The organism is Flavobacterium ginsenosidimutans (assembly GCF_037478105.1).
GTDB lineage: Bacteria > Bacteroidota > Bacteroidia > Flavobacteriales > Flavobacteriaceae > Flavobacterium > Flavobacterium ginsenosidimutans.
Genome location: NZ_CP147988.1, coordinates 346029 through 461371, shown reverse-complemented (window position 1 = coordinate 461371; position 115343 = coordinate 346029). Strand labels below are relative to the sequence as shown.

At 32.6% G+C, this 115343-nt stretch carries 111 protein-coding genes (1 of these 111 only partly in view); 82 read left to right on the top strand and 29 right to left on the bottom strand.

The genetic code is table 11. The annotated features are described in order from the left end of the window. Together V6624_RS02215 and gcvP are read right to left on the bottom strand one after the other, a co-directional pair. Positions 1-469 carry the start of a 3-oxoacyl-ACP synthase III family protein gene (locus V6624_RS02215; RefSeq protein ID WP_111285005.1) on the bottom strand. The gene continues 590 nt to the left of window position 1, outside the view, so the window shows 469 of its 1059 coding nt (coding positions 1-469); it begins with the start codon at positions 467-469; its stop codon lies beyond the left edge, outside the window. A 412-nt stretch (positions 470-881) separates the two neighbouring features. Then, complete coding sequence (gcvP, locus tag V6624_RS02210) at positions 882-3731, bottom strand: aminomethyl-transferring glycine dehydrogenase (protein WP_111285006.1); 2850 nt, start codon at positions 3729-3731, stop codon at positions 882-884. A gap of 193 nt (positions 3732-3924) precedes the next feature. Here gcvP and V6624_RS02205 point away from each other — a divergent pair, with 193 nt between their 5' ends. After that, a complete protein-coding gene (locus V6624_RS02205) occupies positions 3925-4737 on the top strand; it encodes a hypothetical protein (protein ID WP_338840715.1) in 813 nt (270 codons plus the stop codon). Here V6624_RS02205 and V6624_RS02200 read toward each other — a convergent pair. From V6624_RS02200 to V6624_RS02175, 6 genes are all read right to left on the bottom strand, one after another. Beyond that, on the bottom strand, positions 4732-4992 hold the full coding sequence (locus V6624_RS02200) for a DUF3781 domain-containing protein (RefSeq protein ID WP_338840714.1): 261 nt from the start codon (positions 4990-4992) through the stop codon (positions 4732-4734). The genes V6624_RS02205 and V6624_RS02200 overlap by 6 nt on opposite strands. Before the next feature lie 530 nt (positions 4993-5522). Beyond that, positions 5523-5978, bottom strand: a complete 456-nt coding sequence (locus tag V6624_RS02195; RefSeq protein WP_338840713.1) for an SRPBCC family protein — start codon at positions 5976-5978, stop codon at positions 5523-5525. 134 nt (positions 5979-6112) lie between these two features. Further along, positions 6113-7018, bottom strand: a complete 906-nt coding sequence (locus tag V6624_RS02190) for a TIGR01777 family oxidoreductase (protein ID WP_338840712.1) — start codon at positions 7016-7018, stop codon at positions 6113-6115. Between the two features lie 59 nt (positions 7019-7077). Next, complete coding sequence (locus V6624_RS02185; protein WP_338840711.1) at positions 7078-7896, bottom strand: hypothetical protein; 819 nt, start codon at positions 7894-7896, stop codon at positions 7078-7080. A gap of 27 nt (positions 7897-7923) precedes the next feature. Further along, positions 7924-8664 (bottom strand): DUF2071 domain-containing protein, encoded by a 741-nt coding sequence (locus V6624_RS02180; protein ID WP_338840709.1) that lies wholly within the window; start codon positions 8662-8664, stop codon positions 7924-7926. 61 nt (positions 8665-8725) lie between these two features. Beyond that, positions 8726-9229: a GbsR/MarR family transcriptional regulator gene (locus V6624_RS02175; protein WP_338840708.1), complete on the bottom strand. Its 504-nt coding sequence runs from the start codon at positions 9227-9229 to the stop codon at positions 8726-8728. Between the two features lie 511 nt (positions 9230-9740). Here V6624_RS02175 and V6624_RS02170 point away from each other — a divergent pair. The 4 genes from V6624_RS02170 to V6624_RS02155 all read left to right on the top strand — a co-directional run bounded on the left by V6624_RS02170 (position 9741) and on the right by V6624_RS02155 (position 13011). Beyond that, complete coding sequence (locus tag V6624_RS02170; protein WP_111285013.1) at positions 9741-9962, top strand: hypothetical protein; 222 nt, start codon at positions 9741-9743, stop codon at positions 9960-9962. 110 nt (positions 9963-10072) lie between these two features. Then, positions 10073-10786 (top strand): hypothetical protein, encoded by a 714-nt coding sequence (locus tag V6624_RS02165; RefSeq protein WP_111285014.1) that lies wholly within the window; start codon positions 10073-10075, stop codon positions 10784-10786. An 89-nt stretch (positions 10787-10875) separates the two neighbouring features. Further along, positions 10876-11613, top strand: coding sequence for a hypothetical protein (locus V6624_RS02160; protein WP_111285015.1), 738 nt, complete (start codon positions 10876-10878; stop codon positions 11611-11613). A gap of 135 nt (positions 11614-11748) precedes the next feature. Further along, a complete protein-coding gene (locus V6624_RS02155; protein ID WP_111285016.1) occupies positions 11749-13011 on the top strand; it encodes a cation:proton antiporter in 1263 nt (420 codons plus the stop codon). Between the two features lie 180 nt (positions 13012-13191). Here V6624_RS02155 and V6624_RS02150 read toward each other — a convergent pair whose 3' ends face one another. The 7 genes from V6624_RS02150 to V6624_RS02120 form a co-directional block, all read right to left on the bottom strand. Further along, positions 13192-13851 (bottom strand): SanA/YdcF family protein, encoded by a 660-nt coding sequence (locus V6624_RS02150; RefSeq protein ID WP_111285017.1) that lies wholly within the window; start codon positions 13849-13851, stop codon positions 13192-13194. A 144-nt stretch (positions 13852-13995) separates the two neighbouring features. Beyond that, the gene (locus V6624_RS02145; RefSeq protein WP_111285018.1) at positions 13996-16023 is read right to left on the bottom strand and encodes a M3 family metallopeptidase; all 2028 of its coding nucleotides are present in this window, start codon (positions 16021-16023) and stop codon (positions 13996-13998) included. Between the two features lie 137 nt (positions 16024-16160). Beyond that, positions 16161-16643, bottom strand: coding sequence for a 5-(carboxyamino)imidazole ribonucleotide mutase (gene purE / locus V6624_RS02140; RefSeq protein ID WP_111285019.1), 483 nt, complete (start codon positions 16641-16643; stop codon positions 16161-16163). Between the two features lie 117 nt (positions 16644-16760). Next, on the bottom strand, positions 16761-17912 hold the full coding sequence (locus V6624_RS02135; RefSeq protein WP_111285020.1) for a 5-(carboxyamino)imidazole ribonucleotide synthase: 1152 nt from the start codon (positions 17910-17912) through the stop codon (positions 16761-16763). A gap of 214 nt (positions 17913-18126) precedes the next feature. Then, positions 18127-18678, bottom strand: coding sequence for a hypothetical protein (locus tag V6624_RS02130; protein ID WP_111285021.1), 552 nt, complete (start codon positions 18676-18678; stop codon positions 18127-18129). Positions 18679-18701: 23 nt separating this feature from the next. After that, positions 18702-20804 (bottom strand): TonB-dependent receptor, encoded by a 2103-nt coding sequence (locus V6624_RS02125; RefSeq protein WP_111285022.1) that lies wholly within the window; start codon positions 20802-20804, stop codon positions 18702-18704. A 208-nt stretch (positions 20805-21012) separates the two neighbouring features. Further along, the gene (locus V6624_RS02120; protein WP_111285023.1) at positions 21013-22296 is read right to left on the bottom strand and encodes a PQQ-dependent sugar dehydrogenase; all 1284 of its coding nucleotides are present in this window, start codon (positions 22294-22296) and stop codon (positions 21013-21015) included. A 185-nt stretch (positions 22297-22481) separates the two neighbouring features. Between V6624_RS02120 and hpt the strand changes: the two genes are divergently transcribed. The 4 genes from hpt (at position 22482) to obgE (ending at position 26269) form a co-directional block, all read left to right on the top strand. Continuing rightward, entirely contained in the window at positions 22482-23012 is a 531-nt protein-coding gene (gene hpt, locus V6624_RS02115) for a hypoxanthine phosphoribosyltransferase (protein ID WP_111285024.1), read from the top strand. 66 nt (positions 23013-23078) lie between these two features. Then, positions 23079-23651: an adenylate kinase gene (locus V6624_RS02110; protein ID WP_111285025.1), complete on the top strand. Its 573-nt coding sequence runs from the start codon at positions 23079-23081 to the stop codon at positions 23649-23651. A gap of 200 nt (positions 23652-23851) precedes the next feature. Beyond that, positions 23852-25126: a hemolysin family protein gene (locus V6624_RS02105; RefSeq protein ID WP_111285026.1), complete on the top strand. Its 1275-nt coding sequence runs from the start codon at positions 23852-23854 to the stop codon at positions 25124-25126. A gap of 141 nt (positions 25127-25267) precedes the next feature. Further along, positions 25268-26269, top strand: coding sequence for a GTPase ObgE (gene obgE, locus V6624_RS02100; RefSeq protein WP_111285027.1), 1002 nt, complete (start codon positions 25268-25270; stop codon positions 26267-26269). A 92-nt stretch (positions 26270-26361) separates the two neighbouring features. Here obgE and V6624_RS02095 read toward each other — a convergent pair whose 3' ends face one another. Beyond that, positions 26362-27426 (bottom strand): hypothetical protein, encoded by a 1065-nt coding sequence (locus tag V6624_RS02095; RefSeq protein WP_111285028.1) that lies wholly within the window; start codon positions 27424-27426, stop codon positions 26362-26364. Continuing rightward, the gene (locus tag V6624_RS02090) at positions 27419-28453 is read right to left on the bottom strand and encodes a hypothetical protein (protein ID WP_338840707.1); all 1035 of its coding nucleotides are present in this window, start codon (positions 28451-28453) and stop codon (positions 27419-27421) included. The genes V6624_RS02095 and V6624_RS02090 overlap by 8 nt, the downstream gene beginning before the upstream one ends. A gap of 223 nt (positions 28454-28676) precedes the next feature. Here V6624_RS02090 and V6624_RS02085 point away from each other — a divergent pair, with 223 nt between their 5' ends. After that, complete coding sequence (locus V6624_RS02085; protein WP_338840706.1) at positions 28677-30821, top strand: S46 family peptidase; 2145 nt, start codon at positions 28677-28679, stop codon at positions 30819-30821. A 74-nt stretch (positions 30822-30895) separates the two neighbouring features. Here the strand turns inward: V6624_RS02085 and V6624_RS02080 are convergent, their stop codons facing one another. Then, a complete protein-coding gene (locus V6624_RS02080; protein ID WP_338840705.1) occupies positions 30896-37174 on the bottom strand; it encodes an alpha-2-macroglobulin family protein in 6279 nt (2092 codons plus the stop codon). 214 nt (positions 37175-37388) lie between these two features. On the opposite strand from V6624_RS02080, the gene V6624_RS02075 reads away from it, so the two are divergent. The 4 genes from V6624_RS02075 to V6624_RS02060 all read left to right on the top strand — a co-directional run bounded on the left by V6624_RS02075 (position 37389) and on the right by V6624_RS02060 (position 41035). Continuing rightward, positions 37389-38744: a UDP-N-acetylmuramate--L-alanine ligase gene (locus V6624_RS02075; RefSeq protein WP_111285032.1), complete on the top strand. Its 1356-nt coding sequence runs from the start codon at positions 37389-37391 to the stop codon at positions 38742-38744. 144 nt (positions 38745-38888) lie between these two features. Next, complete coding sequence (radC, locus tag V6624_RS02070) at positions 38889-39578, top strand: RadC family protein (protein ID WP_338840704.1); 690 nt, start codon at positions 38889-38891, stop codon at positions 39576-39578. Between the two features lie 3 nt (positions 39579-39581). Continuing rightward, the gene (locus V6624_RS02065; protein ID WP_111285034.1) at positions 39582-40268 is read left to right on the top strand and encodes a YjjG family noncanonical pyrimidine nucleotidase; all 687 of its coding nucleotides are present in this window, start codon (positions 39582-39584) and stop codon (positions 40266-40268) included. A gap of 2 nt (positions 40269-40270) precedes the next feature. Beyond that, positions 40271-41035, top strand: a complete 765-nt coding sequence (locus tag V6624_RS02060; RefSeq protein WP_422389343.1) for a hypothetical protein — start codon at positions 40271-40273, stop codon at positions 41033-41035. Positions 41036-41051: 16 nt separating this feature from the next. Here the strand turns inward: V6624_RS02060 and V6624_RS02055 are convergent, their stop codons facing one another. Further along, complete coding sequence (locus V6624_RS02055; protein WP_111285036.1) at positions 41052-42329, bottom strand: replication-associated recombination protein A; 1278 nt, start codon at positions 42327-42329, stop codon at positions 41052-41054. 174 nt (positions 42330-42503) lie between these two features. On the opposite strand from V6624_RS02055, the gene V6624_RS02050 reads away from it, so the two are divergent. Further along, entirely contained in the window at positions 42504-43271 is a 768-nt protein-coding gene (locus V6624_RS02050; RefSeq protein WP_111285037.1) for a rhomboid family intramembrane serine protease, read from the top strand. Between the two features lie 58 nt (positions 43272-43329). Beyond that, the gene (locus V6624_RS02045; RefSeq protein ID WP_239455604.1) at positions 43330-43836 is read left to right on the top strand and encodes a hypothetical protein; all 507 of its coding nucleotides are present in this window, start codon (positions 43330-43332) and stop codon (positions 43834-43836) included. A 1-nt stretch (position 43837) separates the two neighbouring features. Here the strand turns inward: V6624_RS02045 and V6624_RS02040 are convergent, their stop codons facing one another. The 9 genes from V6624_RS02040 to V6624_RS02000 all read right to left on the bottom strand — a co-directional run bounded on the left by V6624_RS02040 (position 43838) and on the right by V6624_RS02000 (position 58050). Beyond that, on the bottom strand, positions 43838-44641 hold the full coding sequence (locus V6624_RS02040; RefSeq protein ID WP_111285038.1) for a DUF2490 domain-containing protein: 804 nt from the start codon (positions 44639-44641) through the stop codon (positions 43838-43840). Between the two features lie 49 nt (positions 44642-44690). Then, positions 44691-45425: a 23S rRNA (guanosine(2251)-2'-O)-methyltransferase RlmB gene (gene rlmB, locus V6624_RS02035; protein WP_111285039.1), complete on the bottom strand. Its 735-nt coding sequence runs from the start codon at positions 45423-45425 to the stop codon at positions 44691-44693. An 84-nt stretch (positions 45426-45509) separates the two neighbouring features. Next, complete coding sequence (locus V6624_RS02030) at positions 45510-46016, bottom strand: lipid-binding protein (protein WP_111285040.1); 507 nt, start codon at positions 46014-46016, stop codon at positions 45510-45512. Positions 46017-46031: 15 nt separating this feature from the next. Continuing rightward, positions 46032-46667 (bottom strand): DUF5011 domain-containing protein, encoded by a 636-nt coding sequence (locus V6624_RS02025; RefSeq protein ID WP_162614930.1) that lies wholly within the window; start codon positions 46665-46667, stop codon positions 46032-46034. Between the two features lie 13 nt (positions 46668-46680). After that, positions 46681-48126, bottom strand: a complete 1446-nt coding sequence (locus V6624_RS02020; RefSeq protein ID WP_111285042.1) for a SusD/RagB family nutrient-binding outer membrane lipoprotein — start codon at positions 48124-48126, stop codon at positions 46681-46683. 16 nt (positions 48127-48142) lie between these two features. Then, positions 48143-51325 (bottom strand): SusC/RagA family TonB-linked outer membrane protein, encoded by a 3183-nt coding sequence (locus tag V6624_RS02015; RefSeq protein WP_338840702.1) that lies wholly within the window; start codon positions 51323-51325, stop codon positions 48143-48145. 565 nt (positions 51326-51890) lie between these two features. After that, positions 51891-53351, bottom strand: coding sequence for a SusD/RagB family nutrient-binding outer membrane lipoprotein (locus tag V6624_RS02010; protein WP_338840701.1), 1461 nt, complete (start codon positions 53349-53351; stop codon positions 51891-51893). A 12-nt stretch (positions 53352-53363) separates the two neighbouring features. After that, positions 53364-56642, bottom strand: coding sequence for a SusC/RagA family TonB-linked outer membrane protein (locus V6624_RS02005; protein WP_338840700.1), 3279 nt, complete (start codon positions 56640-56642; stop codon positions 53364-53366). 88 nt (positions 56643-56730) lie between these two features. Further along, a complete protein-coding gene (locus V6624_RS02000; RefSeq protein ID WP_239455605.1) occupies positions 56731-58050 on the bottom strand; it encodes a hypothetical protein in 1320 nt (439 codons plus the stop codon). Positions 58051-58613: 563 nt separating this feature from the next. Between V6624_RS02000 and rpsL the strand changes: the two genes are divergently transcribed. The 37 genes from rpsL (at position 58614) to ctlX (ending at position 82252) form a co-directional block, all read left to right on the top strand. Continuing rightward, positions 58614-58997, top strand: coding sequence for a 30S ribosomal protein S12 (rpsL, locus tag V6624_RS01995; RefSeq protein ID WP_007136570.1), 384 nt, complete (start codon positions 58614-58616; stop codon positions 58995-58997). A gap of 24 nt (positions 58998-59021) precedes the next feature. Further along, a complete protein-coding gene (gene rpsG / locus V6624_RS01990) occupies positions 59022-59498 on the top strand; it encodes a 30S ribosomal protein S7 (RefSeq protein ID WP_026727879.1) in 477 nt (158 codons plus the stop codon). An 11-nt stretch (positions 59499-59509) separates the two neighbouring features. After that, a complete protein-coding gene (gene fusA, locus V6624_RS01985) occupies positions 59510-61666 on the top strand; it encodes an elongation factor G (protein ID WP_111285046.1) in 2157 nt (718 codons plus the stop codon). Positions 61667-61676: 10 nt separating this feature from the next. Then, complete coding sequence (gene rpsJ / locus V6624_RS01980; RefSeq protein WP_007803605.1) at positions 61677-61982, top strand: 30S ribosomal protein S10; 306 nt, start codon at positions 61677-61679, stop codon at positions 61980-61982. Between the two features lie 405 nt (positions 61983-62387). After that, entirely contained in the window at positions 62388-63005 is a 618-nt protein-coding gene (gene rplC, locus V6624_RS01975) for a 50S ribosomal protein L3 (protein WP_111285047.1), read from the top strand. Beyond that, complete coding sequence (rplD, locus tag V6624_RS01970) at positions 63005-63634, top strand: 50S ribosomal protein L4 (protein ID WP_111285048.1); 630 nt, start codon at positions 63005-63007, stop codon at positions 63632-63634. The genes rplC and rplD overlap by 1 nt, the downstream gene beginning before the upstream one ends. Positions 63635-63641: 7 nt before the next feature. Next, positions 63642-63932: a 50S ribosomal protein L23 gene (gene rplW / locus V6624_RS01965; protein ID WP_008464286.1), complete on the top strand. Its 291-nt coding sequence runs from the start codon at positions 63642-63644 to the stop codon at positions 63930-63932. A gap of 9 nt (positions 63933-63941) precedes the next feature. Further along, positions 63942-64766, top strand: coding sequence for a 50S ribosomal protein L2 (rplB, locus tag V6624_RS01960; RefSeq protein WP_110347732.1), 825 nt, complete (start codon positions 63942-63944; stop codon positions 64764-64766). Between the two features lie 6 nt (positions 64767-64772). Next, positions 64773-65051: a 30S ribosomal protein S19 gene (gene rpsS / locus V6624_RS01955; RefSeq protein WP_008464288.1), complete on the top strand. Its 279-nt coding sequence runs from the start codon at positions 64773-64775 to the stop codon at positions 65049-65051. 6 nt (positions 65052-65057) lie between these two features. After that, positions 65058-65471 (top strand): 50S ribosomal protein L22, encoded by a 414-nt coding sequence (gene rplV / locus V6624_RS01950; protein ID WP_007803631.1) that lies wholly within the window; start codon positions 65058-65060, stop codon positions 65469-65471. A gap of 5 nt (positions 65472-65476) precedes the next feature. Then, positions 65477-66235 (top strand): 30S ribosomal protein S3, encoded by a 759-nt coding sequence (gene rpsC / locus V6624_RS01945; protein ID WP_008464292.1) that lies wholly within the window; start codon positions 65477-65479, stop codon positions 66233-66235. A 19-nt stretch (positions 66236-66254) separates the two neighbouring features. After that, entirely contained in the window at positions 66255-66680 is a 426-nt protein-coding gene (gene rplP / locus V6624_RS01940) for a 50S ribosomal protein L16 (RefSeq protein ID WP_008464295.1), read from the top strand. 13 nt (positions 66681-66693) lie between these two features. After that, entirely contained in the window at positions 66694-66885 is a 192-nt protein-coding gene (rpmC, locus tag V6624_RS01935; RefSeq protein WP_008464297.1) for a 50S ribosomal protein L29, read from the top strand. Positions 66886-66902: 17 nt separating this feature from the next. After that, entirely contained in the window at positions 66903-67163 is a 261-nt protein-coding gene (gene rpsQ, locus V6624_RS01930) for a 30S ribosomal protein S17 (RefSeq protein ID WP_007803646.1), read from the top strand. 2 nt (positions 67164-67165) lie between these two features. Next, positions 67166-67534, top strand: a complete 369-nt coding sequence (gene rplN, locus V6624_RS01925) for a 50S ribosomal protein L14 (protein ID WP_007803649.1) — start codon at positions 67166-67168, stop codon at positions 67532-67534. An 11-nt stretch (positions 67535-67545) separates the two neighbouring features. Continuing rightward, a complete protein-coding gene (gene rplX, locus V6624_RS01920; protein ID WP_007803650.1) occupies positions 67546-67860 on the top strand; it encodes a 50S ribosomal protein L24 in 315 nt (104 codons plus the stop codon). 2 nt (positions 67861-67862) lie between these two features. Next, positions 67863-68414 (top strand): 50S ribosomal protein L5, encoded by a 552-nt coding sequence (rplE, locus tag V6624_RS01915; RefSeq protein ID WP_111285049.1) that lies wholly within the window; start codon positions 67863-67865, stop codon positions 68412-68414. A 3-nt stretch (positions 68415-68417) separates the two neighbouring features. Continuing rightward, positions 68418-68687 carry a 30S ribosomal protein S14 gene (gene rpsN / locus V6624_RS01910; protein ID WP_031456037.1) on the top strand — a complete coding sequence of 90 codons (270 nt, stop codon included), beginning with the start codon at positions 68418-68420 and terminating at the stop codon, positions 68685-68687. Between the two features lie 104 nt (positions 68688-68791). Beyond that, positions 68792-69190 carry a 30S ribosomal protein S8 gene (gene rpsH, locus V6624_RS01905; protein ID WP_008464306.1) on the top strand — a complete coding sequence of 133 codons (399 nt, stop codon included), beginning with the start codon at positions 68792-68794 and terminating at the stop codon, positions 69188-69190. 18 nt (positions 69191-69208) lie between these two features. Next, positions 69209-69751, top strand: coding sequence for a 50S ribosomal protein L6 (gene rplF, locus V6624_RS01900; RefSeq protein WP_111285050.1), 543 nt, complete (start codon positions 69209-69211; stop codon positions 69749-69751). 11 nt (positions 69752-69762) lie between these two features. Continuing rightward, positions 69763-70113, top strand: coding sequence for a 50S ribosomal protein L18 (gene rplR, locus V6624_RS01895; RefSeq protein WP_111285051.1), 351 nt, complete (start codon positions 69763-69765; stop codon positions 70111-70113). Positions 70114-70116: 3 nt separating this feature from the next. Next, entirely contained in the window at positions 70117-70641 is a 525-nt protein-coding gene (rpsE, locus tag V6624_RS01890; RefSeq protein ID WP_085949269.1) for a 30S ribosomal protein S5, read from the top strand. Positions 70642-70651: 10 nt separating this feature from the next. Beyond that, a complete protein-coding gene (rpmD, locus tag V6624_RS01885) occupies positions 70652-70834 on the top strand; it encodes a 50S ribosomal protein L30 (RefSeq protein ID WP_008464315.1) in 183 nt (60 codons plus the stop codon). 11 nt (positions 70835-70845) lie between these two features. Beyond that, on the top strand, positions 70846-71298 hold the full coding sequence (gene rplO, locus V6624_RS01880; RefSeq protein ID WP_095931496.1) for a 50S ribosomal protein L15: 453 nt from the start codon (positions 70846-70848) through the stop codon (positions 71296-71298). Positions 71299-71311: 13 nt separating this feature from the next. Beyond that, positions 71312-72658, top strand: coding sequence for a preprotein translocase subunit SecY (gene secY, locus V6624_RS01875; protein ID WP_007803669.1), 1347 nt, complete (start codon positions 71312-71314; stop codon positions 72656-72658). A 7-nt stretch (positions 72659-72665) separates the two neighbouring features. Then, positions 72666-72881: a translation initiation factor IF-1 gene (gene infA / locus V6624_RS01870; protein ID WP_007136545.1), complete on the top strand. Its 216-nt coding sequence runs from the start codon at positions 72666-72668 to the stop codon at positions 72879-72881. 12 nt (positions 72882-72893) lie between these two features. Further along, complete coding sequence (gene ykgO / locus V6624_RS01865; protein ID WP_002987490.1) at positions 72894-73010, top strand: type B 50S ribosomal protein L36; 117 nt, start codon at positions 72894-72896, stop codon at positions 73008-73010. A 2-nt stretch (positions 73011-73012) separates the two neighbouring features. Beyond that, complete coding sequence (gene rpsM, locus V6624_RS01860; RefSeq protein WP_008464322.1) at positions 73013-73387, top strand: 30S ribosomal protein S13; 375 nt, start codon at positions 73013-73015, stop codon at positions 73385-73387. An 8-nt stretch (positions 73388-73395) separates the two neighbouring features. Further along, on the top strand, positions 73396-73779 hold the full coding sequence (rpsK, locus tag V6624_RS01855) for a 30S ribosomal protein S11 (RefSeq protein ID WP_026727866.1): 384 nt from the start codon (positions 73396-73398) through the stop codon (positions 73777-73779). 92 nt (positions 73780-73871) lie between these two features. Next, positions 73872-74477: a 30S ribosomal protein S4 gene (gene rpsD, locus V6624_RS01850; RefSeq protein WP_008464326.1), complete on the top strand. Its 606-nt coding sequence runs from the start codon at positions 73872-73874 to the stop codon at positions 74475-74477. Between the two features lie 21 nt (positions 74478-74498). After that, complete coding sequence (locus tag V6624_RS01845; protein WP_008464329.1) at positions 74499-75491, top strand: DNA-directed RNA polymerase subunit alpha; 993 nt, start codon at positions 74499-74501, stop codon at positions 75489-75491. 62 nt (positions 75492-75553) lie between these two features. After that, positions 75554-76045, top strand: coding sequence for a 50S ribosomal protein L17 (rplQ, locus tag V6624_RS01840; protein ID WP_095931493.1), 492 nt, complete (start codon positions 75554-75556; stop codon positions 76043-76045). Positions 76046-76288: 243 nt separating this feature from the next. Further along, positions 76289-77398: a glutamine-hydrolyzing carbamoyl-phosphate synthase small subunit gene (carA, locus tag V6624_RS01835; protein WP_111285052.1), complete on the top strand. Its 1110-nt coding sequence runs from the start codon at positions 76289-76291 to the stop codon at positions 77396-77398. A gap of 111 nt (positions 77399-77509) precedes the next feature. Next, positions 77510-78802 (top strand): phosphopyruvate hydratase, encoded by a 1293-nt coding sequence (gene eno / locus V6624_RS01830; protein WP_111285053.1) that lies wholly within the window; start codon positions 77510-77512, stop codon positions 78800-78802. 153 nt (positions 78803-78955) lie between these two features. After that, positions 78956-80233 carry a citrate synthase gene (locus V6624_RS01825; protein WP_111285054.1) on the top strand — a complete coding sequence of 426 codons (1278 nt, stop codon included), beginning with the start codon at positions 78956-78958 and terminating at the stop codon, positions 80231-80233. Positions 80234-80296: 63 nt separating this feature from the next. Then, entirely contained in the window at positions 80297-81211 is a 915-nt protein-coding gene (locus V6624_RS01820) for a dimethylarginine dimethylaminohydrolase family protein (RefSeq protein ID WP_111285055.1), read from the top strand. A gap of 105 nt (positions 81212-81316) precedes the next feature. Then, a complete protein-coding gene (gene ctlX, locus V6624_RS01815) occupies positions 81317-82252 on the top strand; it encodes a citrulline utilization hydrolase CtlX (RefSeq protein ID WP_111285056.1) in 936 nt (311 codons plus the stop codon). A 77-nt stretch (positions 82253-82329) separates the two neighbouring features. On the opposite strand, the gene V6624_RS01810 is transcribed toward ctlX, so the two are convergent. Continuing rightward, a complete protein-coding gene (locus tag V6624_RS01810; RefSeq protein WP_111285057.1) occupies positions 82330-82956 on the bottom strand; it encodes a MarC family NAAT transporter in 627 nt (208 codons plus the stop codon). 152 nt (positions 82957-83108) lie between these two features. On the opposite strand from V6624_RS01810, the gene V6624_RS01805 reads away from it, so the two are divergent. The 29 genes from V6624_RS01805 (at position 83109) to rfbD (ending at position 115329) form a co-directional block, all read left to right on the top strand. Beyond that, a complete protein-coding gene (locus V6624_RS01805; protein ID WP_111285058.1) occupies positions 83109-83474 on the top strand; it encodes a CoA-binding protein in 366 nt (121 codons plus the stop codon). Between the two features lie 140 nt (positions 83475-83614). Beyond that, on the top strand, positions 83615-84235 hold the full coding sequence (recR, locus tag V6624_RS01800; protein ID WP_111285059.1) for a recombination mediator RecR: 621 nt from the start codon (positions 83615-83617) through the stop codon (positions 84233-84235). Between the two features lie 73 nt (positions 84236-84308). Then, entirely contained in the window at positions 84309-85100 is a 792-nt protein-coding gene (locus V6624_RS01795) for a polysaccharide biosynthesis/export family protein (RefSeq protein ID WP_111285060.1), read from the top strand. Between the two features lie 14 nt (positions 85101-85114). Next, positions 85115-87562 carry a polysaccharide biosynthesis tyrosine autokinase gene (locus V6624_RS01790; RefSeq protein ID WP_338840693.1) on the top strand — a complete coding sequence of 816 codons (2448 nt, stop codon included), beginning with the start codon at positions 85115-85117 and terminating at the stop codon, positions 87560-87562. 10 nt (positions 87563-87572) lie between these two features. Continuing rightward, positions 87573-88556 carry an SDR family oxidoreductase gene (locus tag V6624_RS01785; RefSeq protein WP_111285062.1) on the top strand — a complete coding sequence of 328 codons (984 nt, stop codon included), beginning with the start codon at positions 87573-87575 and terminating at the stop codon, positions 88554-88556. A gap of 24 nt (positions 88557-88580) precedes the next feature. Next, entirely contained in the window at positions 88581-89972 is a 1392-nt protein-coding gene (locus tag V6624_RS01780; protein ID WP_111285063.1) for a UDP-glucose 6-dehydrogenase, read from the top strand. Between the two features lie 67 nt (positions 89973-90039). Continuing rightward, entirely contained in the window at positions 90040-90504 is a 465-nt protein-coding gene (locus V6624_RS01775; protein ID WP_111285064.1) for a UpxY family transcription antiterminator, read from the top strand. Between the two features lie 280 nt (positions 90505-90784). Further along, positions 90785-92074, top strand: coding sequence for a nucleotide sugar dehydrogenase (locus V6624_RS01770; RefSeq protein WP_111285065.1), 1290 nt, complete (start codon positions 90785-90787; stop codon positions 92072-92074). Positions 92075-92106: 32 nt separating this feature from the next. Next, positions 92107-93114: a mannose-1-phosphate guanylyltransferase gene (locus V6624_RS01765; RefSeq protein ID WP_111285066.1), complete on the top strand. Its 1008-nt coding sequence runs from the start codon at positions 92107-92109 to the stop codon at positions 93112-93114. Positions 93115-93127: 13 nt separating this feature from the next. Then, the gene (gene rfbB, locus V6624_RS01760; RefSeq protein ID WP_111285067.1) at positions 93128-94174 is read left to right on the top strand and encodes a dTDP-glucose 4,6-dehydratase; all 1047 of its coding nucleotides are present in this window, start codon (positions 93128-93130) and stop codon (positions 94172-94174) included. A gap of 50 nt (positions 94175-94224) precedes the next feature. After that, positions 94225-96645 (top strand): SLBB domain-containing protein, encoded by a 2421-nt coding sequence (locus V6624_RS01755; protein ID WP_111285068.1) that lies wholly within the window; start codon positions 94225-94227, stop codon positions 96643-96645. 7 nt (positions 96646-96652) lie between these two features. Next, complete coding sequence (locus V6624_RS01750; protein WP_111285069.1) at positions 96653-97711, top strand: Wzz/FepE/Etk N-terminal domain-containing protein; 1059 nt, start codon at positions 96653-96655, stop codon at positions 97709-97711. A 3-nt stretch (positions 97712-97714) separates the two neighbouring features. Further along, positions 97715-98683, top strand: coding sequence for an SDR family oxidoreductase (locus V6624_RS01745; RefSeq protein ID WP_111285070.1), 969 nt, complete (start codon positions 97715-97717; stop codon positions 98681-98683). 44 nt (positions 98684-98727) lie between these two features. Then, on the top strand, positions 98728-100005 hold the full coding sequence (locus V6624_RS01740) for a nucleotide sugar dehydrogenase (RefSeq protein WP_111285071.1): 1278 nt from the start codon (positions 98728-98730) through the stop codon (positions 100003-100005). A gap of 67 nt (positions 100006-100072) precedes the next feature. Next, positions 100073-100639, top strand: coding sequence for an acyltransferase (locus tag V6624_RS01735; protein ID WP_239455607.1), 567 nt, complete (start codon positions 100073-100075; stop codon positions 100637-100639). A 131-nt stretch (positions 100640-100770) separates the two neighbouring features. Then, a complete protein-coding gene (locus tag V6624_RS01730; RefSeq protein WP_111285072.1) occupies positions 100771-102288 on the top strand; it encodes an MATE family efflux transporter in 1518 nt (505 codons plus the stop codon). 50 nt (positions 102289-102338) lie between these two features. Beyond that, positions 102339-103460: a non-hydrolyzing UDP-N-acetylglucosamine 2-epimerase gene (gene wecB / locus V6624_RS01725; protein WP_111285073.1), complete on the top strand. Its 1122-nt coding sequence runs from the start codon at positions 102339-102341 to the stop codon at positions 103458-103460. A gap of 10 nt (positions 103461-103470) precedes the next feature. Then, entirely contained in the window at positions 103471-104559 is a 1089-nt protein-coding gene (locus tag V6624_RS01720) for a polysaccharide pyruvyl transferase family protein (RefSeq protein WP_111285074.1), read from the top strand. After that, positions 104552-105637 (top strand): glycosyltransferase family 4 protein, encoded by a 1086-nt coding sequence (locus V6624_RS01715; RefSeq protein WP_162614931.1) that lies wholly within the window; start codon positions 104552-104554, stop codon positions 105635-105637. The genes V6624_RS01720 and V6624_RS01715 overlap by 8 nt, the downstream gene beginning before the upstream one ends. An 8-nt stretch (positions 105638-105645) precedes the next feature. Further along, the gene (locus tag V6624_RS01710; RefSeq protein ID WP_338840691.1) at positions 105646-106746 is read left to right on the top strand and encodes a glycosyltransferase family 4 protein; all 1101 of its coding nucleotides are present in this window, start codon (positions 105646-105648) and stop codon (positions 106744-106746) included. Positions 106747-106749: 3 nt separating this feature from the next. Continuing rightward, the gene (locus V6624_RS01705) at positions 106750-107871 is read left to right on the top strand and encodes a right-handed parallel beta-helix repeat-containing protein (protein ID WP_111285077.1); all 1122 of its coding nucleotides are present in this window, start codon (positions 106750-106752) and stop codon (positions 107869-107871) included. A gap of 9 nt (positions 107872-107880) precedes the next feature. Further along, complete coding sequence (locus tag V6624_RS01700; protein ID WP_111285078.1) at positions 107881-108903, top strand: EpsG family protein; 1023 nt, start codon at positions 107881-107883, stop codon at positions 108901-108903. 26 nt (positions 108904-108929) lie between these two features. After that, entirely contained in the window at positions 108930-110048 is a 1119-nt protein-coding gene (locus tag V6624_RS01695; RefSeq protein ID WP_111285079.1) for a glycosyltransferase family 4 protein, read from the top strand. A 375-nt stretch (positions 110049-110423) separates the two neighbouring features. After that, positions 110424-111572: a glycosyltransferase family 4 protein gene (locus tag V6624_RS01690; RefSeq protein ID WP_204251667.1), complete on the top strand. Its 1149-nt coding sequence runs from the start codon at positions 110424-110426 to the stop codon at positions 111570-111572. Next, the gene (locus V6624_RS01685; protein WP_111285080.1) at positions 111565-112170 is read left to right on the top strand and encodes a sugar transferase; all 606 of its coding nucleotides are present in this window, start codon (positions 111565-111567) and stop codon (positions 112168-112170) included. Before V6624_RS01690 ends, V6624_RS01685 begins: the two co-directional genes overlap by 8 nt. Beyond that, positions 112157-112774: an acetyltransferase gene (locus tag V6624_RS01680; RefSeq protein WP_111285081.1), complete on the top strand. Its 618-nt coding sequence runs from the start codon at positions 112157-112159 to the stop codon at positions 112772-112774. The genes V6624_RS01685 and V6624_RS01680 overlap by 14 nt, the downstream gene beginning before the upstream one ends. Beyond that, positions 112771-113910: a DegT/DnrJ/EryC1/StrS family aminotransferase gene (locus V6624_RS01675; protein WP_111285082.1), complete on the top strand. Its 1140-nt coding sequence runs from the start codon at positions 112771-112773 to the stop codon at positions 113908-113910. The genes V6624_RS01680 and V6624_RS01675 overlap by 4 nt, the downstream gene beginning before the upstream one ends. A gap of 19 nt (positions 113911-113929) precedes the next feature. Beyond that, positions 113930-114478: a dTDP-4-dehydrorhamnose 3,5-epimerase gene (gene rfbC / locus V6624_RS01670; protein ID WP_111285083.1), complete on the top strand. Its 549-nt coding sequence runs from the start codon at positions 113930-113932 to the stop codon at positions 114476-114478. Next, a complete protein-coding gene (rfbD, locus tag V6624_RS01665; protein WP_111285084.1) occupies positions 114478-115329 on the top strand; it encodes a dTDP-4-dehydrorhamnose reductase in 852 nt (283 codons plus the stop codon). The genes rfbC and rfbD overlap by 1 nt, the downstream gene beginning before the upstream one ends. Positions 115330-115343: the final 14 nt, after the last annotated feature.

Sequence of the window (115343 nt, the reverse complement as noted above, 5' to 3'; positions counted from 1 at the left end):
CTCTTTTTGCCATTCCAGATTTAATGAAAGCATTTGCTTGTAAAACACCTTCGATCCATCCTGGACATCCAAAAAGAATATCATAAGCTACACATTTTGGATTTCTGATTCCTAATTTGTTTTTAACACGAGTTGCCAAACTTGGTAAAATATCCGTTTGGTGTGTTCCTGTTTTTACATCGCCAAAGTTGTGAGCGAAAATAATATAGTCTAAAGTTTCTGCATCGATTCCTGCATTTGCAATTGCTTTTTGAGCTGCAAAAAAAGCTAGATCAGATGCTGTGTATTGTGGTTCGGCATAACGGCGATTTTCAATTCCAGTGATACCTTTAAATTTTTTAATTACGACTTCGTTCGGATAACCAAAAGGAGTTCCATCCTCATTTAAAAAAACATGTTTGTCAAAATCTGTATTTTTTACTTCTAAATTAGGAATATAGCTCCCAATACCAATAATTTTTATTTTCATTTTTCCCTTAATTATCCGATAAATTTAGCGCTAATGTATAAATAATATTATGATAACTATCATAAAAAATAGTATGCATGCATATAATTATGAAATAGCTATTTTTCGGTTGATATATTGTTTTTTTTCTAATGATTTTTTAATATTTACTAGATTTCAAACGATTGAAGGCGATTTCGAGAGTAAAGTTTTTTTGCTTTCATTTTAATTTCATGATGATAATTTCACAAAAGATTATAAGAAAGTTATGTTTCTTTAAATCAGATTTCTTCTTTGTTGTTTGGTTTAAAAAAGTTTCAGATTTCAGGTTTCAAGTTATGCTAGAACCTGAAACCTGAAACTTGAAACAAAAAATAAACCCGACAAGTTTCAAAAACCTGTCGGGTTTGGATATTTATTAGGAGGCTAATTTTTAGCTTTCCATATAAGCTTCGATAGGAGCACAGCTGCAAACTAAGTTTCTGTCACCGTAAGCGTCATCTACACGACGAACTGATGGCCAGAATTTATTGTCAGCGATGTAATCCAATGGATAAGCTGCTTTTTCTCTAGTATAAGGGAAATCCCAAGAATCTGTAGTTAACATTGCCAATGTGTGAGGTGCATTTTTCAATACATTGTTTTTGTCATCAGCAGTTGCAGCTTCGATCTCTTTTCTGATTGAGATAAGAGCATCACAGAAACGATCTAATTCTGCTAAATCTTCAGATTCAGTTGGCTCGATCATTAAAGTTCCAGCAACTGGGAAAGAAACCGTAGGAGCGTGGAAACCATAATCCATTAAACGTTTAGCGATATCACCAACTTCGATTCCGTTTTCTTTGAATGCACGGCAATCTAAAATCATTTCGTGAGCTGCTCTTCCGCATTCTCCAGTATAAAGAATTGGGTAGTGTCCTTCGAAACGAGATTTCATATAGTTAGCATTCAAGATAGCGTGTTCTGTAGCGCTTTTTAATCCTTCAGCTCCCATCATTGTGATGTAACCGTAAGAGATTAAACATACTAAAGCAGATCCGTAAGGTGCAGATGAAATTGCTGTAATAGCTTGTTCTCCGCCTACTTTTAAGATTGGGTTTGTTGGCAAGAACGGAACTAATTTTTCGTTCACACAGATTGGTCCAACTCCAGGTCCACCGCCACCGTGAGGAATAGCGAATGTTTTGTGTAAGTTTAAGTGACAAACGTCAGCACCAATTGTAGCAGGATTTGTTAATCCAACTTGCGCGTTCATGTTTGCACCGTCCATATATACTAATCCGCCATTATCGTGGATTAATTTTGTGATTTCAATAATTGAAGATTCAAAAACTCCATGAGTAGAAGGATATGTTACCATTAAACAAGACAAATCATCTTTGTGCTCAATCGCTTTTTCTCTTAAATCTTCTACGTCAATATTTCCTTCTGGAGTCGTTTTAGTAACAATGATTTTCATTCCGGCCATCGCTGCAGAAGCAGGATTTGTTCCGTGAGCCGATGAAGGAATCAAACATACATTACGGTGACCTTCGTTTCTTGATAAATGGTAAGCACGAATTGCCATTAAACCAGCATATTCTCCTTGCGCTCCAGAGTTTGGCTGTAATGTTGTTCCAGCAAAACCGGTAATTACATTTAATTGTTGCTCTAATTTTTTAAGCATTGTGATGTAACCTTCAGCTTGTTCAACTGGCGCAAAAGGGTGAATGCTGTTCCAGTTTGGCATTGATAAAGGCAACATTTCTGAAGCCGCGTTTAATTTCATTGTACAAGAACCTAATGAAATCATCGAATGATTCAATGATAAATCTTTACGCTCTAATTTTTTGATGTAACGCATTAACTGACTTTCTGAATGATGATTGTTGAAAACATCATGCGTTAAGAAAGCAGAAGTTCTTTCTAATGAAGTAGGCAATTGACTTGCAGAAGTTAATTCAGAAACTGTGAAAGTTTCTTTTCCTAAAGCCTCAGCAAAAATCGCAACGATTTGGTTGATGTCAGCAACTGAAGTTGTTTCGTTTAATGAAATGGAAACAGAGTCAGCATCAGGATAGAAGAAGTTTACTTTGTTTTTCTCAGCAACTGCTTTTACTTTTTGAGCATCAGCTTTTACTAAAATCGTGTCAAAGTAAGCCGTGTTAGTTTGGAAAACGCCTAATTTATTCAAAGCTTCAGCAGTAGTAACTGCCGATGCGTGAACTTTGTTTGCAATGTATTTTAAACCTTCTGGTCCGTGGTAAACTGCATACATTCCAGCCATAACTGCTAATAAAACTTGAGCAGTACAGATGTTTGAAGTTGCTTTTTCACGTTTAATGTGTTGTTCGCGAGTTCCTAACGCCATACGTAAAGCACGGTTTCCGTTTACATCAATCGAAACTCCGATGATACGACCTGGCATAGATCGTTTGTATTCGTCTTTAGTTGCAAAAAATGCAGCATGAGGACCACCATAACCCATTGGTACACCAAAACGTTGCGAAGTTCCAACCACTACTGCAGCTCCCATTTCTCCCGGAGAAGTTAAAGCAGCAAGTGATAAAATATCAGCAGCGAAGGCAACTTTGATTTCATTTTCTTTTGCTTTAGCAACAAAAGCGCTGTAATCGTTTACCTGACCGTATTTTCCTGGGTATTGTAAAATAGCTCCAAAAAACTCATTTGAAAAATCAAAAGTTTCGTGGTTTCCAACCACTAATTCAATTCCAATTGGAGTCGAACGCGTTTGAAGTACAGATAAAGTTTGAGGTAAAATTTCTTCAGAAACGAAGAATTTATGTGTATTGTTTTTCTTTTGATCTCTTGTACGAACGTCAAATAATAACGCCATAGCTTCAGCAGCTGCAGTACCTTCATCTAATAAAGATGCATTGGCAATTTCCATTCCAGTTAATTCAATAACCATAGTCTGGAAATTTAAAATCGCTTCTAAACGACCTTGCGCAATTTCTGCTTGGTAAGGCGTGTAAGCTGTATACCATCCTGGGTTTTCAAAAATATTTCTCTGAATTGGAGCCGGAACGATAGTTGGGTGATAACCCAAACCAATGTATGATTTAAATGTTTTGTTTTTCTTCCCTAATTCGCGAATGTGATTTGCAAATTCGTACTCTGTCATTGCAGGATCTAAATTCAAAGGCGCTTTTAAACGAATATCGTCCGGAAGGGTTTCATAAACAAGTTGTTCAATCGAATCAACTCCAATAGTTTTCAGCATGTGCTGAAGATCAGTTTCTCTTGGACCAATGTGTCTTAAAGCAAAAGCATCTGTTTTCATGTAGCTATCTAATGTTTTAAATAATGTGATTCTGCACGATTATAGGGCGCGAATAACATTTAAAAGTAAATGTGTTGTTTTTTGTGGCGCAAAATTAAGTATTATTAATAATTTAATAGGTATTTTTAACTTCAATTTTTATCAAATTTATAACTAAAGAGTTGATTTGTTACTAATTGATTAGATTTGAGCTATGAAACTTCTAAAACAAATTTTCGATTTTTATTTAAATAGCAGTATTCACGTGGCTTTATCGTGTTATGCTTTGGTCCGAATTACTTTTCATGTATTTCATATTCAGTATGATGATCCGATGGCACTTTTTGTTTTTTTCGGAACAATTGTAGGATATAATTTCGTAAAATATGATGCGCTTGTTCGCGTAAAGAAAAATCCGATTGGAACTCAACTAAAAATTATTGCTGTTTTGAGTTTTATTTCGGTGATTTTAGTTGGTTATTATTTTTTTCATTTAAAAAGAATAACACAAATAGTCTCCGTTGGAATTTTTGCCATAACGGCACTTTATACCTTACCTTTTTTTCCAAATAGAAGAAATGCCAGAAACTGGGCGGGAGTAAAAATCTATATTGTCGCTCTTTGTTGGGTTGGAGCAACTTTAGTTCTGCCTTTAATAAATGCCGAAATTCCGTTTACTATAGATTTCTTTATTAAATGCATTCAAAGATTTGTATTGGTTTTTGTCTTGATTTTGGTTTTCGAAATTTTAGATTTAGCCAATGACGATCCGCATTTGCAAACTGTTCCGCAGACAATCGGAGTAAAGAAAACCAAACTTTTAGGATTTTTATTATTGATTCCGTTTTGGTTTCTGGAGGTTTTTATTTCGACATTCAACATTCATGACGCGATTATAAATTTGATAATGGTAGTGATGTTAATGCTGTTTATTTTTTTCGCCAATCCCAATCGTTCTAAATATTACACTTCTTTTTGGGTCGAAAGTGTTCCAATTTTTTGGTGGCTGATGATTGTTTTTTTATGATTTGTTTTTAATTCTGTCTGCAGTAATAACTCTGTAAGTATTTGAATTTACAGTAATTTTAATATTGTTCTCACTGTTTGAAACATAGAAGTTTTTTCCAATTTTCTGATAATATTTTTCTTCAGTATCATTCAAAATTTTCAAAATCATCTTTTCAATTTCAGATTTTGTAAAGTTTGTTTTCAGTTTTTTATTTATTCTGCCGTAAACAAGTTCAGTGTAGCAAATGTTCTCGATAATTTGAATTTTGTGCAATATCATTTATTTGATGTATTTTCTTATTTAAATTGCAAATATAATTTAAATAAGATATTCTCAAATAAAAATGAATTTCAATAATTTGGGCGTGTCCCTCCGGGCCGGGCTATCCGCTAAAAGTCCTCGCACTTCCTTTGTCAGGCTGTGGGCTATCCGCTTCTATCCCTCACGCAAAACGTAAAACGAGAAAACTCATTTTTATAATATATTTAGAACATTGTATATGGTTTTGACTATTAAGACGGTTTCTTACGCAAAGTTTCCCGCGGTTGAAACCGCGGGCTATGTTTAAAATCAGAATTTGAAAAAAATTAATTGAATTTGTTTTTGAATTGCCTCCCGCTTTAGCTGGAGGTTAAAAAAAGTCTCCAATTAGGGCTTTAGCCAAACTTTGTCTTTTGGCTTAAGCCAGCAAAATTCTATTCCATTTCTCCTCCAGCTAAAGCGGGAAGCAATTAAATTGAAACTATTTTTTTGAAATCTGCTCAAATCTGCGGAATCTGCGCGAAATAAATTCAAAAGAACTATCAATTATTGTTTTCCGAAACCTTTTTCAAAACTTTATTTCTTTCCAAAAGGAAATTAGTAAGATGCTTTTCTAAAAATAAAATATCGAAAAGTTCTCCGAAAATCCCGTACGGAGTTTCATATTGCAATTTGTCTTTCATGATTGTAAAGCCATTTTCTTCTTCAAAAAAATGTTCATGTTTGAAAAATTTGAATTTGCCTGCTTCCATTTCATCCACAAAATAATCATGCAGTTTCATTGCAGTAATTCGGCTTTTGTGAGTCAGATAAAATCCAAAATGTTTGCCGCGCCAAGTTACCGTTTCGTTTAAATTAATTAAACCAGATGTTACACCAGCAATCGCTTTTTCTTTTGAAGGACTTGCCGATTGTTGATGAATATCGATGTTTCTTGAAGCATCAAAAACGATTTGTTTTGGAGCTTTTATTTTTGTTGTGAGATTTATTGTTGTCATGATTTTGGCTCAGTTTTTCACAATCTTGTCATTTCGACGAAGGAGAAATCACACGCGGAATTCGGCAAAGATTGGCGATTTTGATTGTGGAGTTTCTTGTGTGATTTCTCCTTCGTCGAAATGACAAATAATGGTTAAATTAAATCTTTAAAAGCATAATCAATATCCCCAAACTTAAACTCAAACCCATTTTCTAAAAGTCGTTTTGGAACTACGTTTCTGCTTTTCAAAACCAATTCGGTTTCTGTGCGAATGAAAAAAGAACCAATTTCCAAAAAGAATTTATTCATTGGAATTCGGAAGGGAAAACCAACTGCTTTTCTAAGTTTTTGCATGAATAATTCATTTCGAATTGGTTCGGGTGAAACGACATTAATAACGCCTGTCATTTCTTTCTTAATAATAAAATCAACTGCATTTGCGAAATCTTCTTCATGAATCCAACTTACAAACTGATTGCCGCTTCCTTGTTTTCCTCCAAAACCAATTTTTGCTAAAGTTTTTAACGGAATTAATGCACCACCATTTTTTCCTAAAACGATCGAAGTTCGAAGAGCAGTTTTTAAAGTTCTTGGCGTTTCAGTTTTAAAAAAAGCTTTTTCCCAAGACAAAGCGACATTTATTGAAAAGTCATTTCCAATTTCGCCATCAACTTCATCCATTTGTTTATCTAAAGAAAAACGATAAATAGTTGCCGTAGATGAATTCAGCCAATGTTTTGGTGGATTTTGGCAATTTAAAATCGCTTTATTTAGAATTTTAGTGCTTTCAATTCTAGACCAAAGAATTTCTTTTTTGTTTTCTTTGGTATAACGGCAATCAACAGATTTTCCTGCGAGATTAATTAAAACCGTGGCATTTTCCAATTCCTTTTCCCATCCAGAAAAAGTTTTAGCATTCCAGTTTATATATTTAATTCCGTCTACGGTTTGAGATTTTCCGCGTGTTAGAATAACAATTTCATCAAATTTATTTTTGAAATGATTTACTAAAACTTGTCCTAGAAAACCTGTTCCTGCTGCTATAATAAGTTTAGCCATGTTTATGTTTTTTGCGTTAAACCTGACGGGTTTTTAAAGTCTGTGAGATTTCCGAAAGATTAATTAAGAATAAAAAATAAGGCAACAATTCTGTAAAGAATCCAAGTGAAAGATAGATAAAATGGAAGTTTTAGAATTTTAATTCTTCTAAAATGTTCCAAAAACATAATCAAAACCGTTACTCCAAACCAGCCTAAAATTATCATCTGCGGAAGCTGAAAAATCTGACTCAAAATTAAAATCGGCATTAAAATTAAACTTCCCATCAAAGAAACCGTCATTAAATTTCCAGCATAATTGAGTATGGTTTGTTTATCAAATTTGAAAAGAAATAAACTCTGAAAAACAATTTGTCCAAAAGCTAAAATAAGCTCTCTTGCAATTGTGCTTTTCGGAAAATTCAAGATCAAATTTGAATATCCAAATAAAACAAAAGTTGTTATAGTCAAAGCAAATCCGATGAATAAAAAACGGTATTTATAATTGAAATCGGGAATGCATTGCAATTTGTTTTCCTCTTTTACATTTCCTGGAATAATTACTTTTCGATTGTAAGAAATAAAAGAATACAGCTTTTTTAAAATGTAATGAATCGGTTTTATGGTTGCAACTTTTTCAATTAAGGGGAAAGAAAAACCAATAACTTTTATTAAACTATCGATTCCGTAAGTTACCGTTTTGTTTTTATTATCTACTAAAGCAATTTCGTTTGGAGCACGTTTTAGATCCACAAAATTCTGCTCTTCTTCAGATAACTGACAATAAGATTTTCTTCCGTTTTGGTCCAACATACCACTTTTTACAAATCCAGTAGTATATAAATTGCAAAGCGGGCAATCTTCATCATAAAGCAAAGTTTGATTTTCGAGCGTTTTCATGATTTTTGGTTTTAAAGATGAATAGTTTTATGCGTATAATGTTTCTTCGACGGGAATCAACTCCATTTTTCTTTTGTTTTTAACTGTAATGTTTGAGCCTTTTGCCAGGAAAACTGAAGTTGGTTTTTTAGTTTGAAGGAATCGAAAATCGCTTCCATAATTTTTTTCGAAATCAATATCAATTCGGTGATTTAAAACTTCAAATTGTTCCCATCTTGGATGTGTAACTTCATATTCAAAAGTGGTTTCTTTGTCAATTTTAGTATATCCAAAATAATGTTCAGTAATGAATTCAGCTTCAGAATCAATCTCGATTTTGCTTAAATCTTTTTCAGTTTCAATTTCAATTGTGTTCCATTCTTTGCCATTCTTCCATTGATAAATAAAAGTATAGGTGCTTTCGTTTTCAATTATTTCATGTTTCATTTTCTGAGTTTCATAATGTTCCTGATACAAAGTATTCGCAATAAAAGTGATGGCTTTTTTAGGAACAATTTCTTTAATGAAAACTACACCGCGTTTCCATTCGCCATTTTCAAAACGCTTCACATAAAATCGCAGATTGACTTCTTCAAAATTGATATGAAATGGAACTTTCAATCCTAAAACTTTGGTTTTTTTAAACATAAATCCAACCAAGCTTACATAACATTTGTTGTTCCAAATATCAATCTCAGTTCCTGCGGGAAGGTATTTTTCTAAAATTTCAGCATCAATTTCATAATTGAAAAGTGCTAAGTTTTTCCATTCTGCTTTTAAGAAGTTCATGACAATTGTTTTTTAAAGTTTTAAACTTTCAGAAAAAAATGAAAGTTTAGATTAAATTTTTTTACTTCATCATTTTTATAACCAATTTCCCTAACCAGTTTTCATTGAATTCAGTCATTTTATCTAACATATTATCGGCTTTTAAAACGAAATCGTATAATTTGGAAGTCTGATCAACAAAGTGTTTTTCTTCTGGAGATTCATTGGCTTCAATTGTCGAAACTTCTTTTAAGATTTTAAGAGCTGGTTTGATTTCTCTTTTACTTCTTTCTCTGGAAATTTTTACAGCCAATTCGTCTAAATCTCTTTCTGCCGTAAAGAATTCTTTTCTTTCTCCGGCTTTAAATTCTTTATAAACAATTCCCCAATCCATTAAAGCTCTTAGGTTCATGCTTGCGTTTCCGCGGGAAATTTGTAATTCTTCCATAATGTCTTCCATAGAAACAGGCTCGTTCGAAATCATTAATAAAGCATGGATTTGCGCCATAGTTTTATTAATGCCCCATTGTGAACCTAATGCTCCCCAAGTTTGAACGAATTTATTTTTTGCTTCTTTGAATTCCATGAAACAAATGTATGTAAAAGTTTTTAAACTTTCAAAAATAATTGAAAGTTTGTTTTGGAATTGTTGTTTCTGTTACTAAAAAATATCTTGTAACATGGTTTATCTATTTCATAACCAAATATTTCCGTTTCATGACATATTATAAAAAATAGCTTTAAACAAGATATAATTTTGAAATGAAAATAGTTCGCAAAACTATTCTTCATAACATTAAAAAAACTCAAATGGTAAAATCATACAAATCATTGACTTGTTAATTGAACGATTTGAATTTGAAAACTCGAAAACTGATACTGCAGATCAGGAAATGAGAAAAGCATTAACACTGAAAATATAATCTGATTCAAGAATGTAAATGAGATTTTTATCTCAGTAATCAAAAAAAGTACAGTTGCTCGACACAGATTATCTGCTCGATTGTTAATTCTTAGAAAACTAAACCGCAATTTGAGGTTTTATAGTAGAAATAAGATAGCCTCACAATTATTGTCTAACGTAAAAATCTAAAGTTATGAGTGATTTATTAATTAAAAATGAAGCAGGCACAAGACCAGTAGCAACTGCAAATAGCAATGATCCTATTGGAGCTCAAAATTTGAGAGTAACCAATCTTGATCCAGCAAATTTAATTGTTGTTGGTAACGATTATCAAGTAGGGTTTGATGATGGTACAAACATGAGAGGTCGTACTTGTACTGCAAAAGCAGGAAACACTGCAACATTTGTATTGTAATTAATAGTGGAGTACCACTTAAAAAACGAATTGTCTGTATTCAGAAAATAATACAGAGCGAAAACCGAAAAGCTTACGAGTAGGAACAAACAAATCAAAAAATATATATTATGGCAACTTTTAAAACCACAATCAACATTAGTCCAGAAGATGTAAAAATTTTAAAATCTCAAGGATATTCTTTATACGGATTTAAATCTGTAGCTGCTTCAGGAGATGGATCTCCTACAGTTTGGTTCAATCTTCCAGCTGAAAAATTACTAGGAAAAACAGTAATTACTTGGGAAGAAGAATTTCAAGCATACAATTCGACTACTACAATTCTTCCAAAAACAGTTATCGAAGCAAGTAATACTATCGATACAGACTTAGGACAGCGCGTAACTATTGAACTAGGATCTGGCAATTTAGAGTCTAGTTCAGATGGTATTGACGGTGCAGTAAGTTTTCTTAATAACGATACGCAACAGTTTACAGTGGGAATCAATCAGTTGGTAAATGGGCAATCTAACATTTTATGTGCATTTCCTATTTTAGGAGCTGGCTCTGCTAGAGTAATCACTCCAATAACAAAAATTGCATTGATTTTTTCTACAGAACAAGTAATAACAGCAACTGTAATTACTAAAGCAATGTCTGCTGGTGCATTTATTAATCTAACAGGTGTTACTTCTAGAGAAACTTCTTATTCTGTAAACGCAGGATGGAGCGCTGGAGGAGGAACGTGGTTGAAAAACTTTGATGCATTTACTGACTTGAAAAAGTTATTGATTGAGAATACTAATAAGTTGGAAAAATCAATCAGCGAAAAATTTGCTGTATAATTTGAGGGAATTTGAATTACTCTTCATCAATTTTTGGTGAGGAGTAATTCTTTTAATATTTAAAAACGATATTAACTTAAATAAAGGAAATGAAAAGTTCATTAACTATAAATTTGTCACAAGAAACTGTTGAGAAATTAAATCAAGGAAATTTTACTTTATGCTGTTTTCTTGCTTCTAAATCTGATAATGCTTTGTCATGTTTTCCTTTATGTTGGAATACCTTTACTAAGAATTTTTTAAAATCGATACTGATTGAATGGGAATTTGATCTTTCGGCTTATTTGTCAACCAGTCCCATTTCAGATAATGCTGTGATCTACATTCCACAGCCACAAAAGTCAATACCTAAACAATCTGCTAGATTTACGGTTAAAAAAAGCGTATCAGGTTCTAATGACAAAATAGAATTAAATCAACGAATGCTTATCGAAGATTATGGCAAAATCACAATTGATACAAATAATACTTCTCCAAATGTGTTAATTCAAAACAATTCTACTGATTCTTATTCTACAGGTATCTGTGTTTACAGCAGTGATGATGATCAATATTACGGCACTTGTGCTTTTACTTTATATGGTGGAAACACGATTTCTGTCGCTCCTGTGAATAAGATGTTTGTAATGTTTAGCAACAAAAATATTCAAAATAACACCGTAATTTCTTTATCAGAAAATCAAGGACTTTTAATTGATTTTAGCGGAAGCAATGATAATTTAAGAACAGTATCTTATGATATTAATTTAGGATGGAGTTCTAATAATCAACCTTGGGGAACTAAAATTCCAGCCAGAACATTCCTTAGCACTATTTTAGTGAGTTGAGGTATAATTTCGAGATTAAAAAATATATCCAGAATAAATTTTTAGGGATTTTAAGAATTATAAAGTTATGTTAATTCAACCCTTGAAATTTTCGATTAAATAAGGAGAAAGATATTTTTGTAAAAATCACTTTTTATGGAATTATACTACACTTTTTCAGTACTTATCGTGCTGGCTTCTTTCTTCGCCTATTTGAATTTAAGATTTTTAAAACTTCCAGGAACGATCGGAATCATGATTATTGCGATGCTAGTTTCGGTTGGAATTCGTCTTTTGGGAGATTCTTATTTTCCTGCAACTACCAAACATTTTTTTGATTTAATAAAAGAATTTGATTTCAATGAAATCCTAATGGGAGCAATGTTGAACTTTCTTTTATTCGCAGGTGCGTTACACGTAAATATGGCCGATTTGAAAGAACAAAAAGTGCCAATTATGATTTATTCTACGGTAAGCGTTGTATTATCTGCTTTAATTATTTCGATGCTGTTATATTATATCGCACCGCTTTTAGGAATCCATATTCCGTATATATTTTGTTTAGTTTTCGGAACCTTGATTTCTCCAACAGATCCAATTGTGGTTTTGGGAGTTTTAAAAGAAGCTAAAGTCCCAAAAAGAATAGAAACCAAAATTGTTGGTGAATCGCTATTTAATGATGGAGTAGCCGTAGTAATGTTTGCTGTTGTTTTGAAAATGGCAACCGATCCAACTTTTGATGTAAGTTTTAGTTCGATCGCGTGGCTTTTTGCAAAAGAAGGAATCGGCGGACTTTTATTAGGAGCTGTTTTTGGATTTACAGCATCAAAAGTCATGAAGAAAATCGACGATTATAAAGTTTCTGTTTTAATAACGCTTTCGATTGTAACAGGAGGATTTTTAGTGGCTCAAAGTTTACACGTTTCTAGTCCGCTTGCAATGGTTGTTGCTGGATTGATTATTGGGAATTATGGCAAAAAAGTCGCGATGAGCGAAGTGACAAAAGATTATTTAGGTAAATTCTGGGAACTCATCGATGAAATCTTAAATGCAGTTTTATTCCTTTTTATTGGTTTCGAATTGTTGTTATTGCCAGATTTAAACAAACAATTACTTACTGGTTTTGTAGCTATTTTTATCGTTCTTTTTTCAAGACTTACCTCTATAGTTTTGCCGTGGAAATTCTTTGACATCTTTAAGTTCTTCGGAATAAAATCGGCTTACAATAAAGGATCTTTGATGGTTTTAGTTTGGGGAGGAATTCGTGGTGGAGTTTCAATCGCACTTGTACTTTCTATGCCCGAAGGAGAATATAAAAACTTGCTGCTTGAAGTTACTTATATTGTTGTGCTGTTTTCAATTGTAGTGCAAGGATTGACTGTTGGGAAATTAGCTAAGAGAGTTTTGGAGAAAGAATAAATAAAATAGAATAAAGAGAAAAGAAAGAAGATTTCTAACTTTAAATTGTTTATTAAAAAAAATGGGCTGTTTCAGAAATGATTCAGCCCATTTTTTTAATTGCTCCAGCGGAGCATAATATTTATAGAAAATAAGGTTTCAAATATCAAAAGCTCTAGCGGAGCGACACAATATTTTTATTTATCGTTTATCTTCTTTCGAATAATTCGATTCTCCATTAATATTAATTTCTCCACCTAAAAAACGAGGTTCACGATTTCGTAAAACATCAAAAAATGATTTACATCTTGAAAGACATTCTCTAAAACGAACATAATTGTAACCTAAATATTCCCCTTGATTAGCAGAATAACCAGCTGATTTTATTCCCAATTTATTTCCGATGTAAATCGCACGATTTAAATGATATTCTTGAGAAATTAAAGTCGCTCTCTTTATTTTGAAAATATGCTTCGCGCGATACATTGTCGAATACGTATCGAAACCTGCATAATCAATAAAAATCTTTGTAGTATCAACGCCATGATTGAAACAATAATTTTTCATTACCGTTAATTCATCATATTCTTCACGGCCATTATCACCAGAAAGCAAAATTTTATTGATTCGTTTTGCTTTCCAAAGCATAATTCCTGCATCAAGTCGGTCCTTTAAATATTTGCTTGGCTGATTACCGTTAATTCCCGCACCAAAAATAATTCCGACATCATTCTTAGGGAATTTTTTAGCCGAATAATAAATTTTGGTTTTAGTCGAAGATGTTACATAATAATTTATAGAAACAATTGCGAGTAGTCCAATAATTATTAGGTAAACAAAGATTTTAAAATATTTTTTCACGGCTTGTATTTGTAAGATTAAGATTTAAAAGGCGAAGATAGTTAAAGTAAAACCAAATAAAAAACCGAAGCAGAAATGCTTCGGTTTAATCTAAAATTATAGCAATTAGAATTTAATCTAAAATCTAAAATCAGAAATCTAAAATTAAAGAAGTCCCGCTCTTTTCAACAAAGCCTCAGGTTTTGGTTCTTGTCCTCTGAAACGTTTATACAAAGTCATAGGATGTTCAGTTCCTCCTTTTGAAAGAACATTATCTTTGAATTTTTTTGCAATTTCTTCATTGAAAATTCCGTTTTCGTGGAAATATTCAAAAGCATCAGCATCTAGAACTTCAGCCCATTTGTAGCTGTAATATCCAGAAGAATATCCGCCTTGGAAAATATGTGAAAATGCCGTACTCATCGCATTTTCTTTTACATCGGGATATAATTGTGTATTAGCAAATTGTTCCGTTTCGAAAGCTTTTAAATCGGTAATAGAAGTTGGATCTTGTCCGTGCCAAGCCATATCTAATAATCCAAAACTTAACTGACGCAATGTTGCCAAACCTTCTTGGAAACTTGCACTTTCTTTAATTTTCTGAACATACTCAATCGGAATAATTTCTCCCGTTTCATAATGATTCGCAAACAAAGCCAAAGCTTCAGGTTCGTAACACCAGTTTTCCATAATCTGACTTGGTAATTCTACAAAATCCCAATAAACAGAAGTTCCTGATAAACTTGGGTAAACTGTATCAGCCAACATTCCGTGTAATCCGTGTCCGAATTCGTGGAATAAAGTCGTTACTTCATTAAAAGTCAATAATGAAGGTTTTGTTTCTGTTGGTTTTGTAAAATTGCAAACGTTCGAAATGTGCGGTCTTTCGTTTACGCCGTCTTTTACATATTGTGATTTAAATGAAGTCATCCAAGCACCGTTTCTTTTTCCTTTTCTTGGGAAGAAATCAGCGTAGAAAATCGAAACTAAATTTCCGTCAGCGTCTTTTACTTCGTAAGTTGTAACTTCTTCGTGGTATTTATCGATATCAAAAACTTCCGTAAAAGTTAAACCGTATAATTTTTTGGCAACTGTGAAAGCGCCATCCAATACTTTTTCTAACTGAAAATAAGGTTTCAGCTTTTCATCATCTAAGTTAAAAAGCTGTTGTTTTAATTTTTCAGAATAATAAGCACCGTCCCATTTCTCAAGTTGTTCGATTCCGTCTAATTCTTTTGCGAAAGCAGTTAATTCAGCAAATTCTTTTTGAGCCGCTGGTTTCGCTTTTGCTAATAAACCATTCAAGAAAGAAAAAACTTTCTCTGGACTTTCGGCCATTCTTTCCTCCAAAACAAAATGAGCATGCGTTTTATAGCCTAATAAATTGGCTCTTTCATGGCGAAGTTTAGCAATTTTCAGAACGTTTTCTTCATTGTTGAATTCGTTATTTTGAAATGCTTTTGCTCCAAAAGCAATTGCCATTTTTTTACGTAGTTCGCGATTATCTGCATAAGTCAAAAACGGAACGTAACTTGGATGATCTAAAGTAAAAATCCAACCTTCTTTTTCTTGATTTTTGGCTAATAATCTTGCCGCTTCAATCGTGCCTTCTGGTAAACCAGACAAATCTTTTTCATCAGTTAAATGCAATTCGAAGTTGTTAGTTTCTGCCAAAACATTTTCACCAAACTGTAAACTCAATTTCGATAATTCTTTGTCGATTTCTCTTAATTGATTTTTTTTGTCTTCTGGTAAATTGGCTCCGTTTCTTGAAAAGCTTTTGTATTTTTTATCTAATAAAGTCGTTTGCTCTGGGTTGAGGTTCAAACTTTCTTTTTGATCGTAAACGGCTTTTACTTTTGCAAATAAATCAGCGTTTAAACGAATGTCATTTCCAAATTCTGAAAGCAAAGGTGAAACTTCCTGAGCAATTTTCTGCATTTCGTCATTCGTTTCTGCCGAATTCAAATTGAAGAAAATACTCGAAAGACGATCTAAAATATCACCAGAATAATCCATTGCCACAATCGTATTTTCAAAAGTAGGTGCATCTGAATTATTTACAATTGCATCAATTTCGGCTTTAGCCAAAGCAATTCCTTCGTTGAAAGCAGGAACATAATCTTCGATTTTAATTTGCGAAAAAGGCGCGGTGTTATGTTTGGTATTGAAATATTGTGTTAATACGCTCATTTTTTTAGTTTTCAGTCTCAGTCTCAGTTTTCAGTATGAAATGAGACTAAAGAGTTGTTTTTTTAGTTTTCAGTCGCAGTCGCAGTCTCAGTTTCAGTTTTCAGTTTTTGACTGAGACTGAAAACTGAGACTGAATACTATTTTAAGCTTTCAGCCGCTTTATTAACCGCAGCTTTCAATTCTTCTTTATAAGAAATAATAGTATCTAAAACTTTTTTGTCGTGGCTTCCGATGATTTGTGCTGCTAAGATCCCAGCATTTTTTGCTCCGTTTAAGGCGACAGTAGCAACAGGAACGCCGCCTGGCATTTGCAAAATTGATAAAACAGAATCCCAGCCATCAATAGAATTACTAGATTTTACAGGAACTCCAATTACTGGAAGTGGAGACATAGAAGCTACCATTCCAGGTAAATGTGCTGCACCGCCTGCACCAGCAATAATTACTGAAATTCCGCGAGTATGTGCATTTTTACTGAAATCGAATAATTTCTCTGGCGTTCTGTGTGCCGAAACGATATCTACTTCAACTTCTACATTAAATTGTTTTAATATGTCGATTGCATCCTGCATAACTGGCATGTCTGAGATGCTTCCCATTATAATAGCTACTTTGCTCATGAGTGTTTTTGTTTGTTTTGTTTCAGGTTTCAGGTTTCAAGTTTGTTGAGACTGAAAGCTGTTTATTTTGTTTTAAGTTGTGAACTGTTAGTGCAAACTGCGACTGAATACTAAAAATTACTGACCACTGATCACTTTAATAGTTTCCTTAACTTCCTGTGCAATTCTTCTGGCTTCGGACATGTTCTCGTTTACGATGGTTACGTGCCCCATCTTTCTGAACGGGCGTGTTTGTTTTTTACCGTAAATATGTGGCGTAACACCGTCCCATCCTAAAATGGTTTCGATGTTTTCATACACTACATTTCCAGAATGACCTTCAGCACCAACTAAATTTACCATAATTCCGGCAACTTTGCTGTCTGTGTTTCCTAACGGAAGATCTAAAATAGCGCGTAAATGATTTTCGAATTGTGATGTATAACTTGCTTCGATTGAATAATGACCAGAATTGTGTGGGCGAGGAGCAACTTCGTTTACCAAAATTTCATCGTCTTGAGTTTGGAACATTTCAACTGCTAAAAGTCCAACATGATTAAAATTCTCTGAAACTTGTAAAGCAACAGCTCTTGCTTTTTCAGCTACTTTATCATCGATTCTTGCTGGACAGATTACATATTCAACTTGATTCGCTTCTGGGTGAAATTCCATTTCTACAACCGGATAGGTTTTCATTTCGCCCGATGGATTTCTGACCACAATTACCGCCAATTCATTTTTGAACGGAACCATAGTTTCTGCAATACATTCTACATTTGGCAACGTATCTAAATCTGAAATTTGGCGAACTATTTTTACACCATTTCCATCATAACCAAATTCAGTGCATTTCCATACAAACGGTAATTGTAAATCGCTGATTTTAGATTTTAGTTGATCTAAATTTTCAAATCTTTGAAATGGTGCAGTTGGGATATTATTTTTGGCGTAAAAATCTTTTTGAGTTCCTTTATTCTGAATTCCTTTTAAGGTTTTTGGAGATGGATATACTTTTAGGCCTTCGTTTTCTAATTGCGTTAAAGCTTCAAGGTTTACCAATTCGATTTCGAAAGTCAAAACATCGACTTGTTTCCCGAAGTTGTAGACCGTTTCATAATCCATTAAATCACCTTGAAAGAATTTATTGCAGGCAATTTTACTTGGCGCTTCGTCGCTTGGATCCAGAACGTAAGTTTGTATATCAAATTTTCTGGTGTCGAACAAAAGCATTTTACCTAATTGTCCGCCACCTAATATTCCTAATTTAAAATCAGAAGAAAAATAATTCATTTTGTGTTGTGTTTTTGCAAAGATACTTTTTAATCTTTTTTTAGCCAAAATTTAGTTTTTTTCGCCACGAATTCACGAATTATATTTTTTTAATTTTTGCCACAGATTAAAAGGATTAAAATGATTTTCTACTTTTTGTTAGCCACGAATTCACGAATTTTTATAAAATCTATGCGAAAAAATAATTCGTGAATTCGTGGCTATAAACAAAAAGTTATTTTATTTTCTTCAAAACTTCTTTAGCAACGGCTTTGTAGGCTGCCGAATGGTTTCCGAAATCTTTATCAATTATCACTTTTAGTTCGGGATGAATCCAGTCGTAATAATTTCCTAGAATATATAAAGTTCTGATCGAATAAGCTTTTGTAGCGACTTTGGTGTCATTGATTAGCCAATCAAAAGAAGCTTCGATGCAATCTTGAAGATTTTTTTCAGAAAGCTGAATTCCGTTTTCATTTTTCTTATAATGCGATTTTACCAAAAGCTGTGTCACTTTTGCAATGGGACGCATGGAACTTTCATCTTTTAAAATTTTAAGATTCAAACAGAAAAAATCAAGATGAGGCTGAAGCCAAAGCAATTCTTCGTACGAAACAAATTCTAAAATCCAGCAGGCTTTATGATTATTTTTGTCTTCGGGCGAAAAGCAAATCGAAACCAATTCACTAAAAAGCGAGGGGTTTTCTAGAACATCTTGCGCAGCTTTTAGACGGTTTTCTCTATATGCATTTACGTAATCCAATTTTTTTTGCAATTCAGACGGCATCGTTTTTGGTATTTAATACAATGCTAAAATAAGTAATTTAATGAGATAATTCCGTAATAATTTATCGGTAAGCCTGGATAATAAAATCTTGGTTGCGCATTTCCAACTCCTGTTGCATTGGTTAAAATCATTGAAGCATATTTTTCATTTGTCACATTATTTATTCCTGCGTCTAAATGAGTCGTTAGACCTGATAAAATCTCAAATTGATAACCTGTTTTTAAATTTAATAAAGAATAAGAATCTGAAAAATCTGCATTTGAATCGTTCATTGGAATTTTATCTGTGAACTGAAAATCGGCTGAAAAATAAAATCCTGAATTTGTGTTTAAAATAAAACCTGCGCTTGCTGTATTGGCGGGAACTCCAGTTAATTTGTTTCCAGAATAATCATTTCCATTATCGACAAATTCTTTGAATTCATAATTCCCGACTGAGGTTCCGATATAGGAGTTTAAATTGAAAATCTTATTTATTGGCCAATTATGATTTAATGAAACTTCAATTCCTTCATGAAAAGTTTTTCCAGCATTTACACCTTCGTATTGATCTTCGCCGATTCTTTTTGCCACCAATAAATCTTTAATTTCCATTCGATAAATGGCAATTTGTGTGTAAAGTTTTTTATTGAAGAAATGAAATTTTCCGCCCAATTCAAAATTATAACCGGTTTCAGGTTTTATGTCTTGATTGATATTTCCTGATGAGGTTAAAGTTTCTTCAGTTGCAGGAAGAGAAAATCCACGGCTTACAGAAAAGTAAAAAGTCTGAATTTCATTCGGTTTAAATAGAAAAGAGAGCTGTGGCGAAAAAATGCCGTCATAACTATATTTTTCCTTCGGATTATTCGCGGAAGTGGGAAAATCATTTTGCAGTTCAAATTTGGTTTTGTTGTAATTTAATCCTGCCTGAATTTCAAATTGATCAGAAAGTAAAGTTCTGATTTGCGAAAAAATATTATAAAAATGCCTTTTCTGATTGGTTGCTGAAAGTTGATCGCCTTGTAAACTTCCGTTTCCGTTATTTTGCTGATAAAGATTTTGAAAAGTATTTCCGCTGTAATTGTCTCTGAAATATTCTATTCCACCAATAAACTGATTTTTGATTTTTCCAATTTTAAAATCTCCCGAAAACTGTGTTCGTACGCCCGAAGCAAAAGTATATTGACGTAAAATATCAAAAGGTCGCGGTTCGTTGCTGTCTTTATAATTGATGAAAACTGAAGTCGAATTGTTGAGGTGATCATTTATTTTGAAATCGTAAGCCAATCCGCCTAAAGTCGATTTGTATTCTTTGAATCCTTTTGAAGAAACCCAAGTTGGCGCGCCTGCTTGCGGATTATTTTCGAAAGTGGTTTTGTTTATTGAACTCGGAATATAAGCTTTTAAATAAGTATAATTGGAAAAGTAAGTCAGCTTGCTGGTTTTCTTTCGTAATAATTCTCCCGAAAGCGTAATTCCTTCGCGATTGTAAGTGCTGTTTTCGCGCCATCCGTCTGTCTTTAAATTATGATAACTTAGATTTAGAGAAGAACTTTTTTCATTTAAATCAAAACTTATTCTATTTTTTAATAATCCAAAAGAACCAAAAACGGAACTTATTTCAGTTTGATAATTGCCTTTTTTTAAAGTTTGAGGCGAAATTAAAATTGCTCCGCCCAAACCTGCACCGTAAATACTCGAAAGCGGTCCTTTTATAATTTCAATTTGATTGATATTTTGAAGGTCGATATCGTCAATTACGGTTTCGCTATTTCCAGAAGTTAGCGGAATGCTTCCATAAAAAGCTCTTATTTTATTGGTTCCGTATGGCGTTCTCGCTCCAATTCCGCGAATCGAAATTCGGGTTGTCGTAATATTTGACGACTGCATAAAAACGCCAGGAATCGTATTAATGACATTGCTAATATCTGTGGTATTATTTCGAAGTAATTCTTTTTCCGCTAAAATTCCAATAGAAGCGGGACTATTCTGTAAATCTCTATTAATATGAAGCGGACTAATTAAAACTTCATTTAGTTTTTGAGTTTTAGTAGAATCAATATTTTGGACTTCTTTTTCCTGTGCCAAACTATTTCTAGAAATAAAAAGAACAGAAAGAAGAAGAAAATATTTTTTAGAAATCATACAGATGAAATTATGACGTAAATAATTTTAACACATAGAAACATAGTATTGATTGAGGCAAAAAAGGCGTTTCACTTATTTAAATTCACATAGCGAACTATGCGAAAAAACGAGATTTCTTTAATAACATCTTTTAAACAAAAATCTATGTCTCTATGTGTTTAAAATCTTTTTGTAGATTGGAATTTGTTAGTTAAAAATTGGAATTTTATTTATTTGCTGTCACTTTCCAAATTGTATTTCCGCTATCATCATTTACCAAAAGCGATCCGTCATTCATAACCGTTACAGCAACTGGACGTCCGTAAACTTCTGCTTTTTCATTGTCAGAAATAAAGCCAGTTAAAAAATCTTCTGGTTTTCCTGAAGGTTTTCCATCTTTAAAAGGAACAAACAACACTTTATAACCTGAAATTTTAGAACGGTTCCAAGAACCATGTTGTCCAACAAATGCTCCGTTTTTATATTTCGCAGGAAAAGCATCTTTAGTATAAAAAGCCAATCCTAAAGAAGCGGTGTGAGCACCAACTGGAACATCGGGAACAATTGCTTTTTTTATCAAATCTTTTCGTTCACCTTTCTCTTTCCATCTTGGATCAGGAATACTTCCAAAATACGAATAAGGCCATCCGTAAAAACCGCCTCTTTTTACACTCGTAATATAATCTGGGACCAAATCATCACCAAGTTCATCTCTTTCATTTACCGCAGTCCAAAGTTCTTTTTTATTGGCAGGATTCCAATCCATTCCCATTGGATTTCTAAGTCCCTCAGCATAGATTTTTTCGCCAGTTCCATCAGGGTTGATTTCTAAAATTGCAGCTCGACGAATTTCTTTATCCATTCCGTTTTCTCCAACATTACTTCCTGAACCAACACCAATATAAATTTTTGTTCCTTCAGGATTGGCAAGCAAACTTCTTGTCCAGTGATTGTTGTATCCGCCAGCTGGCAGTTCAACAATTTTAGTTCCTTGAGTTTCTAATTTTAATGGTGCGTTTTTATAAGGATAACGGTAAAGTCCGTCAGTATTTGCAATGTAAAAAAAGTCTTTTAAAATTAACATTCCTAAAGGTCTGTTTAAACCAGAAATAAAAACTTCACGAGTTTCATATTTTCCGTCTTTATCATTGTCACGCAAAACTATAATTTGGTTTTTGCTTGTTCTGGTTCCGCTTTCAACAACAAAAATATCATTGTTTGGACCTATATAACTCCAACGCGGATTCTCAAATCCGTCTGCAAATTTAGTTACAGTAAAACCTTCCGGTGCTTTTGGAGTTTTGCCAGCTGGCCAGCCAATCACTTTACTATTATTGGTTTTAGATTCTGTGGCATAGGGCGGAGGAAGAGTAATGTCTCCGATAGCCGTTTTTACAACATTTCCAGGCTGTTTCGCCAAAGCTTCTTTTTCTTCTTTTTTTACTTGCCCATTGCAGGCAGTCATTAAGGCTAATAACGGAATTGAAAATAAGGTTAAGGATTTTTTCATTGGTTTTTGGAGTTAAATAATTATAGTACAACAATTTACTTAAAATTCAGATAGTCTCAAAAAATAATTTGTAAACATTAACTGATATTTAACATTCAGAAAAAATATCGAGATACAGTCCATTTTGATAGAAGCAGTTAAGTTCTAATTCTTTATCTTTGTCCATTATTTTAAAAAGAAAAATAATGATACAACTTCACGATAAACAATTTGTTCCGTTTATTTCGGCTAAAGAAATTGATTTTGCTTTAACTAAAATAGTGGCTCAGGTAGAGGATGATTTTGGAGATGATACGCCAATTTTTATTGGAGTTTTGAATGGCGCTTTTATGGTAGTGTCAGATTTTTTGAAAAAATATAAAAAACCGTGCGAGGTTTCATTTATCAAAATGGCATCGTATGAAGGGACTGAAAGTACAAATTCGGTTAAAGAATTGATCGGAATTAATCAGGATCTTTCGGGAAGAACGGTAATTATTATTGAAGATATTATCGATACTGGAAACACAATTGAAGAATTAAAGCATTTGTTTAAAGCGCAAAATGTAAAGCATTTTAAGATTGCAACATTGTTCTTTAAGCCAGAAGCGTATAAAAAAGACATTAAAATAGATTATGTTGGAATCAGAATTCCGAATAAATTTATTGTAGGTTATGGTTTGGATTATGATGGTTTAGGCCGAAATCTGAATGAAGTTTACAAATTAGCAGAATAACAAAACACAACTAAATATTCATTTAAAGACTTCTGAAAGACAGGAGTAACAACACTCATTTCAATTATGATTAACATCGTTTTATTTGGAAAGCCTGGTGCAGGAAAAGGAACTCAGGCAGAATTTTTAAAAGAGAAATACAATTTAACGCACCTTTCAACTGGAGATATTTTTCGTTTCAATTTAAAAAATGATACTGAACTAGGAAAAAAAGCAAGAGTTTTTATGGACAATGGAGAACTAGTTCCTTGCGAAGTAACAACTGCAATGTTAATTGATGAGGTGAAAAAACATCCAGATACAGCAGGATTTTTGTTCGACGGTTATCCAAGAACAATTAATCAAGCTGAGGCTTTAGATAAATTTTTACCAACTATTGGATCAAGCGTTACAGCAACAATTGCTTTAGAAGCTGACGATGAGATTTTGGTAGCACGTTTATTAGAAAGAGGAAAAACAAGTGGAAGAGCTGATGATCAAGACGAAGAAAAAATTCGTGTAAGATATCAAGAATACAATGAGAAAACAGCTCCACTTATTGGATATTACAAAGAACAAAATAAGTTTTATGCCGTAGACGGTATAGGAACTATTGAACAAATTACAGAGCGATTAACGTCAGTTATAGATAATTTGTAGAAGCTTATTCCAGCTGTACGTTACATCCCGATAGTTATCGGGGCGCAAAGAACTATTTTTCTAACCATAAAACTAGCTTCTTAAGATATTTTAAGAATCACTGTTTTAGGGTTAGAAAAATTAGTTTTTTAAGTAACGTCTAAAAATCAAGATTGCAAATTATATTTAACAAGACTATTTTATAACGAATCCACTATCAATTGGAAATACTAATTATATTTTTTCTAATTCTATTAAACGGAGTTTTCTCCATGTCTGAAATCGCCTTGATTTCTGCCCGTAAAAACAGGCTCGAAACAGCTGCGAAAAAAGGCAATAAAAGTGCAAAAACTGCACTTGATTTAGCCAATTCCCCAAATAAGTTTTTATCTACAGTACAAATTGGAATTACCTTAATCGGAATTTTGACGGGTATTTATTCTGGTGACAAAATCACTGCCGATGTAGAACTTTTTGTCGCAGGTTTTGCAGTTCTAAAACCTTATGCACATTCAGTTGCAGTTGGAATTGTGGTTGTAGTTTTAACTTTTTTCTCATTGGTTTTAGGAGAATTGCTTCCAAAACGAATCGGATTAAATTATCCAGAGGCAATTGCTAAAATGGTTGCAATGCCAATGAAAGTGATTTCGATTATTACGGCGCCATTCATTTGGTTATTGACTTCTTCAACAGATTTTTTATTGAATGTTCTTCAAATAAAACCAACTGCTGATGGAAAAGTTACCGAAGAAGAAATTAAAGCCATCATTAAAGAAGGAACAGAAGTAGGAGAAGTTCAAGAAATTGAACAAGATATTGTGGAACGTGTTTTCCATATTGGAGACAGAAAAGTAAATTCTTTAATGACACACCGCAAGTCGGTTGATATGTTGCCATTAAAAGAAGATAAAGAAAAAATCAAAGAATTAGTAGTTCAGGATCTTCATGCAGTTTATCCTGTTTACAATGATAATTACGATGATATTGTTGGAGTCGTAACGCTGAAAAATATTTTTGCTAACATCGAAAGCGATAATTTTGATTTGGCTGCAATTATGTCTGATGCACCTTATTTGATGGAACAAACTACGGCTTATAAAGCATTAGAGAATTTCAAAAAAACAGGTGTTCATTATGCTTTAGTTTCAGATGAATATGGTGTTTTTCAAGGTATGATTACATTGAATGACATTTTAGAAGCTTTAGTTGGTGATGCATCAGAATTTTATAAAGACGAATTCCAATTAATTGAAAGAGAAGATGGCTCTTGGCTAGTTGACGGACATTATTCGCTACACGACTTCTTGACTTATTTCGAATTGGATGAGTTAACAAACGATTACGAAGTAAACACCGTAAGCGGAATGATCATGACTGAGCTTTCGCATATTCCAAAAGAAGGAGAAAAATTAGTTTGGCAGAAATTCGTTCTTGAAGTTATAGACATGGACGGTGTAAAGATTGATAAAGTGCTTGTCAAAGCATTGAAAGAATAAAAAAATAGTTTTCAGTCGCAGTTTTCAGTCGCAGTTTGTGCTGAAAATCTAGACTGGCACTGAAAAATAAATAAAATAGAATTTAGAAATAGAAGCTAGAGAAATCTAAAATCTGAAATCTAAAATCTGAAATTCAGAAAAATGACAGAAGGAAATTTTGTAGATTACGTTAAGATATATGTTTCTTCCGGAAAAGGAGGAAAAGGATCTACGCATTTACATAGAGAGAAATTTATTGAAAAAGGTGGTCCAGACGGAGGAGATGGAGGTCGCGGAGGACATGTATATTTAGTTGGGAATAAAGGACTTTGGACATTATTTCATTTAAAGTTTGCACGTCACATTAAAGCGGGTCACGGTGGAGATGGTGGTTCTGACAGAAGTACGGGGGCAGATGGAGAAGATAAAGTAATTGAAGTGCCACTAGGAACTGTTGTAAAAGACAAAGAAACTGGTGAAACACTTTTTGAAATTACAGAACACGGAGAAAAACAAATTCTGGCAAAAGGAGGAAAGGGAGGTTTAGGAAACTGGCATTTTAGAAGTTCTACAAACCAAACGCCTCGTTATGCACAGCCAGGTTTGCTTGGAATAGAAATGGATGTTATTCTAGAACTTAAAGTTTTGGCAGATGTTGGTTTAGTTGGTTTTCCTAATGCAGGAAAGTCTACTTTATTGTCTGTATTGACTTCTGCAAAACCAAAAATTGCTGATTATCCGTTTACGACTTTAAAACCAAATTTAGGAATCGTAGCTTACAGAGATTTTCAGTCTTTTGTAATTGCCGATATTCCTGGAATTATTGAAGGTGCTGCTGAAGGAAAAGGTCTTGGTCATTATTTCTTGCGTCATATTGAACGTAACTCAACGTTATTGTTTTTAGTTCCCGTTGATACTCCAGACATCAAAGCAGAATATGATATTTTGGTTAACGAATTAACGAAATACAATCCTGAAATGTTAGATAAAGAACGTCTTGTTGTTATTTCAAAATGCGATATGTTGGATGATGAACTAAAAGCAGAATTGAAAGCAGAGTTAGATGTTTCTTTCAAAGGAATCCCTTATATGTTTATCTCTTCTGTTGCACAACAGGGTTTAACAGATTTAAAAGATAAACTTTGGAAAATGCTTAACGAATAAAAAGATATTTTTTTAAATATAAAAAACCACTAACAATTCATCGTTAGTGGTTTTTGTTTTTAAATTGGAATGTTTTTGTATTCAAAAGCATACTAATTTTTGTAATATTCTATTTTCCTTTCTGCTACAGCATCTGGAATCGCATTTTTTTGATTGACATACATTTTACAAAGCGTCCAGTTATTTTTACTGTCAAAAGTGTAATCAAAAAGTATTGAAATAAGGATTTCTTCTCCCACCTCATTGTCATAAGACGTCATGGAACTTACATTACCAAAGCCATCGTATTTATAAACGACCTTATCACTATCAAATTCGTTGTGGGTATGTTCACTGTCGACGTGTTTTTCCATTTCGATTACTTTATTGTTCTCGATTTTGTAAATTTCTTCATATAAGAATTCTTTTCTTTTATAAACCGTCATTTTTGTGATTTGGCCTTGATCATTATAAGTGTAATTGACATTTAATGTATTGTCGTTAAAAATCTCTCGATCGTAGAATGTTTCTGTGCTGTGACTACTATATTGGTCAAGCGGAATAATAATCTGCTTTTTAACAACCTGTCCTTTAGGATTGTAGAAAAACAAAGTCCTACGGTCGAATTTTAAAGTATCCTCCTTTGGAAATTCATCGCTAGAATAATCATTAAAGTAGAGTTCTTCAGTGATCTTTTGATTTTCTGTTTTGTACTCATATTTCATCTCTTCTTTTGAATCGTCATATGTGTGTGTTCTGTTTGGATTCATTCCGAACAAAAAGTTGCATTGCGAAGCGATTTTTTGTTTGTTAAAAAAATCAACTGAATCAATTTGAAATTTAAAAACCTGACCTTTTTCAAATTCTTCATTTAAATTGGAAATTCTTTTATCAGAACGTTCAATAATCATTCCGTAGGTATTGAATTTTTTGTAATACAATTCACGATCATATTCGTCAGTAGCATAGTAATTATGCAGAACTGGATTGTATTTATAAAACAAATTCGAATTCCAGCGCTCGTCATTACTAACTTTCATAGCCGTTTTTACTGTTTTTACATTTCCTTTCAGACCAAATTTTTCCCAGTCATTCTTAAAAATATATTCAGAACCAACTTGTGAGAAACCGTAATTTATAAATAATAAAACTACGATTAGAGTTTTTATTTTATTCATAGTAAGTGATTTCTTTGGTTACTAAAGTCTCTTTTTTAATTGTTTTTTTTCCATTTTCAGAAATAGTTGTTGAAATGTTTAATTTGATCCAGTTTCCGGTTGCATCAAATTCGTATTTATAAACTCTGCTTTCTATATAATTATTTTTATTAGTAACGGTTCGCTGACTTATTAAGCCATTTTTAAGTAGAGCTGTATCCGTTTTGCCTTTTTCTGTATAAATTTGTTTTATTAAAATATTATTACTGTCGTAATTATACGTCGCTTTATATACTGGGTCTTTATAAAAGCAACTCTCTTCAATGAGATTGTCTTTTAGGTCGTATTTATAACTAAATGTAAGAGGTGTTTCTTTTGGTTCGATCAAAAAACTCAGCAACTCTCCGTATCTGCTTTCTTCTATAAGTCTGTTTTTAGCATCGTACTTGTAATAAGATCGCACCTTTGCTTTTTTCGGATCCTTTTTATTGTCATCTGATGAATATTCTATGGCCTCTATTTTATAGCCTGCTGTATTATATTTGTAAGAATAATAGTTGTTGGCCCCAAAATAAGTATCCTCATCTTTTTTGATTTCTTCCTGAGAGATTTTATCTTCTTTATCATTAAATTTTTTGATAAAATCCACTCCGATTGCACTTGTATAAAAAGATTTTTCAAGTTTTCCTTTGTTGTTATAAACCAGACTGTCTCCACCAATAGTGTCTATTGGGAAATAAACAGGAGGATGTAAGTTTATTTTTTTTGTCAATCTTCCCGATGCATTAAAAGTTTCGTACAAACCATAAATATTTGGATTAAGTAGTTTTTTAATGTTTTGCTGTTTTGGGGTGTTTTCGATTGTAAAGAAACAGGTTTTAATTGTTCTTACTTTTCCGTTTAAATTTCTTTCTTTTAATTGAGTTTTGGATTCAGGCTTCTCGATCAAAAATTCCTGAATTACTTGAGCATTCATATGAGCGCTTACAAGAAAAATGACAAATAAAATCAGTTTTTGAAAAGAACTGTGCTGTGGTTTTTTTATCATAGAATAAATATGATTTTTGGGTTGCGAGACTTTTTTGTTTTTTGGAAAGATAGAAAATTTCTTTTTTGTAATACAGATTTGAAACTCAATATTATTTTTTGATTATAGAATATTAAATTCGTAATAAAGAGTTAAAAAATCATTCTCATATTTAATTTTAGAATCGTTTAAGATGAAATAATTATCAAAATGGCTTATATTCGCATCACTTAAACAAAATAACATGAAAAAAGTAATTTTATTCTTGACCATGTCCCTTATGGCTTTCCCAATGAGAGCGGATGAAGGAATGTGGTTTTTGATGTTTATCGAAAGATTGAACCATAGAGATATGGAAAAAATGGGCTTGCAATTGACGGCTCAAGAAATTTACAGCATTAACAATCATAGTTTGAAAGATGCAATCGTCCAGTTTAATGGAGGTTGTACTGCTGAGATAGTTTCTAACAGCGGTTTGGTTCTTACTAATCACCACTGTGGTTATAGTGCGATTGCAGAACTTTCAACTGCAGAACAAAATCATTTGAAAGATGGTTTTTGGGCAAAAAGTCGTTCAGAAGAACTAAAGCCTAAATCTTTATATGTTCGTTTCTTCGTTCGTATGGACGATGTTTCGAAAAGAATTTTGTCAAAAGTAAATGATACAATGACAGAAACTGAAAGAAACAAAGTTATTCAACAAGAGATCGCTTTGATTGAAAAAGAAAATAGCGAAAATGGAAAATACACTGTTTCTGTTCGTCCTTTTTTTCAAGGAAATGAATATTACTATTTTGTTTACCAAGATTACACAGACGTTCGTTTAGTAGGAACTCCGCCTGAAAGCGTAGGTAAATTTGGTGGAGATACAGACAACTGGGAGTGGCCTCGTCAAACAGGAGATTTCTCTATGTTTAGAGTTTATGCAGATAAAGACGGAAATCCAGCAGCATATTCTAAAGACAATGTGCCGTTACAGCCAAAACACTATTTGCCAGTTAGTTTAAAAGGAGTAAAAGAAAATGATTTTGCAATGATCTTAGGTTATCCAGGAAGAACAAACCGTTGGATGCCTGCTGGAGGAATTGAGCAAAACATTAAATATGCTTATCCTGCTTGGGTTGAAGGTGCAAAAACCGGAATGGATGTTATGAAAAAGTATATGGATAAAGATGCAACTGTTCGTTTAGACTATGCTTCTAAATATGCTTCTACAGCAAACTACTGGAAAAACCGTCAAGGTATGATTGATGCTTTAACAAAAGCTGGGACTGTTGATACAAAAGCAGAACAAGAAGATAAATTCTACGAGTGGGCAAGTAAACCTGCAAACAAAGAAAAATACGAGAATGTAATTCCGACTATCAACGATTATTACAGAGAAACAAACTTAAAAGCGCGTCACGATAATTATTTGACACAACTTTTACGTACTTCTGCTTATGCAACTGCTCCAGCTAATTTAGGAAATGCATTAATTGCTTATTACAAAGAAAATGATGCAAAGAAAGCTGAAATGCTTCCTAAGATCAATGCGATGATTGAAAACATTTATGGTGAATTTTACGCGCCATTAGAAAAAGATGTTTTAACAGCACAATTGAATTTATATGCTGAAAAAGCTGCTGAGTACGGACTTGCCCCTGAAATCGCAAAAATGAAAACGGCTAACAATGGTGACTTTACTGCAGATGTAGCGAAAGCAACTGAAATTAGTTATTTTACAACTAAAGAAAAAGTATTGGCATTTTTAGCTGATCCAAAGCCATTGGCAATTGTACACGATCCGTTGTATATTATTTCTAATGATTTATTGACAAAATACCGTTCTAAAACAGATGATCAGGCAAAAGCTGATGATGGATTTGCAACTGCTTACCGTAAATTGGTTGAAGGTTTAAGAGAGTCTAAATTGAACGCAATTAAATATCCAGATGCAAACTCTACTTTGAGATTGACTTACGGAAAAGTTCGTGCTTTACCTGCAGATCCTCGCAACGATGCTAAAATCAATAACTATACTACAATGGAAAGTATGGTTAAAAAATACAAAGCAGGAGATCAAGAATTTGACTTGCCAGCTCGTTTATTAGAATTAAACAAGAAAAAAGATTACGGACAATATGCTGATAAAGCAGGATATATGCCAGTAAACTTCTTAACTGATAACGATATTACAGGAGGAAACTCTGGTTCGCCAGTTCTTAACGGAAAAGGAGAATTAATCGGAATTGCTTTTGATGGAAACATCGAAGCTATGGCTGGAGACGTTATTTTTGATCCTAAATTACAAAGAACTATCAACGTTGATATTCGTTATGTGCTTTGGATTATCGACAAATACGCTGGAGCTAAAAACATTATCGACGAATTGACGATTACTAAATAATCTTCATTTCAGATTTAAATATCAAACCTAACAGGTTTTTAAAGCCTGTTAGGTTTTTTTATGCCTAAATTTTATTAATTCACTTTTACTCGAATTCCTTTTGTATGACTTGCAAATTCTGGTGCATACATACTTTGTATTGTCGTAATTCCGTTTGAGAATTCTCCGCTGTTATTTACTCGAATATCATATTCTAAAACATAAGTTCCTTTATTGATTTTGTCAAAGAAGAAATGAGTGGCTGCATCTTTTGTACTCATATAATATCCCAATCTATCAGAATATTGATATTGTGAAAATACATTTACAGGCTCAAAACAAGAAGCGCGCATATCTTTTAAATGAATGTATTCCAAATCTTCTTTCGAAGTGATAATTAAACGGACTGTAACTAAATCTCCAATTTTTAAAGAATTTTCAGTTGTTATCTTTTGTAATTCGTCACCTTTTAGCGTGTTTTTCTTTAGATACAATTCTTTCGAAACAGATAAAACAGCTCCAGTGTTATTTTTAATTTTATCTAAATCTTCAAAATACTGCCAATAAACACCACCAAAACCTGGGATTCTAGATTTGTTTTGAACGCTGATCGAAGCCATTTCTTTTTTTACTTCTTCAGCTTTCCAGTTTAGTTTGATATAACCCGTTTCGGCTTCTTTTTCATTTTCGGATAATTTTTTGGTCATGATTTTTTCATCTCCCAATTTTATAACTGTATTGTCTTTTACAGAAAGCCAATCGCTGCCTTGAAGTAATAATGCATAAATTGCTTCACTAGTTGATCTTGTTGTTGGCCAGTTTTTAGCTTGTTTGTTTTTTAGTAGCCAGACTTTCATTGCATCAACAGATTTGGTGTCTTGAGTAACTTCGGCGAAAGCCTCAATTAAAAGAGCTTGAGTTTCTATAGGCGCTTGATACCAGTACCAACCTGGTTTATTGGCAATCCAATACATTCCCCAATCTTCATTGTTAGATGAATTTTCTTTTAAACTTTCAATGATTTTTTTAGCGCTTTCCTTTTCTCCAAAACGATTTAAGACTAAAGCAGTCAATCCTTTTTCATAAATAGAATAATCTAGCCAATCTTTTTTTGCTGTTTCGAGATATAATTTGGTTACTTTTTTTAAAGTGTCCGAAAGCGGATATTGTTCTAAATAAAAACTTCTGCTATATAAATAATGCAAATTAGAATATGGCCATCTCCAAATTAAACTGTTCGTCTCCTTATTGAATTTTGCCCTTTTTTGATGTTCTTGTAAAAATTTGCCATCTATAAAAGGAATTGCAGTTTTAGTAATTTCATCAATTTTAAGATTTTGATTTCTAACCAATTTTGACAAATGGCCTAATCCGGCTAAAATATGTCTAGTAATGTAATCGTCTCCCGTACCGCCTTCAAACCATGAAAAACTACCATAAGAATTTTGTTTCTTTTTTAATTTCTCGAAAGTGGTTTCTTGCGAAGTTTTCATTTTTTCTAAATCAAATAAAACGGCAAAACTTTTCCTCTTTTCCTCTTCATTTTGATTATCATTTAACCACGGCGTTTCTGCCAGAACAATTGATTTTAGTTCTTCATTTTCTTCTAATTTTGGATTGATTTTCCCTTTTTTTCTCCATTCATCAAAAATGGCAGCAATTTTCGGATTGCTTGAAATTACTTCTGTAGCAAGCGCATTCGAATAATATCTGGCAAAAGTTTGTTCTGCACATTCGTGTTCATATTCCATTAAATAAGGCAAAGATTGAATTGCGATCCATGCAGGATTGGAAGTGTACTCAAATGTAAATTGATGATTTTTTAATGTTGTCGAATTATTGTTTTTTAAGTTTTCAAAAGTGTATTCTTTGGTCGAGTTTTCACGAACCCAAATCGGAATACTTTCTGTAACGAGCATATTGTTAGTTAAAACAGGGATAATATTTTCTTCTCCATCTGAGAAATCACCTGATTTTGCCACGATTTTATATTGAACGCCTTGTAAACCTTCAGGAATTGTAACGGTCCAACTTGCTGTAGTATTTCCATAAGCTAGAATGGTGAAATTTTTAATGTTATCTGCATTTAGCATTTTAGCATCAATTGGTTCCATTGTTACTGCATCGAAAAGCTGTAAAGCAGCAATTCCAGTTTTCGCTTCGGCGGTAACATTTGAAATTTTCGTCGTGATAACAATCGTATCTTTTTCCCTAAAGAAACGCGGGAAATTTGGCAAAAGCATTAATTCCTTTTGAGTCACAACGTTTTTCTGCAAATAACCAGAAACTGCTTCTTTGTTGTGTGCAAATAAGCGAAGTTTCCAAGCCGTTAAAGCTTCTGGCGATGTAAAAGAGAAACTCACTTTTCCTTGCGAATCTGTTTTTAAATTTGGCAAAAAGAAAGCAGTTTCAGATAAATTTTTTCTTGCTTTCACTTGATTTAATTCTTCTAATGCCTTTTTGTTTACAGAATTTATATCATAAACAGTATTGTCTTCTTCATAAATAACATTTGAGCTAACCGTAGTAATGGCGGCAGATAAGCTTGCTTTTTTCTGAATGCCATATGCAGTATTTACCACAACCTCTGATAAAGTACTTGAATCATTAGTTAAAACAATATCAATGAATTTTCTGTTTCCTACTAATACAGATTGGGTTTTACTGCCAATATAACTAAACTCAAGTTCTTCGTTTTCTTTGGCGTCTATTTCATAATAACCATCAAAATCGCTTTGAGTGCCACGTCTTGTACCTTTTACGACAATAGAAGCTCCTGGCAAGGCAAGTCCAGAATTATCAGTTACAATTCCCGAAATCAATTTTGCATTGAAAGGTTTTTTAGCCTTTTTAGCAATCTGCATTTGATACAGTCTCTTTTGATAAATATTATTTTTGCTGTTAAAATCGAATCCAAACGACATTAATTTAGTGTCTTCACTAAATAGTTCAAGTCGGTTTAGAGGCAGATTTAAATACATAATAGAGGCAGAAACCTGATCAAAACCAAATGACGATTTCTTATAGCTTCCGTTATAATTATAGTCGTTTATGGCTAATATATTCCAATCATTTTTTGTAAACTGATCTAATGAACTGTCATACATTGATGCTAAAACTTCAGCTTCGTTTTTGGTGTCTTTTGATTTTAATTTGAATGACCAGTTTTCTGGACTTCCAGGCTGTATTTTACTCCTAAATGTTTCTACATTGAATTCTAATTTAGGAGTAATAGATTTTAATTCAACTGCTACATCACTAGAAAAAACTTCGTTTTCAAATATGCTTTGAAACCCGATTCTTAATATGTTGTAAAACTCCTTCTTTAGTGGAATTTTTATTGTCGTTTCGTGGTTTTCTAAATGAATAATTTTTTCAAAAAAGACTTTACTATCATAATTTCCAATTGTTGAAATATAAAGTTCCGGAACTACAGAGGTTAATTTTAATAATACAAAACCATCTTTTTTCGCATCTTCATTTATCTGCACAGCCGAAAATAATACGCTTGGATTGAATTTATCTTTGCTTTGTTTAATCTGGAATTTAGTTGTGTTTTCTATTAAATTATCAAAACTATCTTTTGCTGAAAAGACAATTTTGTAGTTTCCAGATTTGTAATTTGAAATAAAATCTAATGCGATTTTTTTATCTTTTTCGGTATCTACTTTTTTTGAATAAACTAAGATTTCATCTTCTTTGCTATATTCCTGACTGTTTTGTTCGTACGGAAATAGTTTTTCAAAATCTTCATCAGATAGTATTTTAATTTCTGGCGTAGGCCATACTCGTTTTTTGAATTTGCTTGGCAACGGACGTACGAAATATATTTTAATTTCACCTTTCACAGCTAAAAATTCACCATTTAAATTGGTGCTTTTTAGAATAATTTCATTTTTATCTTTTGTATTAATTTGAGGATTAATTACAGTTTCAAGAACCAAATCATGATATCCCACTTTTACATTTGTTTGTGCATCGTGAGTTTCTCCATTTATATCAGTTACTTGTGCTTCTATAAGATAATTGAAAACTGGAAGATCTTTTTTTGAACTTTCCTCAGAAGGAACAGCGATAAAATCAATCGCAAAATTCCCCGATGCATCTGTTTTGGTTTCGCCTGTTACTAAAACTTCATTTGAACTTGACGAATAGTAGTCTCTCGCGTAATAGCCTGCATATCGTGTAACTTTATAAGTAACTTTTGCATCAGAAATCGAACTTCCAGCAAAAGCTTTGGCGTTTCCTTTTACCTTTATGGATTGGTTTACTTTAAAAGTTTCTTTTTTAGGTTCAAAAGTGACTTCAAATTTTGGACGTTTATATTCTTCAACTCTAAAGTAGGTTTGAGAATTTTCTAAGTCAACATGATCCCAAAACGGATGATCGTTTTCTTTTTTATTATAAATAATATCATTTTTCGAATTATCAGATTCTTCAGCAGAAATTCCAAAAGAACCTGTCAAACCTGATTTTGGTAAAATAAATTCGCCAGAAAAAGAACCAAATTCATTGGTCGTTACATCAAATTTCTTGATTTCATTATAAGATGCGTCTCTAAAAATAATTTTAAAAGAAGTTTGCGGAACAACGCTGGTTTTGTTTTTCTTCTTTTTAATAGCAATTCCTTTAAAATAAAGAGTTTGCCCCGGACGATAAATGGCTCGGTCTAAATAAAATTCGACTTTTCCTTTATAATCGTCATCTTCATCTTCATTTTCACTTTTATCGTAATCTACGCTGTAATTGATGTAATCTTTGTGAATCAGAATACTATCATTTGAAGTAAACAATTCAAGTGTATCACCTCTGAATTTTACATTTTTAGTATTGTAAACTGCGATTCCATTTTTTCCTGTTTTAAAGGTGGCGCTATAAGTTTTTATGGTAACATTTTCTATAGGTTTTCCCGTTTTTCGATCTAAAACCTGATATTTTTCGATTTCATTTTCTTGAGAGGCAAGAACACTAATGTTTGATGAAGTTATAGTTTCATACGTATAAGCTTTTGTATTTTTAATGTCAGAATTGCTTTCAAAATAAACTAAATAAGATCCAGTTTTTATATTTGGCAAAAGTATTTCGGTGGTATATTTAAAATAGTCTTTTTTGTTTACAAGCGAATATTCTTTTGTGTAAGAAGGAGCATTTTTTAAAACAATGCTATTCACCAAACTATCTTTGTTTAGATTTCTTGTTTTAAAATCAAGAAGCAGTTTATGGGTTATTTTATAAAATGAAACTTTTAAAGTATCTACATTTTTGTAATGAATAAACGCCCTTGCATTTTGTTCATTGTAAATGTATTTCTCCAGCTGGACATATAAAGATTTGGAAAGAATGTTTGCTTTTCTCTGTATCGCAAGTTTATAAGCATTTGATCGATTATTTATTTTTATTATACTGTCAAGAATTGCTATGGCGTCGATATTATTATTTGGCTTCAATTCTCTTGATGCTTCTCGATCAAGAATTGAGGCTTTCTCCAATTGAATTTTCTGAATAAGCGAATTGTCTTTTACCGTTTTTTGAAAGCGAATTATGACATCAAGATATTCTTCATTGGAGAGATTTAATTTATTTTTTAAAAACTGAATGCGTTCCCATTGATTTTCTTGCTTTGGATCTATGGTTTCTTGTTTTTGGTATAATGATAATGCTAAACGTAAATCGTCATAAGTTACAAAATCTAAATTCAGTTTTTTGAAATTGGCAGAGCTTCCTAATAAGTCATTTTTGTATTTAATTATATCTTCTTGAGCAAAGCTAGCGGAATAAACTTTTGAACTATAAATGTCGATATTTTCTTTGATGATATAATCAAATAAATTTTCGTTTTTAAATTCTTCTAAAGTCGAATAGTCAAAAATCTGATCGTATTTTGAAAGTGGAGTATTTTTTAAAACAAGTTCATTTTCTAAACTCTTTTTTAAAATTAAATTGATTTGAGACGTAAAATTGACTGCTGTCCAAGTTAAAAAGTCATCATTTAGAGTTTTGATATTTGTTCTATTTCGGATGGAATAATTATTTTGAATAAAATAATCATTAAGGCATTTTGCATAAATGAGATTCAAAATTGCTTTTGAAGGTATAGAAACTCGATTTATATCGGTTTTCAAATTATTTAAAATTTTAGTCTGTGCATTTTCGTCAATAAGAAGCAGGTATTTTGAATGATAGAAAAAACATTTTATCATTTCGGCTTCATCTTTATCTGAAACGGCATCTTTATAGATTTTTTCAACTAATTCATTAGCTGATTTGGTTTTTCCTTCATTTTCAAAATCAATTACTTTTTCCCATTTCTTTTCATTTTGTTGTGCAAATACTGAGGTAGAGATAAATAATAAAACAAATAATATATTTTTCATAAGAGAGTTTTAATCTATAGATGATTAAATTTTAAAAAAGGTTGGGAAGACAGAATTACTTTTAAAAATAATTTTCGTACAAATTAATAATTTATTTCCAAAACCAAATAGAGCATTCTATATTTCATTATTTTTGAAGAATAATTACAGCGTTTTATTAGTTATTTGCTATTTCGATTAACCGATGAAACAGTTTAACGATTAAACATTTTAAATGAAAACACATTTCATCGCCATTGGCGGAAGCGCAATGCACAATCTGGCATTAGCATTACATAATAAAGGATACCAAGTTACAGGAAGTGACGATGCTATTTTTGAACCTTCAAAATCAAGATTAGAGAAAAAAGGAATTCTTCCTGCAGAATTGGGCTGGTTTCCAGAAAAAATCACTTCAGATATCGATGCAATTATTTTAGGAATGCACGCAAAAGCGGATAATCCTGAATTATTAAAAGCGCAGGAATTAGGTTTAAAGATTTATTCATATCCTGAATTTTTATACGAGCAATCTAAAAATAAAACGCGTGTTGTAATTGGTGGTTCTCATGGTAAAACAACGATTACGTCAATGATTCTTCATGTAATGCATTATCATAATATTGCAGTTGATTATATGGTTGGTGCGCAGTTGGAAGGGTTTGACACAATGGTACATTTGACTGAAGAAAATGATTTTGTTGTTTTGGAAGGGGATGAGTATTTATCTTCACCAATTGACAGACGTCCGAAATTTCATTTATATCAGCCAAACATTGCTTTGATTTCTGGAATTGCTTGGGATCATATTAATGTTTTTCCAACTTATGAAAACTATGTGGAGCAGTTTGAGATTTTCATCGAAAAAATTACAAATGGCGGAATTTTAGTTTATAACGAAAATGATCCTGAAGTAAAACGTGTTTCTGAGGCAGCGACAAATCCAATTAGAAAAATTGCTTATTCAACTCCAGAATATTCTGTAAACGATGGTGTGACTTTATTAAAAACTCCAGAAGGCGATATGCCAATTGAAGTTTTCGGAGCGCACAATTTAAACAATCTTGCCGGAGCAAAATGGATTTGCCAAAATATGGGAGTTGATGAAGCAGATTTTTACGAAGCAATTGCAAGTTTTAAAGGTGCTTCTAAGCGTTTAGAAAAAATTGCCGAAGGAAAAGGGAAAGTTGCTTATAAAGATTTTGCGCATTCGCCAAGTAAAGTTGCTGCAACGACAAAAGCGGTAAAAGAACAATATCCAAATAGAACTTTAGTAGCTTGTTTAGAATTGCATACTTATAGCAGTTTAAATGCTGAATTCTTGAAAGAATATGAAGGCGCTCTAGAATATGCAGATGTTGCGGTTGTTTTTTATTCGCCAGATGCGGTAAAAATTAAACAACTGGAAGAAGTAACTTATGAGCAAATTGCTACTGCATTCAATAGAAAAGATTTAATTATTTATACGAATCCAGCTGAGTTTAAAGAATACTTATTCAACTTAAATTTAGATAATTCTGCACTTTTATTAATGAGTTCAGGAAATTATGGAGGCTTAAATTTTGATGATGTTAAAGGTTTGATTGCCTAAATTCGTCAATTAGAAAATTAGATAATGTGCCAATTGTTTTTCAGTTGGCACATTTTTTTTGTAATTATCTAATCAGAAAACATAATAATTATTTGAAAGACTTTTCTTATTTTTAATATCTTCGTTCTATAAAATTTAAATAGTATGGAACAATCTCATTTCGCTATAAAAAACTGGTCAGATGATGACAAGCCGCGCGAAAAATTAATGCTCAAAGGAAAAGAGGCTTTGAGTGATGCTGAATTATTAGCAATTTTAATTGGTTCAGGAAGTCGTAATGAATCTGCGGTTGCATTAAGTCAGCGTATTTTAGCTAGTGTTGGCGGATTAAATTCATTAGCAAAATTATCTATTGCTCAATTAATGAAATTTAAAGGAATAGGAGAGGCAAAGGCTGTTACAATTGTCGCTTCTTTAGAGTTATGCGCGCGTCGGAGATCAGAAAAAGCAGTTGAAATGACTAGAATAACTTCGAGTAAAAAGGTTTTCGATTTAATGCAGCCCGTAATTGGAGATTTATCTCACGAAGAATTTTGGGTGCTTTTTCTTAATAATTCCAATAATGTGATTTCAAAGGCTCAATTGAGCAAAGGAGGTATTGGCGGTACAACTGTCGATGTCAGATTGATTTTTAAATTGGCGTTTGAGAAATATGCTACAGCCTTGATTTTGTGCCACAATCATCCTTCTGGAAGTTTGATTCCTAGTGATGCCGATAAACAAATTACTAGAAAAATTCGCGAAGCAGGAAGCAAGTTAGATGTTAAAGTTTTAGACCATATTATTATAACTGAATCAAAATATTATAGTTTTGTAGATGAAGGAATTTTTTAATAGATGAATACCAAGATTACAGACATTTTTTTTGACTTAGACCACACACTTTGGGATTTTGATAAAAATTCGGAAATGGCTTTTGATCGTATTTTTAAAAGTAAATATCAAGAGATTATTACTGAAGATTTTATCAAGGAATATATTCCAATTAATCAAGAATGTTGGAGATTATATCAGAATGATAAAATTACGCATCAAGAATTGCGTTATAATCGTTTGAAGTTTTCTTTTGATGCATTGAATTATGCTATTTCAGAAGAAAATATTTTGGAAATTGCTAATGATTATATTGAATTTCTTACTGATAATAATTACCTTTTTGATGGCGCAATTGAAGTTTTGGAATATTTAAAACCTAAATACAAACTTCATATTATTACAAATGGATTTGCTCAGGTGCAGGAAAAGAAAATTAATAATGCTTCACTTGGAGGTTATTTTAGTACCATTACAAATTCTGAGTTAGCAGGCGTTAAAAAACCAAATAGTATTATATTTGATTATGCATTGAATCTGGCAAACACTTCAAAAGAGAACAGCATTATGATTGGCGATGATTTTGAAGCTGATGTGAATGGCGCATTGAATGCAGGTTTAGATGCCATTTTTTTTAATGAAAAAAAGCTGGATATTTCCGGAAATTATAAACAGATTAACCATTTACTAGAACTAAAAAAATATTTATAATGATGAAGATTAAAATTTTACTTACTGCACTTTTATGCTCATTTATTGGATTTGCACAATCTGTTAATGATTACAAAGCTGTAATTGTACCTTTAAGATATGATTTTACAAAAACAGATAATCAATATCGTATGGCTACATTAAGCAAATCAAATTTATTAAAAGCTGGTTTTGAAGCTTTTTATACAAATGAGCAGCTTCCTGAAGGATACACAGATCGTTGCCAGGTTTTGTATATTGATGTAATTAAAGATAGTGCATTTTTGACAACTAAGCTTAGTGTGCAGTTCAAAGACTGTTTTGGACAAGTTGTTTATACATCTGAAGTTGGAAAAAGTAAAGAGAAAGATTATGAATTAGCTTACAGAGAAGCACTAGATAATGCTTTTAAGTCAATTTATGCTTTGCATTATAAATATAGTGGCAAAGAAGTAGCAACTTCAAGAACGCCAGTTGCTACAAAAGCGGCTGTTGCAACAAGTGCTGTAACTACTGTAGCTGCAACTCAAGTTGTTTCAGTTACGCCTTCTCCAGATTTAAAAGATCCAAACTTGTTATATGCTCAGCCAACAGAATCTGGATATCAGTTAATCGATAAAACACCAAAAGTAGTTATGAAACTTTTCAAAACTTCTCAAAATAATGTTTTCATCGCTTCAAAAGATAATGTTCAAGGTTCTTTAATCTTAAAAGAAGATGGCCAATGGTATTTTGAATCTTATCAGAATGATAAATTAGTTTCAGAAAAAATTGTAGTTAAATTCTAAAAAAATAAAATACGGTTTAATAACCGTATTTATCCTTCCAACGGTTCTTTAAAAATTCGCGGTTGCTATTCTCTCGAGAATTGCTTCCCGGATTATAAAGAACCGTTTCTTTTATAGCGTCTGGTAAGAATTCTTGTTCGGCAAAATTATTAGCATAATCATGCGAATATTTATATTCATCGCCATATCCTAATTCTTTCATTAATTTAGTTGGAGCATTTCGCAAATGAAGTGGTACAGGTAAGTCGCCAGTTTGTTTTACCAATTGCTGCGCATTACCAATTGCCATATAAGAAGCATTGCTTTTTGGCGATGTAGCCAAGTAAATAGCGCATTGACTTAAAATGATACGGCTTTCTGGATATCCGATCGTAGTAACAGCTTGAAAGGTATTATTTGCCATTATAAAAGCTGTCGGATTGGCATTCCCAATATCTTCACTAGACAAAATAAGCATTCTTCTGGCAATAAATTTTACATCTTCTCCTCCTTCAATCATTCTTGCCAGCCAATAAACCGCACCGTTAGGATCGCTACCACGAATAGATTTTATAAATGCAGAAATAATATCATAATGCTGCTCGCCGGTTTTATCATACAAAACCGTATTTTGCTGTACCAGTTCTAAAACACGGTCGTTAGTTATAGTGATTTCGTCACCTTGGGAAGCATTAATTACAAGTTCGAAAACATTAAGCAGTTTTCTACCATCACCGCCCGAAATACGCAATAAAGCTTCAGTTTCTTTAAGGTTTATCTTTTTTGTTAATAAATAGGCATCCGTTTTCATTGCGCGTTCTAAAAGAGCCTCTAAATCGGCTTTTGTAAAAGCATTTAAGATATAAACTTGACAACGTGACAATAATGCAGGAATAACTTCAAAACTAGGGTTTTCTGTTGTTGCTCCAACTAAAGTTATCCAGCCTTTTTCTACAGCAGCTAAAAGTGAATCCTGCTGTGATTTACTAAATCTGTGGATCTCGTCAATAAATAGGATAGGATTTTTAGCTGTAAAAAGTCCGCCGCTTTGTTTTGCTTTATCAATAACATCGCGAATATCTTTGACCCCAGAATTGATGGCGCTTAATATATAAAAAGGCCTTTTTGATTCTTGAGCAATGATTTGTGCCAATGTTGTTTTTCCGGTGCCAGGAGGCCCCCAAAAAATCAACGAAGGAATTATTCCTTTTGATATTTGCTGTGTTAACGAACCGTTTGGTCCAACCAAATGCTGCTGGCTGATATAATCTTCTAATTTCTGCGGACGAATGCGCTCTGCTAATGGTGCTTCCATTTTACAAAATTACTATTTTAAGATTTAAATTTAATTCATTGAAAGTTAAAACAGCTTGCAGAGTGAAGGATTGTTCTGATTTGAGACAATTTAATGCTCTCTGGTATGACAAATTATCAGTAAAATATTTTTGGATAGTTTTTTGAGTTCTCCTAAATGTTATTTTGTAAAAATATGGGCGATAGTAATTTTAAGTTTTCAAATTCGGTTATAGGACTTCCATTGTTTTTTGTCCTTTTTTTATGGATTGTATACTGGCTACAAATCCGCTTTGATTTTGATTTTTACCGATACGGAATTTACCCAAGAGACCTTCTAGGTTTACAAGGCGTTTTATTCAGTCCGTTCATTCATGAAAACTTAGATCATTTATACAATAATAGTATTCCATTAATAATTCTATTGGCGGCAATGCAATATTTTTATCCAAAACAAACATTTGGCGTTATTGCATACGGAATAATATTTTCGGGATTAATTACTTGGATAGTTGGAAGAGAGAATTTTCATATCGGCGCTAGTGGGTTAATTTATGTTTTGGTAAGTTTCATTTTCTTTAAAGGAATTCAAACTAAATATTACAGATTGGTGGCTTTATCTTTGACTGTAATTTTGCTTTATGGCGGAATGATATGGTATGTTTTTCCAGATGTTGATCAATCTATTTCTTGGGAAGGGCATTTAGCGGGTCTTATTACGGGCTTTGTTTTGACATTGTTTTATAAAGCACCCGAATATGCAAAACCAATTGTTTACGATTGGCAGCGTCCAGATTTTGATCCAAGCAATGATCCTTTTATGAAACATTTTGATGAAGATGGAAATTTTATTGTTTTTTACAATGAAGACGAAGAAAACGAAATGGAATATTTTTCGTCTAGTCATTCGGTAAATTATATTGTGACCAAAAAGGAAGCACCAGAAGAAGATACTGCTCCGTGATTTTCTTTAAGATAAAAAGATTAAATTTGTTAGATAACAATTTAATTTTTCGGGCATTATGAAGAAAATGAAGGTTTTAGTTTTGTTCTTGTGTTTTGTTTTTAATGCAAAAGGTATTGCTCAATGTGAAATCAAAAATAGGATGCTGGCAGATGGCAGCATGATATATTACTTTGAGCCGGCTGTATTTTATACAACAAAATCAAAATCGCTTAAAATTAATATTGTTACAGACAAAGAGAATTATTTTGTTGCATTACAGCCAACGCCATTTCCTGAAAAGAAAATCGGAAAAAAGATTAAAGATGATCTTCTAATTCATCTTGCAGATAATAAAACATATAAGTTAGTGCATTATGATACACAATATCGACGTAACGATTCTATCATGCAGGTTCTTTATTTGATAGATAATAAAGATCTTGATGCGTTTTCTAATTACGAAGCGGTGATCGCAGAAATTAATATGCAGGGGACAGAATTTATGAGAAGCTATAATTTTAAGCTTCATAAAAATGCTATAATCGAGCAGCTTAAATGCTTTTTGAAGAAAGAAGAAGACTAAACTATTCTTCGTCTTTTGCTTCAGGATGTTTTTTGGCTTCAATTTTCTTTTGAAGGTTTCGAATAAGGTTACTGAAAGTTACGGTAAGCGAGGCCGCATTGGTTGTTTGATTTCCATTGTTACGTGGAAGATATTCATTGCAATAGGTTAGTTCAACCTGAATGTCATCTGAAAATAAATAACCAGCTCCAATATTTAAACGATTCCGATCAAAGAAACTTTCACCCGTGACTTTTGTTCCAGATTTGAAATAAAGCTCATCTGAAGCAATTGCGTATACAACGCCACTTCTTAATATTTTACTATTGATAGGTTGTATATATTTAATTTGCTGGCGATATCGAAAAACGTTTTCATAATCATCATCTTCATTCCTCATATGACGGAATTCAGTACGCATTCTTGTGCTTAAAGTGTATCCTGTTTTATGAAAATAGTAAATGCCTTGAAGAGCAAAACGTGTTTCGGGAGATTCGAACTGACCTATTTCGGGTACATCTCTATTATTAAAATAGGCAATAAAAGCGGAGAATTTCCATCTTGGAGAAAAGTAGTAATGTCCCCATCCTCTTATAGATCTTTGTATAGTATTTTCGAATAAGTTTGGTGAAGATTCGGTACTGCTGTAAGCTGAGGCAAAATCTATTTCAGTAGCCCATTTTTTACTCAAGGTCTGGTTAAACTGAATTTCATTCCAGAACTGATTATATGTAGTATTTTGTCCGTAGCTGTTTGTAATTAATAAAACTACAAACAGACATCGGAAAATTATGATTTTTGATTTTGAATTAGATTTTGAAAGCATTAATTAAAGGTATTTAATTATTCATTCGCATCTTAAATCTCAATGTGTTTTAGCTTCTTTGTCGAACGGCTTCGTATAGAAAAGCACCGCATGCAACCGAAACATTCAAGGATCCAATTGTGCCAAACATTGGTAACTTAGCTTTTTCATCTACTATTTTTAAAACAGAAGGATTAATTCCTCGATCTTCAGAACCCATAATAATAGCGACTGGTTCTGTTAGTGAAATATCATATATGTTTTGATCTGTTTTCTCAGTTGCAGCTACTGTTTTAATCCCAGAGCCTTGTAAATAGAAAATAGCATCTTTGATGTGTTCAACTTTAGAGATCGGGACATTAAAAACAGCTCCAGCCGAAGTTTTAACTGTATCTCCATTTACAGGCGCCGAACCTGCTTTTTGTATGATGATTCCATTTACACCTGTACATTCTGCTGTTCTAATAATAGCCCCAAAATTTCTTGCGTCAGAGATTTGATCTAATATTAAGAAAAGAGGTTTTTTGCCAGACTCAATTGTTGATTCAACAAGATGTTCTAAATCAATGAAGCCAATAGGGGAGATAGTTGCTACAGCTCCTTGGTGATTATTTGGAGTAAGACGATTTAGTTTTTCAACAGGAACATAAGAGAAGTTAATGTTTGCACGTTTCATTACCTTCATTAAGTCTTTCATAAGTTCACCAGAAATATCTTTCTGGATAAATACTTTATCTACTTCTTTTCCTGCCTGAATTGCTTCTATGATGGCTCTAATGCCAAATATTTGATGTTCTTTTTCCATTGGGCAAATATAGGTAATATGTTTATATAAAAAAACCACCCCAAATGAATGGGGTGGTTTAAATAATAATTCTTTATGGGAATATTAGTGTTCGTCTTCAAAGAAACCAGTTCTTTTATAACCTTTTATTTCATAGACAGTTCCTGCATCTGGGTCATCTGAGAATGTAGCTTTAAAAGAGATAGCATCAACAGTATGTCCTCCAGTAGATGTAGTACCATTTTTAGTGATTTTACCTTCTGTTATATTCACATTGATATCGTATCCATCAACGCTACTTGCTAAATTGCTTCCTGCAAATGACAATGCGCTAAGAGTTACAGGTGACTTTACTTTAAAATCCCAGATGTGGCCTTTATCATCAATCCACATCTCTTTTCCATCATTTGCTGATGTATTGTAAGTAGAAATAAGTGCATAGTCTGCTACTACTGTTCCATTAACTAATGTTTGAACGTACCAGTCTCCAGACATATCCTTTGTAGATGTTCCTCCTGGATTAGTATCGCCAACTTCATCACAAGCTGCAAACGACGTAAGCACAAGTACAGCTGCTAGAATACGTGTTATATTTTGTTTTAATTTTTTCATTTTAATATTTTTAGATTAACGTTTGAATATTCTATCAGCAGTACCGAAGAATGCAGTAGCAGTAATTGACCATTTCCAGTTGTTCTGGTCTGTAATTGTCCCAATGTTACTTTCTGCATCGATACCTGTCGAAGAAGCATCTTCTTTGAAAGGTGCATAAACTTGTTTGTCATCTATATTATAGAATTCCATCTGTAATACGTTTGGATCACCTACAAGATACCCAGTAGCGTTGTCTGTAAAATAGTGTCTGTCTCCTGTTCCTACTCTAGTTACATTATTTGCATTACCACTTCTAAAAAAAGTACCTGTCAAATCAATTGTACTTGGTTTGTTACTCAATACAACTACAGTACGTGTAAGTGAAGCAGGAAAACCATCACTATTTACTGCAGAGTATCTAAGTTTGTAAACTGTAGGTTTACTAGTATCAACTGTACCTGTAATTGTTACTGGAAGAGCTTTACCGTCAGCTTCCGCTTCTACACCAGCTTCTGTATATGTATCTCCTTGTGTAAGAACAACTAATGCATCACCATTCATGGTCAAGTTTGCATATGCAGTTACTTTTGAAACTCCATCGGTAGATTCTTCACATGAAGTTAATAATAGTCCTGAAACTACCATTAAAGCTATAAATATTTTTTTCATTGTTTTAATTTTTTTAGTTAACATCCCACCACACTGGAGCAGTTATTTTTGCTAGAGCAGGTGCGTTTGGATTTCTTGTTTTTACAGTATTTGGTAAAACAATTCTTCTAGGGAATAATCCACCTGTTACATTTTCAACAGATACTCTAAATTGTCCAGGGATGTAGTCTTCGTCGTCTTGAGGAACAGAAGATTCTTTAGGGAAACCAGTTCTGTTTTGCTCTAAGAAAGATTCGTAACCATTTCCAGGGAAACTAGCAATCCATTTTTGAGTGATAATTGCCTCGATTTGAGCAGCTGTTCCTGTTGCAGGAAAAGCATATTTACCACCTGCGGCAACAAAAGCATCTGCACTCAAAGTGTATTTTTTAAAATTCGCAGCAACACCTAAATCATATTTTTCTTTAGCTCCAGCTCCAGCGTAGTATCGTGTAAGCGCTTCAGCTTGTAAGAAATAGCTTTCTTCTGCACTTAAGAAATATACAGCAGTTGTTGGGTGTAAAGTTACTAATGAAAGCCCTGTTGCAGCATTTTCAAAATCACCTTGATTGTTAGGGTTTCCTGCTCCATAATATTTATCCAAACGAGGATCTAAATTTGACTGTAAGTAAGTGTATAAAGTTTTACTAGCTCTAAGGTTTAGAGTTGTGTTCAACTGTCTTCTGTCAGTTTCATACAATGGGTTACTTCTGTCTGCTGCATCTTCAAATTGATTATAAGGAGCTCTAGTATTCATTCCGGCATCAACATCCAAGAATTGAGCACCAGAATTAATTAAGGTAGTAATTCCTGATTGAGCCAAAGTAGGATCAACTTGTGTTAATCTCAAGTGTAATTTTAGCAATAAAGTATTACCAAATTTTGTCCAGTTATCCATTTGTCCTCCGAAAATGAAATCATCATTTGCTGGTGCTGAGCCTACTGAGCTGCTTAAGTCTTTTGATAAAGCTAGTTTTAAGTCCGCAATCATCAAATTATAAACTTCTTTTTGAGTATTGAATTTAGGTTGCAAAATGTTTGGGTTATTTGCTTCAGCATAAGGAATAGCATCGTATAAATCAGTCATTACTTGTGAAGCTTCTACTTCAAGAACAGTTGCAATTAAGTAATAATTCCAATTTCCTTCTTTTTCAGCTTGTGCTTTTACAACTCTAATGTCATTTAAAGCATCGAACATTGCTGTATAACCCAATTGATAATCATTAGTTCCAATACTATATTGATCAATATCTTTGTATTGATTTGAAGTAGTATTTTGTGTCCAGAATTGAGACCAGAATCCACCAATTAGGGCGTAATATGATCCTTGTGCACCTACAAGACCTGCAATACCTGCAGGTAAGATAGTGCTATTAGCTTGTCCAGGAGGTAAAGAATCTGGATCTCTATTAATGTCAAATGTTTCATCACATGACACCAATAAGAAAAGTGCTGCTATTAATGTTGTTATTTTTTTCATTTTTCTATATATTATTTTAGAATGATAATTTTAAAACTCCACCCACTGATCTTTGTGATGGGTTAGATGCAAATTCTCCAAAATCAGAGATTACGCCTGTACCGTAAGTTCCAGTTTCAGGATCTGTATATGGGTTTGCTCCTGGAGTCCACATGAAAAGGTTTCTTGCGTAAATTCCAAGTGAAATTTTGTTTAATCCCATATTTTTAGTAACTGAAGAAGGGAAGTCATAATTAAAATTAATCTCTCTTAATCTAACGAAAGTTTTGTCAATTACGTGAGTTCTTTCAATACCAGGATTGTTTGTAGTATTGTAGAAATTAGTAACAGTTTCGAATGTAAGCGGAGTTGTGTTTTCAGTATAAGTAACATTTCCTGACGCATCTACATGTTCATTAACTGAGTTAGGAACGATAAATGGGTTTCTATCATTATAAGTAGTTTCGATGCCATTTCCTACGAAATGAGAAAGTCTTTTAGTGTAAGAATAGAATTCTCCGCCTTGTTTCCAGTCTAATGAGAACGCTAAGTTAAAGTTTTTGTACTTGAAAGTGTTTTGTAATCCCATTACGAAATCACGTTGTGAATTTCCAATTTTTTCAATATCGTCACTTACTTCGTACATACCAGTTGATGCATTTACAATATATTGTCCAGCTGCATTTGTTTTTGGAACTTGAGAATAGAAAGTACCGATTGGCTCTCCTTTAGTTGCTCTAAAAGTTACACCATAAGCACTTGTTAAATCAACATAAGAATTTCCTCCAGTTAATTCAGTAACCTCATTAAGGTTTTTAGTGAATGTATAAGTTAGGTTCCAAGAGAAATCCTTGTTTTTAATTGGGCTACCAGTTACAGAAAGCTCAATACCTTTGTTCACTACGTCTCCAGCGTTAATAGCTTTAATTGTGTAACCTGTAGAAGGATCTAAAGGTAAGTTTACAATTACATCAGAAGTTGTTTTGTGGTATAATGCGATATCATAACTAATTCTGTTTTTGAAGAAAGATCCCTCAGCTCCAATTTCATACTCTACAGTACTTTCTGGTTTTAAATCAGGATTTCCAAGTCTTCCAGAAGCTTCAAAGAAACTTACTCCTCCAAGTGGAGATGCTAGTATACCAAAGTTTGCAGCTGCAGAACCTGAAATATAAGAATCTTCAGTTACATATGGTGAAGTATCATTTGCAATTTTAGATGCAGCACCTCTTAATTTTAAGAAAGTACTTCCGTTGTCAATTACAATTGCACCAAGTGATAAAGATGGGTAGAAATATGCGTTATTACTAGTTGGTAAAGTAGAAGTTTTATCTTCTCTTCCTGTAATAGTAGCAAAATATCTGTTCTTGAAAGCAAATTCAGCAGAAGCATAAACTGCACCAGTTCTTCTTAATGTGTTTGTTTGTGTAATTACTGGTCTAAGAGCTGAGTTTGAAAGCTCGTAGTATCCTGGAATTCCTAAATTAGTAACAGTATTGAATAATTGGTCAGATTCTCTTTTGTTGTAGTTGAAACCTCCTAAAAGATTCAATGTCCAATCTTCGCTTAAGTTTGTGTTGTAGTTAAGGTTAAAGAATGTATCGAATTCGCTGAATTCTGATCTTCCTTCTGTAACTCCACCAACTACTGGGTTTGCACCAGCTACATCTTGAGGAGTACCTGGAAGGTAATCTACAATTGCTCCATGACTTTTAAGTCTTTCTGTTCTATAGTTACCACCAATTTGCCATGTAGCTGTAAGCTTATCAGTTAATTTATAACTTAAGTTAATGTTACCAAAAAGGTTGTTTCCAAATATTTTTGTGCTGTTCTCGTTGATTGAGAAATATGGATTGGAAGCATAAGGAGTGAAATAATAGTCTGGAGTATTAAAAGGATTATTTTTGTAATCTTTTAAATCTACAATACTTATGTCACGTGGGATTTGTAATAAATCTTGCTGTAAAGTTGAACCTTGACCAGCATCATCACCTTGTCCTGTATTAACAGCACTCTGGTTTTTGTATACGTAATTAAAAGAAGTTCTTAAAGTGAATTTTTTACCTTTTAATCCTCCATTAAATCCTAATGATTGTTTTTGGTATAAGTCAGCATCAGTTGGAACAACTCCATCACTGTTTACATTAGAGAATACTAAAGAGAAATCTGAAGTATCACCACCTCCGCTAAGAGTTGCAGATTGTGTAGACATTACACCAGTGTTGTAAAAGTCTCTTACGTTGTCATTTAAGCTAACATAAGGTTTAAGCTGTTGAGTATTGTTGTATACAGTTCCCCATGGTCTAACTTCTCCATTGAATGCAGGTCCCCAAGAACCATTTTCATTACTGTAAGTGTTAGCTCCTGAATAACCTTGTCCACTCCATCCTTGTCCAAATTGGTTTTGTAAGTGAGGAACTCTCGCTACTTCACTAAATTCTGTTGAAGCTAATAAGTCAACTTTAATTCCAGAGTTTGCTTTCCCTTTTTTAGTTGTAATAATAATTACACCACCCCCAGCTCTTGAACCGTATAATGCAGATGCTGCAGCACCTTTAAGAACAGTCATACTCTCGATGTTATTCGGGTCAATGTCACTGATACCATTTCCAGCATCATATGATCTTGTAGTGGTAGTAGTTCCTGTAGCACTGTTGTTGATTGGTGTTCCATCAACTACGTAAAGAGGTCCATTGTTTCCTGTAATAGTATTCAAACCACGGATAACTACTTTAGTAGAAGCTCCTGGTTGAGATGGAGCAGTAATATCAACTCCGGCAATTTTACCAGAAAGAGTTTCAAATGGGTTAGTGTTAACTACTTGTGTAAGAGCATCTGCTTTTAAAGTTGTTGTCGCATATCCAAGAGATTTTTTCTCTCTTTTAATACCGAAAGCAGTTACAACTACGCCTTCAAGTTCTTGTGCTCCTGCATCTGCTAATTTTACATTTACAGTAGAAGAACTTGCTGCTACTTCTTGAGTTTTCATCCCAATGTAGCTAAATACCAAAATTTGGCTTGGTGACACTTTGATCGAGAATTTACCATCAAAGTCAGTTTGTGTTCCTGTTTTAGTTCCTTTAACTAATACACTAACACCCGGTAAAGGCATTCCTGCATTATCAGAAACTGTACCAGAAACAGCTCTTTCTTGCGCAAAAGAAAGTTGCGCGACTAGTACTAATAACAGTACTAAGAATCCATTGAACTTTAGTTTCATTTTTAAATATTTTGAATTAGTCCGACAAAAATCTTAATAATTTGTTAATCTACCTAATATAAAAAGCTTTTTTTTTAGTTAAATAATGATTTTGAGGTGGTATTTTGCTGTTTTATCGATTAAAACAGGCTTAAAATTACAAAAGCGTAATTTTTAGTGTTAAATTTGATAATAATTAAAAATTTTGTCAACCGCTTAAATGTTAAATTTATAGACGAAGGGTATTTAAATGTTTTTTTTATAACTTTTATCTTAAAAAAACGTCTGGATTAACTGCAGAAATTTGTTAAAAAATCGTGAACCTTTAATATTCAGTGTTAATAGATATGTGAAAATTTTATGTTTTGATGATTCTTCAAAAATAGAGACAAAGACTTTAGTCTATTAAATAGATTAAAAATAATGTTTTCTTTTTGATGGTTTTAATGGTTACAGTTTTGCGATTTTCTTATGTTTTTTAATGAAATTAAGCTTAATGTAAAATTATAGTTAATAGTTTTTTTTAAATAAAAAAGCGGTTGCATGATGTTTTGCAACCGCTTTTTATTTATTGTAATATTATAAGTTAGAATTTATCCCAAAACAATTTAGTTTCTGCAGCGTCGCCACCAATTGCGGCACTTGCTTCTGTATAACTTGCTTTGTTTAATGACTGCTCAATAATTGGGTAAGTATAGCGCATTGGAAAACCGGATACAGCATCTGGCGGTGCAACTAAAACAGGAAAGTCTAATCTTCTGTAGAATGACCAGCCTTCAAATGAATTATTGTAAAAAGCGATCCAGCTTTGAGTTCCTATTTTTTGTTTCCATGTCCCTTCAGCAGTTGTGTAAGCAACATCAGGATTTGCTAAGTAAGTTGTAGCATCAGCTTCTGTTCCTCCCCAATCTAAAATGGAAGCAGTTATTGCGGCATTATAATGTGCTTCTGCATCTGAAGGAGTTCCGTATAAAGATCTTTCAGCGGCTTCTGCCAATAGAAATTCAGCTTCTGCATAGTCTAAGATTGTTCCTGGAAAGTCTGGAGCCTGAATTGTTGGTGTGATATGTGTTTTTTGTGCAAATGAATTACTTGCACCATTTTCCCCTCCAATATATTCGATTTCTGGCGTCAATGGGTCATCCATATTGTCATCAAAGTATTTTGGACGTCTCGGGTCACTCAAATTGTTCATCATATCAATTATAGTACTAGTTGGAACAAAATCAGAACGACCGCTCGCAACAAGATCTACATATAAAGGATTGGTGTTTGGTGTAGCAGTAAGATACTTTAAATCTGCATTGTCAAGATTTGATGTGAACACAAACGGAGCCGCACTTGACACGGTTGCTTGTGCCAATGCGCTTTCGGTAGGGATATCAGAAATGGTTATACCCATTCTTAATTTTAGAGTGTTTGCAAACTTAATCCATTTTGGTATATCTCCTCCATAGATCCTGTCATTGTCTCCAAAGCTTTTACCACCAGTATCTAATTTGGCTATTGCGTTGTTTAATCGGGTGATTAAATCTTTGTAAATTGTTAAGCCATCGTCGTACTTTGGTGTTTTGTAGTTAAGGTTTATAGCTTGAGAATATGGGACATTTCCGAATGTCTCAACTAATATGGCATAGGTGTAAACGTTTAAAACTTCTATGATAGCAAGTTTGTTTTGTTTGTCTAAAGGGTTTTCTGTTAGGCCAAGCGGTGTATTGGTAATGTTTTTGGCGCTTTGGTCTAAATCCTTTAGCACGTCTTTATATAAGAATTGCCAGTGTTGTTCTGGGATTGTTCTTGTAACTAAGTCGTAATTACTTTCGTCTGTGTAAACCGTCTCTGTAAAATACTGATTAATTAATCTAATAATGTTATTGTTGACATTTGTGTTTGTCATTTGATCTACCAAACTTTTTTGGGCACTTGTAAACAAAGCTTCTCCCGGTACATTTGATGGATCTTTTACGTTAACATTTAAATTTTCTATATCATCAGAGCAGGACGAAAAGGTTACTGCGGTTAGTATGATTATAAATATCTTTTTCATGATTTCTTGATTTTAAAATTGGATTTTAATGTTGAAGCTGATGTCTCTTGTAGATGGTAAAGATCCTGTTGAGTAGCCTTGTAAGTTACCAGCTCCTAATCCTGATTCTGGATCTGCATCTGGTAAGTTTTTGTGTATAATCCAAAGATTTGTTCCAACAACGCTAAAAGTCATTCCATTCATGAATGTGTTTTTTAATACTTTTTCTGGTAAAGAATATGTAATTGCTGTTTGTCTTAGTTTGATATAGCTCGCATCATACACAAATGCTTCATCTGGCAAACCTCTTCTGTAACCTTGAGCTCCAAATCGGCTTGCTTCAATTCTGGTGGTATTTACTGAGCCATCAGGATTTACTCCAGGATTTATAAATCCTCCACTATCAGATCCAGAAGTCAATGGATTTCTGATAGGGTTTCCTAATTCATTTAAATATGCTGTGTCGTCTGGTAGACCTGTTGCTAAACCATAATAACGGTCTAGTGAGAAGATCTGCCCGCCTTTTTGCATATCTATTAAGAATTCAAAAGAGAAGTTTTTGTAAGTGAATTTGTTGTTTAAACCTCCTGTGTAATCTGGATTTGCATTTCCAATTGCATTGTCTGATGTTGAAGTTTTTATATATTGACCATTAGTAGGGTCAACAACTCGCTGTCCGTTTAAGTATGTGTATTTTGTGCCATATATTACACCGTATGGTTGTCCGATAGCAGCGTTTATTGTTACACCTCCTTGAAAAGATCCTAATTGTAGATTATCGATACCATCTAAAAGGTCTAATACTTTGTTGCGATTTCTGGCAAAGTTTAAATTTACTTCCCATGAAAAACTATCTTTTTTTACCGGAGTACCATTTAAACTTATTTCAATCCCTTTGTTTTCAATTTCTCCTGCATTAATTAATTCATAAAGATATCCTGTAGAAGCAGTAAGTCTTAATGGGATTATTTGGTCAATTGAATTAGATTTATAGTAAGAGAAATCAAATCCTAATCTCTTCTTGAAGAAAGAAAGTTCTAAACCTGCTTCGTAGCTTTTTGTACGTTCTGGTTTTAAGTTTGGATTGTTCTTAGTGTCTTTTACTGATGCTGATGCGGCTCCGAATGCTGTGTTAACTGCATAGGTGTCTAAGACTCTGTCGAAACCAGGGCTGTTTCCAACTTCAGCATAGTTAAGTCTTACTTTTCCAAAGGATAGCCAATCTGCTTTTACGAATTTAGAAAATACAAAACTGGTAGAAACGGAAGGGTAGTAGTAAGAACTATTTGCTTCTGGAAGAGTTGAAGAGTGGTCTCTTCTGATTGTTCCCTCAAGGAATAAATAATCTTCATATCCAAAAGAAGCGCTTCCGTAAAGACCGTCTACACCAATAGCTTCGTCTCTTTCAACAGGTGCTAATAGTGGACTTACAGTATTTTGTAGGGAGTATAATTTTGGGATAGCAAGTCCGCCGTTTGTTGCAGCGAATATTGAATTGTAATAACTTCTTCTAATGTTAACTCCGACAACACCTTTTAAATTTAGTTTTTCTGTGATGTCTGTGTTGTAGTTTAACATGAAGTCATAATTGTATTCGCTGAAACCTATGTTTTTTCGTGAGTAACCTGATGATGCTGGGTTTCTGTTAAGAGAACCATCTCCACCTCCAGTTCCAATTCCAAAATCAACTGGCACACTTCCGATGGCTCTTCGTTCTTCTTGAAGTTCATCATAGGTGTCTACTGACATTCTTCCGAAAGCATCTAGCCAACTTGCGATTTTATAGTTTAAAGAAACATTTCCAATGAATCTGCTTCTGCTGTCTGATTCGTAATTTTCATAACGTTGAAAATAAGGGTTGTCCCAAAATATAGGAGTTGGATTAGTGTACGAGTTAGGATTCCATGTTACATTTCGTCCAGTAAGTTGATAAGCTTGTTTTAGACCTTGTATGTCAACGTTAGTTTGCCACCATTGTCTAAAATTTCCAGCGATGTTGTCATTGTATCCTGTACTGTTTCTACCAATTGTACTTGTTTTTGTGAAATTTCCATATCCAGCTACAGTTAATCTGTCGTTGATCAGGGTAGACGCATTCAATGTGAAAGTGTTTCTCTTTAAACTACTGTTTGGCATTAAACCTGTTTGATCAAGATTGTTAGCTCCTAATCTTAAATAACCATTTTCTAAGCCTTTATCTATTGAGATAGAGTTGGTAAGTGCTACTGGTTTTTCAAAAAAAGTAATTGGACCATTTTTTGCGGCTACCCAAGGTGTAGCTTTCATGTAATTTGGAGATTCAGGGTAAAATGCATCCCATTGATAAACCATTAAATTTGGATCAAAAGCTTGTCCATACGAAGCATCTTCAGTTAATGGAGTTACATTGTCTAAAATTCCGTCTCCGTTTATATCAATATGATCTAAATACGAATCTTCATCGGGGCCATAATAAGGTCCATATCCACCACCATACTGTTTTTGATATTTTATGAAAGTGCTTTTGTCGATAGAACCAATTGTTACACCTGAATTAACAGTAACAGAGAAACCTTTTGCTTTTTTGTTTCCTTTTTTTGTTGTTATAACAACAACTCCATTAGCAGCTCTTGATCCATAAAGTGCACTTGCCGCAGAACCTTTAAGGACGTTGATGGATTCGATGTCTTCAGGGTTAATGTCTGATGCGGCGCTTCCGTAGTCATAACCTGCTCCAGATTGTTCCTGATCTCTTGTGTTTGAATTGTTGTTGCTTACTGGAACTCCATCAATAACAAATAAAGCTTGGTTGTTTCCTGTTAGAGAAGAATTTCCTCTAATTACGATATTGGTGGAACCTCCAAAGTTTGTTGTTCTTTTTACTTGTACTCCAGAAACTTTTCCTGATATCGCATTTACAAAGTTGTCGCTTTTAACTGCGGCAAGGTTTTCTCCTTTAACTTCTTGAGTTGCATAACCAAGAGATTTTTTCTCTCTGGATAATCCTAAAGCTGTAACTACAACTCCCTCTAGTTGTTGTGCGTCGCTTGATAGTTTAGCATTAATTTTTGTTGAGCTAGCTGGGAATTCTTGAGATTTCATTCCAATGTAGCTAAAAACTAAAACTTGACTTGGTGTTGCTTTGATAGAATATTTTCCATCAAAATCGGTTTGTGTTCCAGTTTTTGTTCCTTTTACTAATACACTTACGCCTGGTAAAGGCATATTTGCATCATCGGTAACAATACCTGAAACAGTTCTTTCTTGCGCAAAGGTTAGTTGCGCGATTAGTGCTAGTAAAAGCACTAAGAATCTGTTAAACTTTGGTTTCATATTTGGTAAATATTTTGAATTAGTTATGTAATATTCGTAATTACTTACTAAAATTCCTAATATTTTGTTAACAGATTTTTATAAAAGATTAAAATTTAACATTATAACAGATTGTGAGGATACTGTTATAAAATTTTATTTCGGTTTGATTTGTGCTTCCGTTGGCTATAATTATCTTTAATAAACCATTTTTTGTTAGTAGTCCTAAACCTATGCCAGCACTGATTAAACTGTTGAATTTTTCGCTGTTTTTTATTGAAGTTTGATCTTGGTAAATCCCATAGTCAAGTATGGTGTGTATGTATAAATTTGAACTAAGCAGGTATCTGTATTCGGTAATGAATAGATTTGCAATATTTCCTTGTAAGCTATTTTCTGAGAAACCTCGAATTGAATTTAATCCTCCAAATCTGAAAAGTTCATTTGTTATGTAATTGTCACTTTTTAAATATAAGATTTGAGGGTTGATATAGATAAAGTTCTTTTTGTTTAATTCGAAATTGTAAGAAAAATTTAAGTTAGCATAAAATTGATTGGTTGCTACTGCGGTTTCGGCAGTGTTGTTTGTGGTTCTTTTTCCATAACCCAATAATAGATTTGCATATGATTTTCTTGGAAGCAGGTAATTGGAGCTGTTGATTTTTTTGTATTCTAGGGTAGAGGTGAGGTATGAGTTTTTAAAATCACTTAGTGTTGTGCTGTTGGTATTCTGGATGTCGCTTGATTCTGTTGATTGGTATCCAATGTATATTTTAGAGTTGTAATTTAAATAATAGCCTAAATCTATTGCGGTTTTTGTGTTTTGAAATGTACTGTCTTGTTTAAAAATATTTAGTTGGGCTTTTATTCCTAGCGCGGTTTTAAAAATATAAGGAACTTCAAGTCTTGTGTTGAATGTTGTTTGTTTATTGCCGTCACTTTTCCAGTATAGTGAAAATTGTTCGCCTGCATGAAGAGTGTTTATTAAGGAAATATCTAAATATCCGTTAAGTTGTATTTTTTTGCTGTCATCGTTTGAAAATCCAATATAGCCGTCAAAAGTGTTTGCTTTTCTTTTGTCTAGATATGTGTAAACTTTTGTTGAGTCTTTGGTGAATAAGATTTCGGGATATTTGGTTTGAGAAATAAACTCAAAGCTATTAATATCGTCAGAAAGTTTTTTAACGGTTTCTTGGTTGAAGGTATTGTTGAGATATTTTCTATTCAATTGCTTTAATGCTCCTTTAGGAAAATAATCTTTCAAAGAAGGGTTGGTGTAATTTACAATAATTGAGTTGAGGGTTCTTTTTTTTTCGGAATCAAAATTTAAGTCAGCGTAAATTATTGAATTCTTTTTTTTGATATTTTCCAGTTTGATTTTTGAAAAAGCAAAACCAGCTTTTTCTTTATCTGATATTTCTTGGTTCAAAAAATTTTCAAGTTCTGAATAGGGGATAATTATGCTGTCTTTTGATGTTTTTTTTGAATTATACAAGAGACTATTTGTACCTATATATATATGTAGCTCTTTTATCTTGTTTTTTAAGTCTATTAAAACTGTATAAGTGCTGTCATTTACCTTTTTGTTTTCTAGTGTTTTGGAATCTATGTAGCCTTGTTTTGTTAGTTTGTTTAAAGTTTCAGAAATTTCATTGTTGAGAGATTTTATGTTAACATGTTTTCTGATGTAAGGAATAGAGTCGATTGTTAAGTTTTGTTGTTTGTTAATTCCGTTTATATTCAGATAAAAAGATTGCGCAAAACAATTTGTTGATAGAAGTAAAATGAGTATGTATTGTAATTGTTTCAAAAGCAATTGTTTTGTTAGTTAAATGTAAAGCAAATATCTAATGTTTCTTTGTGAAATCATAGATATAAATAATGTTGTTGAAAATTAATGATTTAACGTTTGTATAGTGAAAAATATTTTATACATTTGCAACCCCGTAAAAAGCGGGAATTTAATAAACATAATAATTTTTAGTATTAATTATGCCAACAATTCAACAATTAGTAAGAACAGGAAGAACTCAGATCACTAAGAAGAGTAAATCGGTTGCTTTAGATTCTTGTCCTCAAAGAAGAGGGGTTTGTACGCGTGTTTACACTACTACACCAAAAAAACCAAACTCTGCAATGCGTAAAGTTGCGCGTGTACGTTTGACAAATGGTAATGAGGTGAATGCTTACATCCCAGGAGAAGGACATAATCTACAAGAGCACTCGATAGTATTAGTGCGAGGTGGAAGGGTAAAAGATTTACCAGGTGTTAGATATCATATCGTTCGTGGAGCTCTTGATACGTCAGGTGTTGCAGGAAGAACGCAAAGAAGATCTAAGTACGGTGCTAAACGCCCAAAAGAAGCAAAAAAGTAATTTAAAAACTTTTAAGAAAAAGACATGAGAAAAAGAGCGGCAAAGAAAAGACCACTTTTACCGGATCCAAGGTTTAATGACCAATTAGTAACACGTTTTGTGAATAACTTAATGTGGGATGGTAAGAAATCTACAGCTTTTAAAGTATTTTATGATGCTATTGATATCATTGAAACTAAAAAGCAAAATGATGAGAAAACTTCATTAGAGATCTGGAAAGATGCTTTAACAAACGTTATGCCTCACGTAGAAGTACGTAGCCGTAGAGTTGGTGGAGCTACATTCCAAATCCCAATGCAAATTCGTCCAGACAGAAAAATTTCTATGGCAATGAAGTGGTTAATACTTTATTCAAGAAGAAGAAATGAAAAATCTATGGCTCAGCGTTTAGCTTCAGAATGTTTAGCTGCGGCTAAAGAAGAAGGTGCTGCGGTTAAGAAAAGAATGGATACTCACAAAATGGCAGAAGCTAATAAGGCATTCTCTCACTTTAGATTTTAATTCGTAAAGAAATGGCTAGAGATTTAAAATATACTAGAAATATCGGGATCGCTGCTCACATTGATGCTGGTAAAACAACAACAACTGAGCGTATTCTTTTTTACACTGGAAAATCACATAAAATTGGTGAGGTACACGATGGTGCTGCAACAATGGACTGGATGGCGCAAGAGCAAGAAAGAGGTATTACAATTACTTCTGCTGCTACAACTTGTACTTGGAATTTTCCAACTGAGCAAGGTAAGACTCTTCCAGAATCATTACCTTATCACTTTAATATTATTGATACTCCTGGACACGTTGATTTTACTGTAGAGGTAAACCGTTCTTTACGTGTACTTGATGGTTTAGTTTTCTTATTTAGTGCTGTTGATGGTGTTGAGCCACAGTCAGAAACTAACTGGAGACTTGCTGATCAATATAGAGTTCCTCGTATGGGATTCGTAAACAAAATGGACCGTCAAGGTGCTAACTTTTTAGCTGTATGTGGACAGGTTAAAGATATGTTGAAATCGAATGCGGTTGCAATTACTTTGCCTATTGGTGATGAAGCAGATTTTAAAGGTATTGTTGACTTGGTGAAAAATCAAGCTATTGTATGGCATGATGAAACTCAAGGGGCTACTTTTGATATCGTTGATATCCCGGCTGATATGGTTGATGATGTAAAACACTACCGTTCTATCCTTATCGAAGAGATTGCAACTTATGATGAGAATCTTTTAGATAAATACATGGAAGATGAAAACTCTATTACAGAGGAAGAAATCAACAATGCATTAAGAGCGGCTACTATCGATATGGCAATCATTCCTATGCTTGCTGGTTCTTCTTTCAAAAACAAAGGAGTTCAATTCATGTTAGATGCTGTTTGTAAATATTTACCATCTCCATTAGATAAAGAAGGTATCGAAGGAATTCACCCTGATGATGCTGAATTATTAGAAGAAGATCAAACTAAAATCTTACGTCGCCCAGATGTAAAAGAGCCGTTTGCTGCTTTAGCATTTAAAATTGCTACTGATCCATTCGTAGGTCGTTTAGCTTTCTTCCGTGCTTACTCTGGACGTTTAGATGCTGGTTCTTATGTTTTAAATACTCGTTCTGGTAACAAAGAGAGAATTTCTCGTATTTACCAAATGCACGCTAACAAACAAAATCCAATCGAATTTATTGAGGCTGGAGATATTGGAGCTGCTGTAGGATTTAAAGATATTAAAACTGGAGATACGCTTTGTGATGAAAAGAATCCAATTATCTTGGAGTCTATGAAGTTTCCAGAGCCTGTAATCGGTATTGCTATCGAGCCTAAAACTAAAGCTGACGTTGATAAAATGGGTATGGCTTTGGCTAAATTAGCTGAAGAGGATCCAACATTTACTGTAAGAACTGATGAGGCTTCAGGTCAAACTATTATTTCTGGTATGGGTGAGCTTCACTTAGATATCTTAGTTGATCGTATGAAACGTGAGTTTAAAGTAGAGGTTAATCAAGGTGAGCCACAAGTAGAGTACAAAGAGGCGTTTACTAAATCTGCTCAACATAGAGAAACTTACAAGAAACAATCTGGAGGTCGTGGTAAATTCGGTGATATCGTATTTAGAATCGAACCTGCTGATGAAGTTGATGGTAAAGTTCCAGTTGGATTACAGTTCGTAAATGAGGTAAAAGGTGGTAACGTACCTAAAGAGTATATTCCTGCTGTTGAAAAAGGTTTCCGTGAGGCTATGAAAACAGGTCCATTAGCTGGATATGCTGTTGATAGTTTGAAAGTAACTTTATTAGATGGGTCTTTCCATCCTGTGGATTCTGATGCTCTTTCTTTTGAATTAGCTGCTAGAATGGGTTATAAAGAGTCAGGACGTGCTGCTGGAGCTGTTATTCTTGAGCCAATCATGAAAATCGAAGTTATTACTCCTGAAGAAAACATGGGTGATATCGTTGGTGACTTGAACCGTCGTAGAGGTCAAGTTAATGACATGGGTGATAGAAATGGTGCTAAAACTATTAAAGCTGATGTGCCTTTATCAGAAATGTTTGGTTATGTAACTACATTAAGAACATTATCTTCTGGTAGAGCTACTTCAACAATGGAGTTCTCTCACTATGCAGAAACACCTTCTAATATTTCAGAAGAGGTAATCAAAAAAGCAAAAGGTAACGCTTAATTTTAAGAAAATGAGTCAAAAAATCAGAATAAAACTAAAATCTTACGATCATATGTTAGTAGATAAATCTGCTGAAAAGATCGTGAAAACAGTAAAAACTACTGGAGCAGTTGTAACAGGTCCAATTCCGTTGCCAACTCACAAAAAACTTTTCACTGTATTGCGTTCTCCGCACGTTAACAAAAAAGCGAGAGAGCAATTTGAAGTAATGTCATACAAGAGATTGATTGATATTTATTCATCTTCATCTAAAACTATTGATGCTTTAATGAAACTTGAATTGCCAAGTGGAGTTGAAGTAGAGATTAAAGTATAATTTTTTTATATTTTTTTATATAAAAAGCGAGACATTATTTGTCTCGCTTTTTTTGTTTTTAAAAGTTGCTTTTAGTTTGCGGAATTTGAATTTTTGCGATTTTTTAAAATTTGTATTTTTTTATAAAAGCCTTTGTTTTAAAGGGATGCGAGTTTTTTTTTGTTGTGATTTAATTAATTTATTGTTAAGCCCGGAATGTTTGAAGGTTGAAAAAACAGAATCAAATTTTGTTGTAAATAAAGTTTGTTTTGACGGTGTTTTGATGCTTGGATTTTGATTATGAGCGATTTAATTTTCGCAACTGTTTGGTATATTCAATTTTAATATCTACTTTTGCACTCCCTGTTTGGAAATTTCTGTTATTTTCAAATTGAAGGGAATTTTAGTAATTAATAATTAATATTTATGTCTGGGTTAATTGGTAAGAAAATCGGCATGACTAGTATTTTTGACGAAAACGGGAAAAACATTCCTTGTACAGTAATCGAAGCTGGTCCATGTGTTGTTACCCAAGTCAGAACCAACGAGGTTGACGGGTACGAAGCGTTGCAACTTGGTTTCGATGACAAAAACGAGAAACATTCTACTAAAGCGGCTTTAGGTCACTTTAAGAAAGCTGGAACTGTTGCTAAGAAAAAAGTCGTTGAATTCCAAGATTTTGCAACTGAACAAAAATTAGGAGATCTAATTGATGTTACTATTTTTGAAGAAGGAGAATTTGTAGATGTACAAGGTGTATCTAAAGGTAAAGGTTTCCAAGGTGTTGTTAAACGTCACGGTTTTGGTGGAGTTGGACAAGCTACTCATGGTCAGCACAACCGTTTAAGAGCGCCAGGTTCTGTAGGAGCTTCTTCTTATCCATCTAGAGTATTCAAAGGAATGCGTATGGCTGGAAGAATGGGAGGAGAAAATGTGAAAATTCAAAACCTTAGAGTTTTAAAAGTAGTTGCTGAAAAGAATCTACTTGTTATTAAAGGATGTGTTCCTGGACATAAAAACTCTTATGTAATCATTCAGAAGTAATGGAAGTAAAAGTATTAGATTTCAACGGAAAAGATACTGGTAGAAAAGTTCAACTTTCTGATTCAGTATTCGCAATTGAACCAAATAATCACGCAGTATACCTTGATGTAAAGCAATATCTTGCTAATCAAAGACAAGGTACTCATAAAGCTAAAGAAAGAGCTGAAGTTGCTGGAAGTACGCGTAAGATTAAAAAACAAAAAGGAACTGGTACAGCTCGTGCGGGAAGTGCTAAAAATCCTTTGTTTAAAGGCGGTGGAACAGTTTTTGGGCCAAGACCAAGAAGTTATTCATTCAAATTGAATAAAGGCTTAAAGAGATTGGCTAGAAAATCAGCTTTCTCAATTAAAGCAAAAGAGGCTAACATTGTAGTTCTTGAAGACTTTAATTTTGAAGTACCAAACACTAAAAATTTCATTAACGTTTTGAAAGCTTTAGGGTTAGAAAATAAAAAATCTCTATTCGTGTTGGGTGAGTCAAATAAAAATGTATATTTGTCGTCACGCAATTTGAAGGCTTCAAATGTCGTAACTAGCTCAGAATTAAGCACTTACGCAATATTAAACGCTAATAATTTAGTGCTTTTAGAAGGTTCTTTAGAGTTAATTGAAGAAAATTTAAGTAAATAATAGGAATATGAGCATCATAATTAGACCTATAGTAACGGAAAAAGTAACCAAAGAAAGTGAAGTTCTAAACCGCTTCGGATTCGTTGTTAACAAAAAAGCAAACAAAGTTGAGATTAAGAAAGCTGTTGAAGCTGCTTATGGAGTGACTATCGTTTCTGTTAATACAATGAATGTGAGACCAGATAGATCTACTAAATACACTAAAAGTGGTTTAATAAGTGGAAAGACAAATGCATACAAAAAAGCAATTGTTCAAGTACAAGAAGGAGAAACAATTGATTTTTACAACAATATCTAAGATAGAAAAATGTCAGTAAGAAAATTAAAACCTATTACCCCAGGTCAGCGATTTAGAGTTGTGAATGGTTATGACGCCATTACAACTGATAAGCCGGAACGCTCTTTGATAGCGCCGATAAAAAACTCTGGAGGTAGAAATAGTCAAGGAAAGATGACCATGCGTTATACGGGTGGTGGTCACAAGCAGAGATATCGTATTATTGATTTCAAAAGAACTAAAGATGGAATTCCAGCTACAGTGAAATCAATCGAATACGATCCAAATCGTACTGCGTTTATCGCTTTATTAGCTTATGCTGATGGAGAGAAAACTTATATTATCGCACAAAACGGATTGAAAGTTGGTCAGAAATTAGTTTCTGGTCCAGAATCTCAACCTGAAATCGGTAATACTTTACCTTTAAGCAGAATTCCTCTTGGAACTGTTATATCTTGTATTGAGTTACGTCCAGGACAAGGAGCAGTAATTGCTCGTTCAGCTGGAACTTTTGCTCAGTTAATGGCAAGAGACGGGAAATATGCAACAATTAAAATGCCATCTGGGGAGACAAGATTGATCTTGCTAACTTGTTCGGCTACAATTGGAGCTGTTTCTAATTCTGACCACCAATTAGTTGTATCTGGAAAAGCAGGTAGAACAAGATGGTTAGGAAGAAGACCTAGAACTAGACCAGTAGCGATGAACCCAGTTGATCACCCTATGGGAGGTGGTGAAGGACGTTCTTCAGGAGGGCACCCACGTTCAAGAAACGGAGTACCAGCTAAAGGTTACAGAACTCGTTCTAAGAAAAACCCGAGTAACAAGTATATCGTAGAACGTAGAAAGAAATAATAAGATATGGCACGTTCATTAAAAAAAGGACCTTTCGTTCATTATAAATTAGACAAGAAAGTTCAAGAAAACGTAGAAAGTGGTAAAAATGCAGTTGTTAAGACTTGGTCTAGAGCTTCAATGATTACTCCAGATTTCGTTGGACAAACTATCGCAGTTCATAACGGTCGTCAATTTGTACCAGTTTACGTAACAGAAAACATGGTAGGTCACAAATTAGGAGAGTTTTCACCAACTAGATCTTTTAGAGGTCATGCTGGAGCAAAAAATAAAGGTAAAAAATAAGAAGCAATGGGAGTTCGTAAAAGAGAAACAGCAGATGCGAGAAAAGAGGCTAATAAGTCTATTGCTTTCGCAAAATTGAATAACTGCCCTACTTCACCTAGAAAAATGCGCTTAGTAGCGGACTTGGTAAGAGGTCAGAAGGTAGAAAGAGCACTTAACATTTTAAGATTCAGTTCTAAAGAAGCTTCAAGAAAATTAGAAAAACTATTATTATCTGCAATCAACAACTGGGAGCAAAAAAATAGTGAAGGTAATTTAGAAGAAGCTGGATTATTTGTTAAAGAGATCAGAGTAGATGGTGGAATGATGTTAAAAAGACTTCGTCCAGCTCCACAAGGTCGTGCACACAGAATAAGAAAACGTTCTAATCACGTAACAATCGTGCTTGGAGCTATCAATAACACACAAAGCAATTCTTAAGCAGCATGGGACAAAAGACAAATCCAATTGGAAATAGACTTGGTATCATCAGAGGATGGGACTCAAACTGGTATGGTGGAAATGATTACGGTGATAAATTAGCCGAAGATCACAAAATCAGAAAGTATATCCATGCTCGTTTATCAAAAGCTAGTGTATCAAAAGTAATCATCGAGAGAACTTTGAAACTTGTAACCGTTACTATCACTACTGCTAGACCTGGTATCATTATCGGAAAAGGTGGACAAGAGGTAGACAAGTTAAAAGAAGAACTTAAGAAAGTTACTGACAAGGAGGTTCAAATCAACATCTTTGAAATCAAAAGACCTGAGTTAGATGCTTATCTTGTGGCGACAAGCATCGCTCGTCAAATCGAAAGCCGTATTTCTTACAGACGTGCAATCAAAATGGCTATTGCTGCTTCAATGCGTATGAACGCTGAAGGTATCAAAGTTTTGATTTCTGGTCGTTTGAATGGTGCTGAGATGGCGCGTTCGGAAGGTTTCAAAGAAGGTAGAATTCCTCTATCAACTTTCAGAGCTGACATTGATTATGCACTTGCTGAAGCTCATACTACTTATGGTAGAATGGGAATCAAAGTGTGGATCATGAAAGGTGAAGTTTACGGTAAGAGAGAACTTTCTCCACTTGCTGGAATGGATAAAAAACAATCTGGTACAGGTGGTGGAAAAGGTGGAGATGCTCCTAGAGGCAAATCTAACTTTAACAAAGGTGGAAAACCAGACGCTCGTAAAAGAAAGTAAATTTTTAAACTAAAGAAAAATGTTACAGCCTAAAAGAACAAAATACCGTAAGGTACAAAAAGGTAGAATGAAAGGTAACTCTCAAAGAGGGCATGAACTTTCAAATGGAATGTTTGGTATTAAATCTGTACATGAAGATGGAATGTTCTTAACTTCTCGTCAAATCGAAGCTGCGCGTATTGCTGCAACTCGTTACATGAAGAGAGAGGGACAATTATGGATTAAAATTTTCCCAGACAAACCTATTACTAAGAAGCCTCTTGAAGTACGTATGGGTAAAGGTAAAGGAGCAGTTGAGTATTGGGCTGCTGTTGTTAAACCAGGAAGAATTATGTTTGAAGTTGGAGGAGTTCCGTTATCAGTTGCAAAAGAGGCATTGCGTCTTGCAGCTCAGAAACTTCCAGTAAAAACTAAATTCGTCGTTGCTAGAGATTTCGAAGCATAATTTATAATTTATTATGAAACAATCAGAAATAAAAGATCTTTCTGCAGCGGAGTTGCAAGAAAAGCTTAGTCAAACTAAGAAAGTATATGCTGACCTAAAAATGGCTCATGCTATCTCTCCAATTGCTAACCCACTTCAAATTAGAAGCGTTAGAAGAACAGTTGCAAGATTAGCTACAGAGTTAACTAAAAGAGAGTTACAATAATTGTATTCTGCTGAAAGATGGAAGAAAAAAGAAATTTAAGAAAAGAAAGAATAGGTGTTGTTACTTCAAATAAAATGGATAAGTCTATTGTTATTGCTGAAGTAAGAAAAGTAAAACACCCATTATACGGTAAGTTCGTGTTGAAAACAAAGAAATATGTTGCACACGACGAAACAAACGACTGTAACATTGGAGATACTGTAAGAATTAGCGAAACGCGTCCTTTAAGTAAAACAAAATGTTGGAGATTAGTTGAAATCTTAGAAAGAGCTAAATAATTATGGTACAACAGGAATCAAGACTAAAAGTAGCAGATAACACGGGAGCTAAGGAAGTTTTAACTATCCGTGTTTTAGGAGGTACCAAAAGAAGGTATGCCTCTGTTGGTGACAAGATTGTAGTATCTATTAAAGATGCAACTCCAAACGGAAACGTTAAAAAAGGAGCTGTTTCAACTGCAGTTGTTGTGCGTACCAAAAAAGAAGTGAGAAGAGCTGATGGTTCTTATATCCGTTTCGATGACAATGCATGTGTTCTTTTGAATGCTGCAGGGGAAATGAGAGGAACACGTGTTTTTGGTCCGGTAGCAAGAGAACTTCGTGAAAAACAATTCATGAAAATTGTATCATTAGCACCAGAAGTGCTTTAATTCGTTTTAAGATGATAAAGCTAAAAATAAAATCAGGAGATATCGTAAGAGTTATTGCTGGAGACCATAAAGGTGCTGAAGGTAAAGTTTTGCGTGTTTACCGTGAGAAAAATAAAGCGATAGTTGAAGGTGTAAACATGGTTTCAAAACATACAAAACCAAGTGCTAAAAACCCTCAAGGTGGTATCGTTAAGAAAGAAGCTTCTATTCAAATTTCTAACATTTCTCTAATTGATCCTAAAACTAAGGAGACAACTAGAGTTGGTATTAGAGTAGAGGGAGATAAGAAAGTAAGATTTTCAAAAAAATCTAATCAAGTACTATAGTAATGGCATATACACCTAGACTAAAAGAAGAATATAAGAGTAGAGTAATCTCTGCTCTTAAAGAAGAGTTCGGATATACAAACGTAATGCAAGTTCCAAAACTTGAAAAAATCGTTTTGAGCCGTGGAGTTGGTGCAGCTGTATCTGATAAAAAACTTATTGACTATGCTGTTGATGAGTTAACAAAGATCACTGGACAAAAAGCAGTATCTACAATTTCTAAGAAAGACGTTGCGTCTTTCAAATTGAGAAAAGGGATGCCTATTGGAGCAAAAGTAACTTTACGTGGAGAAAGAATGTATGAGTTTTTAGATAGACTTATTACTTCATCTTTACCACGCGTTAGAGATTTTAGTGGTATCAAAGCTACTGGTTTCGACGGAAGAGGTAACTACAATCTTGGAGTTTTAGAGCAAATCATTTTCCCAGAAATTGATATTGATAAAGTAAACAAAATTTCAGGAATGGATATTACATTTGTTACTACTGCAAAAACAGACAAGGAAGCAAAGTCATTATTGGCTGAATTAGGATTACCTTTTAAAAAGAATTAAGACATGGCTAAAGAATCAATGAAGGCCCGTGAGGTTAAAAGAGAGAAAACGGTAGCTAAGTATGCTGAAAAGAGAAAAGCTTTATTAGAAGCTGGAGACTATGAAGGTTTACAAAAATTACCTAAAAATGCTTCACCAGTTCGTTTACACAACCGTTGTAAATTAACAGGTAGACCAAGAGGTTATATCCGTCAATTTGGTATTTCTCGTGTAACTTTCCGTGAAATGGCTAATAATGGATTAATTCCTGGTGTTAAAAAAGCATCTTGGTAATCTCGCAATAAGTTATTACTTTTGCAAACCAAAAAATAATTTTAATTGATTAAAGGTTCGGGAGACGTGTGTCTCCCGAAAACCATAATCGCAATCAAATACATATGTATACAGATCCTATTGCAGATTATTTGACTAGAGTTCGTAACGCTGTGGCTGCAAACCACAAAGTTGTTGAAATTCCAGCTTCTAATCTTAAAAAAGAAATAACTAAGATCTTATTTGATCAAGGTTATATCTTAAGTTACAAATTTGAACAGAACACTGTACAAGGTTCTATCAAAATTGCTTTGAAGTATGATAAAGATACTAAAGAGCCTGTAATCAAAGATATCCAAAGAATTAGTAAACCTGGTTTACGTAAGTACGCAGGTGCTGCCAAATTACCTAGAATCCTTAATGGATTAGGAATTGCTATTGTTTCTACATCAAAAGGTTTGATGACTGGAAAACAAGCTAAGCAATTAAATGTAGGTGGTGAAGTAATTTGTTACGTATACTAATTTTAAACACTAGATAAGATGTCAAGAATAGGTAAAAGCCCAATTGTAATCCCTGCTGGTGTAACTGTTGAAGTTAAAGACGGTATTATTACAGTAAAAGGAAAAAAAGGTCAACTGGTTCAGGAGTTTTCGGACGTAACTGTAACTGTTGAAGGTGATCAAGTTTCAGTAGAAAGATCATCTGATCATAAAGACCATAGAGCAAAACACGGATTATTCAGATCTTTGATCAGTAATATGGTTGTTGGTGTATCTGAAGGTTTCACAAAAGAACTAGAATTAGTTGGAGTTGGTTATAGAGCTTCAAACCAAGGTCAAAAATTAGATTTAGCTCTTGGATATTCTCACAATATTGTTTTAGAAATTGCTCCAGAAGTATCTTTAGAAACAATATCTGAAAAAGGTAAGAACCCTATCGTAAAATTAACATCATTTGATAAACAACTTTTAGGTCAAGTTGCTGCGAAAATCAGAGGTTTCCGTAAGCCAGAGCCATATAAAGGTAAAGGTGTTAAATTTGTGGGTGAAGTATTAAGAAGAAAAGCAGGTAAATCAGCTTAAAAAATAAGATTATGTCATTAACAAAATCTGAAAGAAGACAGAGAATTAAATTCAGAATTAGAAAATCGGTTAGTGGTTCTGCTACAAGACCAAGACTTTCTGTTTTTAGAAGTAATAAAGAAATTTACGCTCAAATCATTGATGATGTAAATGGAGTTACTATATTAGCTGCATCTTCTAGAGAAAAAGAAATAGGAAAAGGTACTAACGTTGAAATTGCTGCTGCTGTTGGAAAATTAGTTGCAGAGAAAGCGTTAAAAGCTGGGATTGATACCATCACTTTTGATAGAGGTGGATATTTATATCACGGTCGTATTAAATCATTAGCGGAAGGCGCAAGAGCTGCTGGACTTAAATTCTAATATATTATGTCTAAATACAAAAATGTAGAATTGGTAAAACCTAGTGGTCTTGAACTTAAAGATCGTCTAGTAAGTGTTAATCGTGTTACTAAAGTTACAAAAGGTGGTAGAGCTTTCGGTTTTTCTGCTATTGTAGTTGTAGGTGATGAAAATGGAGTTGTTGGTCATGGATTAGGAAAATCTAAAGATGTTTCTGAAGCAATTGCGAAAGCAGTAGAAGATGCTAAGAAAAATTTAGTTAGAATTCCTTTGAACGGACAATCTGTTCCTCACGAACAAAAAGGTAAATTTGGTGGTGCACGTGTATTCTTAATTCCAGCGTCTCATGGTACTGGAGTTATTGCTGGTGGAGCTGTTCGTTCAGTTCTTGAATCAGTAGGTATTCACGATGTATTGTCTAAATCTCAAGGATCATCAAATCCACATAACGTAGTAAAAGCAACTTTTGATGCTTTATTGCAAATGAGAAGCGCTCATACTGTTGCAAAACAAAGAGGTGTTTCTTTAGAGAAAGTTTTTAAAGGTTAATTAGGAAATTATGGCTAAATTATTAGTAAAACAAGTAAGAAGCAAAATCAACTGCCCTCTTTCTCAAAAAAGAGGATTGGAAGCTTTAGGTCTACGTAAAATTGGACAAGTTGTGGAGCATGAGTCAAATCCTGCTATCCTTGGGATGATAAACAAAGTTAAACACTTAGTTTCTGTTGAAGAAGCTAAATAACAAATACTGTTATGAATTTAAGTAACTTACAACCTGCTGAGGGGTCTACACACAATCAAAATAAAAGATTAGGTAGAGGAGAAGGTTCTGGAAAAGGTGGTACCGCTGCACGTGGACACAAAGGAGCAAAATCTCGTTCTGGTTATTCTAAAAAGATTGGTTTTGAGGGAGGGCAGATGCCACTTCAAAGACGTGTACCTAAGTTTGGTTTCAAAAACATCAATCGTAAAGAATACGAAGGTGTTAATTTAGATACTCTTCAATTATTAGTTGATAACGGTGCAATTACTGATTCTGTTTCTATGACAGAGTTTGTAGCAAATCGTCTAGCTACTAAAAATGAAATCGTTAAGATTTTAGGTAGAGGAGAATTGAAAGCAAAATTAAAAGTAACTGCCCACAAATTTACTGCTACTGCAAAAGCTGCTATTGAAGCTGCTGGTGGAGAAGCTGTAACTATATAACTTATCTATTAAGATGAAGAAATTTATTGAATCAATAAGTAATGTTTGGAAAATCGAAGAACTAAAAAATAGAATCTTAATTACATTAGGATTGCTTTTAGTATATCGTTTTGGAGCACACGTTACGCTTCCTGGAATTGACGCAACGCAATTGACTGGTTTAGCGGGACAAACTAAAAATGGTCTAGGATCTATTCTAGACATGTTCACCGGGGGTGCTTTCTCTAAGGCTTCAGTTTTTGCCTTAGGTATCATGCCTTATATTTCTGCGTCTATTGTTGTTCAGTTGATGGGGATTGCGATTCCATATTTACAAAAACTTCAAAATGATGGGGAAAGTGGTAGAAAAAAGATTAATCAAATCACTCGTTGGTTGACAATCGCTATCACATTGGTTCAAGGTCCAACTTATATCTATAATTTATACAGAACATTGCCTAGTAATGCATTTTTGCTAGGCTTTAATTCTCCTGAATTTTTGTTCTCGTCTGTTATCATTTTGGTTACTGGTACAATTTTTGCTATGTGGCTGGGTGAGAAAATTACAGATAAAGGTATTGGAAATGGTATTTCATTGTTAATTATGGTTGGTATTTTAGCTCGTTTACCACAAGCTTTTATCCAAGAGTTTACAACTCGTGTTACCAATAACAATGGAGGTCCAATGTTATTAGTTATTGAAATTATTGTGTGGTTATTAGTTATCATTTCTTGTGTATTGCTTACAATGGCAGTACGTAGAATCCCTGTGCAGTATGCTCGTCGTACAACTACAGGAGATTACGAGCAAGATTTGGCAGGAGGTAATAGACAATGGATTCCTCTAAAGCTTAATGCTTCTGGAGTTATGCCAATTATTTTTGCTCAGGCAATTATGTTTATTCCTGCAGCTGTAGCTGGATTGTCTAAATCAGATACATCACAATCTATTGTTGGTGCATTTAGTAATATGTTTGGTTTCTGGTATAATTTTGTTTTTGCAACTTTAATTATTGTATTTACATTCTTTTATACTGCAATCACTGTACCTACTAACAAAATGGCTGATGATTTAAAAAGAAGCGGTGGTTTTATCCCAGGTGTACGCCCAGGAGCTGAAACTTCTGATTTCCTTGATAAAGTGATGTCTTTAATAACTTTCCCAGGATCTTTATTCCTTGCTTTGATTGCTGTGTTCCCAGCTATTGTTGTAAGTATTATGGATGTACAACAATCTTGGGCAATGTTTTTTGGAGGTACCTCATTAATAATTATGGTTGGTGTTGCAATAGATACTATTCAACAGATCAATTCATACTTGTTAAATAAACATTATGATGGTTTAATGAAGACTGGTAAAAATAGAAAAGCGGTAGCTTAATATATTTATGGCAAAACAATCAGCAATAGAACAAGACGGATCAATAATTGAAGCATTATCAAATGCTATGTTCCGTGTGGAGTTAGAAAATGGACATATTGTAATTGCTCATATTTCTGGTAAAATGCGAATGCATTACATCAAATTACTACCTGGTGATAAGGTGAAACTAGAAATGAGTCCTTATGATTTGTCAAAAGCAAGAATTACTTATCGATATTAAAGGATATTCACTATGAAAGTTAGAGCATCAGTAAAAAAGAGAAGTGCCGAGTGCATTATCGTGCGTAGAAAAGGGAGACTGTACGTAATAAACAAAAAGAATCCTAGATTTAAACAAAGACAAGGATAATTATGGCAAGAATAGCAGGGGTAGATATCCCAAAAAACAAAAGAGGTGTTATCGCACTTACCTACATCTTTGGATTAGGAAAAAGTAGAGCTATTGAGATTTTAGAAAAAGCTCAAGTTAGCCAAGATAAAAAAGTTCAAGATTGGAATGATGACGAAATCGGAGCAATTCGTGAAGCTGTTTCATTTTACAAAATTGAAGGAGAATTACGTTCTGAAATTTCTTTGAACATTAAACGTTTAATGGATATTGGATGTTACAGAGGTATTCGTCATAGATCTGGTCTTCCATTAAGAGGGCAAAGAACTAAAAACAACTCAAGAACAAGAAAAGGTAAAAGAAAAACTGTTGCTAACAAGAAAAAAGCAACTAAATAATAAGTAATATGGCTAAAGCAACTGCAAAAAAACGTAAAGTTATCGTTGAATCAACGGGTGAGGCTCATATTTCTGCCACTTTTAATAACATTATTATTTCTTTGACTAATAAGAAAGGTGAAGTTATCTCTTGGTCTTCAGCTGGTAAAATGGGTTTCAGAGGTTCTAAAAAGAACACTCCTTATGCAGCTCAAATGGCAGCAGAAGATTGCGCTAAAGTAGCACTTGAGGCAGGACTTAAAAAAGTGAAAGTTTATGTAAAAGGACCAGGTAACGGACGTGAGTCTGCTATCCGTTCTATTCATAACGGTGGAATTGAAGTTACTGAGATTATCGATGTTACTCCAATGCCGCACAACGGATGTCGTCCTCCAAAAAGACGTAGAGTTTAATTTTTTATTTTTATAGTATAAACAAGGTAGAACATAGATTATCGAAGGATTAGACCTGAATTCATAATTTCTACCTTAAATTTTTTTTTAAAATGGCAAGATATACTGGTCCTAAAACCAAAATCGCTCGTAAATTTGGCGAGGCAATCTTCGGAGATGATAAATCTTTCGAAAAAAGAAATTACCCACCTGGACAACACGGGATGGCTAAAAAAAGAGGAAAAAAATCTGAGTACGCTGTTCAGTTAATGGAAAAGCAAAAAGCTAAATATTCTTATGGAATTTTAGAAAAACAATTCAGAAATTTATTCGAAAAAGCATCAGCGACTAAAGGAGTAACTGGTGAAGTTTTATTACAATTATGCGAAGCAAGATTAGATAATGTTGTTTTTAGAATGGGAATTGCTCCATCTAGAAGAGGTGCGCGTCAAATCGTTTCTCACAGACACATTACTGTAAATGGAGAGGTTGTTAATATTCCTTCTTACCACCTTAAGCCTGGTGATAAAGTTGCAGTTCGTGAAAAATCTAAATCTCTAGAAGCTATCGAACGTTCTTTATCAAATTCAAGTCATGTTTATGAATGGATTACTTGGAACAATGATCTTAAAGAAGGAACTTTTGTTTCTGTACCTGCGAGACTTCAAATTCCAGAAAACATTAAAGAACAATTAATCGTAGAGTTGTACAACAAATAATAATTGACTTAGTCGAAATTTATGGCAATATTTAATTTTCAAAAGCCCGATAAAGTTATCATGATCGATTCAACCGATTTTGAAGGTAAATTCGAATTTAGACCTTTAGAACCTGGTTATGGATTGACAGTTGGTAATGCACTTAGAAGAGTTTTGCTTTCAGCATTAGAAGGTTATGCAATTACATCTGTTCGTATCGAAGGTGTAGATCATGAGTTTTCTACTATTTCAGGTGTTGTTGAAGATGTTACCGAAATTATCCTTAATCTAAAACAAGTACGTTTCAAACGTCAAATTGAAGATATCGATAATGAATCAGTTACTATTTCTGTTTCTGGTAAAGATCAATTAACAGCAGGTGATTTTCAAAAATTTATTTCAGGTTTCCAGGTTCTGAATCCAGACTTAGTTATTTGTAATTTAGATTCAAAAATCAAATTGAATTTCGATTTAACTATCGAAAAAGGTAGAGGATACGTGCCTGCTGAGGAAAACAAAAAACAGAATGCTGCAATTGGAACGATTTTTACAGATTCTATTTTTACTCCGGTAAAAAATGTAAAATATGCAATCGAAAATTTCCGTGTAGAGCAAAAAACAGATTACGAAAAATTAGTTTTTGAAATCAAAACTGATGGATCTATTAATCCAAAAGACGCTCTTACTGAAGCTGCTAAAGTTTTAATTCACCATTTCATGTTGTTTTCTGATGAAAGAATTACACTTGAGGCTGACGAAATTGCACAAACAGAATCGTATGATGAAGAGTCATTGCATATGAGACAATTGCTTAAAACTAAGCTTGTTGATATGGATTTATCTGTGAGAGCATTAAATTGCTTGAAAGCGGCTGAAGTTGATACACTTGGTGATTTAGTATCGTTCAATAAAAATGACCTAATGAAATTCCGTAATTTCGGTAAAAAATCTTTAACTGAACTTGATGAACTTGTTGCAGTGAAGAATTTAACTTTCGGAATGGATTTAGCTAAATACAAATTAGATAAAGAATAATTTACTTCATATTTTGCTCTCCATAGTGGATTGTAGCAAGATGAAGATAAAAAAAACACGTCATGAGACACGGAAAAAAATTCAACCACTTAAGCAGACAGACTGGACATAGAAAGGCTATGTTAGCTAATATGGCTTGTTCTCTTATTGAGCACAAACGTATTAATACTACTGTTGCTAAAGCTAAAGCGCTTAAACAATTTGTTGAGCCTTTAATCACAAAATCAAAAGAAGATACGACTCACAATCGTCGTATTGTTTTTGCTTACTTGCGCAGTAAATATGCGGTAACTGATTTGTTCAGAGATGTAGCTGCTAAAGTTGGAGACCGTCCAGGAGGATACACTCGTATCATTAAAGTTGGAAATCGTTTGGGAGATAACGCTGATATGGCGATGATCGAACTTGTTGACTTCAATGAACTTTACAACGGAGGTAAAAAAGAAGTTAAAAAAGCGAAAAGCCGTCGTGGTGGTAAAGCTAAAAAAGCTGAAACTGCTGCTCCAGAAGCTCCTGCTGCTGAAACAGAAACGACTACTGAAGCTTCTGAATAATTATGAGAGTAATCATTCTATAATATTAAAGGATAAACTAATTTTTAGTTTATCCTTTTTTTTTGATTTTTTTGAAATCATAAAAATGTAACTTATTTAAAATGTTAGGTTTTATTTTTACGAATGAAAGTTTTAAAAAATCTTGGAAGCGCTCTTTTAAAGAAGTAAATTTGCAAAATATCTAATTATAAATGAAGCTTTTTAGTTTCATACACAATTAAAAAAAACAATACAAATTAAAGAATGAAATACACAACACGACAAAGCGCCATTTTATTACTAAGTGATGGAACTATTTTTCATGGAAAGTCTATCGGTATTAGCGGTAAAACTTTTGGTGAAGTTTGTTTTAATACTGGAATGACCGGATATCAGGAGATTTTTACAGATCCTTCGTATTTTGGGCAAATTATGGTTACTACTAATCCGCACATCGGGAATTATGGTATAAATGATTTAGAAGTTGAATCAGACAGCGTGAAAATTGCTGGTTTAGTTTGTAAAAATTTTAGCTTTAACTATTCTAGAGAAGGTGCTTCAGGTAGCTTAGAAGATTATTTTGCAAAACAAAATTTAATCTGTATCTCTGATGTAGATACTAGAGCTCTGGTTAGTTATATTCGTGATAATGGTGCAATGAACGCTGTTATCTGTACAGATGGAACTTCAATTGAAGACTTGAAAAAAGAATTGGCAAATGTGCCAAATATGGAAGGTCTTGAGTTAGCGTCAAAAGTGTCTACAAAAGAACCTTATTTTATTGGAGATGAAAATGCGACATTCAAAATTTCGGCACTGGATCTTGGAATTAAAAAGAATATCTTGAGAAACTTTGCAAAAAGAGATTGTTATATTAAGGTTTTTCCATACGATACAAGTTATGAGGAGTTAAGTGCATTTAATCCAGATGGATATTTCTTATCTAATGGGCCTGGTGATCCAGATCCGCTTCATGGAGTAATAGAGGTTGCTAAGAGCATTATTGCAGATGATAAACCTTTGTTTGGGATCTGTTTAGGTCATCAGATTATTGCATTAGCAAATGGAGTTCAGACTTATAAAATGTTTGGAGGACACCGAGGGATTAATCATCCAGTAAAAAATCTTCTTACAGGTAAAGGAGAGATTACTTCTCAAAATCATGGATTCGCTGTAAAAAGAGAAGCTTTAGAAGGTCATCCAGAATTAGAGCTGACTCATATACATTTAAATGATGATACAGTTGCGGGGATGCGAATGAAGAATAAGAATTGTTTTTCTGTTCAATATCACCCAGAAGCTAGTCCAGGACCACACGATTCGTCATATTTGTTTGATCAATTTGTTGAGAACATTAAAAGTAGTAAGGTCTAAAACGATGTAGTTAATAAATAAAGGTGTTTAATGACTAAAATGCGTTTATAGTATTAAATATTTTTATAATTTCGAAAAAAAAATATAATTTATTAATAAAAAACAAAAATAATGAGTATTATAATTAAAGTTCACGCAAGACAAATTCTTGATTCTAGAGGTAATCCTACTATTGAAGTTGATGTAGTAACTGAAAATGGAGTTTTAGGTAGAGCTGCTGTTCCATCTGGAGCATCAACTGGAGAGCACGAAGCTGTTGAATTACGTGATGGAGGTAAGGCTTACCTAGGTAAAGGTGTTTTGAATGCAGTGAACAATGTAAATACTGTTATTGCTGAAGAATTAGTTGGAACTTCTGTTTTCGAGCAAAACACAATTGACCAACTAATGATTGATTTGGATGGAACTCCAAACAAATCTAAATTAGGAGCTAATGCTATTTTAGGTGTTTCTTTAGCTGCTGCAAAAGCTGCTGCTAACGAACTTGGTTTGCCATTATACAGATATGTAGGTGGAGTTTCTGCTAATACATTACCAGTTCCGATGATGAACATCATCAATGGAGGTTCTCACTCTGATGCACCTATCGCATTCCAAGAGTTTATGATTTTCCCAGTAAAAGCAACTTCTTTTACACATGCAATGCAAATGGGAACTGAAATTTTCCACAACTTGAAAAAAGTATTACACGATAGAGGTTTAAGTACTGCTGTAGGTGATGAAGGAGGTTTTGCTCCAAACTTGGCTGGCGGAACTGAAGATGCTTTAGATACTATTAAATTAGCAGTTGAAAAAGCAGGATATTCTTTCGGAGACGAAATTATGATTGCTCTTGACTGTGCAGCTTCTGAATTTTACGTAAACGGAAAATATGATTATACTAAATTTGAAGGTGAAACTGGAAAAATCAGAACTTCTGAAGAGCAAGCTGATTATTTAGCTGAACTTGCTGCTAAATATCCAATTATCTCTATCGAAGACGGTATGTACGAAGATGACTGGGATGGATGGAAATATTTAACTGAAAAAATTGGAAATAAAGTACAATTAGTTGGTGATGATTTATTTGTTACTAACGTTGCTCGTTTGTCAACTGGTATTGAAAAAGGAATTGCTAACTCAATCTTAGTAAAAGTTAACCAAATTGGTACTTTAACTGAAACTATTGCGGCTGTAAACATGGCAAAAAATGCTGGTTATACATCTGTAATGTCTCACCGTTCTGGAGAAACTGAAGATAATACAATTGCAGATTTAGCTGTTGCTTTAAACTGTGGTCAAATTAAAACTGGTTCTGCTTCTCGTTCAGATCGTATGGCTAAATACAACCAATTATTGAGAATTGAAGAAGAATTAGGAAATACAGCTTATTTCCCTGGTTTAAATGCTTTTAAAATCAAATAATTGAACAAATTATATATTGGAAAAAACCATCTGTTTTTGCAGATGGTTTTTTTTTGGACTTTTAACAAATTCATAGCAGTATTCTTTTTTTAATTAGTCTTAAATTCATTAGATTTGATAAATTATTATTTAAAGAATTATTTCCAGTATATTATGTCAAAAATAGCTACATTAGAAATAGATGGTAAAAAGATTGAGCTTCCAGTAATTACAGGGAGCGAAAACGAATCAGCTATCGATATTAACAAATTACGTGATTTAACAGGTGTTATTACAATTGATCCAGGTTACAAAAACTCAGGATCTTGTACAAGTGAAATCACTTTCCTAGATGGAGAAGAGGGAATTTTACGTTACAGAGGATATTCAATCGAAGATTTAGCTGAAAAAGCTAGTTTCTTAGAAGTTTCTTATCTTTTGATTTTTGGAGAATTACCAACTGCTGCACAATTAGAAGAATTCGAAAATGGTATTAAAAAACATTCTTTGGTAAACGAAGAAATGAAAAATATCATTGATGGTTTCCCAAAAACGGCACACCCTATGGGAGTTTTGTCTGCTTTAACAAGTGCTTTAACAGCATTTAACCCTAAAGCAGTGAATGTTGATAATGAAAAAGAAATGTACGAGGCTATTTGTAAAACAATGGCAAAATTTCTTGTAATTGCTACATGGACTTATAGAAAATCTATGGGCTATCCTTTAAACTACTACGATAATACAAAAGGATACGTAGAAAGCTTTATGCAATTAATGTTTAAATTGCCTACAGGGCCTTACGCTGCAAACCCAGTAATTGTAAATGCTTTAGATAAATTATTTATTCTTCACGCAGATCACGAACAAAACTGTTCTACTTCTACAGTTAGAATGGTAGGTTCTTCTCATGCTGGTTTATTTGCTTCAGTTTCTGCAGGAGTTTCTGCTTTATGGGGACCTCTTCACGGTGGTGCAAACCAAGCTGTTTTAGAAATGCTTGAAGAAATTAATAAAGACGGTGGAGATACAGATAAATTCTTAGCGAAAGCAAAAGATAAAAATGACCCATTCCGTTTAATGGGATTCGGACACAGAGTTTACAAAAACTTTGATCCAAGAGCTAAAATCATTAAAAAAGCAGCAACAGAAGTATTAGAAACTTTAGGTGTTGAAGATCCAATTTTAGAGATTGCAAGAAAATTAGAAAAAGCAGCTCTTGAAGATGAATACTTCAAATCAAGAAATTTATATCCAAACGTTGATTTCTATTCTGGAATTATCTACAGAGCATTAGGAATCCCGACAGATATGTTTACTGTTATGTTTGCAATTGGAAGACTTCCAGGTTGGATTGCGCAATGGAAAGAAATGCGTGAAAACAAAGAACCAATTGGAAGACCAAGACAAATTTATACAGGACATCCTTTACGAGAGTTTAAGTCTAATAAATAAAAAAACGAAAGCTTCACTTACATGTGAAGCTTTTTTTATCTTTGCTCAAAATATAATAAAGTTATGTTGCAATTAAATGTAAAGAACGAAACGTCTCGGCTTCGTGCTGTAGTTCTGGGTTCTGCTGTTCATAATGGGCCGACTCCAACACTTGAGGAAGCTTATGATCCTAAGTCATTGGAACATATTAAAGCAGGAACTTATCCTGTAGAAAAAGATATGGTTGCTGAAATGGATGCTTTTAATGCTGTTTTTAAAAAGTACGATGTAACCGTTTATCGCCCAGAAATGATTGAAAATTACAATCAGATTTTTGCTAGAGATATAGGATTTGTAATTGATGATGTTTTTGTTAAATCTAATATTCTGCCAGATAGAGAGCGTGAATTAGATGCAATTCAATATGTAATTGATCAAATCGACCCAATAAAAGTGGTTCGTCCTCCAGAAGAAGTTCATATAGAAGGAGGAGATGTTATGCTTTGGAATGATCATATTTTCATCGGAACTTATAAAGGAAGCGATTATAAAGATTACATTACTGCAAGAACAAATATGCATGGCGTAAATTATATTAAATCGCTGTTTCCAAATAAGATTGTAAAAGAATTTGATTTAGTGAAATCTAAATTAGAAGCGAGAGATAATGCTTTGCATTTGGATTGTTGCTTTCAGCCTGTTGGGAAAGATAAAGGGATTATATATAAAAGAGGTTTCCGCGAAGAAGCAGATTATCTTTATTTGGTAAAACTTTTTGGAAAAGAAAATCTATTTCATATTGAAAGAAATGAAATGTATAATATGTTTTCAAACGTGTTTTCAATCGATGAAAATGTTGTAGTTTCTGAAAAGAATTTTACAAGATTAAACAATTGGCTTCGTGAAAAAGGTTTTAAAGTTGAAGAGATTCCATACGCTGAAATCGCAAAACAAGAAGGTTTGTTGAGATGTTCAACGCTTCCATTAATTAGAGATTAAATAATTGTTTCAAGTTTCAGGTTTCACGTTCTAGAAAAACTTGAAACCTGAAACTTGACACGAGGCTTTAGCCGAATTGGCGAAGCAAACAAAAAAACATAAAAAATGAAACAAACTACTAATGCTATCGTAATGATTCGTCCAGTTGCATTCAGAATGAATGAACAGACGGCAGTGAATAATTATTATCAAAAAGTATTAGACGGACTTTTACCAAGTACGGTTAATGCTAAAGCGCAACAAGAATTCGATACTTTTGTCGAAAAACTTAGAGCTGTAGGTGTTGACGTTACTGTAGTTGATGATAATTTGCAAACGGATACTCCAGATAGTATTTTTCCAAATAACTGGGTTTCGTTTCATGAAAATGGTGATGTAGCATTGTATCCAATGTTTGCTGAAAATCGTCGTCAAGAACGTCGCGAAGATATTTTGGATACTTTGGAAGAAAAAGGATTCGAAATTGCAAATATCATGGATTATACTTCTGCAGAAGAAGATGGGATTTTCTTAGAAGGAACGGGAAGTTTATTATTAGATAGAGCTAACGGAAAAGCATATTGCGCTTTATCACCAAGAGCTGACGAAGAATTGTTTATAGAATTCTGTGAAGATTTTGATTATGCTCCAGTTATTTTCGAAGCTTTTCAAACAGTTGATGGAGAACGAAAACTAATTTATCATACCAATGTAATGATGTGTTTAGGTGAAACTTTTGCTGTCATTTGCGCAGATTCTATCGACGACAAAAAAGAACGCAAAATGGTTTTAGATAATCTTAAACAAGATCAAAAAGAGGTTATTTTAATTACGGAAGCTCAAGTGAATAATTTTGCCGGAAATATGCTAGAAGTTAGAGGAAATGATGATAAACGATATATCGTTATGAGTGCATCGGCTCATCAAAGTTTAACCCCGAAACAAATTGCTCAATTAGAAAATCATGCTGAAATTTTAAGTTCAAGTTTAGATACAATTGAAGCTTGTGGCGGTGGAAGTGCAAGATGTATGATGGCTGAAGTTTTCTTGCCAAGAAGTTAAAATGAAAGATCTAATAAAAAAGAAAGGGATAAAATCACGTTACGATTTTATCCCTTTCTTTTTTATTATTGGTTGAACTAAAAATTTCCTTTAATAATATTTACAATTGCACTAACAATATATTGAATTCCAATTGAGATAACTATAAAACCAACAATCCTAGAGATTGCAACAATTCCTGAAGCACCTAATATTCTGGCTAAATAATGAGCGCTTTTTAGAATGGCAAAAATAGCTACTGCAATTGCAAGAATCGCTAACGAAGAAATTATGATTTCGTTTAATTCATGATGTTCTTGATAAAAAGCAATTAAAAGAGACATTGAACCAGGACCAGCAAGCATCGGAATTGCTAAAGGGGTTAATGCAATGTCATTTCTGTGTTGTGCTTCATTTTCAATTTTTTTATTGATTCCTCGCTTTTTATTAAATTTTCCCGAGAGTAAAGAGAAACCAGAATTCACAATTACTATTCCGCCGGCAATTCTTAAAGCATCGATGCTAATTCCGAAAAAGGTTAGCACATATTGACCAATGAAATAAGAAACTAATAATATTATAAAAACGTTAATTGCTGTCCAAAGAGAAATTCGAGATCTTTCTTTTTGAGAGTCATGTTGCGTTAATCCAACAAAAATTGGCACAGTTCCGATTGGATTTAGTACCGAGAATAAAGCGGCAAATAAGTAAATGAATAATTCCATGTTGTTTGGGTTGGTAAAGTAAATGTAGTTATTTTTTGATGTTTTGTATGAAATTATGTTAGAATAATATTTTTTAATTGCTATTGATTCTGAATCAAAGACATAAAATTAAATGGTTCTTTTTAATTACTTTTGCAGTCTAAATAAAAACGATGAAAAGTAAAAAAACACTAGTTATAGGAGCATCAACAAATTCAGACCGTTATTCATACAGAGCTGTAAATATGCTGGTAGGAAAAGGACATTCTGTTTTAGCAATTGGACAAAAAGCAGGAGAAGTTGCAGGTGTGAAAATTCAAACTAAGGCTATACCAGTTAAAAATATTGACACAATTACATTGTATCTAAATCCCGTTCGTCAAAGAGATTATTACAATTATATTATTGAAGCACATCCTAAACGTGTAATTTTTAATCCTGGAACTGAAAATCCAGAATTGTATCAATTATTGGAGTTAAATGATATTCAGGTTGAAGTAGCTTGTACATTAGTTTTGTTAACAACAAATCAATATTAAGAGCTTTAAAAAATGAGAATAGACTTCGGAAATCAGTATTGAAAAAGATGTTTTTTCTGGATAAAATTCCAGTATTTATAAGTATTGAATTTAATTGCTGTAATGCGAGCTAAACCATTAAAAGTATTACTTTTGTCGTCATGGAATTTTCATCAAAATTAATCGAAAAAGCTGTAAACGAAATGTCACAATTACCTGGTATTGGTAAGCGTACGGCACTTCGATTAGTTCTTCATCTGCTAAAGCAGCCTAAAGAACAAACTTCTTTTTTATCTCAGGCATTATTAAATATGCGTGAGGATATTAAATTTTGCGAAAGTTGCCATAATATTTCTGATACTAAAATCTGCGAAATTTGTGCAAATCATATCAGAAATCATGAGACGATATGCGTTGTAGAAGATATTCGAGATGTCATGGCGATTGAAAATACAGGTCAGTACAAAGGAATTTATCATGTACTTGGAGGAAAGATTTCGCCTATTGAAGGAGTTGGCCCCAATCAATTGAATATTTCAAGTTTAGTTGAGAAGGTAAAATCTGGAAAAGTGGCTGAAATTATTTTTGCTTTAAGTTCGACGATGGAAGGAGATACAACAAATTTTTATATCTATAAACAAATTGCAGATTCAGAAATTATAATTTCTACAATTGCTAGAGGAATCTCTGTAGGTGATGAACTAGAATATGCAGACGAAATAACATTAGGACGAAGTATTTTGCATAGAGTTCCTTTTGAAAAAACATTTAAAAATAATTAAACTAAACCCCAAATGACAAGTAGGTTTTTCGATAGATTAAAGGAAAAGCTATATTTGCGATAAAATTGAACCAATGACAAAAAAAAGCTTTTTTCTATTTTTCTTAATGTCAATATTATTTACATCGTGTATTCCAATTAAAGATTTGGTTTATCTTCAAGACAAAAATAATTCGGATGAGAAGACAACTATTGCTGCTGTGGAATCAAAACCATATCGATTACAGGTAAATGATGTTGTAAGAATTAACATAAAAGCAATTGACCCAAAATTTGTTTCTATTTTTAATACTACAGAAGATCAAAATGGACAAGCAGGTAGAAGCGAGGCTGCTTTATACTTCGATGGGTTTACTGTTGATGATCACGGAAATATTAGGATGCCGATTTTAGGTGAAATTAATGTTATAGGTTATACTCTTGAAGAGGTTCGTTTAAAAATAGAGAAAAAATTACATGAAGAATATTTTAAAAGCGAAGCGAATGTATTCTTAACAGTTAAGCTTGCTGGTTTTAGATATACAATCAATGGAGAGGTTGGAGATACTGGTACTAAAACTTTATTTAAAGATAATGTGACTATTTTAGAAGCCATTGCAAATGCAGGAGATATTACTACAGTTGGGAATAGAAAAGAAGTGACTGTAATTCGTCAGACTCCAACAGGAGTTCAGATGCATGATATTGATCTTACAGATGTAAATGTAATGAAATCACCATATTATTATTTACAGCCAAATGATTATATCTATGTTAAACCATTGAGACAAAAAACTTGGGGAACAGGACAAACGGGAATACAGTCGATCTCGACAATTATTACATTATTGTCTTTAGCAACAACAGTTTACCTCATTATTAAATAAAAAAGAGTTTAAAAATGTTAGATATTAAAGACTTTTCTATTTTTGAAAATCATTCCAATTTTGATTTTAAAGGTTTTTTGTTGAAAATTGCTAGTTATTGGAAATGGTTTCTTGCGAGTTTAATTATTGCCTTCACAATTGCTTATCAAGTAAACATTCGTAAAGAAAAAATTTATGGAATGCAAACTATGATTTCTGTAAAAGAAGAAAGTAATCCCTTTTTTACTTCTAATACGAGTTTGGTTTTTAACTGGGGGGGGATTTCCGATCAAGTAAACGGAATTTCTACAATTTTGCAATCCAGATCTCACAATGAGTTAGTTGTAGATAAACTTCAATTTTATATTGATTATCTGGAGCAGGGGAAATATAACTATGTAGATTCTTATGGAGCAGTTCCGTTTTATGTAGAGATTGATAAAACAAGAGGGCAGCTTGTTAATAAATTAATAAGTATAACGTTTCTGAGTGAAAATGAATACCAAATTCAAATTCCGTTTGAAAATAGTTCAGTTTCATTACTCAATTATAGTACTAATACTTACAGTAAGACTTCTGTGCAACCCGTTAGTTTTGTGAAAAAATACAAAGTTGGTGAACGAGTTGAGCTTCCTTTTTTAAATTGGAAACTTCAGATAAAAGATAATCCTGGGTTTTATAAGGGGAAAGAATATTTTGTTAAATTTAATGATTTTGATGGAACTGTATCTCGTTACAAAGGGATAGACGTTGATGGTGGTAAAAGTGGCGGTTCAATACTTACTTTGTCTATGCAGGGGACAAATAAAGCTAGAATGGTTGATTATTTGAATTCTACTGTAAAAATGCTTATCAAAATACAACTTGATGGTAAAAACCAATTTGCGACAAATACTATTCGATTTATTGACAGTACTCTTGTTGCTATGGAATCTCAGCTTAAACAGAATGGTAATGAATTAAAATCTTTTCAAAAAGATAAAAATATTTTTGAAATTGAAGATGGTGGAGCTAAGGTTTCTGATAAGATAACGAGTTTTGATGTTGAGAAAGACCAAATAAGCAGAAAGATCGCATATTATAATTCATTAAAAACATATTTAAATGGGAGTGTTGATTACTCAAGATTACCAGCTCCTTCGGTTGCAGGAATTGAAGATCCAAATATTATTACCAATGTTTCAAAACTTATAGCGCTTTCTACTCAAAGATCTGAGATGGCCTATGCTGTTAAGAGTGAAAAAATATTTAAAGATTTTGATAATCAAATGGCAGCAATAAAAAATGTTCTTCAGGAAAACATTGTTACTGCAAAAGCATCTTTGCTATATGATTTGTCTTTAGTAAATGCAAAAATTGGTGAGGCAGAAAGTACAGTAAAAAGACTTCCTGCTGAGCAACAGGAGTTGCTTAAAATCAAAAGGAAATATGATTTAAATGACAACATTTATACTGAGTTTCTTAAAAAAAGAAATGAAGCGGAAATTGTAAAAGCTTCTAATTTGTCAGATATTCATTTTATAGATCCTGCAAAAGATATAGGTGGAGGATTAGTTGGACCTAAAACTTCTGTAAATTATATATTAGCCCTCTTTTTAGGGATTTTAATTCCTCTACTGTTTGTATTTGCAATTTTCTTTGTCAATAATTCGATTCAAAATGCAGAAGATATTAGTAAGATAACACAAATACCATTACTTGGTGTTATTGGAGTGAATAAGGATTCTATAAATTTAGCTGTTTTTGATAAGCCCAAATCTGCTCTTTCTGAGGCTTTCAGGGGAATACGATCTTCACTTCAGTTTTTATATAAAAAACAGCAAGTAAACGGGGCAAAAACTTTAATGATTACTTCTTCAATTAGTGGTGAAGGAAAAACATTTTGCTCTATCAATATAGCAACAGTTTTTGCTTTAAGCGAAAAGAAAACGGTAATTGTTGGTTTGGATTTAAGAAAGCCCAGATTAGCAGATGAGTTTAAATTAACTACACCTCTTGGAGTTGTTAATTATCTAATTAGACAAAACAGTTTGGAAGAAATTACCAATTCAACTCCTATTCCAAATCTTGATGTAATACTTTCAGGGCCAATTCCTCCTAATCCTTCAGAGCTTATTTTAAGTGATGCTATGAAAGAATTAATTGATGAATTAAAATTGAAATATGATTATATAATTCTTGATACGCCACCAGTTGGTTTAGTCGCAGATTCGTTAGAATTAGTGCAGTTTGCAGATGTTATCTTGTATATTGTTAGACAAAATTATACGAAGAAAGACATGATAACGTTGTTAAACACAAGGCTTAAACGTGGTGAATTAAGTAATGTTAGTATTGTGTTGAATGGCTATGAGAATAAAGCAAAATACGGAGCGGCTTATGGTTACGGATATGGTTACGGAGCTTACTCAAATGGTTATCATGAAGAGGAACCAAAAATAGGATTCTGGAAAACACTTTTAAATCGATTTAGAAAAAGCTAAATTTTGATAGATGGAAAATAAAACGAAAAATACAATTTTAATTACGGGAGGAGCTGGATTTATCGGTTCAAATCTGACGGAGTATTTTTTAGATTTAGGATATAAAGTAGTTTGTTTAGATAACTTCTCGACAGGGCATCGTCATAATTTAAAAGATTTTTTAAATAATCCTGATTTTAAATTAATTGAAGGAGATATTCGAAATTTAAACGATTGTAATTTGGCAGTCGAAGGTGCAGACTATGTTTTGCATCAAGCAGCTTTGGGTTCTGTTCCTCGATCAATAAAAGATCCAATTACTACAAACGATGTGAATGTTTCTGGGTTTTTAAATATGCTGACTGCAGCACGCGATGCAAAAGTAAAGAGATTTGTTTATGCTGCAAGTTCTTCAACTTATGGAGATTCGCAAGGATTACCAAAAGTAGAAGATGTTATTGGGAAACCATTATCGCCATATGCAATTACTAAATATGTAAATGAATTGTATGCTGAAATTTTTAGTAAAACATACGGATTGGAAACAATAGGTCTTCGTTATTTTAATGTTTTTGGAAGAAAACAAGATCCTAATGGAGCTTACGCCGCTGTTATTCCAAAGTTTGTAAAGCAATTTATGAATCACGAAAGCCCAGTAATTAATGGAGATGGAAATTATTCTCGTGACTTTACATATATCAACAATGTTATTCAGATGAATGAACTGGCTATGACTTCTCAGAACCCAGAAGCAATTAATTCTGTTTATAATACTGCTTATGGTGATAGAAATACACTAAATGATTTGGTAAAGTATTTAAAAGAATATTTGTCTGAGTTTGATCCAAAAATAAAAGACGTTTCAGTTATTTATGGAGAAAACAGAGCAGGCGATATTCCTCATTCGCTGGCAAGTATTGAGAAAGCAAAAAACATGTTAGGATATAATCCAAAATATTCTTTACAAGAAGGATTGAAAGAAGCAGTTGGATGGTATTGGAATAATTTAAAATAAATAGATCAAGATAAAATAGATCAAATGAAAATTACAAAAATTTGCTGCATTGGTGCAGGATATGTTGGTGGGCCAACTATGGCGGTTATTGCTCAAAAATGTCCACATATTCAGGTTACAGTTGTTGATTTAAATGAACAAAGAATAGCGGATTGGAACGATCCGAATCCTGAAAACATTCCGATTTATGAACCAGGTCTTTCTGAAATTGTAGCAGAAGCAAGAGGTAGAAATTTATTTTTTTCTACAGATGTTGATAAGGCAATAGATGAAGCTCAAATGATATTTATTTCAGTAAACACTCCTACTAAAACTTACGGTAAGGGTAAAGGAATGGCGGCTGACTTAAAATATATTGAACTATGTGCAAGACAAATAGCAAGAGTAGCAAAACAAAATAAAATTGTAGTTGAAAAATCAACTCTACCAGTTCGTACAGCAGAGGCAATTAAGAGCATATTGGATAACACTGGAAACGGTGTTCAATTTCAAATTCTATCTAATCCAGAGTTTTTGGCAGAGGGAACTGCGGTAACTGATCTGTTAAATCCAGATCGTATTTTAATTGGGGGAGACACAACTGAAGAAGGCGAGGAAGCAATTAATGCATTGGTTGATGTTTATTCAAATTGGGTAAGTAGAGATAGAATTTTGACAACAAATGTTTGGTCTTCAGAATTGTCTAAACTTACAGCAAATGCATTTTTAGCACAACGTATATCTTCAATAAATGCAATGTCAGAACTTTGTGAAAAAACTGGTGCAGATGTAAATGAAGTTGCGAGAGCTATTGGTATGGACAGCAGAATAGGACCAAAATTTTTAAAAGCTTCTGTAGGATTTGGAGGTTCTTGTTTTCAAAAAGACATTCTAAATCTAGTTTATATTGCAAAATCATACGGATTAAATGAAGTTGCAGATTATTGGGAACAAGTAATTATTATGAACGATCATCAAAAAAGAAGGTTCTCAAATAAAATTGTTCAGACATTATATAATACAGTAGCTGATAAGAAAATTACATTTTTGGGTTGGGCTTTCAAAAAAGATACAAACGACACAAGAGAATCTGCTGCAATTTATGTTGCTGATGACTTAATAAATGAACAGGCTAAAATCTCAGTCTTTGATCCGAAAGTTTCTAAAAATAAAATGTTGAACGACTTAGATTATTTGGAAACAAGAATAAGCCAGGAAAATATTGATGCTCTGAGTGTGTTTGAAAATGCTTATGAAGCTTGTAAAGGAGCACATGCTATTGCGATCTTAACGGAGTGGGATGAATTTACAACTTATGATTGGAAAAAGATTTACGATTCAATGCATAAACCAGCTTTTGTTTTTGATGGAAGAAATATTTTGAATGCTAAACAATTAGAATCAATTGGTTTCGTTTATAATGGTATTGGCTCATAAATTGGTTTTGTAGTTTGTAAGAGATATGAAGTGATACAAATTTTGCTTCATTCATAAAGAAAAAAAAATGAATTGGTACGTAGTTTATACAAAACCTAAATGGGAAAAGAAAGTTGCGGATAAGCTTAATCAGCTGGGAATCGAATGCTATTGTCCTTTAATTACTCAGGTTAAACAATGGTCGGATCGAAAAAAGAAAGTTGAGGCGCCTCTTTTTAATTCTTATGTTTTTGTGCAATTACCCGATTCAGAGCGGAATTTAGTATTTCAAGTTGCTGGTGTTGTTAGATATTTGTTTTGGCTTGGAAAACCAGCAATTGTAAAGGATCAAGAAATTGAAATTATAAAAAAAAGTCTAAAAGCAACAAATATTAGCGATATATCAGTTTCGGCGTTTCAAGTCGGTGATAAAATCAAATTAGAGTCGGGAGCATTCAGTAATCAAAATGCAATTGTACAAGAGGTGTCTAATAATTATTATGTCCTAGTCTTAGAAGCATTAGGATGTGTATTGAAGATAAAATATAAATGATTTTAAAAATCAGATGATAACAGAAGAAAAAGTCCTTTTGGGATTTTTTTCTTCTGTTTTTTTTATTATGTATTTATTTACAGTCTGATTAATAGATTGTTGTAAATATTTGTTTTTGCATTGTAAGTTGTTTTGCTAGTATTACGTAAAACCGTATTGAATAACTAGACTTATTATGCTATATTTGCCGAAAATGATTAATTTAGGTATCTGAGTCAGAATTTTGTGACTGAGAACGGCGAAGCCATGAGTTTAAGTGACCAGAATAAATTAAAAAAATATGAAGTTGGAAAATAATGTAAGAATTGCAGTTATAGGCTTAGGTTATGTAGGATTGCCTCTAGCGCGATTATTTGCTACCAAATATTCAGTTATTGGCTTTGATATAAACGAGTCAAGAGTTAGTTCCTTACAATCTGGAACCGATAGCACTTTAGAAGTCGAAGACGATGTTTTGCAGAAAGTTTTAGTAAAAAGCTTAAATGAAGAAAAAGGTTTGTACTGTACTACATCAATAAATGATATTAAAGAATGTAATTATTATATAGTTACTGTTCCTACTCCTGTAGACAAAAATAATAGACCAGATTTAACCCCTTTGTATAAATCGAGTGAAACGGTCGGGAAAGTTTTGAAAAAAGGAGATATTGTTATTTATGAATCAACTGTTTATCCAGGAGTAACAGAAGAGCAATGTGTGCCCGTTTTAGAAAAAGTTTCAGGTTTAAAATTTAACGAAGACTTTTTCGCAGGATATTCTCCTGAAAGAATCAATCCTGGGGATAAAGAACATACAGTTGAAAAAATTTTAAAAGTTACTTCAGGTTCAACTCCAGAAATAGGTTTAAAAGTTGATGCTCTATACAAATCTGTAATTACAGCAGGAACACATCTTGCGCCTACCATAAAAGTTGCAGAAGCTGCGAAAGTTATTGAAAATTCTCAGCGAGATATTAATATTGCTTTTGTTAATGAATTGGCCAAAATATTTAATTTAATGAATATTGATACCCAAGAAGTATTAACGGCAGCAGCTACTAAATGGAATTTTTTGCCTTTTAAGCCAGGTCTGGTCGGAGGGCATTGTATAGGAGTTGATCCTTACTATTTAGCGCAAAGAGCACAAGAATTTGGATATCATCCTGAAATAATTTTAGCAGGAAGACGTTTAAACGATAGCATGGGAGAATATGTCGCTTCTCAAATAGTGAAGCTGATGATAAAAAAAGAAATTTCAGTTAATGGTGCAAATCTGTTAATGTTTGGAATTACTTTTAAAGAAAATTGTCCAGATGTTCGCAATACTAAAATTGTTGATGTAATAAAAGCTTTAAAAGATTACGGAATAACAGTTACTGTTTTTGATCCGCTTGCTAATATTGAGGAAGTAGAGAGAGAATATAAACTAGAAACTGTAAATATTTTGCCTAAAGAAAAATTTGATGCATTGGTATTAGGAGTAGCTCACTCAGAATTTCTTGAAATTGATTTTTCAAATTTGCAAAAAGATAAAAGTTTAATTTATGATGTAAAAGGAGTTTTAGGATCTTTAGCTGATAATAGGCTTTAAGCTTTAGAATTTCTTTTTTTATTTAAAAACATATGAGTTCAAATAAATCCGTTACACATGTAATTCTTACTGGAGGAGTTGGAAGTAGACTATGGCCTCTTTCGCGCAAAAGTCGACCAAAACAATACCTTGAAATATTTGATGGAAAATCTTTATTTGAAATGACTGTTGAAAGAAATAGTCATCTAGCAAATAAAGTGATGGTTGTTGGAAATGTTGATAATTTTCAACTGAGTGGCAAAGTAATGGATAAAACGAGTACTTCTTATATAAATATTGTTGAAGCTACTCCTAGAAATACAGCTGCGGCAATAGCATTTGCAGCATTTGCTTCAGAACCAAATGATATTTTAATTATAACTCCTTCTGATCATATTATAGATTTAATGGAGAATTATAATGAGGCAATAAATGAAGCAGTCACAAAAGCTGACGAGGGATTTATTGTGACTTTTGGTGTAATTCCAACCAAGCCAGAAACAGGTTATGGTTATATAGAAGCCAAAGGAGATAATGTCGTTTCATTTCGTGAAAAGCCAAACGAAACGACTGCAAAGGAGTTTATTGCAAAAGGTAATTTTCTATGGAATAGTGGTATGTTTTGTTTTAAAGCAAGTGTTCTTTTGGAAGAATTAAAACAATTTCAGCCAGATGTTTATAAAAAATCAAAACAGGTATGGGAAGCAAGTAAAGATGGTTTCTTAGATTTGGATTTATCTATGGAAATTCCATCAATTAGTATAGATTACGCCGTAATGGAAAGAAGTAAAAAAATTAAAGTTGTACCAGCTTCTTTTTCTTGGTCAGATTTAGGATCGTTTGAATCTGTTTATGACTATTTAATATCTAAAGGACATCCAATTGATAATAAAGGAAATATGGTTATTGGGTGTGATAAACATACAACCTTTCTTGGTTTAGAAAACACAATTTTTGTCTATACAGATACTGCTAACTTGATTTTGCAAAAAGAAAGTTCACAAGACGTAAAAGATATTTATAGCGAATTAGAAAAGCAGAATTCCGAATTATTGAAGTAATTAGAAAAATAAAATGAAAAAGATTCTTATAACTGGTGGAGCTGGTTTTATTGGTTCTCATGTAGTGAGGCGTTTTGTTAATAAATACCCTGAGTATCAGATTTTCAATTTGGATGCCTTGACTTATGCTGGAAATCTTGAGAATATAAAAGATATAGAAGATAAATCTAATTATAGCTTTATTAAAGGAGACATTGTTGATGAACAATTTATTAATGAACTTTTTCAAAAACATAATTTTGATGGTGTCCTGCATTTAGCAGCAGAATCTCATGTTGACCGTTCGATCGAAGACCCTTTGGCATTTGTAAAAACAAATGTAATTGGTACCATGAATTTGTTAAATGCGACAAAAAAACAGTGGAAAAATAATTTTGATGGAAAAAGATTCTATCACATTAGTACAGATGAAGTGTATGGAACTTTAGGGGCCGAAGGATTATTTACAGAAACAACGGCGTATTATCCTAATTCACCTTATTCAGCTTCAAAAGCTAGTTCAGATCATTTTGTTAGAGCTTATGGTGAAACTTATGGTTTGCCTTATGTTTTAACAAATTGTTCTAATAATTATGGATCTTATCATTTTCCCGAAAAATTAATTCCTCTATTTATAAATAATATAATTAATAATAAGCCATTACCAGTATATGGAGATGGAAATTATACTCGTGATTGGCTATTTGTTGAAGATCATGCCATTGCAATAGATTTAGTTTTTCATGAAGGTAAAAATCATGAGACTTATAACATTGGCGGGTTTAATGAATGGAAAAATATTGATTTGGTGAAATTATTATGCCAGATTATGGATCAAAAGTTGGGAAGATCAGAAGGAACTTCTCTACAATTGATAAGATTTGTAAAAGATAGACCAGGGCATGATTTAAGATACGCAATAGACGCCTCTAAAATTAATAAAGAGTTAGGTTGGAAACCAACCGTAACTTTTGAAGAGGGCTTGGAAAGAACAATTAATTGGTATTTAAATAATGAGGAATGGTTGCAGAATGTTACATCTGGTGCTTATAAAGATTACTATAAGAAACAATATTCATAATACTATATATTACTTTAAATTGAACTTAATGTTTTTAAGATTAAATTAACATGAAAAAACTAATATACGTTTTTACTCTATTTTCTATTTTTTTACTTTCTTCTAACGCAATTGCTCAAGATATACTAAAATCTAAAGACTTGAGTACTGTTAAAGTTGATTATTTGTCAGACGATCAATTATCCAAAATTAGTGCACAGCTTAAAAGTAATAATACCACAATTGAGCAAGTAGAGCAGGCATTACTATCGAAAGGAATGAGCCAGACAGAATATAATAAATTAAAAGCTCGCCTTAATGACGTGAAACCTGTTGGGAATGATGCAAAATCAAATAACCCTCAGATGAATACACAGGATTATGGGAAAGTGCAGGATAAGTTTAGCAATGAAAAAGTAAAAGATTCTGCTAATGCTTTGATTTTTGGATCTGAATTATTTGATAACCCAAATTTGAATTTTGAGTCTGACTTAAAATTGGCAACTCCTGTAAACTATGTTTTAGGACCTGGGGATGAGTTGCAAATTAGTATTTATGGTGTTCAAGAGTTTAATGCTAGTTCTCCAGTTTCCTCTGAGGGGAGAATTTCAATTCAGTATGTAGGACAAATAACGGTTGCTGGAATGTCTATTGAAGCAGCTACTCAAAAAATAAAAGCAGCGATTTCCAAAGTTTATAGTACAGTGCGTTCGGGACAATCTCAAGTTAGTGTTGTTTTAAATCAGATAAGAACAATCAAAATAACAATTGTTGGCGGTAAGCAACCAGGTAATTATTCTATTTCTTCTCTAGCAACTGTTTACAATGCTTTACATTTAGCAGGAGGACCTGGAAAAAATGGTTCTTATAGAAATATTGAGTTAATTCGAAATAATAAGGTTTACAAAAATGTAGATATTTATAGATTTTTAGTAAAAGGAGATCAGTCTGATAATGTTGGTTTAAAAGAAAATGATGTAATTCGAATTCCAGCATACAGCAATCGAGTTACTCTTGAGGGAGAAGTAAAGCGTCCTGGCATTTTTGAGATGAAAAAAGGAGAGAACTTCTCCGATTTATTAAATTTTGCTTCGGGTTTTAATGAATTTGCCTACACAGCTTCTGTAAGTGTTGTACAAAAGACAGCTAAAGAATTTAAAGTTCACGACATAAATGAAAGTGAATATAACTCATATCTTCCTCAGTCGGGAGATGTTTTTAGGATCACAAAGATTTTGAATCGTTTCGAGAATCGAATTAAAATCGAAGGAGCTGTTTTCAGACCAGATTATTATTCATTTACTCAGGGAATGCGTGTATCTGATCTTATAACTAGAGCAGAGGGACTTAAAGAAGATGCGTATGGTAAAAGAGCAAGAATAGTTCGTCTAAAAACTGATTTAACTACAGAAATTGTTAATGTAGATTTAGATAGTGCATTGTCAGGGGATCTAAATGCGGATCTCGAGTTAAAAAGAGAAGATATTGTTACCATATACTCGATTCTAGATTTTAGAGAAGAATATAAAGTTACTATTGATGGAGAGGTAAAAAATCCTGGAGAATATGAATTTTTAGAGAATTTAACTCTAAACGACTTAATTGTGCAAGTTGGTGGTTTAACTGGTTCAGCATCTAAAAGAGTTGAAATTGCTAGAATGATAAAATCTGACTTTATAGATGATTCCGATCCAAAGCGTGTTGAATTAGTTCAATTTGAAATTACCGCAGATAATAATGAGCAAGCTAAGAATTTTGTTTTAAAACCTTTCGATGTAGTTAATATTCGAAGAATAGCAGTTTATGAAAAACCTCAAATGGTGGTTATAAAGGGTGCTGTCGCATATCCAGGAAAATATGTTTTAGCAAATAAAAAAGAAACGGTTTATAATGTTGTGATGAGAGCTGGTGGATTGACATCTGTAGCAAATATTGAAGGAATGAAAATAAAACGTCCTATTAAACAAGATGAGATTGATAAAATTAAGAGTGTTGATTTAAATTTAGCAAATAATGACACATTGAATGAAAAAGTCGTTCAAAAATTAGAGGAAGAATTGAAATACGCTACAATTCCTGTTGATTGGGAAAAAATCATGAAAGACAAAAGACATTATTCAAATGTAACCCTTTTTCCTGGTGATGAAATTGAGGTAGCGGTATACAATGAAGGGGTAAAGGTTACAGGTAATGTTTTGTTAACCTCTGAAATTCCTTACAGAAGTGGAAAAGGGTTTAAATACTATATAAATTCAGTAGGAGGAGTTGATAATAAGGGATGGAAGAAAAAAGCATATATTATATACCCTAATGGTAAAGCAGATGTAACTAAATCATTTTTATTTTTTAGAACTTATCCAAAAGTTTATCCAGATTCACAGATTGTTGTTCCTGAAAAGCCTGAAACCCATAAAATGAGTACAGGTGAATGGGTAACTATTGGAAGTTTATTAACAAGTTTGTCATTAGTAATTTTAACCGCTTTTAAATAAAATATTGATGAATAAAATTGCTAAAGAATCTGAGGAAATTTCAATGAAAGAAATATTTGAGCAGGGAAAAGAGTGGTGTTATTATTTAATTTCAAAATGGAAAACTCTTCTAATAGTTGGAGTTTTGGGGGCAATTCTAGGATTAACTTATTCAATAATAAAAAAACCAATATATACTGCTGAATTATCTTTTGCTTTAGAAGATGACCAGAATGGGGGTGGAATAGGTGGTGCATTGGGTATCGCAAGTACTTTGGGGCTTAATCTAGATAATGGCGGAGGAGGAATGTTCTCAGGAGCCAATTTGACTGAATTATTCAAGTCTCGTTCAATGGTCGAAAAGACACTGCTTTACCCTGTTAATATTGATGGAAAGGTTATTACATTAGCAGAAATGTATATAAAAAATAAAGATTGGAGAAAAAAGTGGGAAGACTATCCTAAATTGAAAAATCTTCAGTTTTTTCCAAATTCAAATAGAGAAAAATTTACAAGAGCTCAAGATAGTATACTAGGTGTTATCTACAAGAACATTAGTGAAACAGACTTAACAGTGGGACAAAAAGATAAGCAAGCAGCAATAATAAAAGTTGCATTCATTTCCACAGATGAATTATTTGCAAAATATTTTTGCGAGACTTTGGCATTTCAAGTAAAAGATTTTTATATAGAAACTAAAAGTAAAAAAGCTAGAATCAATATGGCAATTCTAGAACGTCAAACAGATTCGATACGCAATGAACTTAATGGTGCAATAACAGGAGTTGCTGTTGCTAGTGACAATACATTTAATCTAAATCCAGCTTTAAATGTTCGAAGAGCGCCTTCTGCACGTAGACAAGTTGATGTGCAATCGAATACAGCAATATTGGCAGAGTTGGTAAAACAAACAGAATTGGCAAAAATTACTTTAAGAAAGGATATGCCGTTAATTCAGGTAATCGACAAACCAATTTTACCATTGCAAAAGAAAGAAATTGGAAAAATTAAAGGAATTATTTTAGGCGGGTTTCTCTTTGGTTTTTTCGCTGTTGCATTTTTAATTTTGAAAAAAATAATTACTTAGTATATGAAGATTTTAATTACCGGAGGTGCTGGTTTTATTGGTTCCAATTTAATCGAGTACTTTTTGAATAAAGAATATAAAGTTGTTTGTCTAGACAATTTTTCCACAGGACATAAACACAATATAGAGAATCACTTTTCGAATCCAAATTTTACTTTAATAGAAGGAGATATAAGAAATATTGAGGATTGTACAAAAGCAGTAATTGGAGTTGATTATGTGCTCCATCAAGCAGCATTGGGTTCAGTTCCAAGATCAATAAATGACCCTATTACAACAAATGATGTAAATGTTTCAGGTTTTCTAAATATGTTGGTAGCTTCTAGAGAAGCTAAAGTTAAGAGATTTGTTTATGCTGCAAGTTCGTCTACATATGGTGATTCTAAAGGCTTGCCAAAAGTAGAAGATGTAATAGGAAAACCATTATCTCCTTATGCAATAACAAAATATGTTAATGAACTTTATGCAGAGATATTTAGTAATACGTATGGTCTTGAAACCATAGGGTTGAGATATTTTAATGTATTTGGGAGAAAACAGGATCCAAATGGTGCTTATGCGGCTGTTATTCCAAAATTTGTTATGCAATTTATGAATTATGAAAGCCCGGTAATCAATGGTGATGGGAATTATTCGCGTGACTTTACATACATTGACAACGTCATTCAGATGAATGAACTTGCAATGACAACTCAAAATAAAGAAGCAATAAATACCGTTTATAATACTGCATATGGTGATAGAACAACCTTAACACAATTGGTTCATTTATTGAAAGAAAATTTAGCTGAACTTGATCCAAAAATAAAAGAGGTTGAAGTTGTCTACGGTCCTAATAGGTTGGGAGACATACCACATTCTTTAGCAAGTATTGAAAAAGCAAAAACTAACTTAGGATATGCGCCAAAATTTTCTATTCAACAAGGAATTAAAGAAGCGGTAAACTGGTATTTCGAAAATTTAAAAAAATAGGTTTATTTCCTGATTTTAAATAAAAGGCTCAAGAAAAGATATAGATGAAAAAAATTGCAGTTATAGGTTTAGGTTATGTGGGGCTTCCGTTGGCAAGATTATTTGCAACAAAATTTCAAGTAGTAGGTTTTGATATTAATCAAAAAAGAATAAATGAACTTCATGCAGGACAAGACAGTACTCTAGAAGTTGAAGAAAGCGAATTACAAGCCGTTTTATGCGATAATTTATTTAGTAAGGGGACTGGACTTTTTTGTTCGTTCTCTTTAGAGGATATAAAAGATTGTAATTATTATATTGTAACTGTTCCAACTCCTGTTGATAAAAATAATCGTCCAGATTTAACTCCTTTATACAAATCAAGCGAAACGGTTGGTAAAGTTCTTAAAAAAGGAGATATAGTTATTTACGAATCAACAGTTTATCCTGGAGTGACCGAGGAAGAATGTATCCCAGTGCTAGAGAAAATGTCAGGTCTACAATTTAATGTTGACTTTTTTGCAGGTTATTCGCCTGAGAGAATTAATCCTGGAGATAAAGAACATACTGTCGATAAAATTTTAAAAGTTACTTCTGGTTCAACTCCAGAAATTGGAATCGAAGTCGATTCATTGTATAAAAGCGTGATCGTTGCCGGTACACATTTGGCTCCAACCATTAAAGTGGCAGAAGCAGCAAAAGTAATTGAAAATTCACAAAGAGACATTAATATTGCTTTTGTTAATGAGTTGGCTAAAATTTTTAATTTAATGAATATTGACACGCATGCTGTTTTAGAGGCGGCGAGTACCAAGTGGAATTTTTTACCGTTTAAGCCTGGTTTGGTAGGTGGACACTGTATAGGTGTCGACCCTTATTATTTAGCACAGCGTGCACAAGAATTCGGATATCATCCTGAAATTATTTTGGCAGGACGTAGATTAAATGATTCTATGGGAGAATATGTTGCTTCTCAAGTGGTGAAACTGATGATTAAAAAAGATATTTCAGTAAGTGGAGCAAAACTTCTGATGTTAGGCATAACCTTTAAAGAAAATTGCCCTGACGTTAGAAATACAAAGATAGTAGATGTGATTAGAGCTTTACAAGAATATGGTGTAGATATAATAGTTTATGATCCATGGGCCAATCCTGATGAAGTTGCTCATGAATATAATATAAGCTGTACTAATAAACAGCCAAAGGAGAAATTTGATGCAATCGTTCTAGGAGTCGCTCACAAAGAATTTATTGATTTAGATAAATCTTTTCTGCTAAAGGACAAGAGTGTTTTGTATGATGTTAAAGGAGTTTTAAACGGTAATAGCGATGGCACATTGTAAGCGATTAAATGTTTAACGTTTTTTATAATATTCTCATTTTTTTAATCCTTAAATACCATTTGCTTAGATGATGCAAAAACTTAATAGAAAAATAGTAAATCTGTTTTGGAAATTATATTGTTATAAGGTTTTGAAAGCCATTTGCAGAAAAGGAGACAATATAGATATAAAACTCCCTATAACAATTGTAAATCCTAAAAATCTAACCCTTCACAGTGATACCTACATTGGACCAGAGGCTTGGATTTCTGCTCATGCAAATGTAGAATTTGATTCAGGCGTTATCATTGGACCCCGATTAAAGATTTATACTGCAAATCATAATTATTTAAATGATGTTGCGATTCCTTATGATGGGGTAACTATATTAAAAAAAGTTACAATTGGAAAAAACACTTGGATTGGCGGAGATGTTATAATATTACCGGGAATAAATATTGGTGAGGGAGTTGTTGTGGGGGGAGGCTCAGTAGTGACAAAAAATATTCCCGATCATGCTATAGTGGGGGGAAACCCAGCGCAAATTATAAAATATAGAGATGTAGAATTGTACAACAAATTGAAAGAAGAGGATAAAATTTATCTAAAGTTAAAAACTAATAACAAAATTGATTTCTCAACAAAATATGATTGATGCCAAACACATCGATTTGGTAAAAATTATTTTTAATAAAAAGACTTATTCAATTTATTAATTAAAATAAATGAATAAGTCTTTTTATTAAGTTGTGTAATATTCTAAATTAAAATAAGATTTAAAAATAAGTGTCAGATTCTAAAACTATTGCAAAAAATACACTCTTTCTCTATATAAGAATGTTCTTTACTATGTCTGTAAGTCTTTATACTTCCAGAGTCGTGTTAAATACCCTAGGAGTTAGTGATTATGGTACTTATAATTTAGTTGGAGGAGTCGTGACCTTGTTCAGTTTTTTTAATGCGGCGATGTCTTCGGCGACACAAAGATTTTTATCATTTGAGATTGGACAAAATAACTTCATTAGACTAAAGCAAGTATTTAATGCTACGCTAAATATTCATATCGGAATTGGATTATTGATATTGATTTTAGCTGAAACAGTCGGATTATGGTTTGTAAATAATAGACTTAATATTCCTGTGGAACGAATGGAGGCCGTAAATTGGGTTTTTCAATTTTCAATTTTTACTTTTCTGATAGGAGTTATTCAAGTTCCATACAACGCAATGCTTATTGCTCATGAAAAAATGAATGTGTATGCAATTTTAAGCATAGTAGAAGTTTTTTTTAAATTACTGATAGTCTATCTGTTAGTTTTGTCACCAATTGATAAGCTAAAAACGTATTCGGGATTAATTTTTGTTGTAACATTTATAGTTGCGCTTTTATATAAAATTTACTGCAAAAGAAAGTTTGATGAAAGTAAATATCAATTCTATTATGAAAAAGGTTTATATAAAACTTTGATTTCTTATTCTGGATGGAATTTATTTGGAAACATTGCAAGTGTTGTTAGAGCCGAAGGGAGTAATGTAATGCTTAACATATTTTTCGGTACTCTATTAAATGCAGCTTATGGAATAACTTTACAGATTCAAGGAGCCGTCAGTCTTTTTGTAACCAATTTTCAAACAGCAGTTAATCCTCAAATTATAAAAAAATATGCTGCAGGAAATTTGGAAGAAAGTAAAAAACTGATTTTTCAAAGCTCAAAATTTTCATATTTTCTGATGTTTATAATTGTCTGTCCAATTATTTTTAATATTGATTTTATTTTAAAAATTTGGCTGAAGACAGCACCAGAATATACAGCATTATTTGTTTGTCTTTGCTTAATAGATCTTTTAATTAACTGTATTTCGGGTCCCTTAATGACAGGTGTCTTAGCTACAGGAAATATTAAATGGTATCATATCATAATTGGATCTCTCACATTTTTAAATTTGCCAGTTTCTTATTTTTTATTAAAAATTTATTCGCATCCAGAAATCATTTTTAAAGTTTCTATTTCTATAAATATCTTGTCATTACTTTTCAGGCTATTTTTCTTAAAAAAATTAATGGGTTTGAATGTAAAGTATTTTTTTTACGAAGTATTATTGCCAATTATTGGAGTTTCCATTGGGGTTGTAGGTTGCATGTTTATAATTACACAATACATCATTCTGAGAAATGAATTATTAAATGTTATATTCCTTAGCTCATGTAGCATTGTTATTAGCATATTGTTGATATGGACAATAAGCCTAAGTAAATTAGAAAAAGTATATATAATAAATTTAATTAAAACAAAGCTGAAATAATTTTATGAAAAATGATTTTAGATGCTTAATGTTTGCTTTATAATTATCGTATGATCAAAAATTTAATAATATTTGGCACCAGACCAGAAGCTGTTAAAATGGCGCCTCTAATAAAAGAATTTAATAAGTTTTCGGATAAATTTGATACCAAGGTTTGTGTTACAGGACAACATAGAGAAATGCTGGATCAGGTTTTGGATTTTTTTGATATACAACCAGATTATGATTTGAATTTGATGAAAGTTAATCAAAATCTGTATTCCCTTACAGCTGATATTATTTTAGAATTGAAAATGATACTAGAGGACTTTAAACCTGATTATGTTTATGTTCATGGTGATACAACCACGACTATGGCGGCTAGTATCGCAGCCTTTTATTCAGGAACAAAAGTGTGTCACGTTGAAGCTGGTTTGCGTACCTATAATAAATGGGCTCCTTTTCCAGAAGAAATTAATAGACAAATTACAGGCCGAATCGCAGATTTTCATTTTGCGCCAACAGTCATTTCTGAGCAAAATTTGTTGCAAGAAAATGTTGATCCAAGCAAAATTATCGTGACAGGCAATACTGTTATTGACGCATTAATTGATAGTTCCAAACGAGTCGATGATATTGATAATGAAGAAATAAATTATCTGAAAACTATTGTAGATTGTAATTCAAAATTAATTTTAGTAACTGGACATAGACGAGAAAATCATGGAGATGGGTTTCTTCAGATATGCGAGGCACTAAAAGAAATTGCAACAACAAATAGTGGTGTACAAATTATTTATCCCGTGCATTTAAATCCAAATGTAAAAGAGCCTGTTTATAAAATTTTATCCGGAATCAAAAATATCCAGTTAATAAAACCTCTAGCGTATCCAGCTTTTGTCTGGTTAATGAATCAATCGTATTTAATCATAACTGATAGTGGAGGTGTACAAGAAGAAGCTCCTAGTTTAGGAAAGCCTGTTTTAGTAATGAGAGAAACTACGGAAAGACCTGAAGCAGTAGCAGCAGGAACAGTTATCTTAGTGGGAACAGATAAAAACAAAATCGTTGAAAAAACAAATTATTTGCTTACTAATAATGAGTTTTACACCCAAATGAAATCTTTACATAATCCATATGGAGATGGAAAAGCTTGCGAAAAGATAGTTCATTTTATCGGATCAATTAAATAATTAAAAAAGAATGGATACGATTATAAAGATTGAAGGGGCGTATGGAGAATCCAATTTTGGAGATGATCTTCTGATGAATGTATTTGAGAACTTTTTTGTGGAGGAGTTCCCAAATTCAGAAATTTATTTTTCTGGACAAGAAGCGGATTATCCTGAGAAAATTTTGATCAAAGGTTTATACAATAAGAAAATAAAGGAAGATCTTTTAGTATATGGTGGAGGTACTCAATTTTTTTCATTTTCAAGCGAGAATAAAAAAAGATCTTTGTTTGAGGTAATAAAATTATCTATTGTAAATCCTCAGTTTTTTTTTAAAAAAGTAAAGCAGAAAATTTTTAGAGAAAAAGCATATTCTAAAAAAACAGCTTTCATTGGAATCGGTTTAGGGCCATTTAGCGACAATAAAATTTATATTGATTATACTATTAATAAAATGATCAGTAGCAATTTTATTGCCGTTAGAGATCATATTTCAAAAAAATATTGTGATGACTGGAAACTTAATTCGGTCTTAGGAGCCGATGTAGTTTTTTCAAAATACTTTAAACAAACTTTTCCATCTGTGTCTGAAAAACATAAGGCAAAAAAGAAAATTGGAATCATCGTAAGGGATTGGAATTGGGATGAATCTGGGAATTCATACGTCGATCCATTGATGGAAGTTGAAAGATACTCTTCGAAATATGAGTTCGAATATATAATTTTTGCACCCATGAAGGATAAAAAATGGATGCAAAAGTTAAATGGGCATAATGTTGTAATGTGGAATCCTGATATAGATTCAATTCAGTCATTTCTTGAAAAATTAAATGATTATTCAGGATTTATTTCGGCAAGATACCACGGTGCAATTATTGCTTCGTTATTGAATAAACCTGTTGTTTGTATCGAAATTGAAGATAAGCTCAGAATTTTGACTGAACAAGTTAAAGAATTTAAGCTTTGGGAAAAGCCTTTTGATAAAGCGCAATTGAATTCTCATTTTGATCTATTTGAAACAGAAATTGATTATTCAGCATCTTTAAATGCACTTAGAGAAAGTGCTGATAATATGTTTAAAAATTTTAAAGAAACATTTCAAAATAAATATAATGACTAAAAAACTTTTAGTTTTAGGGCCATATCCCAATCAGAATAATATAAAAGATGGTTTGGTTCAACGTATAAAGAAAATCGATAAATTTATGGCGAACGAAGATAGGGTATATCTTCAAGTATCTTTAAAAAAATTCATTTTGCCTGTAAAAGAAAAATATGGTGAGAAAGTGGTTTTTTATCAATTGAATTTTATTTTGGGATGGTGGTTTATTCTTTATCATGTTTTGACTAGTTCCAAAATTTATTCACACACTATTTACAATTTACTTTGGATTAAGTATTTCTTTCCTTTCATAAACAAGAAAATCATATTGGATGTACATGGTGCTGTTCCTGACGAAAAAAGAATGGAGGGGGATATAAAAATGGCCGATTATTATGAAACATTTGAAAGAAAATGTTTTGAAAAAATATCAACAGCTATATTTGTCACAGAAGCAATGGAAAAACATTATAAAACAAAGTATTCTGATTTTAACTTTGAGGCTATAAATTTTGGTATTATTCCTGAAAATTTAGTAGGTAATTATGAGGTAGATAATGGCAAGGAAACGGAAGAAATAATCAAAAAAATTGATCTTAAGGAAAGTGATATTCTTGTTATTTATAGCGGGGGATTGCATGTTTGGCAAAATATTGATGAAATGTTGGATTTAATAACATCTAAAATAAATGATCAAAATATTGTTTATCTTTTATTAGTAAATGATAAAACCAATATGATCAAAAAACTCAATGAAAGAAGCATCAACAAACGTATTTTTGTTGATTCTGTTTTACCAGATAAACTTAAATATTATTACAATTTAGCAGATTATGGATTTGTCTTGCGAGATGATAATGTTGTAAATCGTGTAGCAAATCCAACAAAACTTATTGAATACCTTTTTTACAATATTACACCTATTGTCAAATTACAGGCAATTGGAGATTTTGAAAAATACAATTATTATAAAATAAATAAAGAGGAGTTTTTAAATAATGATCTAGAGAAAAACCTTAATCAACAGAACAAAGAAGTGGTTAAAAAGATCTTTAGTACCTACAACGAAAATCAAATAAAAGCGCTTTTTATATAATTTAGGTTATGCAGGCACATAAAATAGCATTTTATATTGGAGATTTTACACGTTCAGGAGGAACAGAAAGAGCCTGTACTTCAATTGTAAATAGTTTAGCTTCTCAAACATCAAATAAGGTTTATTTAATTGTGACAAATTCAATAGAAGAAAAACCTTTTTTTTCAATAAACTCGGATGTTACAATTCTTTATTTAAATAGTAAATATTCATTAGGGAAATATTTGACACTAATTTACCGTTTAAATAATGTAATTAAAAGCAATAATATTGAAGTTGTTGTTGCAGTAGAGGTTTTTTCATTATTATTCATTTTGCCAATAATTTTGATTAGCAAGCTAACAAGAAAAAAAACTAAGTTAATTGTGTGGGAGCATTTTAATTTTACTGTTGATCTTGGAAAAAATTTGCGAAGAAAGTTTAGATGGTTAGCTGGTAGATTTGCAGATGCAATTATTGTTTTAACAAAAAGAGATGTTGTATTGTGGAAGAGCAACTTAAAAATAAACGGAAAAATATTAGCTATAAATAATCCTTCTTCATTCGCTGTATCAAAGAAAGAATATAATAAAGAATCTATTAATATTGTAGCGATTGGTCGATTAACTTATCAAAAAGGTTTTGATCGTTTAATTGAAATTTGGTATGAGTTTCTTGAGAAATATTCTAATGGCAAAAATTGGAAATTACAGATTATAGGAAGTGGAGAAGACAAAGAGATGCTTGACAATTTAATTGTAAAGTATAATTTAAATAATGTTGAGATGGTAAGTAATACCTCTTCAATATCAGATTATTATGAGAATGCTTCTTTTTTGGCAATGACTTCGAGATTTGAAGGATTGCCAATGACTTTGATTGAAGCGCAATCTTTTGGTTTGCCAATTATTGCTTATGATTGTCTAACAGGACCTTCGGAAGTTATAACTCAAAAATCTGGTTTTTTAATCGAAGACAATAATAAAGAGGAATTTGTTGAGAAATTACAATTTTTAATTTCTAATGACGCTTTACGTAGCGAAATGAGTGAAGTAGCGAAAGAAGAAATGAAACGATTTTCAGAAATTGAAATAACACAGCAATGGAAAGAGCTAATAGAAACATTTTGAATTATGGAAAAGATCGAACTAAAAAAGTTTCAGTTTTTATACCTAATGATTTTAGTGTCTTTAAATTCTTGTTTTGGACAAGAGTTTAAGTATAGAAACGTTAGTAATGTACCGTATTTTGTACAAAAATTAGACGAACAAAAAGAAAGAATCAATTTGCTAAATGCTGATAATTATGTTGATGCAACAGAATATTTGCCAAAAAACTTTGTTAATGATGCGTCAGTAGATTACACAGCATATTTACAAAAGGCTATTAATGAAAATTCGAATATTAAACTACCCAATTTTCCTGTTTTAATTAGCGATTCAGGACTGGATATTCAAAATGACCGCAAAATTGTTTTTGATAGTAATTCGAGACTAATATTAAAAGCATCTGATAAAACCAATTATGAAATTTTACGAATTCATAGTAAAAGGAATATAGTTGTTTTTTCGCCAAAAATTACTGGTGATAGAAAGATCCATATTGGACAAAAAGGAGAATGGGGAATGGGGATTTCAATTAAATCATCGGAAAATGTCAAAATTATAAATTCAAATATTAATGATTGTTGGGGAGATGGTATTTATTTGGGACAATCTGGAAATGTTACAAACAAAAATATTATACTTAATTATGGTATTCTGGATAATAATCGAAGAAATGCTATTTCGGTTATAAGTTCAAACGGATTAGTTATTTCAAATTTGATTCTTTCTAATACAAATGGGACTAATCCTCAAACAGGATTAGATTTTGAACCTAATTCAAATAATGAAGTTTTAGATGATATTGAGGTAAAAAACTTATACACTTTCAATAATGCTAAACAAGGAGTGTTTTTTGTTTTAGGAAACTTAAACGGTGGTGTTAACAAAGTTGGAATAAAGATGGATACCCATGCTGACAGATATTCCGTTCGATCGATAGCGTATCTTTATAAAGGAAACAAAAAGTCGAAAGCAATAAACAGTAATAAATTGGGCGGTAACATAACCCTGTCAAACATTACTTCTGCAAACAGCAAATATCCTTTTCAAGTTTTTGATGGATCTGAACAAAATGATATTCAAATAACAGTTAAACCTGTTGATAAAAAAGGATATAAATCATATGATGACTTCATTAAATTAGAGTAGTTTTTTGCTATGTTAGGAATAAAAAGAACAATTAGCATACAAGAAAAACTACTATATTTTACAATTTCTTTAGTTTATGCTTTTTGGCTTGCAGGATTACCATCTGAAATTTTCAGAGATAGGAATAACTATGAAGTTTACGCCACTGATTATGATATGTTGCTTGAATTGTATATAAGTACTTATACAATATTTGCAAGAGAACCTGTTTTTCTTTATTTTAACAAATGGTTGTCTGTTTTTAATGATCCAATAACTACTATTCAAATTTTTGTTTTTTTTATATGCTTTAGTCTGTCTTTTTTTATTTTAAAAACATCTAGAAACTTTGTTATAGCAGTGCTTTTCTTTTTGTTTATGTTTTTTAATGCACAAGCATTTGCAATTCAGTTGGTTACTTTGAGACAAGGTATTGGCTTAGGATTTTTGTTATGGTATATTTTATATGTTAAGAAATATAACTATTTAAATTTAGTTAAGTTTACTGCTATTTTAGGATTTATTCATACTTCCTTTTTAATTGTTGCTTTTTTGTTATTTGTTGATTGGTTTGTCTTAAACAAAACAAAATATAAGAGTTTTAATTTTCGATTGTTTTTTTTAGCTACAATTTCAATTTTCATTAATCTTCTTTTATTTGCTATTACCAAGTTAATTGGTGCAAAGCAAGATTATTCGGATTTTGAATTTTCATCTGGAGGGGGAGCTTTTATTTTATGGTTTACTGTATTTGTATATATTCTCGTTTTTAAACCTAAAACCTATGAACTCACAAAAGATAAATATATGCATGCCCTAACAATTTCAGGATTGGTTATTTATTTAACGTCCTATTTTTTAACTCCTATTGCCGGAAGGATTATTGGGACTTATTTGCCATTTGTTTTTTATATACTTATGTATAGACCTAAGCTTCAAGATATAATTTTTATTATCACAGTGATTTTCGTGTTTATTATATTATTTGTGAATGGTGGCGCCGAAGGATTTATGACGGTTAGCTTAGGAACCTTATTACGTGAAATGTTTTAGTTTTTTAATAATTTCAATACTACAAAATGAAAATTGCGATTAATTGTAGTTTTTTTATACCAAAAGGAGGAGGAATAAAAGAATACATTTATAATTTAACTACCAACTTGGCAAAAGTTGATTCGGTAAATGAATACGTCTTATATGTTGCATCAGATTATTATGATTACGCACTTAAGGAACTACCCAAAACGATGAGAATTAAAGCAACTCCTTTTAGCTCAAAACAAGCTATTAGAAGAAGTTTGCTTGAAAACTCATTTTATCAAAAAGAAGAAAAAATAGAGAAGTTTGAAGTTTTTCACTCACCATTTTTTCATGTTCCCAATCTTAAAACTGCTAAAAGATTAATTACAGTTCACGATTTAAGACTTTGCCGTTACCCAGAAACATACACCTTTTTACGATATCAGTTTTTAAAAAGAGCTGTGAAAAAATCAATTCTGGTTGCAGATAAAATTATTACAATTTCTGACTTTACAAAAAATGAGTTGTTACACTTTTATGATGTTGAAGAAAGTAAAATTACTTCGATTCATGAAGCTATAAATTTAGAAAGTTTTAATGTGAAAAATATCGATAATTATAATTTCAAACTCAATAAAGATTTAGAAAAAGACAGCTTTGTATTAAGTGTTGGGCATCTTGAACCAAGAAAAAATTACAACAATTTGATTAAAGCTTTTAAAAAAATCCAAAATGAAAGTAACTTAAGGAAGCTTAAATTAGTGATCGTTGGGAAAAAAAGTTTCGATTACGAGCAGACATTAAAAAATGTAATATTAGATAGCAATATTTTGCATCTTGATTTTGTCGATTTTAAAGATTTATTATGGCTTTATTCAAATGCAAAACTATTTGTCCAGCCTTCATTTTATGAAGGTTTTGGATTTGCTCCCCTAGAAGCTGCAGCATTAGGTACAGTTTCTGTCGTGAGTAATACATCTTCAACACCTGAAATCTGCAAAGAAAGTGCTTTTTATTTTGATCCTTTTGAAGTTGAAGATATAGCAGCTAATATTAAAACGGCATTGATTGACGAAGTTTTGTTTAAGGAGAAACAAGATTTGTTAGCATCAAATCTTAGCAGATTTTCGTGGCAGAAAAATGCTGAAGAAACGTTAAAAATTTATAATTCTATATAATTGATTTTTTACTTCCCATAGATTATGCATAGCTAGGGAGGTATCAAAATTAGGTTAGGAAGTTATTGTCGTTGCTGAGAAAACGGAAAGAGCTAATGAAATAGGGTTGATGTAATAGATTTTATTGATTTAAAAATTTCATGTTCAGGAACAAATCCTTTAAATGAATTAAAAACCTTGACTCAATTTAGAAATTCTAAAGTATACCAATAACAAAAAAAATGATTAATCGAAAGCTTTAATAATAAGATTAAAATATTTTTTTGGTTTTTTTTCAGACTAGCTCTATATATTTAAATTGTATTTTCAAAAGCTCTTAAAAAGAATTTATCTTTTTGTGCATTTAAGGCTTTTAAAATGCTCAGCTTAATAAATATGAAAAAAATAATTCGAATTACTACTGTTCCAATATCTTTAAAAATTCTTTTAAAAGGACAGCCAAAATTCATGTCATCCTATTATGAAGTTTTAGGGATTTCGTCTGGTGGACAGGAACTTTTAGATGTAAGTACAGACGAAGGAATAAGGGTTCTGCCTGTAGAAATGACTAGAACAATTTCTCCCTTAAAAGATTTAAAATCATTATACATCTTGTATAGAATTTTAAAAAAAGAAAAGCCTTTTATTGTACACACACATACCCCAAAGGCTGGAATTATTGGAATGCTCGCTTCAAAATTAGTTGGTGTTCCTAACAGATTACATACTGTTGCAGGATTACCACTTATGGAAGCCACAGGTAATAAAAGAAGGCTTTTAGATTTTGTTGAAAAAATGACTTATAAATGTGCAACTAAAGTGTACCCTAATTCAAATGAATTATATCATTTTATATTGAAAAATAATTATGCAAAATCTGATAAGCTGAAAGTTTTAGGAAATGGTAGTTCCAATGGCATTAATACTTCTTTTTTTGACCCAAATGTTGTTTCGGAAACAGATCGACAAAAACTAAAGTCAACCTTAAATATATCTGATGAAGATTTTGTCTATGTATTTGTAGGACGTTTAGTTGGTGATAAAGGAATTAATGAATTAGTTAAAGCATTTACTCAAATAAGCGAGAAAAATGTAAAATTACTTTTGGTTGGTCCTCTTGAATCAGATTTAGACAAATTGGAGACTCAAGTTTTAAAAACTATAGAAAGTAATGATAAAATTATTTCGACCGGATACCAAAAAGATGTTAGGACATACTTATCAATATCAGATGCACTTGTATTTCCAAGTTACAGAGAAGGATTTCCAAACGTTGTATTGCAGGCTGGCGCAATGGGATTACCTTCTATAGTTACAAATATAAACGGATGTAATGAAATAATAGTAAAAGATATAAATGGCACCATTATTTCTGTAAAAAATATGCAAATGCTATACGATGCGATGATGAAATTTTATCTTGATAAAAATTATTTTTTAAAGTTAAAATCGAATGCTCGTCAAATGATTACGAGTCGTTATGAACAAAATGTTATATGGAATGCTATTTTGTCAGAATACAAAAACTTTGAAAAAAATGTATAGAAAAGTATTTAAGAGAGTAATTGATTTTATATCAGCAGTTTTAGGTTTTATATTTTTATTTCCCTTATTTATAATTATTACATTATTCTTGGCTTTTGCAAATCGAGGAAATCCATTTTTTTTTCAGAATCGACCAGGTAAAGGAGGACGGATTTTCAAAATAGTAAAATTTAAGACAATGAATGATAAAAAAGATTCTGACAATAACTTATTGCCTGATTCTGATCGTCTAACAAAAGTTGGTATGTTTGTCAGAAAAACTTCTTTAGATGAGATCCCACAGTTAATAAACGTAATAAAAGGAGATATGAGCCTAATTGGACCACGTCCTTTATTACCTGAATATTTGGCTCTTTATAATGATTTTCAAAAGCAACGTCATAATATTAAGCCGGGTATTACAGGATGGGCACAGGTAAATGGAAGAAATGCAATTTCGTGGGAAAAAAAGTTTGAATATGATGTATGGTATATTAAAAATTTATCTTTTTTCTTAGATATAAAAATACTTGTAAAAACCATCCAAAAAGTTATTAAAAGAGAAAGTATAAATGCAGATAATTCTGTAACAATTGAACGTTTTAATGGAGGAAACTAAATATTTGTATGGCGCAAGCGGTCACTGTAAAGTCATTATTGATGTTTTAAAGAGCAATAATGTCAATCTAAAAGCAATTTTTGACGATAAGCCTAAAGAAGCAGAAATAGTGGGTATTCCAGTTATTAATGCATCAAAAATAAATGATATAAATAATGGACAATTTATTGTGTCTATTGGTGATAATGAAATTAGAAAGCGTATAGCTGAAAAAATTAAAATGTCATTTTTTACTGCAATTCATTCAACTGCAGTTGTTTCTGAGAACTCAAAGATAGAGGAAGGAACTGTTGTAATGGCAGGTGCAATCATAAATTTTGGGGCTGTAGTTGGTAAACATTGTATAATAAATACTGGAGCAATTGTAGAGCATGATTGTAAAATTTATGATTATGTACACATTTCTCCAAAAGCAGCATTAGCAGGAAATGTTACTATAGGGTCAGGGACACATATTGGTATAGGAGCTTCAATAATTCAAGGAATTAATGTAGGAGCAGGAGTAACAATTGGTGCTGGTTGTGTTGTTATTAATGATGTTCCCGATTATGCAGTAGTGGTAGGAAATCCTGGAAATATAATAAAATATAATTCGTTAATATGAGTAATTCAAAAATTTGGTTGTCTTCTCCACATATGGGAGGTGGCGAAATAAAATATGTAAACAAAGCTTTTGATACCAATTGGATAGCTCCTTTGGGGCCAAATGTTCAAGGTTTTGAAAAAGATTTAGAAAAATATCTGTCTGAAAATGTACATATTGGCGCATTAAGTTCAGGAACAGCAGCATTGCATTTAGGTTTGATACTTTTGGGAGTTAAATCAGGTGACGAAGTAATTTGCCAAAGTATGACTTTTTCGGCATCTGCAAATCCTATTTTATATCAAGGAGCTGTTCCTGTTTTTGTTGATAGCGAATTAGACACATGGAATATATGTCCAGTTGCTTTGGAAAAAGCCATTCTTGATAGAATTAGAAAAGGAAAAAAGCCAAAAGCAATAATTGCCGTTCATCTTTATGGAATGCCATATAAAATTGATGAAATACATGCGATCGCCGATAAGTATGAAATTGCAATACTTGAAGATAGTGCTGAAGCATTAGGAAGTCATTATAAAAACAAAAAATGTGGTACGTTTGGACAAATTGCCGCACTTTCATTTAATGGAAACAAAATCATAACAACTTCAGGAGGAGGCGCAATTGTTGCGCAGAATGAAGATCTTAAAAATAAAGCAATTTTTCTTTCAACACAGGCGAGAGATAACGCACCACATTATCAACATAGTGAAATTGGTTTTAATTACAGAATGAGTAATATTTGTGCCGGTATTGGAAGAGGACAAATGGAAGTTTTAGATGCACACATCAAATTAAGGAGAGATATGCATGATTTCTATGCACAATATTTTGCAGATATTGATGGGATTACTATTTTAAAAGAGCCAAGCCAAGATTATTACTCGAATCATTGGTTGTCAGCAATTGTTATTGATCCCGGAAAAATTGGAAAAAACAGAGAAAATTTAAGACTGGCTTTTGAATTGGAGAATATTGAAAGTCGCCCTCTTTGGAAACCAATGCATTTGCAACCAGTTTTTGAAAAATATCCCTACTATGGTGAAAAGGTTTCTGAGCTTTTGTTTCAAAATGGTTTATGTCTTCCTTCTGGATCAAACTTAATGGAAGAAGATAGATTAAGAATAAAAAATGTATTAAATACATTTTTTCAGAAATAAAATTGGATTTTAAATTATCATGAAAATCGAAGAAACATTTATAAAAGATCTGGTAATTATAGAGCCAATATTATTTGGAGATGAAAGAGGTTATTTTTTTGAATCTTATAGTAAAACGAAATTCGAAGATTTAGGAATTAATATTGATTTTGTTCAGGACAATCAATCATTTTCTAAATATGGAACTTTAAGAGGATTACATTATCAAAATCCTCCTTTTGCACAAACTAAATTAGTACGTGTTTTAGAAGGCAAAATTATTGATGTTGCTGTAGATTTAAGAAAAGATTCTCTTACTTATGGAAAGTCATTTAGTATTTTACTTTCAGCAGAAAATAAAAAACAATTGTTAGTTCCTCAAGGTTTTGCGCACGGATTTTCAGTGATCAGTGAAACAGCATCGGTAATGTACAAATGTGATCAATTTTATAATAAAGCTTCAGAAGGCGGAATAAAATATGATGATCCTTCTTTAAATATTGATTGGGGAATGGATTTGAATGATGCAATCGTTTCTGATAAAGATCAGATTTTGCCTTTTATTGAAAACTGTAATAGCCTATTTTAATGAAAAAAATTCTTGTAACAGGTGCAAGTGGGCAATTAGGATCTGAACTTTCAGTTTTATCATCAAAATACCCAGAATATGAATGGATTTTTGCAGATAGAACAAAAATCACATTAGACAGTTTAGATCTTTTGCCTATTCAGTTAAATGAAATTAAGGCAGATGTGATTTTGAATTGTGGCGCTTATACTGCGGTTGATAAAGCTGAAACAGAAAAAGATTTAGCTTTTGCAATAAATTCTTCGTCAGTAGGAATAATAGCAAAATATGCTTGGGAAAACAATATTAAGTTAATCCATATTTCTACAGATTACGTTTTTGATGGTACTTCTTCTGTTGCATTAGATGAAGAAGCATTAACAAACCCTATAAATGTGTATGGCGAAAGTAAATTGGCGGGAGAAATTGCATGTTTAAACCAAAATCCTAACTCTATTATTGTAAGAACTTCTTGGGTTTATAGTAAATTTGGAAACAATTTTGTTAAAACGATGCAGCGATTAATGCAAGAGAGAGAGGAAATTAGTGTAGTGAATGATCAAGTTGGTTCGCCAACTTATGCAGCAGATCTAGCACAGGCAATGATCAATATTGTTAATTCGCCAAATTGGATTTCAGGAATATATAATTATTCTAACGAAGGAGAAATAAGCTGGTATGAATTTGCTTTGAGTATTAAAGAGTTAGGGGGTTATAATTGTAAGGTGAATGGTATTCCATCTTCTTCTTATCCAACTCCAGCAAAAAGACCAAACTTTTCATTGTTAGATAAAAAGAAAATAAAGTCAATTTATAATTTGGAAGTTCCATTTTATAAAGAAAGTCTAAAAAAAATATTCATAGAAAATTAAAAGTTTGAGTTTTG

Coding starts and splice junctions, on each gene's coding strand:
- gcvP (WP_111285006.1), bottom strand. CDS start 3,731: ATGAAAACAGATGCTTTTGCTTTAAGACACATTGGTCCAAGAGAAACT.
- V6624_RS02205 (WP_338840715.1), top strand. CDS start 3,925: ATGAAACTTCTAAAACAAATTTTCGATTTTTATTTAAATAGCAGTATT.
- V6624_RS02195 (WP_338840713.1), bottom strand. CDS start 5,978: ATGACAACAATAAATCTCACAACAAAAATAAAAGCTCCAAAACAAATC.
- V6624_RS02190 (WP_338840712.1), bottom strand. CDS start 7,018: ATGGCTAAACTTATTATAGCAGCAGGAACAGGTTTTCTAGGACAAGTT.
- V6624_RS02185 (WP_338840711.1), bottom strand. CDS start 7,896: ATGAAAACGCTCGAAAATCAAACTTTGCTTTATGATGAAGATTGCCCG.
- V6624_RS02180 (WP_338840709.1), bottom strand. CDS start 8,664: ATGAACTTCTTAAAAGCAGAATGGAAAAACTTAGCACTTTTCAATTAT.
- V6624_RS02175 (WP_338840708.1), bottom strand. CDS start 9,229: ATGGAATTCAAAGAAGCAAAAAATAAATTCGTTCAAACTTGGGGAGCA.
- V6624_RS02170 (WP_111285013.1), top strand. CDS start 9,741: ATGAGTGATTTATTAATTAAAAATGAAGCAGGCACAAGACCAGTAGCA.
- V6624_RS02165 (WP_111285014.1), top strand. CDS start 10,073: ATGGCAACTTTTAAAACCACAATCAACATTAGTCCAGAAGATGTAAAA.
- V6624_RS02160 (WP_111285015.1), top strand. CDS start 10,876: ATGAAAAGTTCATTAACTATAAATTTGTCACAAGAAACTGTTGAGAAA.
- V6624_RS02155 (WP_111285016.1), top strand. CDS start 11,749: ATGGAATTATACTACACTTTTTCAGTACTTATCGTGCTGGCTTCTTTC.
- V6624_RS02145 (WP_111285018.1), bottom strand. CDS start 16,023: ATGAGCGTATTAACACAATATTTCAATACCAAACATAACACCGCGCCT.
- purE (WP_111285019.1), bottom strand. CDS start 16,643: ATGAGCAAAGTAGCTATTATAATGGGAAGCATCTCAGACATGCCAGTT.
- V6624_RS02135 (WP_111285020.1), bottom strand. CDS start 17,912: ATGAATTATTTTTCTTCTGATTTTAAATTAGGAATATTAGGTGGCGGA.
- V6624_RS02130 (WP_111285021.1), bottom strand. CDS start 18,678: ATGCCGTCTGAATTGCAAAAAAAATTGGATTACGTAAATGCATATAGA.
- V6624_RS02125 (WP_111285022.1), bottom strand. CDS start 20,804: ATGATTTCTAAAAAATATTTTCTTCTTCTTTCTGTTCTTTTTATTTCT.
- V6624_RS02120 (WP_111285023.1), bottom strand. CDS start 22,296: ATGAAAAAATCCTTAACCTTATTTTCAATTCCGTTATTAGCCTTAATG.
- hpt (WP_111285024.1), top strand. CDS start 22,482: ATGATACAACTTCACGATAAACAATTTGTTCCGTTTATTTCGGCTAAA.
- V6624_RS02110 (WP_111285025.1), top strand. CDS start 23,079: ATGATTAACATCGTTTTATTTGGAAAGCCTGGTGCAGGAAAAGGAACT.
- obgE (WP_111285027.1), top strand. CDS start 25,268: ATGACAGAAGGAAATTTTGTAGATTACGTTAAGATATATGTTTCTTCC.
- V6624_RS02095 (WP_111285028.1), bottom strand. CDS start 27,426: ATGAATAAAATAAAAACTCTAATCGTAGTTTTATTATTTATAAATTAC.
- V6624_RS02090 (WP_338840707.1), bottom strand. CDS start 28,453: ATGATAAAAAAACCACAGCACAGTTCTTTTCAAAAACTGATTTTATTT.
- V6624_RS02085 (WP_338840706.1), top strand. CDS start 28,677: ATGAAAAAAGTAATTTTATTCTTGACCATGTCCCTTATGGCTTTCCCA.
- V6624_RS02080 (WP_338840705.1), bottom strand. CDS start 37,174: ATGAAAAATATATTATTTGTTTTATTATTTATCTCTACCTCAGTATTT.
- V6624_RS02075 (WP_111285032.1), top strand. CDS start 37,389: ATGAAAACACATTTCATCGCCATTGGCGGAAGCGCAATGCACAATCTG.
- radC (WP_338840704.1), top strand. CDS start 38,889: ATGGAACAATCTCATTTCGCTATAAAAAACTGGTCAGATGATGACAAG.
- V6624_RS02065 (WP_111285034.1), top strand. CDS start 39,582: ATGAATACCAAGATTACAGACATTTTTTTTGACTTAGACCACACACTT.
- V6624_RS02060 (WP_422389343.1), top strand. CDS start 40,271: ATGAAGATTAAAATTTTACTTACTGCACTTTTATGCTCATTTATTGGA.
- V6624_RS02055 (WP_111285036.1), bottom strand. CDS start 42,329: ATGGAAGCACCATTAGCAGAGCGCATTCGTCCGCAGAAATTAGAAGAT.
- V6624_RS02050 (WP_111285037.1), top strand. CDS start 42,504: ATGGGCGATAGTAATTTTAAGTTTTCAAATTCGGTTATAGGACTTCCA.
- V6624_RS02045 (WP_239455604.1), top strand. CDS start 43,330: ATGAAGAAAATGAAGGTTTTAGTTTTGTTCTTGTGTTTTGTTTTTAAT.
- V6624_RS02040 (WP_111285038.1), bottom strand. CDS start 44,641: ATGCTTTCAAAATCTAATTCAAAATCAAAAATCATAATTTTCCGATGT.
- rlmB (WP_111285039.1), bottom strand. CDS start 45,425: ATGGAAAAAGAACATCAAATATTTGGCATTAGAGCCATCATAGAAGCA.
- V6624_RS02030 (WP_111285040.1), bottom strand. CDS start 46,016: ATGAAAAAATTAAAACAAAATATAACACGTATTCTAGCAGCTGTACTT.
- V6624_RS02025 (WP_162614930.1), bottom strand. CDS start 46,667: ATGAAAAAAATATTTATAGCTTTAATGGTAGTTTCAGGACTATTATTA.
- V6624_RS02020 (WP_111285042.1), bottom strand. CDS start 48,126: ATGAAAAAAATAACAACATTAATAGCAGCACTTTTCTTATTGGTGTCA.
- V6624_RS02015 (WP_338840702.1), bottom strand. CDS start 51,325: ATGAAACTAAAGTTCAATGGATTCTTAGTACTGTTATTAGTACTAGTC.
- V6624_RS02010 (WP_338840701.1), bottom strand. CDS start 53,351: ATGAAAAAGATATTTATAATCATACTAACCGCAGTAACCTTTTCGTCC.
- V6624_RS02005 (WP_338840700.1), bottom strand. CDS start 56,642: ATGAAACCAAAGTTTAACAGATTCTTAGTGCTTTTACTAGCACTAATC.
- rpsL (WP_007136570.1), top strand. CDS start 58,614: ATGCCAACAATTCAACAATTAGTAAGAACAGGAAGAACTCAGATCACT.
- rpsG (WP_026727879.1), top strand. CDS start 59,022: ATGAGAAAAAGAGCGGCAAAGAAAAGACCACTTTTACCGGATCCAAGG.
- fusA (WP_111285046.1), top strand. CDS start 59,510: ATGGCTAGAGATTTAAAATATACTAGAAATATCGGGATCGCTGCTCAC.
- rpsJ (WP_007803605.1), top strand. CDS start 61,677: ATGAGTCAAAAAATCAGAATAAAACTAAAATCTTACGATCATATGTTA.
- rplC (WP_111285047.1), top strand. CDS start 62,388: ATGTCTGGGTTAATTGGTAAGAAAATCGGCATGACTAGTATTTTTGAC.
- rplD (WP_111285048.1), top strand. CDS start 63,005: ATGGAAGTAAAAGTATTAGATTTCAACGGAAAAGATACTGGTAGAAAA.
- rplW (WP_008464286.1), top strand. CDS start 63,642: ATGAGCATCATAATTAGACCTATAGTAACGGAAAAAGTAACCAAAGAA.
- rplB (WP_110347732.1), top strand. CDS start 63,942: ATGTCAGTAAGAAAATTAAAACCTATTACCCCAGGTCAGCGATTTAGA.
- rpsS (WP_008464288.1), top strand. CDS start 64,773: ATGGCACGTTCATTAAAAAAAGGACCTTTCGTTCATTATAAATTAGAC.
- rplV (WP_007803631.1), top strand. CDS start 65,058: ATGGGAGTTCGTAAAAGAGAAACAGCAGATGCGAGAAAAGAGGCTAAT.
- rpsC (WP_008464292.1), top strand. CDS start 65,477: ATGGGACAAAAGACAAATCCAATTGGAAATAGACTTGGTATCATCAGA.
- rplP (WP_008464295.1), top strand. CDS start 66,255: ATGTTACAGCCTAAAAGAACAAAATACCGTAAGGTACAAAAAGGTAGA.
- rpmC (WP_008464297.1), top strand. CDS start 66,694: ATGAAACAATCAGAAATAAAAGATCTTTCTGCAGCGGAGTTGCAAGAA.
- rpsQ (WP_007803646.1), top strand. CDS start 66,903: ATGGAAGAAAAAAGAAATTTAAGAAAAGAAAGAATAGGTGTTGTTACT.
- rplN (WP_007803649.1), top strand. CDS start 67,166: ATGGTACAACAGGAATCAAGACTAAAAGTAGCAGATAACACGGGAGCT.
- rplX (WP_007803650.1), top strand. CDS start 67,546: ATGATAAAGCTAAAAATAAAATCAGGAGATATCGTAAGAGTTATTGCT.
- rplE (WP_111285049.1), top strand. CDS start 67,863: ATGGCATATACACCTAGACTAAAAGAAGAATATAAGAGTAGAGTAATC.
- rpsN (WP_031456037.1), top strand. CDS start 68,418: ATGGCTAAAGAATCAATGAAGGCCCGTGAGGTTAAAAGAGAGAAAACG.
- rpsH (WP_008464306.1), top strand. CDS start 68,792: ATGTATACAGATCCTATTGCAGATTATTTGACTAGAGTTCGTAACGCT.
- rplF (WP_111285050.1), top strand. CDS start 69,209: ATGTCAAGAATAGGTAAAAGCCCAATTGTAATCCCTGCTGGTGTAACT.
- rplR (WP_111285051.1), top strand. CDS start 69,763: ATGTCATTAACAAAATCTGAAAGAAGACAGAGAATTAAATTCAGAATT.
- rpmD (WP_008464315.1), top strand. CDS start 70,652: ATGGCTAAATTATTAGTAAAACAAGTAAGAAGCAAAATCAACTGCCCT.
- rplO (WP_095931496.1), top strand. CDS start 70,846: ATGAATTTAAGTAACTTACAACCTGCTGAGGGGTCTACACACAATCAA.
- secY (WP_007803669.1), top strand. CDS start 71,312: ATGAAGAAATTTATTGAATCAATAAGTAATGTTTGGAAAATCGAAGAA.
- infA (WP_007136545.1), top strand. CDS start 72,666: ATGGCAAAACAATCAGCAATAGAACAAGACGGATCAATAATTGAAGCA.
- ykgO (WP_002987490.1), top strand. CDS start 72,894: ATGAAAGTTAGAGCATCAGTAAAAAAGAGAAGTGCCGAGTGCATTATC.
- rpsM (WP_008464322.1), top strand. CDS start 73,013: ATGGCAAGAATAGCAGGGGTAGATATCCCAAAAAACAAAAGAGGTGTT.
- rpsK (WP_026727866.1), top strand. CDS start 73,396: ATGGCTAAAGCAACTGCAAAAAAACGTAAAGTTATCGTTGAATCAACG.
- rpsD (WP_008464326.1), top strand. CDS start 73,872: ATGGCAAGATATACTGGTCCTAAAACCAAAATCGCTCGTAAATTTGGC.
- V6624_RS01845 (WP_008464329.1), top strand. CDS start 74,499: ATGGCAATATTTAATTTTCAAAAGCCCGATAAAGTTATCATGATCGAT.
- rplQ (WP_095931493.1), top strand. CDS start 75,554: ATGAGACACGGAAAAAAATTCAACCACTTAAGCAGACAGACTGGACAT.
- carA (WP_111285052.1), top strand. CDS start 76,289: ATGAAATACACAACACGACAAAGCGCCATTTTATTACTAAGTGATGGA.
- eno (WP_111285053.1), top strand. CDS start 77,510: ATGAGTATTATAATTAAAGTTCACGCAAGACAAATTCTTGATTCTAGA.
- V6624_RS01825 (WP_111285054.1), top strand. CDS start 78,956: ATGTCAAAAATAGCTACATTAGAAATAGATGGTAAAAAGATTGAGCTT.
- V6624_RS01820 (WP_111285055.1), top strand. CDS start 80,297: ATGTTGCAATTAAATGTAAAGAACGAAACGTCTCGGCTTCGTGCTGTA.
- ctlX (WP_111285056.1), top strand. CDS start 81,317: ATGAAACAAACTACTAATGCTATCGTAATGATTCGTCCAGTTGCATTC.
- V6624_RS01810 (WP_111285057.1), bottom strand. CDS start 82,956: ATGGAATTATTCATTTACTTATTTGCCGCTTTATTCTCGGTACTAAAT.
- V6624_RS01805 (WP_111285058.1), top strand. CDS start 83,109: ATGAAAAGTAAAAAAACACTAGTTATAGGAGCATCAACAAATTCAGAC.
- recR (WP_111285059.1), top strand. CDS start 83,615: ATGGAATTTTCATCAAAATTAATCGAAAAAGCTGTAAACGAAATGTCA.
- V6624_RS01795 (WP_111285060.1), top strand. CDS start 84,309: ATGACAAAAAAAAGCTTTTTTCTATTTTTCTTAATGTCAATATTATTT.
- V6624_RS01790 (WP_338840693.1), top strand. CDS start 85,115: ATGTTAGATATTAAAGACTTTTCTATTTTTGAAAATCATTCCAATTTT.
- V6624_RS01785 (WP_111285062.1), top strand. CDS start 87,573: ATGGAAAATAAAACGAAAAATACAATTTTAATTACGGGAGGAGCTGGA.
- V6624_RS01780 (WP_111285063.1), top strand. CDS start 88,581: ATGAAAATTACAAAAATTTGCTGCATTGGTGCAGGATATGTTGGTGGG.
- V6624_RS01775 (WP_111285064.1), top strand. CDS start 90,040: ATGAATTGGTACGTAGTTTATACAAAACCTAAATGGGAAAAGAAAGTT.
- V6624_RS01770 (WP_111285065.1), top strand. CDS start 90,785: ATGAAGTTGGAAAATAATGTAAGAATTGCAGTTATAGGCTTAGGTTAT.
- V6624_RS01765 (WP_111285066.1), top strand. CDS start 92,107: ATGAGTTCAAATAAATCCGTTACACATGTAATTCTTACTGGAGGAGTT.
- rfbB (WP_111285067.1), top strand. CDS start 93,128: ATGAAAAAGATTCTTATAACTGGTGGAGCTGGTTTTATTGGTTCTCAT.
- V6624_RS01755 (WP_111285068.1), top strand. CDS start 94,225: ATGAAAAAACTAATATACGTTTTTACTCTATTTTCTATTTTTTTACTT.
- V6624_RS01750 (WP_111285069.1), top strand. CDS start 96,653: ATGAATAAAATTGCTAAAGAATCTGAGGAAATTTCAATGAAAGAAATA.
- V6624_RS01745 (WP_111285070.1), top strand. CDS start 97,715: ATGAAGATTTTAATTACCGGAGGTGCTGGTTTTATTGGTTCCAATTTA.
- V6624_RS01740 (WP_111285071.1), top strand. CDS start 98,728: ATGAAAAAAATTGCAGTTATAGGTTTAGGTTATGTGGGGCTTCCGTTG.
- V6624_RS01735 (WP_239455607.1), top strand. CDS start 100,073: ATGATGCAAAAACTTAATAGAAAAATAGTAAATCTGTTTTGGAAATTA.
- wecB (WP_111285073.1), top strand. CDS start 102,339: ATGATCAAAAATTTAATAATATTTGGCACCAGACCAGAAGCTGTTAAA.
- V6624_RS01720 (WP_111285074.1), top strand. CDS start 103,471: ATGGATACGATTATAAAGATTGAAGGGGCGTATGGAGAATCCAATTTT.
- V6624_RS01715 (WP_162614931.1), top strand. CDS start 104,552: ATGACTAAAAAACTTTTAGTTTTAGGGCCATATCCCAATCAGAATAAT.
- V6624_RS01710 (WP_338840691.1), top strand. CDS start 105,646: ATGCAGGCACATAAAATAGCATTTTATATTGGAGATTTTACACGTTCA.
- V6624_RS01705 (WP_111285077.1), top strand. CDS start 106,750: ATGGAAAAGATCGAACTAAAAAAGTTTCAGTTTTTATACCTAATGATT.
- V6624_RS01700 (WP_111285078.1), top strand. CDS start 107,881: ATGTTAGGAATAAAAAGAACAATTAGCATACAAGAAAAACTACTATAT.
- V6624_RS01695 (WP_111285079.1), top strand. CDS start 108,930: ATGAAAATTGCGATTAATTGTAGTTTTTTTATACCAAAAGGAGGAGGA.
- V6624_RS01690 (WP_204251667.1), top strand. CDS start 110,424: ATGAAAAAAATAATTCGAATTACTACTGTTCCAATATCTTTAAAAATT.
- V6624_RS01685 (WP_111285080.1), top strand. CDS start 111,565: ATGTATAGAAAAGTATTTAAGAGAGTAATTGATTTTATATCAGCAGTT.
- V6624_RS01680 (WP_111285081.1), top strand. CDS start 112,157: ATGGAGGAAACTAAATATTTGTATGGCGCAAGCGGTCACTGTAAAGTC.
- V6624_RS01675 (WP_111285082.1), top strand. CDS start 112,771: ATGAGTAATTCAAAAATTTGGTTGTCTTCTCCACATATGGGAGGTGGC.
- rfbC (WP_111285083.1), top strand. CDS start 113,930: ATGAAAATCGAAGAAACATTTATAAAAGATCTGGTAATTATAGAGCCA.
- rfbD (WP_111285084.1), top strand. CDS start 114,478: ATGAAAAAAATTCTTGTAACAGGTGCAAGTGGGCAATTAGGATCTGAA.